Source organism: Halalkalibacter okhensis (genome assembly GCF_000787375.1).
Taxonomy (GTDB): domain Bacteria; phylum Bacillota; class Bacilli; order Bacillales; family Bacillaceae_D; genus Halalkalibacter; species Halalkalibacter okhensis.
In genome coordinates this window covers 1-115,343 of record NZ_JRJU01000009.1, presented here as the reverse complement: position 1 = coordinate 115,343, position 115,343 = coordinate 1, and the positions used below count along the sequence as shown (strand labels likewise).

The 115,343-nt window shown below is 37.9% G+C and carries 121 protein-coding genes, 5 pseudogenes and 2 riboswitches (1 of these 128 running past the window's edge); of the genes and pseudogenes, 93 read left to right on the top strand and 33 right to left on the bottom strand.

Annotation, left to right across the window (positions count from 1 at the left end):
• Positions 1 to 94, bottom strand: the start of a protein-coding gene (gene selD / locus LQ50_RS08905) for a selenide, water dikinase SelD (protein ID WP_084138687.1). It extends 959 nt beyond the left edge of the window; 94 of the gene's 1,053 nt are visible here — the first part of the coding sequence; the start codon lies at positions 92 to 94; its stop codon lies beyond the left edge, outside the window.
• A 177-nt stretch (positions 95 to 271) separates the two neighbouring features.
• Here selD and LQ50_RS08900 point away from each other — a divergent pair.
• The 3 genes and pseudogenes from LQ50_RS08900 to LQ50_RS08890 all read left to right on the top strand — a co-directional run.
• Positions 272 to 463: pseudogene (locus LQ50_RS08900) on the top strand (Rdx family protein); the annotation flags it as partial.
• A gap of 9 nt (positions 464 to 472) precedes the next feature.
• Positions 473 to 1,900: an L-seryl-tRNA(Sec) selenium transferase gene (gene selA / locus LQ50_RS08895; RefSeq protein ID WP_308417918.1), complete on the top strand. Its 1,428-nt coding sequence runs from the start codon at positions 473 to 475 to the stop codon at positions 1,898 to 1,900.
• A 53-nt stretch (positions 1,901 to 1,953) separates the two neighbouring features.
• Positions 1,954 to 2,412 carry an acyl-CoA thioesterase gene (locus tag LQ50_RS08890; protein ID WP_052144668.1) on the top strand — a complete coding sequence of 153 codons (459 nt, stop codon included), beginning with the start codon at positions 1,954 to 1,956 and terminating at the stop codon, positions 2,410 to 2,412.
• A 63-nt stretch (positions 2,413 to 2,475) separates the two neighbouring features.
• On the opposite strand, the gene LQ50_RS08885 is transcribed toward LQ50_RS08890, so the two are convergent.
• Complete coding sequence (locus tag LQ50_RS08885; protein ID WP_034628300.1) at positions 2,476 to 2,607, bottom strand: small acid-soluble spore protein P; 132 nt, start codon at positions 2,605 to 2,607, stop codon at positions 2,476 to 2,478.
• A gap of 108 nt (positions 2,608 to 2,715) precedes the next feature.
• On the opposite strand from LQ50_RS08885, the gene LQ50_RS25405 reads away from it, so the two are divergent.
• On the top strand, positions 2,716 to 2,862 hold the full coding sequence (locus tag LQ50_RS25405; protein ID WP_161784673.1) for a hypothetical protein: 147 nt from the start codon (positions 2,716 to 2,718) through the stop codon (positions 2,860 to 2,862).
• A gap of 100 nt (positions 2,863 to 2,962) precedes the next feature.
• On the opposite strand, the gene sspO is transcribed toward LQ50_RS25405, so the two are convergent.
• The gene (gene sspO / locus LQ50_RS26250) at positions 2,963 to 3,091 is read right to left on the bottom strand and encodes a small acid-soluble spore protein SspO (RefSeq protein WP_070808127.1); all 129 of its coding nucleotides are present in this window, start codon (positions 3,089 to 3,091) and stop codon (positions 2,963 to 2,965) included.
• A gap of 284 nt (positions 3,092 to 3,375) precedes the next feature.
• Here sspO and acnA point away from each other — a divergent pair, with 284 nt between their 5' ends.
• From acnA to LQ50_RS08860, 7 genes are all read left to right on the top strand, one after another.
• The gene (gene acnA, locus LQ50_RS08880; protein ID WP_034628297.1) at positions 3,376 to 6,090 is read left to right on the top strand and encodes an aconitate hydratase AcnA; all 2,715 of its coding nucleotides are present in this window, start codon (positions 3,376 to 3,378) and stop codon (positions 6,088 to 6,090) included.
• 148 nt (positions 6,091 to 6,238) lie between these two features.
• Positions 6,239 to 6,382, top strand: coding sequence for a protein YpzF (gene ypzF, locus LQ50_RS25740; protein ID WP_202595367.1), 144 nt, complete (start codon positions 6,239 to 6,241; stop codon positions 6,380 to 6,382).
• Positions 6,383 to 6,394: 12 nt separating this feature from the next.
• Positions 6,395 to 6,607 (top strand): DUF1657 domain-containing protein, encoded by a 213-nt coding sequence (locus tag LQ50_RS08875; RefSeq protein WP_034628296.1) that lies wholly within the window; start codon positions 6,395 to 6,397, stop codon positions 6,605 to 6,607.
• Positions 6,608 to 6,759: 152 nt separating this feature from the next.
• Positions 6,760 to 7,479, top strand: coding sequence for a DUF421 domain-containing protein (locus tag LQ50_RS08870; protein ID WP_034628295.1), 720 nt, complete (start codon positions 6,760 to 6,762; stop codon positions 7,477 to 7,479).
• Between the two features lie 58 nt (positions 7,480 to 7,537).
• On the top strand, positions 7,538 to 7,678 hold the full coding sequence (locus LQ50_RS24900; RefSeq protein ID WP_084138685.1) for an FbpB family small basic protein: 141 nt from the start codon (positions 7,538 to 7,540) through the stop codon (positions 7,676 to 7,678).
• A 47-nt stretch (positions 7,679 to 7,725) separates the two neighbouring features.
• Complete coding sequence (locus LQ50_RS08865) at positions 7,726 to 7,866, top strand: acid-soluble spore protein N (protein ID WP_034628293.1); 141 nt, start codon at positions 7,726 to 7,728, stop codon at positions 7,864 to 7,866.
• Positions 7,867 to 8,121: 255 nt separating this feature from the next.
• Positions 8,122 to 8,580, top strand: a complete 459-nt coding sequence (locus tag LQ50_RS08860) for a VanZ family protein (RefSeq protein WP_034628291.1) — start codon at positions 8,122 to 8,124, stop codon at positions 8,578 to 8,580.
• Between the two features lie 68 nt (positions 8,581 to 8,648).
• On the opposite strand, the gene LQ50_RS08855 is transcribed toward LQ50_RS08860, so the two are convergent.
• Complete coding sequence (locus tag LQ50_RS08855) at positions 8,649 to 9,272, bottom strand: TVP38/TMEM64 family protein (RefSeq protein ID WP_034628290.1); 624 nt, start codon at positions 9,270 to 9,272, stop codon at positions 8,649 to 8,651.
• A gap of 186 nt (positions 9,273 to 9,458) precedes the next feature.
• Here LQ50_RS08855 and LQ50_RS08850 point away from each other — a divergent pair, with 186 nt between their 5' ends.
• The 10 genes from LQ50_RS08850 to LQ50_RS08805 all read left to right on the top strand — a co-directional run bounded on the left by LQ50_RS08850 (position 9,459) and on the right by LQ50_RS08805 (position 18,846).
• On the top strand, positions 9,459 to 10,040 hold the full coding sequence (locus tag LQ50_RS08850) for a copper resistance CopC family protein (protein ID WP_034628288.1): 582 nt from the start codon (positions 9,459 to 9,461) through the stop codon (positions 10,038 to 10,040).
• A complete protein-coding gene (locus LQ50_RS08845) occupies positions 10,037 to 11,632 on the top strand; it encodes a CopD family protein (RefSeq protein ID WP_034628285.1) in 1,596 nt (531 codons plus the stop codon). The genes LQ50_RS08850 and LQ50_RS08845 overlap by 4 nt, the downstream gene beginning before the upstream one ends.
• A gap of 88 nt (positions 11,633 to 11,720) precedes the next feature.
• Complete coding sequence (locus tag LQ50_RS08840) at positions 11,721 to 12,650, top strand: DMT family transporter (RefSeq protein ID WP_034628282.1); 930 nt, start codon at positions 11,721 to 11,723, stop codon at positions 12,648 to 12,650.
• A 142-nt stretch (positions 12,651 to 12,792) separates the two neighbouring features.
• Positions 12,793 to 15,129: an AAA family ATPase gene (locus LQ50_RS08835; protein ID WP_034628281.1), complete on the top strand. Its 2,337-nt coding sequence runs from the start codon at positions 12,793 to 12,795 to the stop codon at positions 15,127 to 15,129.
• A gap of 24 nt (positions 15,130 to 15,153) precedes the next feature.
• The gene (locus LQ50_RS08830; RefSeq protein WP_034628369.1) at positions 15,154 to 15,573 is read left to right on the top strand and encodes an acyl-CoA thioesterase; all 420 of its coding nucleotides are present in this window, start codon (positions 15,154 to 15,156) and stop codon (positions 15,571 to 15,573) included.
• A gap of 116 nt (positions 15,574 to 15,689) precedes the next feature.
• Positions 15,690 to 15,926: a small acid-soluble spore protein Tlp gene (tlp, locus tag LQ50_RS08825; RefSeq protein ID WP_034628279.1), complete on the top strand. Its 237-nt coding sequence runs from the start codon at positions 15,690 to 15,692 to the stop codon at positions 15,924 to 15,926.
• Between the two features lie 286 nt (positions 15,927 to 16,212).
• A complete protein-coding gene (locus LQ50_RS08820) occupies positions 16,213 to 16,530 on the top strand; it encodes a hypothetical protein (protein WP_034628278.1) in 318 nt (105 codons plus the stop codon).
• Positions 16,531 to 16,577: 47 nt separating this feature from the next.
• Positions 16,578 to 17,405, top strand: coding sequence for an NAD(+) synthase (gene nadE / locus LQ50_RS08815; RefSeq protein ID WP_052144664.1), 828 nt, complete (start codon positions 16,578 to 16,580; stop codon positions 17,403 to 17,405).
• An 87-nt stretch (positions 17,406 to 17,492) separates the two neighbouring features.
• A complete protein-coding gene (locus LQ50_RS08810; protein WP_034628276.1) occupies positions 17,493 to 17,984 on the top strand; it encodes a DUF4352 domain-containing protein in 492 nt (163 codons plus the stop codon).
• A 4-nt stretch (positions 17,985 to 17,988) separates the two neighbouring features.
• A complete protein-coding gene (locus LQ50_RS08805) occupies positions 17,989 to 18,846 on the top strand; it encodes a PHP domain-containing protein (RefSeq protein ID WP_034628274.1) in 858 nt (285 codons plus the stop codon).
• A gap of 196 nt (positions 18,847 to 19,042) precedes the next feature.
• On the opposite strand, the gene LQ50_RS08800 is transcribed toward LQ50_RS08805, so the two are convergent.
• Positions 19,043 to 19,702, bottom strand: a complete 660-nt coding sequence (locus LQ50_RS08800; RefSeq protein WP_034628272.1) for a reverse transcriptase-like protein — start codon at positions 19,700 to 19,702, stop codon at positions 19,043 to 19,045.
• A gap of 177 nt (positions 19,703 to 19,879) precedes the next feature.
• Here LQ50_RS08800 and metA point away from each other — a divergent pair.
• The 4 genes and pseudogenes from metA to LQ50_RS08780 all read left to right on the top strand — a co-directional run bounded on the left by metA (position 19,880) and on the right by LQ50_RS08780 (position 23,895).
• Positions 19,880 to 20,791, top strand: a pseudogene (gene metA / locus LQ50_RS26505) (homoserine O-acetyltransferase MetA).
• A gap of 231 nt (positions 20,792 to 21,022) precedes the next feature.
• Positions 21,023 to 22,237 (top strand): EAL domain-containing protein, encoded by a 1,215-nt coding sequence (locus tag LQ50_RS08790; protein WP_034628270.1) that lies wholly within the window; start codon positions 21,023 to 21,025, stop codon positions 22,235 to 22,237.
• A 105-nt stretch (positions 22,238 to 22,342) separates the two neighbouring features.
• Positions 22,343 to 23,509: an MFS transporter gene (locus LQ50_RS08785; RefSeq protein WP_052144663.1), complete on the top strand. Its 1,167-nt coding sequence runs from the start codon at positions 22,343 to 22,345 to the stop codon at positions 23,507 to 23,509.
• Between the two features lie 182 nt (positions 23,510 to 23,691).
• A complete protein-coding gene (locus LQ50_RS08780) occupies positions 23,692 to 23,895 on the top strand; it encodes a hypothetical protein (RefSeq protein ID WP_034628268.1) in 204 nt (67 codons plus the stop codon).
• 1 nt (position 23,896) lies between these two features.
• Here LQ50_RS08780 and LQ50_RS08775 read toward each other — a convergent pair whose 3' ends face one another.
• Together LQ50_RS08775 and LQ50_RS08770 are read right to left on the bottom strand one after the other, a co-directional pair.
• Positions 23,897 to 24,286, bottom strand: a complete 390-nt coding sequence (locus LQ50_RS08775) for a YppG family protein (protein ID WP_034628266.1) — start codon at positions 24,284 to 24,286, stop codon at positions 23,897 to 23,899.
• A 15-nt stretch (positions 24,287 to 24,301) separates the two neighbouring features.
• Entirely contained in the window at positions 24,302 to 24,736 is a 435-nt protein-coding gene (locus LQ50_RS08770) for an Hsp20/alpha crystallin family protein (RefSeq protein WP_034628263.1), read from the bottom strand.
• Between the two features lie 95 nt (positions 24,737 to 24,831).
• On the opposite strand from LQ50_RS08770, the gene LQ50_RS08765 reads away from it, so the two are divergent.
• From LQ50_RS08765 to LQ50_RS08750, 4 genes are all read left to right on the top strand, one after another.
• Positions 24,832 to 25,767 (top strand): dipeptidase, encoded by a 936-nt coding sequence (locus LQ50_RS08765; RefSeq protein ID WP_034628261.1) that lies wholly within the window; start codon positions 24,832 to 24,834, stop codon positions 25,765 to 25,767.
• A gap of 60 nt (positions 25,768 to 25,827) precedes the next feature.
• Entirely contained in the window at positions 25,828 to 26,112 is a 285-nt protein-coding gene (locus tag LQ50_RS26605) for a HesB-like (seleno)protein (RefSeq protein WP_444542587.1), read from the top strand.
• A 278-nt stretch (positions 26,113 to 26,390) separates the two neighbouring features.
• Positions 26,391 to 27,131, top strand: a complete 741-nt coding sequence (locus LQ50_RS08755) for a SurA N-terminal domain-containing protein (RefSeq protein ID WP_034628259.1) — start codon at positions 26,391 to 26,393, stop codon at positions 27,129 to 27,131.
• Between the two features lie 188 nt (positions 27,132 to 27,319).
• Complete coding sequence (locus LQ50_RS08750; RefSeq protein ID WP_034628366.1) at positions 27,320 to 28,219, top strand: chemotaxis protein; 900 nt, start codon at positions 27,320 to 27,322, stop codon at positions 28,217 to 28,219.
• A 249-nt stretch (positions 28,220 to 28,468) separates the two neighbouring features.
• Here LQ50_RS08750 and LQ50_RS08745 read toward each other — a convergent pair whose 3' ends face one another.
• Positions 28,469 to 28,669: a hypothetical protein gene (locus tag LQ50_RS08745; protein ID WP_034628257.1), complete on the bottom strand. Its 201-nt coding sequence runs from the start codon at positions 28,667 to 28,669 to the stop codon at positions 28,469 to 28,471.
• A gap of 168 nt (positions 28,670 to 28,837) precedes the next feature.
• On the opposite strand from LQ50_RS08745, the gene LQ50_RS08740 reads away from it, so the two are divergent.
• Positions 28,838 to 29,137: a HesB/YadR/YfhF family protein gene (locus LQ50_RS08740; protein WP_034628256.1), complete on the top strand. Its 300-nt coding sequence runs from the start codon at positions 28,838 to 28,840 to the stop codon at positions 29,135 to 29,137.
• Between the two features lie 116 nt (positions 29,138 to 29,253).
• Here LQ50_RS08740 and LQ50_RS08735 read toward each other — a convergent pair whose 3' ends face one another.
• Positions 29,254 to 29,517, bottom strand: a complete 264-nt coding sequence (locus LQ50_RS08735; RefSeq protein ID WP_052144661.1) for a YuzF family protein — start codon at positions 29,515 to 29,517, stop codon at positions 29,254 to 29,256.
• 276 nt (positions 29,518 to 29,793) lie between these two features.
• On the opposite strand from LQ50_RS08735, the gene msrA reads away from it, so the two are divergent.
• Positions 29,794 to 30,324, top strand: coding sequence for a peptide-methionine (S)-S-oxide reductase MsrA (msrA, locus tag LQ50_RS08730; protein ID WP_034628254.1), 531 nt, complete (start codon positions 29,794 to 29,796; stop codon positions 30,322 to 30,324).
• A 219-nt stretch (positions 30,325 to 30,543) separates the two neighbouring features.
• Positions 30,544 to 31,707, top strand: a complete 1,164-nt coding sequence (locus LQ50_RS08725; RefSeq protein WP_034628252.1) for an alpha/beta hydrolase — start codon at positions 30,544 to 30,546, stop codon at positions 31,705 to 31,707.
• Between the two features lie 24 nt (positions 31,708 to 31,731).
• Here the strand turns inward: LQ50_RS08725 and LQ50_RS08720 are convergent, their stop codons facing one another.
• Positions 31,732 to 31,977 (bottom strand): hypothetical protein, encoded by a 246-nt coding sequence (locus LQ50_RS08720; RefSeq protein ID WP_034628250.1) that lies wholly within the window; start codon positions 31,975 to 31,977, stop codon positions 31,732 to 31,734.
• Positions 31,978 to 32,134: 157 nt separating this feature from the next.
• Entirely contained in the window at positions 32,135 to 33,367 is a 1,233-nt protein-coding gene (locus LQ50_RS08715) for an aminopeptidase (RefSeq protein WP_034628248.1), read from the bottom strand.
• A gap of 123 nt (positions 33,368 to 33,490) precedes the next feature.
• Positions 33,491 to 33,534: riboswitch (PreQ1 riboswitch) on the top strand.
• A gap of 215 nt (positions 33,535 to 33,749) precedes the next feature.
• On the opposite strand from LQ50_RS08715, the gene queC reads away from it, so the two are divergent.
• From queC to LQ50_RS08690, 5 genes are all read left to right on the top strand, one after another.
• Positions 33,750 to 34,418, top strand: coding sequence for a 7-cyano-7-deazaguanine synthase QueC (gene queC, locus LQ50_RS08710; protein ID WP_034628245.1), 669 nt, complete (start codon positions 33,750 to 33,752; stop codon positions 34,416 to 34,418).
• Positions 34,415 to 34,840 (top strand): 6-carboxytetrahydropterin synthase QueD, encoded by a 426-nt coding sequence (gene queD / locus LQ50_RS08705; RefSeq protein WP_034628243.1) that lies wholly within the window; start codon positions 34,415 to 34,417, stop codon positions 34,838 to 34,840. The genes queC and queD overlap by 4 nt, the downstream gene beginning before the upstream one ends.
• Entirely contained in the window at positions 34,837 to 35,544 is a 708-nt protein-coding gene (queE, locus tag LQ50_RS08700; RefSeq protein WP_034628241.1) for a 7-carboxy-7-deazaguanine synthase QueE, read from the top strand. Before queD ends, queE begins: the two co-directional genes overlap by 4 nt.
• 16 nt (positions 35,545 to 35,560) lie before the next feature.
• Positions 35,561 to 36,058 (top strand): preQ(1) synthase, encoded by a 498-nt coding sequence (queF, locus tag LQ50_RS08695; RefSeq protein WP_034628239.1) that lies wholly within the window; start codon positions 35,561 to 35,563, stop codon positions 36,056 to 36,058.
• 265 nt (positions 36,059 to 36,323) lie between these two features.
• A complete protein-coding gene (locus tag LQ50_RS08690; protein WP_034628238.1) occupies positions 36,324 to 36,698 on the top strand; it encodes a DUF4183 domain-containing protein in 375 nt (124 codons plus the stop codon).
• A 54-nt stretch (positions 36,699 to 36,752) separates the two neighbouring features.
• Here LQ50_RS08690 and LQ50_RS08685 read toward each other — a convergent pair whose 3' ends face one another.
• Together LQ50_RS08685 and LQ50_RS08680 are read right to left on the bottom strand one after the other, a co-directional pair.
• Positions 36,753 to 37,136 carry a DUF4183 domain-containing protein gene (locus tag LQ50_RS08685; protein ID WP_034628234.1) on the bottom strand — a complete coding sequence of 128 codons (384 nt, stop codon included), beginning with the start codon at positions 37,134 to 37,136 and terminating at the stop codon, positions 36,753 to 36,755.
• A gap of 322 nt (positions 37,137 to 37,458) precedes the next feature.
• On the bottom strand, positions 37,459 to 38,277 hold the full coding sequence (locus LQ50_RS08680) for a UTP--glucose-1-phosphate uridylyltransferase (RefSeq protein ID WP_034628233.1): 819 nt from the start codon (positions 38,275 to 38,277) through the stop codon (positions 37,459 to 37,461).
• Positions 38,278 to 38,513: 236 nt separating this feature from the next.
• On the opposite strand from LQ50_RS08680, the gene LQ50_RS08675 reads away from it, so the two are divergent.
• Together LQ50_RS08675 and LQ50_RS08670 are read left to right on the top strand one after the other, a co-directional pair.
• A complete protein-coding gene (locus LQ50_RS08675; protein ID WP_034628231.1) occupies positions 38,514 to 39,794 on the top strand; it encodes a UDP-glucose dehydrogenase family protein in 1,281 nt (426 codons plus the stop codon).
• Positions 39,791 to 40,742, top strand: a pseudogene (locus LQ50_RS08670) (NAD-dependent epimerase/dehydratase family protein). The gene LQ50_RS08675 and the pseudogene LQ50_RS08670 overlap by 4 nt, the downstream one beginning before the upstream one ends.
• Before the next feature lie 846 nt (positions 40,743 to 41,588).
• Here LQ50_RS08670 and LQ50_RS26600 read toward each other — a convergent pair.
• From LQ50_RS26600 to LQ50_RS08655, 3 genes and pseudogenes are all read right to left on the bottom strand, one after another.
• Positions 41,589 to 42,749, bottom strand: a pseudogene (locus tag LQ50_RS26600) (glycosyltransferase family 4 protein); the annotation flags it as partial.
• Positions 42,750 to 43,072: 323 nt separating this feature from the next.
• The gene (locus LQ50_RS24605; protein WP_070808125.1) at positions 43,073 to 44,989 is read right to left on the bottom strand and encodes a glycosyltransferase family 4 protein; all 1,917 of its coding nucleotides are present in this window, start codon (positions 44,987 to 44,989) and stop codon (positions 43,073 to 43,075) included.
• Positions 44,986 to 46,086 (bottom strand): CotS family spore coat protein, encoded by a 1,101-nt coding sequence (locus LQ50_RS08655; protein ID WP_034628229.1) that lies wholly within the window; start codon positions 46,084 to 46,086, stop codon positions 44,986 to 44,988. Before LQ50_RS08655 ends, LQ50_RS24605 begins: the two co-directional genes overlap by 4 nt.
• A gap of 295 nt (positions 46,087 to 46,381) precedes the next feature.
• On the opposite strand from LQ50_RS08655, the gene LQ50_RS08650 reads away from it, so the two are divergent.
• The 3 genes from LQ50_RS08650 to LQ50_RS08645 all read left to right on the top strand — a co-directional run bounded on the left by LQ50_RS08650 (position 46,382) and on the right by LQ50_RS08645 (position 47,957).
• Positions 46,382 to 47,377: an AimR family lysis-lysogeny pheromone receptor gene (locus LQ50_RS08650; RefSeq protein WP_034628225.1), complete on the top strand. Its 996-nt coding sequence runs from the start codon at positions 46,382 to 46,384 to the stop codon at positions 47,375 to 47,377.
• A gap of 13 nt (positions 47,378 to 47,390) precedes the next feature.
• Positions 47,391 to 47,555, top strand: a complete 165-nt coding sequence (locus LQ50_RS25400) for a hypothetical protein (RefSeq protein ID WP_161784672.1) — start codon at positions 47,391 to 47,393, stop codon at positions 47,553 to 47,555.
• A gap of 150 nt (positions 47,556 to 47,705) precedes the next feature.
• Positions 47,706 to 47,957, top strand: coding sequence for a hypothetical protein (locus LQ50_RS08645; protein ID WP_034628223.1), 252 nt, complete (start codon positions 47,706 to 47,708; stop codon positions 47,955 to 47,957).
• A 201-nt stretch (positions 47,958 to 48,158) separates the two neighbouring features.
• Here the strand turns inward: LQ50_RS08645 and LQ50_RS24285 are convergent, their stop codons facing one another.
• From LQ50_RS24285 to LQ50_RS08630, 3 genes are all read right to left on the bottom strand, one after another.
• Complete coding sequence (locus LQ50_RS24285; protein WP_052144660.1) at positions 48,159 to 49,448, bottom strand: ATP-binding protein; 1,290 nt, start codon at positions 49,446 to 49,448, stop codon at positions 48,159 to 48,161.
• A 98-nt stretch (positions 49,449 to 49,546) separates the two neighbouring features.
• On the bottom strand, positions 49,547 to 50,062 hold the full coding sequence (locus LQ50_RS08635; protein ID WP_034628222.1) for a manganese efflux pump: 516 nt from the start codon (positions 50,060 to 50,062) through the stop codon (positions 49,547 to 49,549).
• 93 nt (positions 50,063 to 50,155) lie between these two features.
• Complete coding sequence (locus tag LQ50_RS08630; RefSeq protein WP_373279180.1) at positions 50,156 to 50,392, bottom strand: hypothetical protein; 237 nt, start codon at positions 50,390 to 50,392, stop codon at positions 50,156 to 50,158.
• Positions 50,393 to 50,510: 118 nt separating this feature from the next.
• Between LQ50_RS08630 and LQ50_RS08625 the strand changes: the two genes are divergently transcribed.
• Together LQ50_RS08625 and LQ50_RS08620 are read left to right on the top strand one after the other, a co-directional pair.
• Positions 50,511 to 51,632 carry a cysteine desulfurase family protein gene (locus LQ50_RS08625; RefSeq protein WP_034628219.1) on the top strand — a complete coding sequence of 374 codons (1,122 nt, stop codon included), beginning with the start codon at positions 50,511 to 50,513 and terminating at the stop codon, positions 51,630 to 51,632.
• A gap of 73 nt (positions 51,633 to 51,705) precedes the next feature.
• Positions 51,706 to 52,350: a nitroreductase family protein gene (locus LQ50_RS08620; RefSeq protein WP_034628218.1), complete on the top strand. Its 645-nt coding sequence runs from the start codon at positions 51,706 to 51,708 to the stop codon at positions 52,348 to 52,350.
• Between the two features lie 206 nt (positions 52,351 to 52,556).
• On the opposite strand, the gene LQ50_RS08615 is transcribed toward LQ50_RS08620, so the two are convergent.
• Positions 52,557 to 53,006 (bottom strand): hypothetical protein, encoded by a 450-nt coding sequence (locus LQ50_RS08615; RefSeq protein ID WP_034628215.1) that lies wholly within the window; start codon positions 53,004 to 53,006, stop codon positions 52,557 to 52,559.
• A gap of 442 nt (positions 53,007 to 53,448) precedes the next feature.
• Here LQ50_RS08615 and LQ50_RS08610 point away from each other — a divergent pair, with 442 nt between their 5' ends.
• The 4 genes from LQ50_RS08610 to LQ50_RS08595 all read left to right on the top strand — a co-directional run bounded on the left by LQ50_RS08610 (position 53,449) and on the right by LQ50_RS08595 (position 58,575).
• Positions 53,449 to 56,286, top strand: coding sequence for a 2-oxoglutarate dehydrogenase E1 component (locus tag LQ50_RS08610; RefSeq protein WP_034628212.1), 2,838 nt, complete (start codon positions 53,449 to 53,451; stop codon positions 56,284 to 56,286).
• Between the two features lie 15 nt (positions 56,287 to 56,301).
• Positions 56,302 to 57,555: a 2-oxoglutarate dehydrogenase complex dihydrolipoyllysine-residue succinyltransferase gene (gene odhB, locus LQ50_RS08605; RefSeq protein WP_034628211.1), complete on the top strand. Its 1,254-nt coding sequence runs from the start codon at positions 56,302 to 56,304 to the stop codon at positions 57,553 to 57,555.
• Between the two features lie 149 nt (positions 57,556 to 57,704).
• Complete coding sequence (locus LQ50_RS08600) at positions 57,705 to 57,905, top strand: DUF6501 family protein (RefSeq protein ID WP_034628209.1); 201 nt, start codon at positions 57,705 to 57,707, stop codon at positions 57,903 to 57,905.
• 67 nt (positions 57,906 to 57,972) lie between these two features.
• On the top strand, positions 57,973 to 58,575 hold the full coding sequence (locus LQ50_RS08595) for a DedA family protein (protein ID WP_034628208.1): 603 nt from the start codon (positions 57,973 to 57,975) through the stop codon (positions 58,573 to 58,575).
• 4 nt (positions 58,576 to 58,579) lie between these two features.
• Here LQ50_RS08595 and LQ50_RS08590 read toward each other — a convergent pair whose 3' ends face one another.
• The 3 genes from LQ50_RS08590 to LQ50_RS08580 all read right to left on the bottom strand — a co-directional run bounded on the left by LQ50_RS08590 (position 58,580) and on the right by LQ50_RS08580 (position 61,600).
• Positions 58,580 to 59,491: a DMT family transporter gene (locus tag LQ50_RS08590; RefSeq protein WP_034628206.1), complete on the bottom strand. Its 912-nt coding sequence runs from the start codon at positions 59,489 to 59,491 to the stop codon at positions 58,580 to 58,582.
• 107 nt (positions 59,492 to 59,598) lie between these two features.
• Positions 59,599 to 61,191 carry an ABC-F family ATP-binding cassette domain-containing protein gene (locus LQ50_RS08585; RefSeq protein ID WP_034628205.1) on the bottom strand — a complete coding sequence of 531 codons (1,593 nt, stop codon included), beginning with the start codon at positions 61,189 to 61,191 and terminating at the stop codon, positions 59,599 to 59,601.
• Positions 61,192 to 61,336: 145 nt separating this feature from the next.
• A complete protein-coding gene (locus LQ50_RS08580) occupies positions 61,337 to 61,600 on the bottom strand; it encodes a hypothetical protein (RefSeq protein WP_034628203.1) in 264 nt (87 codons plus the stop codon).
• A gap of 80 nt (positions 61,601 to 61,680) precedes the next feature.
• On the opposite strand from LQ50_RS08580, the gene recQ reads away from it, so the two are divergent.
• The 3 genes from recQ to LQ50_RS08565 all read left to right on the top strand — a co-directional run bounded on the left by recQ (position 61,681) and on the right by LQ50_RS08565 (position 65,357).
• Complete coding sequence (gene recQ, locus LQ50_RS08575) at positions 61,681 to 63,795, top strand: DNA helicase RecQ (RefSeq protein ID WP_034628202.1); 2,115 nt, start codon at positions 61,681 to 61,683, stop codon at positions 63,793 to 63,795.
• Between the two features lie 101 nt (positions 63,796 to 63,896).
• Complete coding sequence (fakB, locus tag LQ50_RS08570) at positions 63,897 to 64,745, top strand: DegV family protein (protein WP_034628199.1); 849 nt, start codon at positions 63,897 to 63,899, stop codon at positions 64,743 to 64,745.
• Positions 64,746 to 65,024: 279 nt separating this feature from the next.
• A complete protein-coding gene (locus tag LQ50_RS08565) occupies positions 65,025 to 65,357 on the top strand; it encodes an SCP2 sterol-binding domain-containing protein (RefSeq protein WP_034628197.1) in 333 nt (110 codons plus the stop codon).
• A 47-nt stretch (positions 65,358 to 65,404) separates the two neighbouring features.
• Here the strand turns inward: LQ50_RS08565 and LQ50_RS08560 are convergent, their stop codons facing one another.
• Entirely contained in the window at positions 65,405 to 66,943 is a 1,539-nt protein-coding gene (locus LQ50_RS08560; RefSeq protein ID WP_034628194.1) for a hypothetical protein, read from the bottom strand.
• A 124-nt stretch (positions 66,944 to 67,067) separates the two neighbouring features.
• Here LQ50_RS08560 and LQ50_RS08555 point away from each other — a divergent pair, with 124 nt between their 5' ends.
• Both LQ50_RS08555 and LQ50_RS08550 read left to right on the top strand, forming a co-directional pair.
• The gene (locus LQ50_RS08555; protein ID WP_034628191.1) at positions 67,068 to 67,958 is read left to right on the top strand and encodes a DUF4349 domain-containing protein; all 891 of its coding nucleotides are present in this window, start codon (positions 67,068 to 67,070) and stop codon (positions 67,956 to 67,958) included.
• Between the two features lie 144 nt (positions 67,959 to 68,102).
• Positions 68,103 to 68,564, top strand: coding sequence for a divergent PAP2 family protein (locus LQ50_RS08550; protein WP_034628188.1), 462 nt, complete (start codon positions 68,103 to 68,105; stop codon positions 68,562 to 68,564).
• Between the two features lie 386 nt (positions 68,565 to 68,950).
• Here LQ50_RS08550 and LQ50_RS08545 read toward each other — a convergent pair whose 3' ends face one another.
• From LQ50_RS08545 to LQ50_RS08530, 3 genes are all read right to left on the bottom strand, one after another.
• Positions 68,951 to 69,472 (bottom strand): GNAT family protein, encoded by a 522-nt coding sequence (locus LQ50_RS08545; RefSeq protein ID WP_034628187.1) that lies wholly within the window; start codon positions 69,470 to 69,472, stop codon positions 68,951 to 68,953.
• A gap of 354 nt (positions 69,473 to 69,826) precedes the next feature.
• Positions 69,827 to 70,495 (bottom strand): bacillithiol biosynthesis deacetylase BshB2, encoded by a 669-nt coding sequence (gene bshB2, locus LQ50_RS08535; protein ID WP_034628182.1) that lies wholly within the window; start codon positions 70,493 to 70,495, stop codon positions 69,827 to 69,829.
• Positions 70,496 to 70,509: 14 nt separating this feature from the next.
• Entirely contained in the window at positions 70,510 to 70,857 is a 348-nt protein-coding gene (locus LQ50_RS08530) for a YojF family protein (protein ID WP_034628181.1), read from the bottom strand.
• A 146-nt stretch (positions 70,858 to 71,003) separates the two neighbouring features.
• Between LQ50_RS08530 and LQ50_RS08525 the strand changes: the two genes are divergently transcribed.
• From LQ50_RS08525 to LQ50_RS08495, 8 genes are all read left to right on the top strand, one after another.
• Positions 71,004 to 71,969, top strand: coding sequence for a 2-hydroxyacid dehydrogenase family protein (locus tag LQ50_RS08525; RefSeq protein ID WP_034628180.1), 966 nt, complete (start codon positions 71,004 to 71,006; stop codon positions 71,967 to 71,969).
• Between the two features lie 43 nt (positions 71,970 to 72,012).
• Entirely contained in the window at positions 72,013 to 72,807 is a 795-nt protein-coding gene (locus LQ50_RS08520) for a S1C family serine protease (protein WP_034628179.1), read from the top strand.
• Between the two features lie 160 nt (positions 72,808 to 72,967).
• Entirely contained in the window at positions 72,968 to 73,531 is a 564-nt protein-coding gene (locus LQ50_RS08515; RefSeq protein WP_034628177.1) for a hypothetical protein, read from the top strand.
• Positions 73,532 to 73,595: 64 nt separating this feature from the next.
• Entirely contained in the window at positions 73,596 to 73,901 is a 306-nt protein-coding gene (locus LQ50_RS08510; RefSeq protein WP_034628175.1) for a metal-sensing transcriptional repressor, read from the top strand.
• Positions 73,902 to 73,984: 83 nt separating this feature from the next.
• Positions 73,985 to 74,191: a copper chaperone CopZ gene (gene copZ, locus LQ50_RS08505; RefSeq protein ID WP_034628172.1), complete on the top strand. Its 207-nt coding sequence runs from the start codon at positions 73,985 to 73,987 to the stop codon at positions 74,189 to 74,191.
• A 101-nt stretch (positions 74,192 to 74,292) separates the two neighbouring features.
• Positions 74,293 to 76,725, top strand: a complete 2,433-nt coding sequence (locus LQ50_RS08500; RefSeq protein ID WP_034628169.1) for a heavy metal translocating P-type ATPase — start codon at positions 74,293 to 74,295, stop codon at positions 76,723 to 76,725.
• Positions 76,725 to 76,865 carry a hypothetical protein gene (locus tag LQ50_RS25395; protein WP_161784671.1) on the top strand — a complete coding sequence of 47 codons (141 nt, stop codon included), beginning with the start codon at positions 76,725 to 76,727 and terminating at the stop codon, positions 76,863 to 76,865. The genes LQ50_RS08500 and LQ50_RS25395 overlap by 1 nt, the downstream gene beginning before the upstream one ends.
• 23 nt (positions 76,866 to 76,888) lie before the next feature.
• Complete coding sequence (locus tag LQ50_RS08495; protein ID WP_034628167.1) at positions 76,889 to 77,095, top strand: YwbE family protein; 207 nt, start codon at positions 76,889 to 76,891, stop codon at positions 77,093 to 77,095.
• Positions 77,096 to 77,138: 43 nt separating this feature from the next.
• Here LQ50_RS08495 and LQ50_RS08490 read toward each other — a convergent pair whose 3' ends face one another.
• Positions 77,139 to 78,560, bottom strand: a complete 1,422-nt coding sequence (locus LQ50_RS08490; protein WP_034628165.1) for a hypothetical protein — start codon at positions 78,558 to 78,560, stop codon at positions 77,139 to 77,141.
• A 171-nt stretch (positions 78,561 to 78,731) separates the two neighbouring features.
• On the opposite strand from LQ50_RS08490, the gene LQ50_RS08485 reads away from it, so the two are divergent.
• The 13 genes and pseudogenes from LQ50_RS08485 to desB all read left to right on the top strand — a co-directional run bounded on the left by LQ50_RS08485 (position 78,732) and on the right by desB (position 93,199).
• Positions 78,732 to 79,160 (top strand): MarR family winged helix-turn-helix transcriptional regulator, encoded by a 429-nt coding sequence (locus tag LQ50_RS08485; protein ID WP_034628163.1) that lies wholly within the window; start codon positions 78,732 to 78,734, stop codon positions 79,158 to 79,160.
• 17 nt (positions 79,161 to 79,177) lie between these two features.
• Entirely contained in the window at positions 79,178 to 80,584 is a 1,407-nt protein-coding gene (locus LQ50_RS08480; protein ID WP_034628161.1) for an MATE family efflux transporter, read from the top strand.
• Positions 80,585 to 80,722: 138 nt separating this feature from the next.
• Positions 80,723 to 81,832, top strand: a pseudogene (locus tag LQ50_RS08475) (DEAD/DEAH box helicase); the annotation flags it as partial.
• 95 nt (positions 81,833 to 81,927) lie between these two features.
• A riboswitch (purine riboswitch) is annotated at positions 81,928 to 82,028 on the top strand.
• 99 nt (positions 82,029 to 82,127) lie between these two features.
• The gene (locus LQ50_RS08470) at positions 82,128 to 83,465 is read left to right on the top strand and encodes a 5'-deoxyadenosine deaminase (RefSeq protein WP_034628160.1); all 1,338 of its coding nucleotides are present in this window, start codon (positions 82,128 to 82,130) and stop codon (positions 83,463 to 83,465) included.
• Between the two features lie 30 nt (positions 83,466 to 83,495).
• Positions 83,496 to 83,891, top strand: coding sequence for a gamma-glutamylcyclotransferase family protein (locus LQ50_RS08465; protein ID WP_034628158.1), 396 nt, complete (start codon positions 83,496 to 83,498; stop codon positions 83,889 to 83,891).
• Between the two features lie 133 nt (positions 83,892 to 84,024).
• A complete protein-coding gene (locus LQ50_RS08460; protein ID WP_084138679.1) occupies positions 84,025 to 85,524 on the top strand; it encodes a spore germination protein in 1,500 nt (499 codons plus the stop codon).
• A gap of 7 nt (positions 85,525 to 85,531) precedes the next feature.
• On the top strand, positions 85,532 to 86,644 hold the full coding sequence (locus LQ50_RS08455) for a GerAB/ArcD/ProY family transporter (RefSeq protein ID WP_034628155.1): 1,113 nt from the start codon (positions 85,532 to 85,534) through the stop codon (positions 86,642 to 86,644).
• Positions 86,641 to 87,753 (top strand): Ger(x)C family spore germination protein, encoded by a 1,113-nt coding sequence (locus tag LQ50_RS08450; protein WP_034628152.1) that lies wholly within the window; start codon positions 86,641 to 86,643, stop codon positions 87,751 to 87,753. Before LQ50_RS08455 ends, LQ50_RS08450 begins: the two co-directional genes overlap by 4 nt.
• 123 nt (positions 87,754 to 87,876) lie before the next feature.
• A complete protein-coding gene (locus LQ50_RS08445) occupies positions 87,877 to 88,113 on the top strand; it encodes a hypothetical protein (protein WP_034628151.1) in 237 nt (78 codons plus the stop codon).
• A gap of 9 nt (positions 88,114 to 88,122) precedes the next feature.
• Positions 88,123 to 89,259, top strand: a complete 1,137-nt coding sequence (locus tag LQ50_RS08440) for a GerAB/ArcD/ProY family transporter (RefSeq protein WP_034628149.1) — start codon at positions 88,123 to 88,125, stop codon at positions 89,257 to 89,259.
• Positions 89,243 to 90,844: a spore germination protein gene (locus LQ50_RS08435; RefSeq protein WP_034628147.1), complete on the top strand. Its 1,602-nt coding sequence runs from the start codon at positions 89,243 to 89,245 to the stop codon at positions 90,842 to 90,844. Before LQ50_RS08440 ends, LQ50_RS08435 begins: the two co-directional genes overlap by 17 nt.
• Entirely contained in the window at positions 90,841 to 92,031 is a 1,191-nt protein-coding gene (locus LQ50_RS08430; RefSeq protein WP_034628146.1) for a Ger(x)C family spore germination protein, read from the top strand. Before LQ50_RS08435 ends, LQ50_RS08430 begins: the two co-directional genes overlap by 4 nt.
• A gap of 61 nt (positions 92,032 to 92,092) precedes the next feature.
• A complete protein-coding gene (gene desB, locus LQ50_RS08425; RefSeq protein WP_034628144.1) occupies positions 92,093 to 93,199 on the top strand; it encodes a Delta(10) desaturase DesB in 1,107 nt (368 codons plus the stop codon).
• A 106-nt stretch (positions 93,200 to 93,305) separates the two neighbouring features.
• Here the strand turns inward: desB and LQ50_RS08420 are convergent, their stop codons facing one another.
• Positions 93,306 to 94,025, bottom strand: coding sequence for a 3-ketoacyl-ACP reductase (locus LQ50_RS08420; protein ID WP_034628143.1), 720 nt, complete (start codon positions 94,023 to 94,025; stop codon positions 93,306 to 93,308).
• Positions 94,026 to 94,302: 277 nt separating this feature from the next.
• On the opposite strand from LQ50_RS08420, the gene LQ50_RS08415 reads away from it, so the two are divergent.
• The 10 genes from LQ50_RS08415 to LQ50_RS08370 all read left to right on the top strand — a co-directional run bounded on the left by LQ50_RS08415 (position 94,303) and on the right by LQ50_RS08370 (position 102,679).
• A complete protein-coding gene (locus tag LQ50_RS08415; protein ID WP_034628141.1) occupies positions 94,303 to 94,803 on the top strand; it encodes a hypothetical protein in 501 nt (166 codons plus the stop codon).
• Positions 94,804 to 94,940: 137 nt separating this feature from the next.
• Positions 94,941 to 96,017 (top strand): branched-chain amino acid aminotransferase, encoded by a 1,077-nt coding sequence (locus tag LQ50_RS08410; protein WP_034628140.1) that lies wholly within the window; start codon positions 94,941 to 94,943, stop codon positions 96,015 to 96,017.
• A gap of 121 nt (positions 96,018 to 96,138) precedes the next feature.
• Entirely contained in the window at positions 96,139 to 96,390 is a 252-nt protein-coding gene (locus tag LQ50_RS08405) for a hypothetical protein (protein WP_034628138.1), read from the top strand.
• Between the two features lie 117 nt (positions 96,391 to 96,507).
• Positions 96,508 to 96,942 carry a CBS domain-containing protein gene (locus tag LQ50_RS08400; RefSeq protein WP_034628135.1) on the top strand — a complete coding sequence of 145 codons (435 nt, stop codon included), beginning with the start codon at positions 96,508 to 96,510 and terminating at the stop codon, positions 96,940 to 96,942.
• A 19-nt stretch (positions 96,943 to 96,961) separates the two neighbouring features.
• Complete coding sequence (locus LQ50_RS08395) at positions 96,962 to 97,225, top strand: YciI family protein (protein ID WP_034628133.1); 264 nt, start codon at positions 96,962 to 96,964, stop codon at positions 97,223 to 97,225.
• A gap of 211 nt (positions 97,226 to 97,436) precedes the next feature.
• Positions 97,437 to 99,386: an ATP-dependent DNA helicase gene (locus LQ50_RS08390; RefSeq protein WP_034628130.1), complete on the top strand. Its 1,950-nt coding sequence runs from the start codon at positions 97,437 to 97,439 to the stop codon at positions 99,384 to 99,386.
• A 219-nt stretch (positions 99,387 to 99,605) separates the two neighbouring features.
• Positions 99,606 to 100,394 carry an HAD family hydrolase gene (locus LQ50_RS08385; protein WP_034628128.1) on the top strand — a complete coding sequence of 263 codons (789 nt, stop codon included), beginning with the start codon at positions 99,606 to 99,608 and terminating at the stop codon, positions 100,392 to 100,394.
• A 228-nt stretch (positions 100,395 to 100,622) separates the two neighbouring features.
• Entirely contained in the window at positions 100,623 to 101,054 is a 432-nt protein-coding gene (locus LQ50_RS08380) for a MarR family winged helix-turn-helix transcriptional regulator (RefSeq protein WP_034628126.1), read from the top strand.
• 26 nt (positions 101,055 to 101,080) lie between these two features.
• Complete coding sequence (locus tag LQ50_RS08375; protein WP_034628124.1) at positions 101,081 to 102,061, top strand: ring-cleaving dioxygenase; 981 nt, start codon at positions 101,081 to 101,083, stop codon at positions 102,059 to 102,061.
• Positions 102,062 to 102,067: 6 nt separating this feature from the next.
• The gene (locus LQ50_RS08370; protein ID WP_034628122.1) at positions 102,068 to 102,679 is read left to right on the top strand and encodes an alpha/beta hydrolase; all 612 of its coding nucleotides are present in this window, start codon (positions 102,068 to 102,070) and stop codon (positions 102,677 to 102,679) included.
• Between the two features lie 120 nt (positions 102,680 to 102,799).
• Here LQ50_RS08370 and LQ50_RS08365 read toward each other — a convergent pair whose 3' ends face one another.
• Positions 102,800 to 103,054 carry a DUF2524 family protein gene (locus LQ50_RS08365; protein ID WP_034628119.1) on the bottom strand — a complete coding sequence of 85 codons (255 nt, stop codon included), beginning with the start codon at positions 103,052 to 103,054 and terminating at the stop codon, positions 102,800 to 102,802.
• 152 nt (positions 103,055 to 103,206) lie between these two features.
• On the opposite strand from LQ50_RS08365, the gene helD reads away from it, so the two are divergent.
• From helD to LQ50_RS08340, 5 genes are all read left to right on the top strand, one after another.
• Positions 103,207 to 105,501 (top strand): RNA polymerase recycling motor HelD, encoded by a 2,295-nt coding sequence (gene helD / locus LQ50_RS08360; RefSeq protein ID WP_034628118.1) that lies wholly within the window; start codon positions 103,207 to 103,209, stop codon positions 105,499 to 105,501.
• A 61-nt stretch (positions 105,502 to 105,562) separates the two neighbouring features.
• Entirely contained in the window at positions 105,563 to 106,390 is an 828-nt protein-coding gene (gene pgoN, locus LQ50_RS08355) for a glyoxal/methylglyoxal reductase (RefSeq protein WP_272913710.1), read from the top strand.
• Positions 106,391 to 106,465: 75 nt separating this feature from the next.
• Positions 106,466 to 107,449, top strand: coding sequence for an aldo/keto reductase (locus tag LQ50_RS08350; protein WP_034628113.1), 984 nt, complete (start codon positions 106,466 to 106,468; stop codon positions 107,447 to 107,449).
• 108 nt (positions 107,450 to 107,557) lie between these two features.
• Entirely contained in the window at positions 107,558 to 108,190 is a 633-nt protein-coding gene (locus LQ50_RS08345) for a CAP domain-containing protein (RefSeq protein WP_034628111.1), read from the top strand.
• Between the two features lie 148 nt (positions 108,191 to 108,338).
• Positions 108,339 to 109,034: an MgtC/SapB family protein gene (locus LQ50_RS08340; protein WP_034628110.1), complete on the top strand. Its 696-nt coding sequence runs from the start codon at positions 108,339 to 108,341 to the stop codon at positions 109,032 to 109,034.
• Positions 109,035 to 109,113: 79 nt separating this feature from the next.
• Here LQ50_RS08340 and LQ50_RS08335 read toward each other — a convergent pair whose 3' ends face one another.
• Entirely contained in the window at positions 109,114 to 109,392 is a 279-nt protein-coding gene (locus LQ50_RS08335) for a hypothetical protein (protein WP_034628109.1), read from the bottom strand.
• A gap of 225 nt (positions 109,393 to 109,617) precedes the next feature.
• Here LQ50_RS08335 and LQ50_RS24895 point away from each other — a divergent pair, with 225 nt between their 5' ends.
• Entirely contained in the window at positions 109,618 to 109,749 is a 132-nt protein-coding gene (locus LQ50_RS24895) for a YjcZ family sporulation protein (protein ID WP_084138677.1), read from the top strand.
• Between the two features lie 63 nt (positions 109,750 to 109,812).
• Here the strand turns inward: LQ50_RS24895 and LQ50_RS08330 are convergent, their stop codons facing one another.
• Positions 109,813 to 110,070, bottom strand: a complete 258-nt coding sequence (locus LQ50_RS08330) for a hypothetical protein (protein WP_034628107.1) — start codon at positions 110,068 to 110,070, stop codon at positions 109,813 to 109,815.
• 162 nt (positions 110,071 to 110,232) lie between these two features.
• Between LQ50_RS08330 and LQ50_RS08325 the strand changes: the two genes are divergently transcribed.
• The gene (locus tag LQ50_RS08325; RefSeq protein WP_052144659.1) at positions 110,233 to 110,937 is read left to right on the top strand and encodes a class I SAM-dependent methyltransferase; all 705 of its coding nucleotides are present in this window, start codon (positions 110,233 to 110,235) and stop codon (positions 110,935 to 110,937) included.
• A gap of 49 nt (positions 110,938 to 110,986) precedes the next feature.
• Here LQ50_RS08325 and LQ50_RS08320 read toward each other — a convergent pair whose 3' ends face one another.
• The gene (locus LQ50_RS08320; RefSeq protein WP_034628106.1) at positions 110,987 to 112,411 is read right to left on the bottom strand and encodes an LVIVD repeat-containing protein; all 1,425 of its coding nucleotides are present in this window, start codon (positions 112,409 to 112,411) and stop codon (positions 110,987 to 110,989) included.
• An 800-nt stretch (positions 112,412 to 113,211) separates the two neighbouring features.
• Here LQ50_RS08320 and zwf point away from each other — a divergent pair.
• Together zwf and LQ50_RS08310 are read left to right on the top strand one after the other, a co-directional pair.
• Entirely contained in the window at positions 113,212 to 114,696 is a 1,485-nt protein-coding gene (gene zwf / locus LQ50_RS08315) for a glucose-6-phosphate dehydrogenase (protein ID WP_034628104.1), read from the top strand.
• Positions 114,697 to 114,779: 83 nt separating this feature from the next.
• Positions 114,780 to 115,343, top strand: a 564-nt coding sequence (locus tag LQ50_RS08310; protein WP_034628102.1) for a 5'-3' exonuclease, incomplete at its 3' end; no start/stop codon positions are given.

The window sequence follows — 115,343 nt, the reverse complement described above, 5'->3', positions numbered from 1 at the left end:
GCAAAACTTGCGCCAGGTCTTCAGGACCAATTTTACAGCCTCAACCAGCTTTTGTAGAAAATGAAGTTAAACGAATTTGTTCTTGATTGTCCACTTCTGGACACCTCCTATTCTTACTTTGGAACACGTATTAGTGTGTGTGTTATGAACATTTTTTTTGCATCATTCATCATATTATCCTACAATATAGTTGAATCCAAAGTAAAGGAGTTTGACTGGAATGGATTATATTGTAGCTATTGAATTTTGTATGATGTGAAACTACGCACCAAAAGCCGTGAGTTTCACGGATGAATTACTCGATCATTTTCGTGGGAAATTGAAAGAGGTTAAGTTAGTTACTAGTGGCGGTGGCGTATTTGAAGTAACTGTCAATGACCAACTGGTTTACTCAAAAAAGGAAACGGGGACATTCCCTGATCCAAAAGAAGTAATTGAAACAATAGAAAAGATGATGAAATGAGGGTGACGAATGAGTCACTCTTTTTTTGAAGAAGGGTGGTTCAAAATGCATCAATTGTTAAGACAAATACCTGCAATTCATGAATTACAACAAGATCAGAGATTCGTACAACTCCTTGAGACTAGTCATGTATCTAAGGCGAAGTTAACGGAATGGTTACAAGAGGCGGTAGCTCATGTTAGAAAAGAACTGCTAGCGGGGGAGTGTTCTGATGAAAATGATCCAAGTAGAATATCCAACACCATTTTCCAGCGTTTAATAGAACGCCTTAGTTACCACTCAACGTATAAATTAAGACGTGTGATTAATGGGACAGGAACGGTATTGCATACAAACTTAGGGCGAGCCCGCTTAAGTGACCGAGCGATCAAACAAGTAATGGAGACAGCGTATTCGTATTCGAACTTAGAGTATAATTTAAGCGAAGGGAAACGCGGTTCAAGGCATGAACTCATTGAAGAACTAGTAAAAGAAATGACCGGAGCCGAAGCGGCAATGGTCGTGAACAATAACGCTGCCGCTGTATATTTGGTGTTAAAGGCATTTGCTAATGGAAAAAACGTTATTGTCTCCCGTGGGGAATTAGTGGAAATTGGTGGTTCATTTCGCGTCTCATCAATTATGGAAGAAAGCGGAGCAGAGCTAATAGAGGTTGGGACTACGAATAAAACCCATTTTTATGATTATGAAAATGCCCTTACAGAAGATACGGCTATGATCATGAAAGTACATACAAGTAATTTTAAAATCATCGGATTTACGAAAGAGGTTTCCATTGCAGAACTTCAACCGTTAGCACAAAGGCATAATGTCTTGCTATATGAGGATCTAGGAAGTGGTGCCCTATACGACTTGAGAAAAGACGGAATAGGGGATGAGCCAACCGTTTCAGAGGCATTAAAGAAAGGTGCCGATCTGGTTACCTTTAGTGGAGATAAACTTCTAGGGGGCCCACAAGCGGGCATCATAGCAGGAAAAAAGAAGTGGATAGATAGACTGAAAAAACATCAGTTAGCACGTGTCTTGCGAGTGGATAAGATGACGCTAGCGGCCTTAGAGGCAACACTTAAAGAATACGCCAATGAAGAAACGGTTCGAGAAACCATCCCTACGTTAAAAGCTGTTCTATTGACGAAAGAGGAGATCCAGTCTCGGATTGAGACATTTCTACATGATTTATCTCCTTCTTGGCATAGAAAGATAAAGCATGATGTGTCTCAAGTAGGTGGAGGTACGATGCCTGAAGTAACTCTTGATACATCATTACTGTTGCTCTCTAATAGCAATTACACGGCGCAGTCGCTTCATAATCAATTAAGACAAAAAGAGCCAGCTGTTGTCACGCGAATCATCGATGATCAGATTGCTTTGGATTTTCGTACGATAGAAGAGCATGAATTCGCTGATTTACATAGATGTTTAAAAGAATTTGAATAGAAAAGGTGAGGGGAACCGTGGAAGGAAAACGCACATCAGAATCAAAAACGGTAATGACTGATTTAGTATTACCTCCAGATACGAATTATCACGGGACGATTTTTGGGGGAAATGTGATGGCTTATGTAGATAAAGTGGCAAGTATTGTTGCGATGAGGCATTCACGAGCGATGGTTGTAACGGCTTCTAGTGACAGCTTAGACTTTATCTCTCCTATTAAAACGGGAGAAGCGATATGCTTAGAAGGATTTATTACCTATACACGAAAGACGTCGATGGAAGTATATGTAAAAGTCGAGGCGGAAAATTTATTGACGGGGGAAAAGCGATTAACAGCGACGTCTTATTTAACATTTGTTGCTTTAGATAGTGAAGGAAAACCAACAAACGTACCTTCTGTCATTCCTGAGACAGAAGAGGAAAAGTGGCATTATGAAGGGGCGCTAGAGCGATTTGACCAAAGAAATAAAAGAAGACAAGCTCGAAAAGAGAGGTTAAGCCAAAGCGATTAGAAAGATGTTTTTTAGCCTTGATAGGAGTCAACCCCCTAATCAAGGCAACGGTGGTGTGTTAGCTTAGCCTTCACCATTCGTTTGACTAACTTGATTTCTTTTCTTTACCTTTTTCGATCCGCTTAGCGGTTCTGGTTGTCCAGAGGTTTTTGGCTGATTTCTACGTTGGTCTTTATACGTATTACGTTCGGTCATCGTGATTATCCCTCCTCTGGTGTAGTATAACTGGAAACGGCTAATGTATACGAATATTCCTTGTTGTTTTTCACACTCTATAATTGAGCTTATTCAAGGGGGAAATACATGCAACTTTCCGAAAAGCAACAAGTAATTGAAGCGGGGCGGAAGGCAGTAGAGAAAGCTCGAAAAGCAGTTGGAAATATAAATGCTCATGAAGCTGATTTTCTTGCGAAAAGAAAAGAGAATCGTTTAAACCGTAAGAGTGAGTAATACAACTTCATACTGTTGCATAATTGAGGGGAATTCGAATGGGAGGGCACAAATATAGATATAAAATTCGTGCCCTCTTCGATTGAATCCCTCTTTTTTTCTATTGGCGCTTTTTCTTTTTTTTGTTATGCTGGCGTTCCATTTCAGTTAATGGTTCATTCGCCGTTTCTTCTTGGTGTGCTGCATTATAGTCAAGAACACGCTTGTCTTTCTCATTTGGTTGTTGCACGGATAACACCTCCCGAATTGTAGGATTTGTGATTGTGTCTTAGTTTATGCAATGTGAGTAAGAAGAAGATTCGTCAAAGAGTTTCCCACATTTGGAAATTTAGTTTCAAAATAATTTCAAAAAATCATTTATTCTTCACAAAAGTTTTGATATTCTAAAGAGGGACTGTTTTGTCGAATCATTTAAGCGCTTTCTATTTTTGGAAAATAGACAGTCTAGTCGGTCTGATTTAGACAATTTTGACAGTTTGCGGTATGATAGTCTTGTAAAGGGAGGGTATACATATGTCAACGAAAAATGATGTATTCAAAGCAAAAACATCCTTTTCTTTGGATGGTAAGACAATTAATTATTACTCTTTAAAAGCACTAGAAGATGCTGGTCTAGGCAATGTATCGAAACTACCATATTCAGTAAAGGTTTTACTAGAATCAGTTCTTCGCCAATACGATGGTTATGTAATTAAAGAAGAGCATGTAGAAAACTTAGCGAAATGGGGAACAAGTGAATTAAAAGAGATCGATGTTCCTTTCAAACCATCTCGTGTTATTCTTCAAGACTTTACAGGGGTACCTGCTGTAGTAGACCTTGCTTCATTACGTAAAGCAATGGCTGACCTTGGTGGGGATCCACAGCAAATTAATCCTGAAATTCCTGTAGACCTAGTTATTGACCACTCAGTACAAGTGGATAAAGCTGGAACAATGGATTCATTAGATTTCAATATGAATTTAGAATTCCAACGTAATGAAGAGCGTTATCAGTTCCTCAGTTGGGCAAAGAAAGCATTTGATAACTATCGCGCAGTTCCACCAGCTACAGGTATCGTTCACCAAGTAAACCTGGAACACATTGCAAATGTTGTTCATGCTGTAGAGCAAGATGGAGAAACGATTGCTTTCCCTGATACGCTAGTTGGTACAGACTCACACACAACCATGATCAACGGTATTGGTGTACTTGGTTGGGGTGTAGGTGGTATCGAAGCCGAAGCTGGAATGCTTGGACAACCGTCTTATTTCCCTGTACCAGATGTAATTGGTGTTAAGTTAACTGGTTCTCTACCTAGTGGAACAACCGCTACCGATGTTGCATTAAAAGTAACGCAAGTATTGCGTGAAAAGAAAGTAGTTGGAAAATTTGTTGAGTTCTTCGGTCCTGGACTTGCAGAAATGCCACTTGCTGACCGTGCGACGATCTCAAACATGGCACCTGAATATGGTGCAACTTGTGGTTTCTTCCCAGTTGATGTTGAGGCACTTAATTACATGAGATTAACTGGTCGTTCTGAAGAACAAATTAAGCTTGTAGAAGCTTATTGCAGAGCAAATGGATTGTTCTATGTAGCTGGTGAAACACCTGATCCAACTTATACGGATACAGTTGAAGTGGATCTTAGCGAAATAGAAGCAAACCTATCTGGTCCTAAACGCCCACAAGATTTAGTTCGTCTTTCAGACATGCAAAAATCTTTCCGTGATGCTGTTGTTGCACCACAAGGAACTCAAGGTTTAGGTCAAACAGAAGCAGAATTTGACAAGAAAGTTCCAGTTAATTTTAAAGATGGCCGAAAAACGGTAATGGAAACAGGTTCAATCGCTATTGCTGCAATCACAAGCTGTACAAACACTTCGAATCCATACGTTTTAGTTGGAGCAGGTCTAGTTGCTAAGAAAGCTGTTGAGTTAGGTCTTGAAGTTCCTGAATTCGTTAAAACTTCTTTAGCACCTGGTTCAAAAGTTGTTACTGGTTATCTAACTGACTCAGGTCTTCTTCCGTACTTAGAAAAACTTGGTTACAACTTAGTTGGTTACGGCTGTACTACTTGTATTGGTAACTCTGGTCCATTAGAGGACGAGATTGAAGAAGCTATTTCTAACAGCGACTTAACTGTAACTTCAGTACTATCAGGTAACCGTAACTTTGAAGGGCGAATTCACCCATTAGTGAAAGCAAATTACCTTGCTTCTCCACCGCTTGTAGTTGCGTATTCTCTTGCGGGGACAGTGGATATTGATCTACAAAATGACCCAATTGGTCAAGATAAAAATGGTAAGGATGTATTCTTTGCAGATATTTGGCCTACTTCAGATGAAATTTCTAAAGTGGTTTCTGAAACAGTTACTCCTGAATTGTTCCGTCGTGAGTACGAGAATGTATTTAGTAGCAACCCTCGTTGGAATGAAATTGAAACAACTGATGATGCTCTTTATAAGTGGGATGCTGACTCAACATACATTGCAAATCCTACGTTCTTCGAAAATCTGTCTCCAGATCCAGAAGATATTAAGCCATTATCAGCTCTACGTGTCATCGGTAAATTTGGTGATACAGTAACAACAGACCATATTTCTCCGGCTGGTGCGATTGGTAAGGATACGCCTGCAGGTAAGTACTTAATTTCTAAAGGTGTTGAGCCTAAAGATTTCAACTCTTATGGTTCACGCCGTGGTAACCACGAAGTTATGATGAGAGGTACATTTGCAAACATCCGTATTCGTAACCAAATTGCTCCAGGTACAGAAGGTGGGTACACCACTTACTGGTCAACAGGTGAAGTGACATCTATCTATGATGCAGCTATGAAATATAAAGAAGAAGGTACTGGCTTAGCTATTTTAGCTGGTAAAGATTACGGTATGGGAAGTTCTCGTGACTGGGCAGCCAAAGGTACAAACCTACTTGGTATTAAAACAGTTATCGCTGAGAGCTATGAGCGTATCCACCGTAGTAACCTTGTTCTTATGGGTGTACTTCCACTTCAATTTAAAGATGGCGATAGCGCTGAATCTTTAGGTTTAACTGGAGAAGAGTCATTCGACGTTCAAATTACAAACGATGTAAAACCTCGTGAAATGGTTAAAGTCGTTGCAACTGATAAAGATGGCAAGCAAACTGAATTTGAAGTTCTTGTACGCTTTGATAGTGAAGTGGAGTTGGATTACTACCGTCACGGCGGGATCCTACAAATGGTTCTTCGTAACAAGCTTGCAAATTAATTAAAACGAAAAGCCCTTCTTTTACCTATAGGTAGAAGAAGGGCTTTTTTTCAATTTATTTAAAATTTCATGTACCGTACTATTTTGTATTTTGAACAAAAACTTGCACATCCTAAAACAGATAATTAAGGAAAAGGAGGCTGAAATAATGGGGCGTCAGAAAAAGGGCAATGCTAATGCGCAACGAAACAATAACGCTAAAAAGCATGGAAAACAAAATCACCCGGAAACGGGCTATGAGACTTACGCAGAGCAAGAAGCACAAAAAATGAACCGAAATCAACATTCCTAGGAGGAAGGGACGATGACAGTTCAAACGCAGATGCAACAAGCTATTGCCTCCGCGCAAAGCGTTCAAGCTAGTTTAGTTCAATTTTCGCTTGAAACCGAAAATCAAAAAGCAAAACAGTTATTTGAAGATTTGGCAGAACAGCAAAAAAACATCCTTACATTGCTTGAAGGAAGATACCAACAAGTTTTACAAGAAGAACCACAATTTAAGCAATCGAATCTCTAAGAAATAATGGTTGTCTCTAGAATCGTCTGGCTGTTGTCTAATCAATGTACTTTGCTTTTTAGTGTACATCGTAATTGGCATGGATGGGCATATCTTTTTAGAGGCAACCGTTCAAAGTGATACAAAAGAGAGGAAGAACGGAGGAGAAAAGATTGTTTGATTTTTGGCAAGGTGCTGAAGGATTACCGGTTTATGGACATATGATTCGAGCCATGATTGTGTACTTTTATATTTTTATTATCGTAAAGGTGTTAGGGCAGCGTTCGATGAGTTCAATTGATGCACTAGATTTTATTTTTGGTGTGGTCATCGGTGATATTTTGGGTGAACCATTAACGGATGGAGAGCTTCCTCTAGCAGGTCCAGTTGGTGCGGCTGCTATGATCGCCGGCTTACATTTATCATTATCTATTTTTGCTCTAAAAGCTCCACGGTTTCGGAGGGTTATTGAAGACGAACCCATTGTCTTAATGAAAAATGGGAAGATCCTTCACAAAGAATTAAGAAAAGCAAAGATAACGCTTGAAGCCTTTCTTATGGATTTGCGATTAAATAATGCCAGTGACTTAACCGAAGTCGATTATGCCATATTGGAAATGAATGGATCAATTAGTGTGATTAAGAAGTCAAATTTTGAGAGCGTGACTCCGAATGATATGCAAATGAATGTCGCCAATAAAGGGTATTCTTCGGTATTAATTGAAGATGGAAGAATTATTGATGCCAATGTTCAAAAATTTGGTACGTTAGATTGGTTAAGAGATCAAGTTCATAAACATGGATTTGCTAACCCTAAAGAGATCTTTTTAATGACAGTTGATGAGTCAGGACAGATTTATACAAGCCCAAAATCAAATAATACAGAATCTTAAATGTATAAAAACACTTCTTTTTAGCCACAATGGTAAAAAGGTAAAGGAGTGTTTTGTCATGAGAAGAGTCAGAAAATTATCATTTGAAGAATTAGTCCGAGAAAACAAGGAGAAATTATTAAAAGATAAAGAAGCGTTGGATCGTTTAGAAGAAAAGTGGGAGCGAAAAAGATCTTCTGTCAATCAAGTCGAGCTGTGAATAAGTTGGCTTTTTAGAGGTAACCTATTGATAGGGAGGGGTTACTTATGAAAAGCACAAAGTCAAATTTTGCTCAATTTCGACCTGACCATTTAGGGACACAACCTGTAAAATCGAAGGCGAATAACGGAAAAAAGATGGCTCAAAAAAGTAACGAGCAACCTAATTATGTTCCTCCTAAAGGATAATTCATAACTGCTATACCCTAGAGATATCTAATCTCTAGGGTATTTACAACTTTAGCCTTTTCAGTGGCTCTTTATTTGTGCAGCTTTGGTATAGGAGAGAGTTATTTGTCACTTTTGGGTTTAGAGGGCTCTATTTTTATGTGTGAATATTTCGTAAATAAATACTGAAGAAAGTTGTCGAGGAAAAATGCTTGTCAGATAGATCTATAAACGAAATAATGGAGTAGGAAAGATGTCACCAGGGGAGTGAAAAACATGAGACATCAAAAGCTAATCTTCACTTCGTTATTTCTCTGTTACCTAATTCTCTTATTCTATGTAACGTTATTTGCATGGAATTATGGTGCCTCTTTAGGACCAACAGGACCAGGAGGTAGAAACTATAACGTAATTCCTTTTCGCAGTATATATCGAATTGCTGTTTTTAGCCCTCAATTGGCAGATCCCATCCGGATTTTACTTGGTAATATCGTTTTGTTTATTCCATTGGGCTTTCTTCTACCAGCTATTTGGATAAAAGCACAACGTTTGGCAACCATTATTCTGGTTGGATTTTCAGTTTCTTTATTGATTGAAGTAAGTCAGTTTCTATTTACTCAAAGGGTTGCTAATGTGGATGATGTTATTTTAAATACGTTAGGTGCAAGCATCGGGTTATTTATTTTCTCGATCATTAGATGGACGAAAAGTAGAATTGTATATCTTCATACATAACAGGTGGCCAGTTGGGACTTCACTTAGATAGAAGCTCAAACTGGCCACCTGTTTTCATTTATTAGTCTTTAGCTTTTAGGGGTATAGCGATTAAATAAACGAAAGAAAACGTAAACGATTAATAAAAAGGATCCATAATAGAAAGTGATATACAGGAGATCACTTGGGTTTGTGACAAGAGTATTTCCCACTGTTGCAAATAAAATCATAGATGGAACTTTCCCTAACGATGATGCAATGCTATAACGAATAAATGAGACTCTACTTAAGGCAGAATAAATATTGACGACGATCGATGGGATAACAGGGATGAGCCTAGTTAAGAAAATCGTCATAAATGCATTACGTTCAAAAAGGATGGTAATTTTAGACAATCGATCATACCGATAAAGCCATTTCTTTCCCCAGTCTTGGTACCCGTATCGAACAAATGCAAACATAAGAATGGAAGCAAGTGAAGATCCAATCCAAGTTACTAAGCTTCCAGCAACTGGGCCATAAGCAGCACCAAGAACGCCTCCAATAATTGGATATGGAATGATCGGAAACAGAGCAAAAAATGTAGCAAGGATTGATGTCACAAGCATATATTCAGTTCCGCCTTGACGTATCCATTGGAGAAGCGACTCCCCATATAAATACATCAATACAGCAACAAGTACATACCCAATAAAGACAAGACTTTTTCTCATTAAAACCTTCCTTTCTCCACCGTTTATTTTCTCATAATGTTGCCGCGATTGTTTTAATTTCTTTTGTCACTTTCATGAACCTTTTGACTGATTGCTGGAGCATGGTTGTCATCTCTTTTCGAAACGGCGCTTATCTGCTAAAATAGGTAAAACAAACAGGAATACTAGGAAAAGGGAGAAAGAAAAATGAAAAAAGTGAAATCGATATTCATTATGTGTATAGTACTACTTTTGTTTCCTTTACATGTAGCAGCCCATTCTTATGTTACGGAATCAACACCAGGTGATGGGGATGTCATAGAAGAGGCTGTTGATCAGATTGTTCTTCACTTCAATGCAGGAATTGAACGGGTTAGTACAGCTACGGTTTATTACGAAGATGGTGAAGAGGTTGAAATAGAAAATATTGACGTTGAAAGTCCTGATTTAACCATCTTTCTAGTAGAGCCACTGTTGCCTGGTGAGTACGTAGTGGAATGGAATGCTTTAGGGGAAGATACACATCAGACAGAGGGGAGTATCTCTTTTGAAATTTTAGAATATGAAGTAGAAGAAGCAGTTGAAGAAACGACAGAGCCTGAAATAGATGAATCGACCATTGTTGAGGAGGAAACAACTACGGGCGAAGCAGATGAACCGAATGTGACTGAAACGGACGAGAGCGTTGTGGAGCCCTCAATGGAACGTTTCCTTTTGCCCATCGTTATGACGGGTGCGATCGGAGTGCTTGTGATTCTCCTATTATTAATCAAGAGGTTTCGTAAATGATTGATTCGATTGCTAATGTGTTGCTTTATATTTGCTTTGCTCTTTTAATGGGCTTCTTATTCCTTTACGCCCTTCCAAACCGATATCGACCAAACCTTATAGAACCTAAGAAATTGTTGAAGGGCTTACTTGTCCTCATCCCGGTTCTGCTGCTTGTTCCAGTTATCCGAGTTGTCCTAACTCTATATACCCAATTTTCCGTGCCTTTTTTTGAGGCAATTGGCACGGTTGTTTTATATTCGTCGGGTCAAGCCTTTGTCCTTTCAGCTATTATTGCCACCGTGCTTTTTGTTAATCTTGCCAATTTGAAGGGGTCATGGTTATCGGTTCTGTTGGTCTTATTTCTTATTGTTTTAGCTAGTTGGTCTAGTCATGGTGCAGCAGTAGCAGGGATGTTTGGGTTTATTGGAAACACACTCCATCTGGTTGCTGTTTCAATATGGATAGGTACCCTTGCAGTAGTGGGGTGGTTTGCTTCTGATTGGAAAGAGATACGATCGTTTACTCGATGGTTTTCGATCGTAGCGTTAGTAGCTGTAGCTACCATCGTTGTCTCAGGGTTCATGCTCATGGCAGCTATCGTTCCGGAGTACATTCAATCTTGGTTACTAACTTATGGTCAGTTATTATTAATCAAACATTTATTGTTTTTGCCACTCTTGGTCTTTGGCTTACATCACTTTTTCCTAGGGTTACGTAATGAAGTGGGTAACGAAAAGGTATCGAAGTCCTTTCGAATTGAATCAATAATTGCGTTGTTGGTGTTTGGGGTTTCAGCATTTATGACGGAACAAACTCCCCCACATGAAGTGGTACAGACCCTTCAAACTGAATCCGTTGCACCACTGATGCAACTTTTTCTTACGGAGACAGTCAGTTTTGGTGTGATCTCCTTGTCTTTCTCAATCATAGAAATCAGCTTGTTTGTTCTGGGGTTATTTATTTTTGCTTATGCAGCATGGATTTTAATGAAGTCTATGCATTTAAGAAAAGCAGTAACTGCTTTTGCGGTAAGTTTAGTTTTTCTTTATTTAACGTTGATGTTTAGTGTGGAAATGGGAGGATACGAACAGGACGAAACGGTGTATCCAACGATCAAAGAAGCGATTTCACAGCCGTATCAGTCAGACGCAAAGATCGACGTATTAATAACCGAACAATATGAAGAAGAAATTTACGTTGTATATACAGTTGACCAACATGATTTAGTCGCGGAAAAAGTCATTCCTATGGATGGCGGATACAAACGATTACCGGCCGCTATGCTAACGATTGGTGGGACAGCTATTGTTGATGAAAAGCAAAAGATCCGAACGTTTCGTGTTCAAAGTGGAAATTGGCATGATGATCGATATGCCAACACATATGTAACGTTTGGTATGATTCAAGATCCACTAGACGTGGCGAGAGTACAAATTCATTATGAAGGTGGATCCTACATTGCCGAGCTAGAACAACAAACTTTTATTAATGTTGTATCTAGTAATGAGAATTGGGCAGATCAACATCCCATCGATTTTCTAGCAGAAAATGGGGAAGTGATCGAAACGTATTCACGAAATGTCATGGAAGAAGGAGTTTACTGCCATTAAGGTTGTAAACTCTTTTTCTTTTAAAAAATTACTATTTCGTTTATCGAAATAAAGGCGTACAATGGAAAATAAAAAAGGGGAAGAGCAAATGGAGAGAAAAAAACAGTGGATGATTTATGGGATGTTAACTCTTGCGACAAGTACATGGGGAAGTGCTTTTATTGCAGGGAAGATTGCTATTGAAAGTTTTGAGCCTGCCACCATTTCTTTTTTGCGTTTCTTTGGAGCGGCCTTGCTGCTATTCCCAATCATGTGGCTAGTTGAAAAAGATATTCCAAAGCCAACGAAAAAAGACTGGGGTATGTTTGCGTTGTTGGGACTTACAGGAATCGCTATATATAATATTTGTTTCTTTTTAGCAAGCAAGCACGCTCCAGTGATAAAAAGCTCGTTATTTATTGCGGCAAATCCCATGCTCATTATGCTTTTGTCAGGGGTTGTGTTAAAAGAGACAATCACAAAAAGAAACGTCATGGGTCTTTTGCTTGCCTTTTTGGGAGTGGTGACAATTATTACAGAAGGAAATATGATGACTTTGATTCGTTTTCAGTTTGAACTAATTGATTTTGTCTTGTTAGGAGCCGTAATAACATGGGCATTATATAGCGTGCTCGGTCGAATGGTTCTTAGAAAGTACAGTTCAATTGTCTCAACGACGTATGCGGTCGGCTTTGGAACGTTGTTTTTGCTTCCTTTTTCTTTATTTGAAAAACCATGGGAGCATGTTGCAACAAGCACATGGCCAGCTTGGTTAGCCATTGCACATATGAGTGTATTTGTCACGGTTTTAGGCTTCATTCTCTATTACTATGGAATTCAAAAAATTGGAGCAGCTAAAGCTTCGATCTTTATTAATGTTATGCCAGTTTCTGCTGTTGTGATGGCTACTCTTTTCTTAGGAGAAAAACTAACGGTTTCGACAATGGTAGGTGCTTTCTTTGTTCTATCGGGTGTCTATGTCGGAACATCAGTGAGACGTAGAAAAGAAGAACACACCTCACATGCAAAGACTGGATAATGATGATAAAATGAAGAACATAGATTTTTGAGGACAGCAAGTGGCAGTAAGCCTTTTGCAATAGCCTTTTAATTGAAATACTGAAGTAGGATTCGCTATTATCTATTGTTTAGTATTTCGTTTTTTAGAAAGTGGTGTGAAAATGTTACAAGATCGTTGGACGAACGAACAAATAGAAATTTGGCTTGAGAGAATGGAACAAGGAAAAGAGGCATTCCATGAAGGGAAAGCTTGGGAAATTCTTGAACAATTTGATCTTGCAGATGGTGAAGAGGACGAAAGAACGAAACAGTATCGTTCGAAATTGCTTTCACTGCTTGCTCATACTAGGTATAAAAGAGGAAAGAAAGTGGATCACTTAGTAGAACGTTGGGTGAACGAGGCATTAACGCTCGATCAAACGAATGCTTTAGCCCACCAGTTAAAAGTGGAGTCATTTTTTGCTTTTTTACAACAAGTGCCGATACCAAGTAAATTCCCACCCATTCGGGAAACCGATCATGGAGCTGCAAAGAAAAAAACAGCTCATGAATACCATCAAATCGCTAATACCTTTTTTCGCTATGTGGATCAGTACAAGGAACAATGGCAGGCGGTTCAAACATCTCTTCCTTATCTTGAAGATAGCGAACGGTTTAGTGATGTGGATCGTATCGTTCACTTTTTTGATGATTTACAAAAACCATTTAAAGCGATTCAGTCTGCTACATCTGAATATGCAGATTCGGTAACGAGCGTTTATTATTCAGCTACTCAATTTAAACAAATCATTAAAGCGACAAAAGAGATTGAACAACTAATGGAAGAGTGGATGGAACATTTTCCTTCAGAACAAGAAGGTTACGAACAAGAGACAGCCTTAGACGAATTACACCGATTAATCGGGCTAAATGACGTGAAGGTTAGAGTGCAGCAGCTCTACCAATTTTTACATTATCAAAAAGAACGCTTGCGTCAAGGGTTTCAGTCGAAAGATGGGATCAACTTACATATGATTCTGACAGGAAATCCAGGGACAGGAAAGACGCATCTAGCAAGACTAATGGCTAAAATTTATTATGAGCTTGGATTATTAGAACGTGATGAAGTGTATGAAGTGGACCGTACTCAGCTTGTTGGAGCCTATGTAGGCCAATCAGAAGAAAATACAAATAGAGCAATTGAACGTGCTTCTGGTGGGGTTCTATTTATTGATGAAGCTTATAACTTAAAAAGAGAAGGAGCAGCAGGGAATGATTACGGTCAAACCGTTATTGATACGCTCGTCTCAGCTATGACAAGTGGGAAATATGCAGGAACGTTTGCCGTTATCTTGGCTGGATACCCGGAGGAAATGCGGACATTCTTACGTTCCAATCCAGGATTGAGAAGCCGATTCCCTGAACAAAATCAAATAAAAATTGAGAATTATACGATAAATGAGTTGCTTCAAATTGCGGAGAAAATGGCGACAGACAATGATTATATTTTAACACGTGGGGCTAAGCAGGAATGCCGAAGACGAATTGAAAAAGCTCAAGTTGATCAGTCATTCGGTAACGCTAGAGCTGTGAAAAATATAATTTTAGATGCGATTTTTCAAAAGGGTTCTAACATGTCATTAGAACATCCTCAAACAGAAGACTTTGTCCTTTTGCAGGCGGATGATTTTAAAGAAGACAAAAATCAACCTAGGGAAAAATCAGCGAAAAATGAGTTAAATCAACTTATCGGACTAAAGCAAGTAAAAAAAGAAATGGCACAGCTCACTTCCTTTGTCCAAATTCAGCAGAAGCGAAGAGAGAACGGACTTCAAGCATTACCGCTTCAGATCCACTCTGTTTTTACCGGAAACCCAGGAACTGGGAAGACAACCGTAGCAAAACTATACGCAAAGTCGTTAAAAGAAATTGGTTTGTTAAAACGAGGGCATCTTGTCATTGGTTCTCGTGCTGATTTAGTAGCTGGCTATGTTGGACAAACCGCACAAAAGACGAAAGAAATCATAAAAGATGCTCTAGGTGGCGTGTTATTTATTGATGAAGCTTATTCACTTTTAGCAGATAATCAAGGCGATTTTGGTAAAGAAGTGATTAATACCCTTGTGCAAGAAATGACCGAGCATGAAGAGAATCTTGTTGTCGTATTAGCTGGCTATGGAAATGAAATGCAGCAGCTTCTAGATAGCAACCCAGGGCTTCGGTCACGTTTTAAGAAGCACATTTATTTTGCGGACTACTCAAAATCGGAGTTAATCCAAATGATTGAAAAGCGGGCCGACGAAACGGGATATTGTTTGACCAATGGAGCAAAGGAATTACTAAATGAACTGCTAGCTGATGACGGGCATCCAGGAAATGGTCGCTTTGCCATGGATTTATTTGATCGACTTGTGCAGATACAATCATTGAGGCTTATTGACTTTGATCAGGTGAATGTAGATCAGTTACCTGTCATTGAGCAAGAAGACGTAGAAATTCTTCGAAAAGAAGGCGTATGATTGAGAAATGAGGGAGGGGTAGTTTTGTTTATTTCTACAAGAGAAATTCAAGTTTTATACGCGGATACCGACATGATGGGGGTTATCTATCATGCGAATTATTTAAAGTACTTTGAGCTTGGGCGTGGTGGGTTAGTAGAAGATGTTGGTTATAGCTATGTTGGCATGGAGGAGGCAGGTTTTTTTGCACCTGTATACGATGTAACGGCAACGTATAAAAAGCCGGTCCGTTATGGGGATCGAGCGTTCGTAAAAACATGGGTCGAAGGAAACGATGGGTTGAAAACTGTTTACGGATATTCAATTGTTAACGAAAATGATGAGATTTGTGTTGAAGGTACAACCACCCACATTATCGTAAAAAAAGAAACATTTAAGCCGACTGCTTTTAAAAAAGCTTTCCCGGAATGGTTTCAAAAGTATGAGGAGATTAAGAAAAAATAATGCCATAAGAATATGGGCAAAAAGATCAATAAATGAATCTTTTGCGACCTGTGAATAAGCCTTGAGTCATTATCCATACTAAGCTTGCAAGTATTTCATTCAAAGGGGTAATGAACATGGCGAAACCAGATAACCGTAATGATAACGTAGAAAAACTTCAGCAAATGAAAGAAAACACAGAGCACAATATTGAGGCAGCTGAGGAATCTGTTGCTCATACAGATATGACAGAGGCTCAAAAACAATCTGTGAAAGAAAAAAATGAACGCCGTAAGGAAAGCATCCAAGGGTTCGAAGCTGAAATGGCCGATGAGATGCAAGCAAGGCAAACTGGATACCAAGACGAGTTATAAAAAATACAAGATAGGAAATCGCTTAGGAATACTTCTAAGCGATTTTCTTCATTTAAGTACCGGATAGGAAATGGCTTTAGAAATAGAAGGATCGATTTTCAGGCTCCTTTACATCAGTATGTCATTGTTTCTAACAAGGTTTTTTTTAACCGATGTAATGGTTTCAAATCTCTTGCGTTGGCAAGCTTTGTTTGGCATAGGTTCAGAGTGATCAAGAGGTTGTTTTGTGTAAAGAGAAGAGATGGTGTGCTATAATCAAGCCAAACAATTCTAAAAGGTGATATTGATGGCTTTTGGACTAAAAAGACGAACGTTAATCGAGTGGAAGCAGTTAGCGGAAAAAGGCGAAATTGCCTTTTTAACGCATTTTTGGTTAGACGAGCGTTTTCCTGGTTGTACCACTGTAACCAAAGTAGCCTGCACCAATATTTCTAAGCTTGAAGGCTGGGGAGCTCAGTATGGGTTAAAGCCAGAGTGGATTCATCGTAGGGACAAATATCCTCACTATGATTTACTCGGGGATAGGCAGATAGAAATTTTAAAAAACGAAGGGTTGGAAAACCACTTATTCAATTTAGGTCAGGGGCATCGCTTTCAACAATAGCGATTTCATGGTTATAATAAGATATGACGTTGATAGGAGGATAAAATATGGCAACGCAAGAAACAATTATTCGTGATCTACAAACAAATTCATCCATTGATCCCAAAGAGCAAATTCGTACGAGAGTAGACTTTCTGAAAAACTATCTATTACATACGGGAGCAAATGGATATGTCCTTGGAATCTCTGGAGGGCAAGACTCGACATTGGCTGGCAAGCTAACGCAAACAGCCATAAATGAACTTAATGATGAGCAACAAGACAAAACATATACGTTTTATGCTGTAAGACTTCCATATGGAGAACAACAAGATGAGCAAGATGCTCAGGATGCCCTTAGCTTTATTGAACCAACAAAGGCGATTACGGTTAATATAAAAGGTGCTGTTGACGCATCTGTAGAAGCATTTAAGAAAGCTACGGGCGGAGAAGTACTTTCCGACTTTAACAAAGGAAATACGAAAGCTAGAGAACGTATGAAAGCACAATATGACCTAGCTGCTCATTATGGTTGTCTAGTGATCGGAACGGACCATGCAGCTGAGGCCATTACAGGATTCTTTACAAAGCATGGCGATGGGGCATGTGATATTGCGCCATTATTTGGGTTAACGAAAAGGCAAGGAAAAGCATTGCTAATGGAATTAAATGCCCCTGAACATTTATATAAAAAAGCACCAACAGCGGATTTAGAAGATGATAAACCTGGCTTACCTGATGAGGTTGCATTAGGTATGACCTACGAGAATTTAGATGATTATTTGGAGAACAAAGAAGTAGAAACTGATATTGCAAAGAAGATCGAATCTCGTTATGTGAAAACGGAGCATAAACGTCAGTTGCCGGTAACAATTTTTGATACTTGGTGGAAATAATAAGTCATAATTAATCATTGTATATCATACCTTAATTCGAGTGTCTTTGATGATGTTTTTTTGATAATCGAATAAGGAGAGAAAATGATGAAAAGGAAAGTCGTATTATTGATGGGCCTATGCGTGTGCCTAGTATCGCTTGTAGGAGTATATAACTTTTTAGACTTAGGAACGGAAACGTCTACTGCTCAAACCATTGTTCCAGAATCAATTGATGAGGATACTACCCGTGAAGTTAATGGTGTAAATATAACGTTAAATGGAGCTCGTATAGAAGAGTCGACGCAGGTAGATAGTCATTTCGTAATAATAGATCTAGAGTTCGCTAATCATCGGGAGACGGTTTATGAATTTTCCACGTTCAAACTAACATTAGTTGATGAAGACAACTTTGCTCATGGGGTAACCACTCAAGTTGAGACAAAGGGAATCTTAGGTGGGCAGTTACATCCGGGAAGAACCAATCGAGGAGAGGTAGCGTTTTTAGTTCCAAAGGCCAAAGAGTATGAGCTCGTATATACGGATCATTTGCGAACAGGACAAGTTACGTGGCAAGTACATGTTAATGAGGATGAGTAAATAGATGAATGGACAGAAAAATAGTGACCTTCATATGCATTCAACCGCATCAGATGGCGGGTATACGCCAGGTGAGTTGATGAAAAAGTGCAAAATGGTCGATCTAGAGATTGTCTCTTTGACAGATCATGATAGCGTAGAAGGCATTGAAGAAGCAATTAGAGTAGGGAATGATCTTGGATTGCGCGTGATTCCAGGCATTGAATTCTCAACTAAGTATAAAGGGAAAAGTGTTCATATTTTAGGCTATCAATTCGATTGGAAAGATCAACATTTACAAACAATACTCGCCAATCAGAAGCAGTTGCGAAGGGAGCGACTAGACACGATCATTCAACGTCTAGAAGCGGTTGGGTTACCTATTCAGGCACAAGATGTGTTAAAGCATGTAGATGGAGGTAGCATCGGCAGACCACATGTTGCCAAAGCATTAATTGAGGCTGGTTATGTAGCTGATGTTGCTGAGGCTTTCGAACGCTATTTGGCAGAGGGCAAGCCGTGTTATGTTGAAAAATCGCAAGAAATGACCGTGGAGGAAGCGATTGGCTGGATTCACCGAACCGGAGGAATTGCCATTGTCGCACACCCTGATTATTATGGAGTTGATGGTGATTTAATCAACTGGGTAAGAGATTGGGGACTAGACGGGATTGAAGTTTACCATCGAGATCATAATGAAGAGGCTGTCAAGCGTTACGAGACTCTTTGTGATGAAATTGAAGAACAAATAGGAACTACGTTATTCAAAACGGGCGGATCTGATTTTCATCATGAAGATTATGGAAGGGTTCCGGAACCTTTAGGTGTAACAAGATTGAGTAATCATTTTGCTGAAATACTATTGCAAAGAAATAATAAATGAATAACAGTAAGGGGCTATCCCAAAAGTCTGCAACAGAGGTGGCAATGGCTCCGTTCGCTACGCGCCTTGGGAGGAGAAAACCACTCCTCTCAAGGCTTTTAAAAGAATGTAGCGACTCCACTGATTGCTTCGGGGGTGTCTCAAAAGGTCTGATTTTGACCTTTTGAGACACCCCCTTTTTTGAAGAAATAGACGATCAGACTTTTTCGATCACGCTCTCAATTTTCGTTCCTTCAAGCGCTTGAGTAGCTAGTTGGTCTGCTTCCTTGTTTAAGCTTCGATCAATTAACTCGTAGTTTAACGTTAAGCCAAGTTTGGATGATCGTTCATCAATTCGATCTAACCATTTATTATAATGTTCTTCATAGCAAGGCCATTCACCGGATGCTTGGTTTACAACGATCATGGAATCGGAATGAATGTTTACTGTTTGGTGATGAACACCCATCTCTTCTAACTGTCTTAGTAAACGATATAAAGCTGCATATTCAGCCTCATTGTTATCTTCTAAAAGTTCGAAGGTATCGTTACATCGTACTCGCCATTTTTTGTTATTTTGTTGATAATAAATAGCAAGGCCAATCCCTGCATAACGAGAGCTTACATCAAACCCACCATCTATATATGCGTGAACATCATGTGGTTCTGTTTCAAATTGTTTCAGGAACTTTGTTAAATCTTTTTTCGTCCAAGTCGTATCATGATCATCTAAATATTCAATGCTCTTTAAGCGTCCTGTTTTTTCTAAGTCATCACTTACTATTAACGCAGACGCTACACTCATCCAATCCGACTTCATAAAGAAGGACTGCTTTGTTTTTGCAGGTGTATAGTACCATTCTAAACGAATTTTCATAAGATTCACCTCATTTATATGTTGTAAGTTAATTGCAGAATTTCTATTTTCATGATAAGTTAAATTATCGAAATGTTACGTTTTTTTATATGTTCTTAATTTTATCACGAACGAATACGATAATGACAATGTTTACATACAAGTAGTATACGCATTCAAAAAAGGAGTTCATGCATTATGCCTATTAAAATCCCTGATCATCTACCTGCAAAAGAAATATTAAATACAGAGAATATCTTTGTAATGGATGAGAGTCGTGCGTACTCTCAGGATATTCGACCATTAAAAATTGTGATTCTTAATTTAATGCCTATTAAAGAAACAACTGAAACGCAATTGTTACGCTTACTTGGGAACAGTCCTTTGCAAGTAGAAGTATCGTTCTTATACCCAACGACACATGTTTCAAAAAACACATCACACGAGCACCTCTATGAATTCTATAAAACATTTGATGAAATAAAGACGAAAAAATTTGACGGAATGATTATTACAGGAGCACCTGTTGAAATGTTAGAGTTTGAGGTCGTTGATTATTGGGAAGAGCTGCAAGAAATTATGAATTGGAGTGTTAACAATGTTACATCTACTCTCCATATCTGTTGGGGGCCCAGGCAGGTTTATACCATCACTATGGAGTCAATAAGTATCCACTAGAAGCAAAAAAATTCGGGGTGTTTTACCATACCATTGAGAAACAAAATGTTAAGTTACTTCGGGGATTTGATGATGAGTATTTAGCACCTCATTCAAGGCACACAGATGTAAGAAAGGAAGACATTGAGCAAGTAAATGATCTTGAGATATTAAGCTTGTCTGATGAAGCAGGCGTGTATATTGTTGCATCAAAAAAATGGCAAGCAAATTTTTGTAATGGGTCATTCTGAATATGATGTTTGTACATTACAAGAAGAGTATGAAAGGGATAAGGAGAAAGGGTTAGCTATTGATCTGCCTTACAATTACTTCCCGAATAACAATGATCAAAAGCTTCCTCGATTACGCTGGAGAGCTCACTCTAATTTACTTTTCACCAATTGGCTAAACTATTATGTTTACCAAGAAACACCTTATGATTTAGGGAAATAGATGATATGAGCAAGGCTGTTTCAAAAGGCCAAAGAACGGTCTTTTTGAAATAGCCTCTTTACATGTCGCTAAAAGGGCTGATCCAGGTATCATTTTTTATAGGTTGTCTATTCGCACTAATACAATGAAGCTATGATATAATAAATTTGCTAATAGGAACGGTGAATAGTTTCAGCAAACGAAAGGCTGTTGTCAAAAGGAACATGTCTTTTATGGTGGAGGTGTGTAGAATTGGATCCTTTAGATATCATGATGAATAAAGATTGTGTCATCCCGTTTTTTCAACCGATCTTTAGTGCAGATAAACAACTCGTCGTTGGATATGAAGTTTTGGCAAGGCTTCAAACAGATGAAGGAGACAAAAGTTTAGGTTGGTTTTTTCAAGATAAGAATATTCCAGATGAATATCGATTAGAATTAGATGATCACATCCAAAGGCTGGCGCTTGATCAATTTATTACAATGGAGCAAAAAGCATACTTGTTCCTTAATTATGATACGTCCTTACTTCTAAAAGACAATGGTGAAACATTTCTAAAATGTATGGAAGAGTATCAGCAAAAAGGCTTGAAAATTGAGCAAATTGTGTTGGAGCTAAAAGAGGATGATGTGGCTGAATATTTCTATGATAACAAGCACTTTTTTTATTATATTCAGAGCTTTGGCTTTAGGTTAGCCCTTGATGATGTTGGTCATAATGGCAGCAACTTGGATTTAATTGCTATGTTAAAACCGAATATTATTAAAGTTGATGTTGGATTTATGGAAGATGAAGAATTCCCGCATTTGTATTCTGAGGTTCATCAATCTCTGTCTATGTTGTCTAGAAAAATTGGGGCTACGTTGCTTTTTGAAGGCATTTCCAATTTTAATCAGCTCAATTATTCATGGCGTAATGGAGGTCGATATTATCAAGGTTACTATTTAAGATCGCCGAATGCTACATTTGTTGAGCCAGATTGCTGCAGAGAGAAAATGCAAAAGGAATTCCAACATTTTATTGTTTATGAACGAAAGAAGATGCAGTCACAGTTCACTTTAACAAATGAGCTTACGATGCAATTGAAGCAGACAATGAAATCGATTAATCAAGAAGACTACGATGAATTAATCATGAAAGTGGCAAGTGATTGTGATCGTTATGCATTTCGTATTTACGTATGCAATGCAGAAGGATTTCAACAATCGTCCAATGCAGAAAAAAACGAAGAAAACAAATGGGTTTTGATTGAAGAAGGCCGTTTCAAAAACTGGAGCTGGCGTCCTTACTTTCTTGAAAATATCATCCGGATGAATATTGAAAAAAGAGGGTTTTTATCTGATTTATATACGGATATTGAGCGTGACGAAAGGATTCGTACATATTCTTATCCGATTTCAGATAATTTATTTTTATTTCTTGATATTCCGTATACGTATTTATTTGAGCAAGAAGGCTTGCTTTGATCGTTAGTCTGATTTAGTTGAATGCAACTAAATCAGGCTTTATTATTGCTGATGATCCCCATCGTCCATTCAGAACATATGAGGGTTGTCGTATAGGAGGCGTGTATGAACCACCGTTCGATCTACCGGTTGATGGCTTATCTCTTTTTTGCCCATTCAACGATTACCATTATTAATGGTTATTTTCCTGTTTTTTTTAAATCGCAAGGGCTTACAGGTTCTCAAGTTGGTTTGTTGATGGCCATTGGCCCTTGTGCAACGATTATTGCACAACCAATGTGGGGCTATTTAAGTGATAAATACAAGAGCATTAAGAAGATGATCGTCATTGCTTTAATTGGATTAAGTGCAACTGCGGTTACATTTATGCTCGTTAACTCGTATGCAGGTTATTTAGTGATGATGTTTATCCTATTTTTCTTTGTATCTCCAACAACAGCATTAGGAGATTCGCTAGCTCAAAAAACATCTGTTCAGAAAAAGGTTAGCTTTGGACGAATTCGGTTGTGGGGATCGTTAGGGTTTGCCATCACTTCGCTTGTCGTTGGCTATGTGTTAACATGGATAGGTGTCGAAAAAATCATGCTGCCTATGCTAGTTATGGCCTTAGTTGCCTTAGCGGTCGCTTTCTCAATCAAGGATGTTCCAGGAAACAATAAACCAGTAACCGTATTAGATGCTGTGAAATTAACAACAAATCCATCCCTTTTTTTATTCTTGCTTTTGGCGTTTTTCATTTCTGTATCGCACCGAGCGAACGATATTTATCTCGGGCTTTATGTAGTCGAACTTGGCGGACCAGAAGCGATGATTGGGTGGGCGTGGTTTGTAGGTGTTACAGCAGAAGCTCTAATTTTTGCTACGACCGCTTATTGGTATAGAAAGTGGTCGCCATTAACGTTTGTTATTCTTGCAGGTGTGCTATACGGTGCACGGTGGATATTAATGGCATTCGTTGAAAATCCATGGTTGATTTTGCCAATTCAACTGTCCCATGGATTAACATTTGCCGTATTTTATATCGCGGCTTTCCAAATCATTAATAAGTTAATCCCTGAACATTTATTAGCTACAGGTCATGTCCTCTTTATTACCGTTATCTTTGGACTTGCGGGCATTGTTGGTTCACTGTTTGGGGGATATATTATTGAGGCCACTTCGATCTCGACACTTTATTTAATTATTGCGGGAAGTGCTTTTATTGGCTCGATTGGATTGGTCATTTTTCAAAAAAAATCAAGTTCCCATCATACAAAAGAGGTATCTTATTAAGAGGTAATGATAAAATTCTTTTATCGTACCTATGATAAGACACCTCCTAATTAAGAAAAAGGAAAGGATGAGTTAGCATGAAAATAATTCTAACTGAACGAGCTCTTGATTTCTTTCAACACACAGATCTTCACGAAAAGGCGATTCGTGTTCGAGCATATGACACATTTGAATGAAGTACGATGGTTGCGTACGACCTTACTCTGGATGAGTCGAGGCTAAATGATTCACATAAGCGAATTGAAGGGCTCCCTTTTGTATATGATGACAAAACAATAGAGGAGATTGGAGCATTCGTTAAAATAGATTATGTCCCCTCACAAGGGCTGAAAATGATTAATGCCAATCAAACGCTCGCTTATGCACTGCAATTAAAAGAGTTGTAGCTTATTTCTTTATAAAGAGACTTCCTATTGATTTTACAATTGGTGATGCTTGGTGAACAGTTTTGACAACTTGGTCAACGGTACTTACCGTTTTGCCCATATCAAAACTTCCGCTTTCATTGGTAAATGCGGATTTGAAGAAAGATGGTTTATTAGATTTAAAGCCAGGTTGTTTGCTCATATTCATACCAGGTGCAAATGGCGGTCTAGGTCGGGGCTGACCTTGTTGCATTGGTTGCATATACCCATGCATTTGTTGTGGTTGCTGATGATGAAATGGTTGCTGCTGTCCAAACGGAGAGTAAGGATTGTGCTGGTACAGCGATGCTTGTTGAAATGGTTGTGGTCTTTGCCTTATTGGACGCTGTTGATTTTGACTAGGCTGAAACATTCCTAATCAACCTCCTTATTCAATTGGTATTTGTTTTCGTTTATTAGGAATTAAGATTTGTAATAGCCCATTTTTATAAGTGGCTTTTACCTCTTGTTCTTGAATGAAAAAAGGTACGGGAATGACGCGCTGTCTCATTTGTGTATGATTTACTCGCTCTGTTATTCCGCTTTTATCATCTATATATTCAGATCGTTCGTCCTGTGTTACCTGGATTCTAACAGCTTGACGATAGATATCTAGATTTATTTGTTTTTTACTAACACCTGGTAGTTCAGCTTCGATGATAAAAGAATCTTTCGTTTCGTAAACGCTTGTTGGTATTGGAGGTAAAAATAACGGATTATCATTAATTTGTTGCATCGTATTTTGGAAGAAGCCATCAATTGTTTTTAATAGATCTTGGTAATTTTGAGGGAGTTTTTTGGACCAAGGTTGTTGATTTGACATGTATGTCACCCCTTCATAATTAAATTATTAGTATATATATATGAGAGAAAAACGGTAAGGGTGCAGGCATGAATAACGAAAAAGGAGGGGATTTTATGAATAAAGGAATTATTGATACTCATTGTGACGCTTTGTTAAAATTGTGGGAACAGCCAGACCGTAATTATTTGACCGATGCAAATATTGATGCAAATTTCAAAAGGCTACAAGCGGGCAATGTTCAAGTTCAACTATATGCCATTTTTGTTGAACCGTTTATTAAACAAGATCAGAAGTTTCAGGTTGTGATGGAGCAAATTGAAATTTTTTATGAAAAGGTTTTGAAATCAAATTCTAAGATGCGTCATATAAAAAAATGGTCCGATCTCCATTTACTAAAGGAAGATGAAATTGGAGCAGTACTGACGCTAGAAGGTGTAGATCCGATTGGTGATGATTTAACGAAGCTGTCGATTTTATATCAACTAGGTGTGATTTCAGTTGGATTAACATGGAATCAAGCTAACCTTTGTGCTGATGGCGTTGGAGAAACTCGTGGTGCAGGCCTAACTCTATTAGGAAAGAATCTCGTACAAATGAATAATGTAAACCAAGTGCTGACAGATGTCTCTCATTTAAGCATCAATGGTTTTTGGGATGTCATGGATTTGGCTAAATATCCGATTGCTTCCCATTCTAATGCTCGTTCTATTTGCGACCACCCAAGAAATTTGTATAACGATCAAATTCAGGCGTTGGTTCAAAAACAAGGATACATTGGGCTTGTCTTTTGTCCCGATTTTGTAACAAGCAATGAGCAAGCAACTATAAACGATCTTATCAAGCATGTAGATCATATGTGTAGCCTAGGGGCAGAAAATCATATTGGGTTTGGCTCTGATTTTGATGGCATTAGTAGCAAAGTGCTCGGATTAGAGCATAGTGGCGTGTATGGAAACTTACTAGAAGAATTAGAGAAACATTATTCTACTTCTCAGATTCAAAAATTTGTAAGAGGGAATTTTGAGCAATTGGTAAATCGAATTGTATGATTTTATCACGTTATTTTAGTATACTTAATTGTATGTATGAGAAATGGGGTGAAAACGAACGTGAAGATTACTGATAAAGCGAAAGACTTTCTTGTAGAAACAATGAGTGAACATGGTTTAAATACCGTACGCGTTGTATTTGCTGGTATGGGTTGAGGTGGTCCTAAATTAGGGCTGGCTCTGGATGAACCAGCAGAATCCGATCATCAAGAAGTGATCAACGGTATTAATGTAGCAATAGAAAAAGACATTGTACAACAAGTAGCAGACTTGACTCTTGATTATCAAGAATCAGAAAATGAAGCTGGTCTTGTGATGCTTGGCGGCGGTCAAGACTGTTGTTAAGGAAAAGAAGAGGTGCCGTGTGGGCCCTCTTCTTTTAGCGAAAAGCTCTCAAAAATAAGAATTGAGTTTTTTTACATAGTTTTTCAAATAACTTGGTTTTGAATTATGTGGACTACGCCATAATAAGTGTTAATGCGATTAGTCATTTCACAAGTTTTCATAATTGCGTACATGTGTTTAGGTGACAATAGGTAATTAGAAGGAATCACACTGAAATTGAATTATTTTTATGTTACAATAACCAAAGGTTTTCGAGATAAGGAAGGAGTTTGATTGACTTGAAGAAATTTGTAATGGGATTTGGTATTTGTGCACTAGCATTTGGACTAGCTGCTTGTGGTGGAGATGAGGAAGCAACACCAGAGGAGGAGCCAGTCGCTTCGGAAGAGCCAGTTGATGGTGAGCAACAAGAAATGGATTCTCTAATAGATACATCAGATATTCCTGATGTCATTGCAGTTGTAAACGGAGAAGAAGTGGATAGAGAGATTTATGTCTCTTCGCTAGAGCAGGAAGCAATGCAGCTTGCTATGCAAGGTATTGATGTTGAAAGTGAAGAAGGCGCAGCCTACTTAGATCAAGTAAAAGATCAAGTTCTAGATCGAATCATTAATTCTATTCTTGTGACACATGCTGCAAACGAAGAAGGAATTGAAGCAACAGAAGAAGAAATTGATAGTGGTGTTACAGACTTAATGGGGCAGTTTGGACTTGAATCAGAGGAGCAACTTCAAGAGTTATTAGAAGCTCAAGGTGTAGACATGGATGAGCTTCGCAACGATGTTGCAGAAAGCGTGAAGAGCAATAAGTTCGTAGAGCAAAAAGTTGCAGATATTGAAGTGTCAGAAGAGGACATTCAAGCCTTCTATGATGATGCCATTGCGGCAATGCCAGAAGCAGAAGGTGAAGCAGAACTTCCGAGCTTAGACGAAGTACGAGGAGAAATTGAATATCAACTGCAAATGGATATTCTTCTTTCCGATTTAAGAGAAGATAGTGATGTAACAGTTAACGTTTAATGATATAAAACAATAAAGACTCAAGCGATAAGTCGATTTTTATACGGCAATCGCTTGAGTTTTTTTTGTTTTTCCCCTTTATCTTCTAAATTTTTCTTGCGATAAGGGCAGTTAATCTTATAAACTATAGGTAATTCGTCTTAGTTCTCGAACGAGAAGTGGGTATATGGGGGAAATGGAAAATGAGTATGAATCAGCAAGGTATATTATTAGAGAGTGGTACTAATGAGTTAGAGATTGTTATGTTTCAGGTAGGAAATAGTACATTTGGTATAAATGTATTAAAGGTTAGAGAAATCATTAATCCACTACCAATCACGGATACACCAAACAATCATGAGCACGTCGAAGGTGTAATCCGGTTGAGACAAGAAGTCATTCCGGTTGTTGACTTAGCAAAGGTGCTAAATATCCCAAAATCAGAACAACCAGAACAAGATAAATTTATTATATCAGAGTTAAATAAAATGAAAGTGGCTTTTCATGTTCATAGCGTTTCTAGAATTCACCGTATTTCTTGGGAGCAAATAGAAAAACCAAGCGACCTATCGCAAGGGAATTTGGGCCATACGATTGGGATTGTGAAAATGGACGATATGATGGCATTGCTGCTAGATTATGAGAAGATTGTAGTAGATATAAATCCGGATAGTGGATTAAGTGTGGAGAAGGTAAGGGCATTAGGTAATCGCAAACGGTCAACTAAGCGTATGATCATTGCTGAAGATTCAACGATATTACGCAAATTATTACAAGATACATTAACAGAGGCAGGGTATGAGAACCTTCAGTTTTTTGAAAATGGAAAAAGTGCATGGGAATACCTATCCTCCCTTACAAAAGAAGAAATCCAAAGTAAAGTTGACTTAGTCATTACTGACATTGAAATGCCTTTAATGGATGGACATCATTTAACATTAAAGATTAAAGAAAGCGAACACCTTTCTCACATTCCTGTCGTAATTTTCTCTTCACTTATTACGACAGATCTATATCATAAAGGTGAAAAAGTTGGAGCTGACGATCAAATTAGTAAACCGGAAATTGTTCAATTAGTAGAAAGGCTAGATGAGTTAGTTGAAAGGTAAATAATAGAGAGTCACTGAAGTGGTTTGATTTTTGTGGTTATGAAAATAACGAGCTTGGAAAAGAGAGAATGGAGTTTAATTCTTATACGAATTAGGCTCTTTTTTTGTTCGGGTATTTTTTGCATGATGAGTGCCCTAATGCGATAAGCGGGAAGGAGTTAGGGTATTGACTAGTGGGGGGGAATATTTTTGATATAGCCCAAATGTCCATTCATTTTGAATATTTATTAGACCATGAAAAATCTCTTTTCATGGTCTCTGAGAGTTCAGCGAGCTTACTCTTTCAACTGAAATGACAAATGGGTAGAATTCACTTACTCCTTTATATAATGAAATGGAATTTTTATTTTTTTGTAATGATTTCTCTAATTGTTTCTTTTGCTCGTCTGTAAGCAGACCGATCTTATTGAACAAATGAGCATAATACAATGTGCGTTTCGTTATACTCATTTTTCATTCCTCCTTTTTAATATCGTATGCACACTTGTTAAAAAGTTGACAATGAGAAACTTTTTTTATGCAGGTAAATAGTTAAAAACGTCTTTCATAGACAAGTCATGAAAGATATTGATATGATGTGTAAGAAGAAGTTAGGTGTGTAAATAGGGAGTGACGTAGATGAATATACAAATTACAAAACCAGCATTGCAGTGGTTTAAAGAGGAACTTAATTTAAAAGGTGAAGGTGAATTTGTTCGTTTCTTTGCAAGGTATGGAGGATGTGGATCGATTCAAAGTGGTTTTTCGTTAGGGATTAACCAAGAAACACCTTCTGTCATCGGTGCAAAAGAAGAGATTGATGGAATCACTTTCTATGTTGAGGAAGAAGATTTATGGTATTTTAAAGGTCATAATTTGAAAGTGAAGTTTAGTCGGAAGAGTGAAGAAATCGACTTTGTATATGAGGTTCAAGAGTAAGAGCATCTTTAGAAGGAGCATGTCCATGAAATTAGAAGGTGTCCAAAAGGTCAATGTAACCTTGAGGGCACCTCTTTTGCTAACTGGATCCAATTTTGTAAATCAGCACATGTTCATTAATCTTCTTCTCTGTAAATAGAAGGCTTTACCCATACAATTTGTTGAATGCGCACAAAAAACGGACAATTCTTTACATCTATAACAACGTGATCTGCTTTCACATCAGCAACAACTCCGCGGACAAGTCCTTCCGTTGTTTGAACTACGACATTAGTACGTAATAGAGATTGAAATGTTTGAATCATATAAGGATCTACACCGGCAACCATTTGTGGACGATTATGTTCAGTAGAATTAGGGGTGGCGTTTTGATAATGCATGAAAAATGTCCTCCTTTAACTTTTAAATCCACTGTTATCCTATGCAGATGCCCGCACATTGTCTAGGCTCTAGCCTAACAGCTAAATGGTAAATTGGAATTGTTGCATGCAATGAAATTAGGATGGGAAAAGTACAAGGAAGGATGCTGAAAAAAAGGATATCCGTTTCATATTACGTTACCAGCATAATATTGAACTTTTCGACTATTTGAAAGCCAAAGAAATTAGAAATTCAATGACTAAATGATCAATAATTATAGGAAGAAGGGGAATAGTATGAGTGAATTAAACTATGAGAAAGCAACATTTGCAGGGGGATGCTTTTGGTGTATGGTTCAGCCATTTGATGAATTACCTGGCATTATAAAAGTAGAGTCTGGATTTATGGGTGGACATGTTGAAGATCCTACATATGAGCAAGTAAAATCTGGGGATAGTGGACATTATGAAGTGGTGCAAATTACATACGATCCGAAAGTGTTTGCTTACGATAAGTTGCTTTCGCTTTATTGGCCACAAATAGACCCTACTGATCCAGATGGACAATTCCATGATCGAGGACCTCAGTATAGAACGGCTATTTTTTATCATAATCGGGAACAAAAAGAAAAAGCAATGAAATCAAAAGAAGAGTTGGTAAATAGCAAACGTTTTGCGAAACCTATTGTAACAGGAATTATAGAAGCTTCGACCTTTTATGCTGCAGATGAGAAGCATCAATATTTTTATAAAAAAAGTCCAAATGAATATAAAGAAGATAGGAGAATATCAGGCCGGAATGAATTTATTGAATCGCACTGGGAGTAATGCTTCCACGAGGGGTTATCCTATAAGGTGAAACGTATGCCTTATAGGATAACCCCTTCTATGAATGAAAACAAAGGCAAGGTAATCACATTCTAAAAAAACTTGCGTAAAATATGTAAAAATGTATAAAAAATTGTGATAATGTCTTATCGAAGAAATCTTTTTCTGATATAATAAAAGTATAGAAATAGTCTGACTTTTTTATTGAGGGGTGACGCTATGAAAGTAGGATTTGAAAAACTAGGCATATGGATGATGATTGCGTCACTAGGATTTGTCGTTAGTTCCCTTTTGGTTATCCTTTCTGTACATTATTGGTCACATACAGAAGCGGGAAAAGTACCTCCGAAAACAGCGGTATTGCTTCATGCTGTTCACCATAATCTTGTTACACCAGATATGAGAGCGCCCAAATTTTTATCTAGTAGCCAAGCGCCTAGATTTACAAATAAAATGATCGAAATTCCAGTCTCTGACGGAACCACCATTGAAGGGAAGATGTATCGTCCCATTGAAGAAGGTCCTCACCCGATTATCTTGTATTACCACGGTGGTGCCTTTATGGAAGGGTACGGTAGCATTCATACCCATGATAATATTGTTCGTGCACTTGCATCGAGAACGAATAGCATTGTCATTGCAGTAGGATACCGTGTTGCGCCTAAGCATCCATTCCCAGCCGCAATTGAGGATAGTTATGATGCTCTTGTTTGGGCACATGAACATGCAGAAGAGCTTGGTGGAGACTCTACTAAGATCGCTGTTGCTGGAGATAGTGCTGGAGGAAACATTGCAACGGTTGTTTCTCTTATGGCAAGAGACCGGAATGGTCCGGACATTAAAGCACAGGCTCTTCTCTATCCGTTAACGACCTTCCAAGACATTGAGTTCGACTCAAGAAAGACTTATGACAGTGGGTATTACTTGCTCTCGCGTAGTGTTATGTTACGAGCTCGTGACACGTATACACCAGATGAATCATTATGGATTCATGCATATACCTCTCCGCTAGATGCAGAGAACCTTTATCAATTACCTCCTGCAATCGTCATTACGGCAGAATTTGATCCTCTTCGTGATGAAGGCGAAGCTTATGCAAAACGTCTTGCCGAACATGGTGTTCCCGTACAAACGATTCGTTACAATGGTGTGATGCATGGATTTGTCTCTTTTTATGAAGTGATGTATCGAGGAAATCATGGCCTTAATGAAACAGCGAGATATTTAAGTAGAGCCTTTGATGAGAAGCCAACATATAGGCCATACGAACTTTACGTCTATGAAGGCACAACTACGAGGTCCATGAAAGTAAGAGATCAGGCTGAAGCCTACGCGATAGGAAGTTTTTTATTAGGAAAGCAAGCATTATCAATATTCGACTAAAGCAATAGGAGCCATTAGTGGCTCCTATTGCTGTTGTTGTGCTCTTTTGACAAACATTCTTTCTTCTTCGATCAAACCGCATGTTGCGCATTGAACGCGCAATTCTGGGCCTCGATAGGTCATGTGTAAAGGACCTGCATCGTTATTTTCATACTGTTCAATTAAATCACCACTCCTGGCATCAATTTTTACAGGTGTGGCCACTTGCTGAATTAAATTAAAGCGCGAACGGTTCGTTTTACAATTAGGACATAAATATGGATTGGCCATAGAAAAATCCTCCTTTTAACGTCTTTACGGTTAGTCTTACCAATAAACGAATAAAAAGGGGAGGTAAGTTTAGGAAATAGTTTAAGGGGTGTCCTAAAAGTTAAAAATCAACCTTTAAGACACCCCCTAATTGGTTCAAGTAGAGGTCAACCTGGAATTAAAACGCCCAATTCCCGTCACGGAAGATCGGCTCACGTTTGCCATCTTCGTACACACCATCGATGTTCATATCCGCTGATCCAATCATGAAATCTACATGTGTTAGGCTTGTATTTAAGCCGTTTTTCTCAAGCTCTTCCTTATTCATCTCTTTTCCACCTTCGATACAAAAAGCGTAGGCAGATCCGATCGCTAGGTGGTTTGATGCATTTTCATCAAATAGCGTATTGTAAAAAAGGATATTCGTATCAGAAATAGGTGATTTATGAGGGACGAGAGCAACTTCTCCAATGAAACGAGCCCCTTCATCCGTATCAAGTAATCGCTTCAACGTTTCATATCCTTCTTCGGCTTTATAATCAATGACTTTTCCGTCTTTAAATGTCAGTGAGAAGTTATTAATCAGTGTACCGCCGTAATTTAATGGCTTTGTACTTGAGACGGTTCCGTTTACACCGGTTTTCTTCGCTGAAGTAAAGACCTCTTCTGTTGGCATATTTGCAACAAATTGTACGCCGTCCTTATTAATGCTTCCACCACTTACCCATAAATGAGTTTCAGGTAATTCAATGACTAAGTCTGTTCCTTCAGACGTATAGTGAAGAGCGTGGTAATGTTTTTCATTTAACGCGTTCATTTTCTCATCAAGTAATGAAAGATGCTCTTGCCATGCTGAAACAGGGTCAGCTTGGTTAATTCGAGTGGCGGCAAAGATGGCGTCCCAAAGCTTTTCAACTGCTTTTTCTTCTGAGTCTTCTGGGAATACTTTTTTTGCCCATCCAGCCGAAGGAACAGCAACGATCGACCAGCTAATTTTGTCGGACATAATGTAAGAACGGAAGCCTTCCATTGCTTTTCCACTTGATTTGTTGGCATTTGATACACGTTCAGGATCTGCATCTTTTAGTAAGTCGGGATTTGATCCAGTAATGCTTAAGAAAGCTGCTCCATTTTCAGCCATTTCTTCATAGCCTTTTGCTACCCATTCTGGAAATTCATGAAATGCTTCATCTGGTGCTAGCTCATACTTCGTTTTTGTTAGCTCTTCATCGCTCCATTCAACATGGACATTTTTTGCACCGGCTTCGTATGCTTTTTTAGCAACTGCACGAACATAATCTGCTGCATTTAAAGGAGTTCTAACTACGAGTGTTTGTCCTGGTTGAATGTTCACACCGACTTTCACCGCAAGCTCTGCATATTTCTCTAGATTCTCTTGAAAGGTTGACATAGAATCATTCCTCTTTTCTATTATGTATAAATTTTCCTACAACAGTTATTTTACCAACTTTATATGAAAGTGAAAAGAATAGCGACCTAGAATACTTTTGTGCTATTATATATAGTGGTAATAAGACAAGAGGTTCGCAAACTCCCTCTATAAAAAACTAAGGTGTTAACTGTACAACAATTGGTACAGTTTTCTTGTCGTTAAGTAGACAATATTTCGTTCGTTTTTAGAACTACTCATAACGTACCCTAACAAATAGACAATATGAGTGAAAAAGAACAAATATACCCGTTTGGAGTGATCGAATGCTCTTTCTTCAAAAGGAGTTTCTGTTGACGACGTCGTTCGACTGTAAACTTTTAGAATAAAGGAGAAATGAGACATGAGAAATGAAAAAGCGGTCGTTGTTTTTAGTGGTGGTCAAGATAGTACCACATGCCTGTTATGGGCTCTTGATCAATTCCAAGAAGTAGCTACAGTTACTTTTGACTACGGACAGCGCCACCATGATGAAATTGAATGTGCACGTGAGATAGCCGAGGAATTAGGTGTATCTTTTCATGTGCTTGATATGACGTTAATTAACCAACTATCAGCCAATGCTCTAACAAGAAAGGATATAGAGGTAAAAGAAGGGGAGAACGGTGAGCTTCCTTCCACGTTTGTCCCTGGTCGTAACCACTTATTCTTGTCATTTGCTGCAGTATATGCCCAAGCTATTGGGGCTCGTCATATTATTACTGGTGTTTGTGAGACGGATTTTAGCGGCTACCCCGATTGTCGAGATAGTTTTGTAAAATCATTAAATGTCACGCTAAATCTAGCTATGGATGAGCAGTTTGTCATTCATACTCCGCTTATGTGGTTAAATAAGGCCGAGACGTGGAAGCTAGCTGATCAGTTAGATGCCCTTGCTTTCATTAGAGAAAAAACGTTAACGTGTTATCATGGTATACGTGGTGATGGTTGCGGGGAATGTCCATCGTGCAATTTACGTAAAAAGGGCTTAGAAGACTACCTGAAAGAAAAACAAGGAGGTAGTGACGTATGATGCAGCAGTTCTACCCACAAGTGCCACACTCGTACCGCTATGAATTAAATAAAGATATGCATGTAGCTGCGGCACACTTTATCCCAAATGACGCAGCTGGCCAATGTAAAAACATGCACGGCCATACGTACTTTATTAATATTACGATTGGTGGAGATACGTTAGATGATTTGGGATTTTTGATTAACTTTAAACAAATAAAAGATATTGTTCATAAACGCTTCGATCATTCGGTCCTAAATGATCACCCAGAATTTAAAGAGGTGTTCCCAACAACAGAACGAGTAGCAGAGCAAATTTGGAAAGCCATTCAGGCTAAGTTGCAAACTCAAGATAACAAACCGAATTGCCTGCAAGTTGTCGTTCGCGAAACACCAACAAGCTATGTCGTGTACCGTCCGAAACCGGAGGAGTTAGCATGAAGATCCCGGTAATGGAAGTGTTTGGTCCAACGATACAAGGTGAAGGGATGGTCATTGGACAAAAAACGATGTTTGTCAGAACAGGAGGGTGTGATTACTCCTGTTCTTGGTGTGATTCCCGCTTTACGTGGGATGGATCGGCTCGGAGTGAATTGCTTGAAGCAGAGGCGATTGTGGAGCAATTAAAGCAAATCGGTGGAGATTTGTTCTCGCATGTAACAATCTCAGGTGGAAACCCTGCGCTGCACAAAGGCATTGCTAATCTTGTCACCCTCTGCCATGAGCAAGGTTGGAAAGTGGCAGTTGAAACACAAGGATCTATTTGGCAAAATTGGATGAGAGAAATAGATGATGTCACGATCTCGCCAAAACCACCAAGTTCATTAATGGAAACAGACTATGAAAAGCTAGATTTTTATATAAAACAATTAGAAGAAAGAAACGTTAGTTTGAAAGTCGTTGTCTTTGATGATGAAGACTTTCGTTTTGCAGAACTCATTCATTCGCGCTATCCCCATATACCGTTTTATTTACAAATCGGTAATGAAGACGTAGCTACAACCGACGATCATGCTTTACTCTCAACCTTATTAAAACGCTATGAGTGGTTGATTGAAAAAGCGACAAAATCTCATGTTATGAATGATGCAAAGGTATTGCCGCAGCTCCATACCCTTATTTGGGGGAATAAGCGAGGCGTCTAAAAAAGGAGAGAAAACAATGAGTGGAAGAAAAAAGGAAGAGCTAGAAGGAGTAACGTTACTAGGGAACCAAGGTACAGCCTATGACTTTTCTTATAATCCTTCTGTATTAGAAGTGTTTGAAAATAAGCATCAAAATCGCGATTATTTTGTGAAATTTAATTGTCCTGAGTTCACATCATTATGTCCAATGACAAATCAACCTGACTTTGCAACGATTTATATTAGTTATATTCCGGATGTGAAGATGGTGGAGAGTAAGGCATTGAAACTGTATTTATTTAGTTTCCGTAATCATGGCGACTTCCACGAGGACTGCATGAACATCATCATGAATGACCTAATCGAATTAATGGACCCTCGATATATTGAAGTCTGGGGTAAATTTACTCCGCGTGGTGGGATTAGCATTGATCCATATACAAACTACGGAAAGCCTGGTACAAAGTATGAAAAGATGGCAGAGTACCGTATGATGAACCATGACTTGTATCCGGAGAATATCGATAACAGATAAATAGTTTAATTAAATATTGGAAATGTACTTATTGTATCCTCTTATTGATATATTGCAGGATCTCTAAATTATCTCTAACCCTTATCTCAAACAAGATAGGGGTTTTTATGATGGTTAATTGTAGGTTTATAATCGATGTGATTTTATTTAGGATAAGAATTTATAAAATAATAACAAACCCAAAACAGTAGCACTAGACTAAGTAAATTATTTATAACCGATTAGCGAGAGATAACATAAAATAAAAAAAGTTAAGGTGGTCAAAATGAAGCAAAATAATAGAAAGCATTTTATTAAAACGAATAGAGTTTATGATTGGGTAGCTTCAACTGATGAAATGAGGATAAGAGTTCCGATTAAACAAACTAAGAAAGTCTCTAAAGTTGATACTTATCAGTACAATGCTTTATCGGATGGAATTAGTGCAGTTTATACAAATGATGATGAACTTAAGGACTACGGAGAACGAGGTATTTTAGATCCTAAAACCGTTTCATATACAAACCTATTTATAAATGGGGTATTACAACCTCCAAGTACTTATGAGGTTGTAAAAGGCTATTTACGTTTAAAAACTGAAGACATTCCTATTAAAAATACTCCAATTAACCTTCAGTTTGTAACTATTTATCAATCATAAAGGGATGTCTCAAAAGGTGTGATTTTGCCTTTTGAGACACCCCCTTATTAAAAATTAAGTTGCGACATCTGTTGTAGAAGTTGGCGAGAAGTTTATTATTTCTAATACAATCGAAGTACCTTCTAGGATGGGGTCCCCTTCGGCAGGAACATCAATCTCAAGCGAACCCTCAGTTGTTTCACCAGGTGTGTAAGTTGATATTCCCTCCATTTGTAGTACTCCATTAATGTAAACATTAAAGTAACTATTATCACTATTTAATACTGGAAGATTAGTAGCTTCGGTTCCCGTGTCATCAAAGAAATCTGCTGTATCAATTGACAGTGTAGCCCCGGCAGCGGTTTCTGCTGTTGTTACATAAAAGAACTTTTCTTGTTCTGGGTCTATAGAGGTTGTGGTCGACGCTGTTACAAGCAATTTCATAAGTTGTAGTGCCATGAAAAAGCCTCCTTTTAAATTAATAGTCTTGCTAATTATTATCATATGATGTAACTAGAAGAGTTGCTGTAGACAAGTTCATTAAATTTTATTTTTATAATAATTCAGTTAGTGTAAGTTAATTGCAAGACGATTAGAGTGTTTCCGCACTAAGATAATTAGTGAAAAGTTTTAAAATTGAAATTACAGGGTAAACGCAACGTAAAAGCAATTGACAAACTATGATTAATGCCAAAATGGATTAAATAAACTTGTTTTAAAAAGCTAGGCGAAGAAGTGGTATCTTAGCCTAGCTTTCGTTTATAAGGGAATACTTAGAAAATCATTTCTGTTTATTCTTCATCTTCTGCAAATGCATTAATAAATTAAAATAATCATCACCCGAACCAATATCGCAGCGTTCTCCTTTTATTTTGTAGCCATAACTTTTATTTGTTTGGAGCATTTCTTTTAGGGCATCTGTAAGCTGGATTTCGCCCCCTTTTCCGGGCTTGGTGTTTGATAAATAAGTAAAAATACTAGGGTCTAAAATGTAGCGTCCGATCACTGCTAAGTTTGACGGCGGAGCAGTTTGGGGCTTTTCAACAAGGTCATTGATTTCATGCAGCTGATTTTTGAGTGGTGTCCCACCAATAACCCCGTAGTTTTTTAATAAATCTTCGTGGACTTCTTTTACTCCAATTACAGTTGACTGAACTTCAAGGTAGGCGTTTATTAATTGCCCAATGACTGGCTTCTCTTCCATAAATAAATCATCCGGTAGAAGAACAGCGAAAGGTTCATCGTTAATAAAAGGTTTCCCTAAACGAATGGCATCACCAAGCCCCCTTGCAACAGGTTGACGAACAAATTGAATATGGACATCGGGAACAGCAATTGATTTTAGTAAGTGACTCTTATTGTTTCTTTCTAAAAATGTTTCAAGTTCCAGAGATCTGTCAAAATAATCGATGATCATATTTTTGTTTCTTGAAACAATGATTAAGATTTCCTCGATGCCTGAAGAAATTGCTTCGTCAACGATATAATGAATAGCGGGTTTGCCATCAATAGGGAACATTTCTTTAGGAACCACTTTTGTAATTGGGAGGCTTCTTGTACCATATCCTGCTGCTGGAATGATAGCCTTTTTTACTTTCATTTATTTCCCCCCTTTATTTCGTACAATCTCATAGTATTCGGTCAAGCAAGGAAGAGAAAGTTGTCTTACGGAATTATCCCTTTTTGTTACGGAGGTTAATTATGATCTATATCCAATTTAAGGATGCGACAAAAAGTAGACGATCGTTTATTTTCTGTTTCCTAATCACTACTACAGTTCGATTTCAATAAGATATATAAGATCGAATTAATTTCTGTTAAAGAGGAGTAGACGTTATGGATGTATGTGTGATCGGGGCAGGATATGTAGGTTTGACAACCTCTACTGTATTAGCTAATTATGGACATCAAGTCTATTGTGTAGATAAGCAAAAAGATAGAGTAGAAATGTTAAGAAATGGAAAGGTTCCAATCTATGAACCTGGATTAGAAGAGATGCTCGTGAAAAATTCAAAGAAAGGTCAATTAATATTTACGACAGATTTAAAGACAGCTGTTAGTAAGAGTGATGTGATATTTATAGCTGTTGGAACACCACAAGATATGGATGGAAGAACTGACCTGCGTTTTTTTGAAGGTGTGATAAATGAACTAGCGCCATTGATTAAAACGTATAAAATCGTTATTACGAAAAGTACGGTACCACTTGGGACGAACGAGGAGTTGGAGCAGAAATTATTGGAGCAAGGTGTATTAAAAGAAAACGTTGATGTTGTTTCCAATCCCGAATTTCTTCGTGAAGGTACGGCTATACATGATATGCTCTACCCAGATAAAATTGTTATCGGAATGAAAGAACAAAGGACGATACAAGTTTTACAAAAATTGTACCACTTTATCGATGCCCCGTATATAATTACAAGCTTAAGTGGTGCTGAAATGATTAAATATGCCTCAAATGCGTTTCTAGCTGTGAAAATATCCTTTATTAACGAGCTTGCGAAAATTGCAGATGCTTATGAGGTAGATATAACAGATGTGGCTTTAGGGATCGGAATGGACCCAAGGATAGGCCATCATTTCTTGCAAGCAGGCTTAGGCTATGGTGGCTCATGTTTGCCAAAAGATTTATCTTCTTTAGAACACCAATCGATTAAGAAAAATATTGCCCCTCACCTCTTACAAGCTGCCCAAACCGTAAACGATAGTATCATAGACCATTACTTGAACAAACTCAAAACTGAAGTTCCGGATTATCAAAAGAAAAAAATCACTGTATGGGGCGCTACATTTAAACCGAATACAGATGATTTGAGACATTCTCAAGCACTTAAATTAATTAATCGCCTTGTAGATGAGGGATCCAATGTTCATCTATATGATCCAATTGTATCGTTAAAGATTGACAATACCAGCACCTATCAAGATATGTTCGATTCGGTTAAAGATACAGACATCTTAATTGTTGCAACGGAGTGGAAGCAATTTATCGATGCAGACTGGAAGAAAGTTAGCGCTCAAATGCGTGGGAAGATCGTATTAGATTGTCGCAATTGTTTACAACCATATACTCTGAGAAAAAATGGATTATTGTATTTGGGGGTAGCTAGACCATGAAAATACTAGTAACTGGTGCTGCAGGCTTTATCGGGTCCAACTTAGTCGAACGATTACTCGAGGATCAAAAAGTAAAGGTGATTGGTATTGATTCATTTATCGGTCCTACTCCAGAAACCATTACTAGACAAAATCTCAAACCATTATTAGATCACCCTCGATTTACTTTTTATGAAGAAGATCTAGTCACGATCAATTGGGGAACGTATCTTGCAGGGGTCGATTATGTATATCATTTAGCGGGGATGCCTGGAGTTCGATCGAGTTGGGGAGTAGAGTTTAATAGATATGTTACAAATAATATCGATGTGACACAGAGATTGCTTGAAGCTTGCAAACATATTCCTTTAAAGAAATTTATTTATTCATCCACTTCTTCTGTCTACGGCGAAAAAACAGGTAAGGTGTCCGAAGACGCGTCCTTAAGAACCGATGTCTCCCTATGGAATCACTAAATTAACAGGTGAATATTTATGTCATGTGTACCGTGAAAGTTTTGGCGTTCCAACGGTCATACTAAGATATTTCACAGTCTATGGGCCAAGACAAAGAAGTGACATGGCTTTTCATAAATTTATAAAAAGTATTTTGTCTGGAAATCCGATTACGATTTATGGTGATGGAAAACAAACACGCGATTTTACCTTTATCAGAGATTGCGTTATTGCAACGGCATCGGTAATACATGCAAATGGAGTCGTTGGGGAAACGATCAATATCGGTGGGAAAGAGCGGGCATCTGTATTGGATGTGATAACGGAACTAGAAACATTATTAAATAAAAAGGCAACCATTCATTTCATGGAAGCAGCAATTGGGGAACCGAAACATACGTGGGCAGACATAAAGAAAGCGGAGCAGCTTTTAGAATATAGACCGAAAGTAAATTTGAAGGCGGGCTTATTAGAAGAGATAAAGTACGTTAAACAAATATATCCAACTAGTTAAAAGAAAAAAGTCAGCGATCGTAAGCTGACTTTTTTGGTTCTATATATTTCTTCTCCGTCTGTTCGATCGAGTTTTAGATTCTAATCTTTGGAATAGTTTAGCAGTGGTAATATCATTAACCGTTTCAATAAATTCCTTTTTCTTCTCAGAGTGAGAATGGTTCGAATAGAGAAGGCTGTAGATTTCGTTGAAGACGGAATTCACTGCCTTTTTTTCTTGTTTCGATTCGTCGACGTCATCTTGTTTTATTTTTTGCTGGACATTTGATAAGAGAATTTCTATTAAATCATCTTGTTTCGGAAGCTCAGACAGGAATAGCTTTCGAAGTCTTTGCTTTTTCGATATAGGTTTTTCTTCGGGTTCAGTAGTGATTGACTCAGAAAGGTTACTTGGCATGTTACTGGTTGTAAGTTGTTCATTTAAGTCGTCAATGACATCATCAATGGGAACCTTCTGATTACGAGATAGATTTGGTATTTCTGATAGAACTTCATCATCAGAAGCCATTTGTTCATTTAAGTCGTTAATGACACCTTCAATGGGGGTCTTCTGTTTGTGAGAGAAAGAAGGGATATGGGAGACATTCTCTTCAACAGAATCAGTTTGATCAATTAAGTCGTTGCTACTGTCCTCTTCATTTGAGGAAATTTGTTCATTTAAGTCGTCAATGACATCATCAATTGGATTACTCACTTCAAGAGAGGAAGACATAATTGAAGCATCATCGGTATCAGAAGCAACTTGATTATTCAAGTCTTCAATCACATCAATACCTTCGTTTATCTGTGCTGGATCAACCGTGTCCGTTTCTGAACTTGACTCGTTCTGATCACTATCTTTAACTGGTATTCCTTGTTCTATTCGATATTTAACCTCATCCCATACACGTTCAATCTCACTAATGACTCGACTCCAAGTGTAATGTTGTTCGGCTAGTTTTCGACCATTTGCGCCTAGCTTTTCGCAAAGAGAAGGATTAGATAATAGGGTAGTGAGGTGTTCTACAAATGGTTCAGGCTGTTCAGGATGTTCGATGACAAATCCGTTTTCATTCGGAGTAATTACCTCCGCATTCCCACCCCTATTCGTCGTAATAATTGGTAAACCAGAAGCCATGGCTTCATAATGCACTCGTGCAAGAGGTTCTTGCCATTGGGACGTACATACAAAAATATCTGAAGCAGCAAACCATTCTTGAATTTTTGTAGGGTGGACAAATCCAGTATTAATGACAGGCACAGGTAAGCGCGCTGCTAGGGCACGGACATAGCCGATATAGTCTGATACCTCATTGACACTAAACCATTTACTCCCAACGATGACTAAAGCGATATCAGGATGTTTTTTAGCTAATTCAGGGATTGCACGTATGAGAACATCGACCCCTTTATTCGGTGATAATCTACCGGCGAATAGAATGACCTTTTTATTTTCTAGATCATGATCTTTTCGAATCATCTGGCGCATATTTTTTGCTTGATTTGACTTTGGTGGTGCAAAGCGAGAGATATCAACCCCTGAATAAATGGTTTTTAATTTGGCATTTGCCTTTGGGAACCGGTCTGATATGGTCTTTCCGATGTAATCACTTACTGTAATAATTTTATCAAGCTCATCAACGACCGAGTCTGCTTCCTCTTGGTCTATTTTTTCAGGCTTGAACATATCATTATGCATACTCAGTATGATTCTGGCGTCTGGAGCGGATTCTCTTACTGGAAGGACAAGTCGTGGCCGATTAAAAATATGAATCACATCAAATGTGTTCGTTTCAAGAAATTCTTTTACTCCTTCTCGGTAAATTTCAATGAGACCACCAGGTTTTCTAACATAACGAATCTTATTGACTGTCTCATCATCAGGAAGAGAGGAATCCGTTGTCCCTAGAATAGTTAGATCGTGTTTTTCTTTTAGGTGAGAAGAGACGCCATCAATATAGGTTTGAATCGCACCGCCCCTAACGGCTGGAACTGGAAGCTTTTCCGTACAGATTAATAGTATCTTCATTTCCTACATGCTCCTTTCCATCGTTTCAGCTCTTCTAGAACAAGACTTTTTAAAGACCTGGCTTATTATTTTCAATTAGTAATAGATATCATTCTTAGGATTTTTAACGAGAAAATCATGTAATGGATGTCGTTTATAGTGGATCGTTTCATCCTATGCTTCAATCTTTTCATTTATCCATGCTAGATCTTACAGTCTTAGCTCTAAGTAACTGATTTGTAACACTGTATACGTCAATAGTAAGGTATTCATCTATAAGAAGTGCGTATAGATAAATACCTAAAATTGGGATGAACAATGGAGAGACTAAACGAGATCTTTCATTATGAAGTTGATTTTCTTTTACTAGTCATTAATTTATTTAACAATTTACTAGTTATGACCTCGTTAAGATGATTCATAAACACGTTTGGATCTGCTAAAGAATTCGCTTTTGGATTAGTGTTAAGAAGGGCATTAATGTGACTGATAACGTCATTGTTTGCTAGTTCCATCTGTTGTTGAGGTGCAGATTCTTTTGATAACTGTAATGGAGTCGTATTTAGTTGCGGTATCCGCTTCGACTTCGTAATTGGTCGTTTTATTCGATCCGTTTTTCTTTTTTTGGATTCGAGTAATCGAGATAGTAGGTGCACCGTCTTATCATCAAAATGGCGTCCTTTAGATAAATTATTTAGTATAGAAAAAATGGTGTCAGTTGGTTGGTTTTCTTTGTTGTCAGTAATATCCATTTCTTCTTCTGCGGTCGCAACATCAGATTGGTCATCGGTTGACTCGGTATCAGAAGAGGGTTCTAGAGCATGGCTTTCTTCTAAATTATTCACAATACTTGAGACGGTGTCATCTATAGGAGTCTCATGTTGAGTAACAATAGTGGAAGCCTTTTCGTTAGCTATTTCGTTTTCAACTTCAACTTCATCTTCGTTAACCTGGTCCTTTGAAGGAGAACCTAAAGTTGCCGTACTTTCACTGTCCACTTCTTCATTAAATTCAGCGGACTCTAAAAGGTCTACAGAAGTTTGGCCTTCTGGAACATTGATTTCGTTACTCTCAATGGATTCTTCAGCTTTTACTGGGATATTATTTTCAATCTTAAAATGAATTTCATCCCAAACATCGGAAATATCCGCAATCACTCGATCCCAAGTGAACTTTTCTTCAACTAATTTTCTACCGTTCATTCCAAGTTCTTTTGAAAGTTTTGGGTTTGAAAGGAGTGGTATGATGAGGTCTGCAAAGGCCTGAGGATTCTCAGGTTGTTCAACGATAAAACCATTTTCATTTGGATTAATGACTTCTGGATTTCCACCACGTCTTGTTGTGATGACAGGAAGACCTGAAGCCATTGCTTCATAATGAACTCTCGCTAGAGGTTCTTCCCATTGAGAAGGGCAGACAAATACATCGGCAGCGGCAAACCATTTCTGAATTTCGCTAGGGTCAACAAATCCAGTATTCACTACGGGAATGGACAGCTTCGAAGCAAGTGCACGTACATAGGCTACGTAATCGCTCACTTCATTGACACTAAACCACTTGCTCCCAACGATAACAAGAGCAGCATCAGGATGCTTTTTTGCAATCTCTGGCATCGCTTGAACAAGGATATCTGCACCCTTATTTTTCGAAAGCCTTCCGGCAAACAAGATCACTTTCTTCCCATCAAGATTGTGTTCGTTTCTAATGGCTTGTCGCATGTCGCGAGCTTCCTTTGAATGGGGAGCAGCAAATCGATTAATATCAACCCCAGAGTAAATGGTCTTTAGTTTTGGGGCAGCTTGAGGAAATAACTCAGTAAGTGCTGTGCCAATATAATTACTGATCGTAATAATTTTATCGAGCTGTTCGATAGCAGCTTCAGCTTCCTCAGGTTCAATTTTTTCTCTTTTAAACATATCATTGTGCATACTTAAGACAATGCGAGCAGTTGGTGCACATTCACGTACGGCAAGGACTAACCTTGGGCGGTTAAATATGTGAATGACATCATAGTCTTGTTCACTTTGTAAAAATTGAATGACACCATCACGATAATCCTCAAGTATTCCTCCTGGTGTCCTTACATAACGAACGTTGTTAACTATCTCGTCCGTTGGCAATGAAGGGTCAGCTGAACCAAGGATTGTAAGGTCGTGTTTTTTACTTAAATAGGAGGATACACCATCAATATACGTTTGAATCGCTCCACCTTTTACAGCAGGAACAGGAAGTTTCTCTGTACAGATCATTAAGATCTTCATGTTGAAGTAACTCCTTTCCACTCCCGTAATTCGGCAATCGCTGGCCATTTTGATTTGTCAGTTTCAGCAATCGTATTGCAAAGCGTTTCCACTTCTGTGTCTAGAAAGATGGTAGGCTCATAGACCATTTCCTTGACATTTTTGTAAAATTCATTAGGAAGCGACATATCGATAAGAAGGATTTCAAATAAAGCGTCTTCAATCGGATTGGCTTCATGGTAAGCTTCAATCATTCCTTTCATCCAATTGACATCCCAATAGCCCATGTCATCCATTTGACCAGTAATAAGCTTTCGAAGGTCTCTTATTGGAAGATCATACGCAACACCGTCTAAGTCGATAATCCACATCCCATTTGGCCCCATTTGTCCGTTCGACCAACCATAGTCCTGATGAACTAGGCCCCAAGCTGTATTTCCGCGTGCAGCTAGCTCATAGTAAGAAGATTGTTGCAATTGCTCGTAAGCTTTTTGTGCTTGCTCTTCAAACATATCAACATGAGTAAGAATGGCCTTACTCGCTGCCATTTCTGGATAAACGGTGGCGATATTACGAAACCAATCCATTTTTTTTACTACTTTTTCATATGATTTTGGCCAACGGTGGACGCGAGAAGGGTTTTCAGATCCTTTAGGAGGAACATACCCTTTGGATAAGTGGTGAAATTCTCCTAAAGCATTACAAAGTAATTTGGCTCCTTCTAGGTCATTGGCAACGGGGTATAGTGGTTCTACCCATTCAGCTACAAACCATAGTTTTCCGCCCATTTCGACATAATTTTCACCTGTTTTTGTTTTGTATAATGGGGGAACCTTTGCGCCTTTTTCTTTGACTAAATATTCTTGTGCTCCAAGACTAAAACGACTTCTTCCTGGACGTCTGTGGAGTATTTTTAAACTAAATGGGCCTTTATCTGTATCCATTTTCCAGATTAGTCCGCCTTTATCGGATTTTGTTGTGATTACTTCAAGATTGCTTACTTTTAGATCGTAATGAGTTAAAACTACCTCAGACATATCCCATATATATTGTGGTACAAAGAAATCATCCTCAAGCGTACCATCTAAATCCCAAGGAACGATAAGCTGCTCTGACATAAAAATCCCTCCATTTTACATAATGTCATTAGTACCTTATTCATAAATAGGGGGAGGCGTATAGATAAGCACCTATACATGTAGAAAAAGCATGATTATTGTGGAAATAACTGGGGAAACATTAGATGAATAAAATACTAGACTAATCAATGAAATAGGGATAAAATGTTAGTTAAATAATAAATAAGTTCTGAATTTTTAAAGAAGAAAAATATTTTGTCAGACCTTAATTGACTTAAGTAGGTAAGGTAGCATATATTTGGATTAATAAAAACGAAAAAAGGTATGATAGCTAATGGTGATGAAACAGATAACTGCAGAAACTTTTAGCGAACTTGAGAATCTAGAAGAGTTTGTACACAGCGTCGATCCTAATTCTTATTTAGCTAGAGTATCCCTCGAATACTTGGTCATTAATAGCAAATCCGATTTAGTAGAAACATTAATTAACAGATTACTTGATTGTCCTAATGAAGAGAGTAGGGAATGGGCTGAAGTTTATAAGATTGATCATCTTGTGTATAAACAAGAGATGAATCTAATTGAAGCTATCCAGCAGTTAACGTATAAAACCGTAACCGCTCCAGAGCTCTCAACCTTAATTAAAGTCTTTCAGTTATACAATTATTCAAGTCAAAAAGAATTTGAAATGATTGCCTCATTAAGTGAATTAGTCAATGCAGAGATTTGTAGGCTAGAGGAAGGTTTTATGAAGACGTCTTTGCTGTGTCGGTATAAAATTACGATGCAGAGTGTTTATTTGCATTTGAATGAAGTGGAGAAGTCAAGGGAATGTGGATTTGAGTTAGTAAATATTTCTTTGACATCAACTATGAAAGCTATTGCTCTTACTGGGTTAGGAAATTCATTTATACTTTCTAATAAAGAAATGGCGATTGATTACATTAATAAATCAATTATTCTTTCTAAAGAAATTGGGCACAAGATGTTGATTCGAGAGGCACAGAAAAGTCTTAATTTTACTTATTGTTTTTGGGGAGAACCAGAAAAAGTTTATTTTAATTCAGGATCCTCTTCTATAACTTTAGATGATAAACTTGAACATGTTTTTTATCTTATAAAATGTAAGCAAAATGAAGAAGCGTTAAGATTATTAGACGATCTTGAATTGAAGATAGATAATGATTATCGAAAAGCTTTTGATAAGTACTACAGGGGATTGATTACAAACGATGTTGCTTTATTCCAAGAAGCAGTATTTTATTTCGAAAACGCAGGAGATAATTATTATAGACAACTCCCTTTAAATGAGTTATTAAAGCATACTTAAAGGAGGTGATAGCATGAGAAAATTAGTTATTGGTATGATTATATTATCAATTTTACTAGTCGGTGGTTCATTAAGTAGCCTTTCAATTCCAAGTGATAATATTAGGGTTAATAGTGAACCAGTAGAATTAGCCATTCCAAGTGATAATATTAGAGTTAATTCTATCACTTCTATATAATTACATAAATATTTTTACTCTTCCCATCTATTTTACTAGATGGGTTTTTTTATGCTATTTGCAAGCAAGTATTTATTATTTCACACCTTGATTCCTCCTACCTAAACTATTATGATTATAGTAAACCTAGTATGGAAGAAGGTAAGGTCGATGAATATCCCTAAGTATCCGATGGATTTTAATGACAGCATTAGAAGCAAAAAAACAAGTGAGGAAGACCTTAATCATAAAATCAATACAGAAGTTGAAAAGATGATCCATTTTATGAATGAGAATCATACAAACAATCATTCCGTAGCATTTGAAGATGTATTGATCATCATTGATCGAATTTATGAAGATGATGACAGTTATTTTGAAATTTCTGTAGCCAAACAACATAGTCGGGGCATTGTCAGATAAATAGGATTAGTATAAAGCATTTAGAGTACTTTTAGCTACATAAAAAAGAAGAAGTAAAAAAATCAAGTGAACGTCACCTTCACTTGATTTTTTATTGTGGAAATAGGGAATCGCGTTGCTTATTTCCGAGGCAAGCGCAAGAAATGATAAAAGATGACAAAATATTCTGTGTTTCGCTGTTTGTTTAGCTCTATTAAGTGTTTATGCGTGTAATGGTAATTCAATCGTAAAGGTTGTTCCTACACCTTCTTGACTTTCAATAGATAGTAAACCTTGATGAGATTCGATAATTTTTTGACAAACTAATAAGCCAATTCCCGTCCCTTTTGGTTTGGTTGTGTAAAAGGGTTCTCCTATTTTCTCTAAGTTTTCTTTGGAGATCCCCGGCCCTTCATCGGTAACAGATAAAATGGCTCGTGAGTTTGTTTTTCGAGCTGTAATCGTGATGGTTCCTTCATCCATTACTTCAATTGCATTTTTAATTAAATTGATTAATACTTGCTTTATTTTGGTGTCCTCACAATTAATTTGAAGATCGTCTGTTTTGAATTCAGTTCTAATGGAAATGTTTTTTAGAATAGCCTGGGTTTCTAATAACATTTTCACATCATTTATTAGCGTTAGAACCTCATACCAGTGGCGCGATTCTGAATGTGGCTTGGCTAAAATAAGCATTTCATTTGACACATGTTCGATTTTATCTAATTCTTCTTCGATGATCTTATAATAGATTTCTTTGTTGTTAGATTCTTTAATAAGTTGAAAGAAGCCCTTGATCGACGTTAACGGGTTTCGGATTTCATGAGCGATCCCTGCTGCAAATTGACCAGTCAACGATAGCTTTTCAGAGCGTATCACTAATTTTTCTGTTTCCTTCTCTCGTTTGACTTGTTCAGAGATGGAAGGAAAGGCAACAGACTTTTGGTTTCGGTTATATAGATTAGATGGCACTAAGGAGGTATCCGTCATAAAATATTCATGGCAGTATAATAAATCTTCAAGCATATAAGCAGATAAAGTTTGACTATTATAGGCACAAACCATGATTGTTGCAATCTTGTTATCTAAAAATTCGTTACAAGCACACTCATACATATTTAATAGATCTAGTTTGTCTTCGTTAATTTTGCCATTTATATTTCCCCATATTCTAGCCGGCTTTGTCTCACGCAAGTAAGGTTTTATATATTTACGATAATTTTCAAAGAGGTCCTCGACACCATCTTGAAAGTTATAATAGAGATCTGAATCCAAAAAAAGAATCTGTTTGAAACGTTCATTTGAATCATTATCTAATGTCAACTTAGAAATTATTTTATCCAGATGAACTTTAGAATCAATAAATACAACAAGTTGATCTTTGTTTTGACCTTCTTGAATAAAGCTGACCGCATTATTTACGTAGGCATCTAATTGACGATAGCTGTAAAGCACATGAGATCCAGAAGATAGACGCAAGCTTGAGGTAAATTCAAAATCTTTTGAGGACATACGAAATATATTCCTTTCCACTAGAGCCTTTTTTACTAATAGTAATAGGTAGAAAGAAAATTGTAAAACTTTTCTTATGAAAGAATGGACTTGCTTTGTTAAAAAAGAAGTTTGCTCAAGCCTAATAATAAGAATAGGATACTTGGAATATAGGTCATGTATCGGATAATAAATCGATTCTTAATTTCGTGACCATAGATGATCCCAACTATAAATGCGGCAAAGATAATGATCCCTGTCATGGGTGCAAACCAAAACGATCGATCCGATAATCCAGCTTGAATCCCATACCCTAAGCTGTCGACATTCATTAATAAAGCAATCATCACAAAGTATGATCGTCGATACAGGGGCAAATCGTAAAGGAAATTAAAGATAGCTATACCAATTAATAGCAAGCCAGCTATCGTTTGAATAATGGAAGTTGGAATGAGTTCACCGATAAACCGACCTATTCCCATCGAAAAAAACACGACAAAAGCGGAAAAAAGGGCAATCATTGCTACGACGATTAAAGGGATTCGTATTTTTTTTAATCCAAATAAAAAACCGATAGCAAAGGCGTCCATGCTAATAAGCATGGAAAGCAAAAGTAGCAAAATAAAAGCAAGCATATACTCACCCCATAGAAAATCGTTCTAGGAAATATATGCGTGCTTGTCTATTTTAGAAGCGTATAGGTAAAAATGAAACGTTTGACCTGGTGGTTAGTCGTTTCCGTTTTTTAATTCCTCGGCAACAGCATGTAGAAGTTGTTGATATTCTGATGGGTTCTGAAATTGGACGGGTTCCCAGTTTTTCTTTACCCAGGCAAGAAGTTCATTTCCACTATGAAAAGTTCGGTCTGTCGTATCAAACGTTTGTAATTTATAAATGTGATCTTCAGGTTCAACCGTAACATAACATGATACATCGCTTCTATTTGAATTTAATCTCATTTCCACAACAATCAACTCCTAATTTATGGTTTTTTTAGGGTGTTTAAAAAAGCGAAAAGTTATGCATGTTCTGTGTTGAACTGGTACACTAGTGTGTATGAAAAAATAGCGGAGGATACTACAAATGAAACAAATTTACTTAGACTACAATGCTAGTACACCCCTTATTCCAGAAGTGATTGAAGCAATGACCCCATTTTTAAGCGAACACTATGGAAATCCTTCGACTACTCATTTTGCAGCGGTCGAAGCAAAAAAAGTAGTTGAAAAGGCAAGGGAGCAAGTAGCCAATCTAATTGGAGCTCAAAAAGAAGAAATCATCTTTACTAGTGGAGGAAGCGAATCGAATAATCATGTGATCAAAAATGTTTTTGAAAGGCATCAAGATAAAGGGAAACATATTGTAACGACAACCATTGAACACCCAGCAGTACATGAGCCATTACGTTATCTTAAGAATCAAGGGGCAGAGGTAACGTATGTTGGGGTAGATCAGTTTGGACAAGTTTCTGTAGAAGAGATTAAGAAAGCGATTCGACCAGATACGATTCTTATTACTGTTATGCATGCTAATAATGAAGTTGGTACGTTACAACCCATCAAACAGATCGGGGAAGTTGCCCGTGAAAAAGGGATATTGTTTCACACGGATGCTGCGCAATCACTTGGCAAAGTGCCAGTCGATGTTGAGCAACTAAATGTTGACTTTTTATCAGTAGCCGGTCATAAATTGTATGCCCCAAAAGGAGTAGGTGCACTTTATATACGAAAGGGTGTAACGCTTGGTCCTTTTATTCATGGAGCGGGGCATGAAAAAGGCTTGAGAGCAGGAACAGAAAATGTCATTCTACTAGCTGGTCTTGGAGCGGCATGTGAAAGCGCAAGTCGCTATGTTGCACAAGGGGAAAATTTACTTGAGCTTAAAGAGCATTTCCTCACATTACTGAAGCAATCGTATCCTAATCAAATTCGTGTGAATGGTCATCCGACAGAATCTTTGCCTAATACGGTAAATGTAAGCTTTGCAAATAAGATCGGACAAGAGGTTTTAAATGCAGTTCCAGAAATAGCTGCTTCCACAGGTTCAGCCTGCCACTCAGGAGAGGTAACGCTATCGCCAGTGTTACAAGCGATGGGGATAGAACCAGAGGAAGGGAAGGGAACGATTCGTTTTAGTTTAGGAAGAACAACGACAAAGCAGGAGGTAGAAGAGGCGATACAATTGCTTCAGCAACGATTAGGGTAAGCATATTATTTTACAGAACGAGCCTATCTCTACTACGATAAGAGGGCATTAGCAAATAAAGGAGAGTTACATCATGTCAATAAATGTTAGCGAACAAGAGAAAAAAGCTTTGTATCATCTAATGGAAGAACGTCATTCCGTCAAGCAATACCAGCCCGATTATAAGATCTCAAGAGCAGAATTAGAAGAGATGCTTCAAGCTGCAACTACCGCTCCATCAGCATGGAACTTGCAGCATTGGCGCTTCTTAGTTATAGAAGATCAAAAGAAAAAGGAAGAGCTTCTACCGATTGCTTATTATCAGCAGCAAATTGTCGATGCATCTTTTGTCATTGCCGTTTTAGGTGATGTAGAAGCAAATAAAGAAGCTGAGGGGATTTATCAAGAGGCTGTTGAAGAAGGGTTCATGTCTGAAGAGATTAAAGACACACTCGTTGGCCAGATCAATGGAGCTTATGAAAGGGGCGGTAGTTTCGCTCGAGATGCTGCCTTTTTAAATGCTTCTTTAGCGGCTATGCAATTTATGCTTGCTGCCAAAGCAATGGACTATGATACGTGCCCAATTGGTGGTTTCAAGAGAGAGGAATTTATCGATCAATTTCACGTACCAGATCGATTTACCCCTATTATGTTAATGACAGTGGGGAAAGCTGCAAAAGAAGCCTATCCTTCATCAAGAAAAGCACTAGAGAATGTCGTTACGTACAATTCTTTCTAGCTCATTAGGGTGGCAAGCAGGAAAACGGGCTATGTCCCCACTTTTTAATCAGCAATAAGAAGATTTGTATTAGAAAGTGATTGGGATGTGATTCCCCGTTATATCAATTTACCGAGGCGGAAAAGAATCAAATCTCGGAATGGTTTAAATCCTACCAAACGAATCAAACGAACTAAAAAGAGATTGAGCAGAGGAACTCCTTTAGCTCAATCTCTTTTTTTATCTTGTAATGTTTTGAAGTAGTCCATTACCGCGGAGGGATCAGATAGCAAGTTTATCCCTAAATCCATAAGTGCTTGCTCATGCGTACGTTGAAAAAGCATTTCTTCGTGTTTGATCATTTGGGTCCAAGAGTGAAGGGACTCTCTTTCATCTTCGTTTAAACGAGCTTCGATCGAAAGACAAATAAACGATCGACAAACAGAGTTTTTGAATGAAGGGTGCAGTGAACATCCTTTTTCATTCTTGAAAAATTGGCAAATAGAATAAGAATGACGCAGGTCATCTGCTTCTAATTTGGAAAGAGACTCTTTCCAAAAGACACGTTCATAATCAGAGTGAACTTGGGCTTGAACGGTTATATGATATGGCGAAAGTAGAGCTTTTGGATGGTGCAAAATATGTTTTAGAAAAAAAGCTTCATCTTTGTTTATCATTTTAGCGATCTCCAGCAAGTAAAAGGTTGGACTATAAGAACAACATCCTACTTTGGGGATGTTCGTTGTAGGTGGTTGAAAAAATTCATCCTCACATTGTAAGCATGCAGAAGAAAGGATTTGTTTATTGATTTTGTCGAACTGAATCATTTGTTTCATTCCTTTTTATGAAGACTAAATAAAAAAGTGAAAAAATTTCCTTTTTTCACGAAATAACTAGATTTTCTGAATAAAAAGTTTTACACTTTTTATGTAGAGAAGATGCAATTCCTACTCTCTACATTGTAACGTTCATTGTCAAGCTAGGGGAACGAAATAAATCTATGAATAAGAAGATATAATCTTTAACAAATGTGACAATTATGTTAAAATGGTAATGAAAGCGTTACAATTATAAAAATCATAGATTTAACTTGAAGTTAAACTAGGAGGTAATCATCTTATGTCAAGCAAGGGGCACAAAGCGGAAGAGCCATGGCAAGGGTTTCATGGTCCAAATCTTGGCGTAGCAATTGAGCTTTACGAAGAATATTCTAAAAATCCAGAAGCTGTAGAAGAAGATTTGCGAGAATTATTTGAGGTTTGGGGTCCACCACCTTCAGAAAATGAAAGTAAACCAAGTGCTACCCCAGATGTTTCTGCTGCCTCACCTAATATGGTTAGGAATTTTGTTAATGCAGTTAAGTTAGCAGACATGATCAGAAGAAAAGGGCATTTAGTATCAGATATTAACCCGATATTCAAAAAATCGGAATACCCTCAAATTCTAGAGCTAAGTCATTATAATTTAACTGAAGATTTTTTAAAGCAAGTCCCTGTAGATATGATCTGTGAACATGCTCCAGCACATGTGAAAAATGGGTTGGATGCCATTAATTACTTAAAAGATGTCTATACAAAAACAACTGCATTTGAATTTAACCACGTTCATGATATGGAAGAGAGAGAATGGTTAATTAAAATGGTTGAGTCTGGTATGTATGTACCTAATTTAACTAAGCAGCAACGTCTTAATCTTTTGAATAGATTAACGCATGTAGAGGGCTTTGAGAAATTTGTACATCGTACTTTTGTTGGTGCAAAGCGTTTCTCAATCGAAGGATTAGATATGTTAGTGCCAATGCTTGATGAAGCTGTACGTGAAGTTGTTCATGAAGGTACGCAAAATGTTCTTATTGGAATGGCTCACCGCGGACGCTTGAATGTATTAGCTCATACGTTAAGCAAACCGTATAAAATGATCTTCTCTGAATTCTTGTATTCACCAAGTAAAGATTTGGATCCAGCTGGAGTTTCAGCAGGAATAAATGGCTGGACGGGTGATGTAAAGTATCACTTAGGTGCTGACCGTCAAATTAGAGAAGAGAATACAGCTGAGGCAACTGTATCATTAGCAAATAACCCAAGTCACCTTGAATTTGTTAGTCCGATCGTTGAAGGATATGCAAGAGCAGCTCAAGAAGTAAGAACGTCTAAAGGGTTCCCAGAACAATCTGTCACGAAAGCATATTCAGTCTTAATACATGGAGATGCAGCATTTCCGGGACAAGGAATTGTTACAGAAACATTGAACCTTAGCCGATTGAGTGGTTATCAGACTGGCGGGTCTCTTCATATAATTGCTAATAACAACATTGGATTTACAACTGAGACATATGATTCTCGCTCTACTACATATGCCAGTGATCCAGCGAAAGGGTTCGAAATTCCAATTGTTCATGTCAATGCGGATGATCCAGAAGCTTGTCTAGCAGCCATTCATTTAGCTGTTCAATACCGCAAGCGATTCAAAAAGGATTTCCTTATTGATTTAATCGGATATCGCCGTTTTGGCCACAATGAAATGGATGAACCAGCTGTGACACAGCCAGCAACATATACTCTTATTCGAAAGCATCCTACTGTTCGGGCAATATATGCAGACCAGCTTTCGGAAAAGTCAGTTATTGATAAGTCGTATGGAGATCAGTTAGATAAAGAAACTCAAGATTACCTACAATCTCAATATGATGATGTGATTGCTAATAAATCAAATCAGCCAAAAGAGATGTCTCCACCGGATTATGTCGTTAATGGCTTGCCAAGAGTAAAAACAAGTGTTCCGTTTGATACTCTTAAGGAAATAAATGATGATTTATTAGCATGGCCTGAGACTTTCAATGCAAATGTAAAACTTGAGAAGATTTTAAAGCGTCGTTTGCAATCATTTGAAGAAAGTGCAAAGGTTGATTGGGCGTTAGCAGAGACGTTGGCATTTGCAACAATTTTACATGATGGAACGCCTATTAGGTTAACTGGGCAAGATTCAGAACGAGGAACATTTGCTCACCGTCATTTAGTCTTACATGATCGTGAGACAAATGAAGTTCATACACCATTACAGACGTTTGAAAAAGCGAATGCATCATTTGCTGTGTATAATAGCCCTCTTTCAGAGCAAGCAGTTGTCGGCTTTGAATACGGATATAATGTGCAAGCTCCAGAAACACTTGTCTTATGGGAAGCTCAATTTGGAGATTTCGCCAACGGTGCACAAGTAATGTTTGACCAATGGATTTCAGCAGGGCGTGCGAAGTGGGGGCAAAAATCAGGTCTTGTTGTGTTATTACCGCATGGATATGAAGGTCAAGGACCAGAACATTCAAGTGGTCGTGTAGAACGATTCCTAGTTCTAGCAGCTGAAAACAACTGGACGATTGCCAACTGTACATCAGCAGCACAGTATTTTCATATTTTGAGAAGGCAGGCAAAAATTCTCGAGAAGGATTCCGTTCGTCCGCTCATAATTATGACGCCGAAAAGCTTGTTACGAAATCAAGTGGTTGCTTCTGCTCATGCTGAATTTACAGAGGGAGAATTTAAACCTGTATTTGAGCAAGAAGGCCTTGGCCAACAGCCAGAACAAGTAGAGCGACTTATTTTATGTAGTGGGAAGGTAGCCATTGATTTAGCTGATCGCGTTGAGAAAAATAACGATCAAAATTGGGATTGGCTCCATATCGCTCGAGTAGAAGAGTTGTATCCATTCCCTAAAAAGCCTATTAGAGAATTATTATCTCGTTTCAAAAATGTAAAAGAAATCGTTTGGGTGCAAGAAGAACCGAAAAATATGGGAGCTTGGCCATATATCGAATCTCGTATTCGTGAAATCACACCTGAAGGGACCTCTGTTAGTTACATCGGCAGAACACATCGTTCAAGTCCAGCAGAAGGTGACCCAGTTGCCCATAAAAAAGAGCAAGAACGTATTGTAACAGAGTCTTTGACACGTAAACAATAAGAGGAGGCCTTTTCCGTGATTGAGATTAAAGTACCAGAACTTGCAGAGTCGATTACAGAAGGAACCATTGCTCAATGGTTAAAAGAAGTTGGAGAGCATATTAACCAAGGTGAATATATTGCTGAACTTGAAACTGATAAAGTTAATATTGAAATTGTAGCGGAGCACTCGGGTGTAATTAAAGAATTTAAAAGAGAACCAGGCGATACGGTTGAAGTTGGTGAAGTCATTGCAGTGATTGACGAAAGCGGAAGTGCTGCAGGTGAAACAAAGGCAGAAGCCGTTCAAGAAGAACCGAAAAAAGAAACCGTACCAGCCAAAGAAGAAGCGAGTGCACCGTCTTCAACTGACCGCCCGCTAGCATCTCCTGCCGCTAGAAAGTTAGCTCGTGAGAAAGGAATCGATTTAAGTGCCGTTTCAACTGGTGACCCATTAGGTCGTGTCAGAAAGCAAGATGTACAATCTCATGGAACACAGGCACAGACAGCTCAGTCAGCACCTGCGCCATCAGCTCCAGCTGCACCTAAAAAGAGTTCTGCAGCACCTGTTGCATCAGATGACCCAGCTAAGCCTGTGGAAAGAGTGAAAATGACTCGTCGCCGTCAGACGATCGCAAAACGTTTAGTGGAATCGCAGCAAACAGCGGCCATGTTAACTACTTTTAATGAGGTTGATATGACAGCCGTAATGGATGTACGTAATCGTCGTAAAGATGCCTTTGTCGATAAGAATGGTGTGAAGCTTGGCTTTATGTCTTTCTTTACAAAAGCAGTAGTAGGTGCGCTGAAAGAATTCCCATTACTAAATGCTGAAATTCAAGGCGATGAGCTGTTAATTAAAAAATATTATGATATTGGTTGTGCCGTATCAACAGATGAAGGTTTAGTTGTTCCAGTCCTACGTGATGCAGATCGCTTAAGCTTTGCAGGAATTGAAAAGGGAATCGGTGAATTAGGTAAAAAAGCGCGTGATAATAAATTGTCGATTGCTGATTTACAAGGTGGTACATTTACGATCACAAATGGTGGGGTATTTGGATCGCTTATGTCTACACCAATCTTAAATGCGCCTCAAGTTGGGATTTTAGGAATGCATAAAATTCAATGGCGTCCTGTAGCTCTTGATAAGGAGCGCTTTGAAAACCGCCCAATGATGTATATTGCTCTTTCTTACGATCACCGTATCGTAGATGGAAAAGAAGCAGTAGGCTTCCTTGTGAAAGTGAAGGAACTCTTAGAAGATCCAGAATCCCTTTTACTCGAGGGCTAAATAGAAGGAAAGTGGCTGACTTCGGTCGGCCTTTTTCCTTTGAGTAAATGTTAAAGTTACGTAACAGATACCATTTAAGTTGGCAATTTCAATGAATGTCAGTATAATGGAAACATACATATAGATTAATGGAAAGAGGGTTGAGTGAATTGATTCATCAAACATGGACGAATAAAGAGACGATCCGCACGATTGAGTGCGTTCATACAGATGCGAAAAAATATATGGTAAACCGCGCCTTAACAAAAGGAAAGTCTTATGAATTAAAAAATGAAACAGATGAGTTTTATTTTGTCATTGATAATACAGGAAAAATTGGCGGTTATTATAAAGATTACTTCAAAGGATAAGGCAGCAAACAGCTGCCTTTCTTTTACTTCATGGGACAACATGTGTAAAAGGGGGTGAATAAATTAAATGGAAATGTTGATTTTTATTGATTTTATTAGACAATATGGATACATTGCTTTGTTCTTTATTGTAGCAGTTGGATTGTTCTTCTTTCCGGTTCCAAATGAGGTGTTGTTGATGAGTGGCGGTTTGTTAGCAACAACCAAATTATTAGATCCTTTTCCTACGTTTCTTATCATTTTCAGCAGTATTATTTTACATGGGACCATTTTATATGTCATAGGAAATGCGGTCAATCAACATGCAAATTTCGAAAAGAAAAGCCAATCAATCTGGCAATCTCGTGCTGAAAAAGGGAGAGAGTTACTAGATCAATATGGCCTTAAAGCGGCTAGCTTTAGTTATTTCTTTCCATTTATTCGTCACGCCGTCCCATTTAGTATTGGTATGTCAGGCATTTCGTATCGATTTTTTGCGATGGTTGGTTTTAGTTCTGCTTTTGTCTGGTTGTCTATCTATTTTTTCATAGGTTATTATTACGGTTCTTCGATCAAAGATTGGAACAGTTTTATCCAAAACTTAATTTATACATTATTTGCCCTTTTAGCAATTGTTATTGTGGTGCAAGTACTAAAACGACGAAAACAGCGACAGCGCAGATTGCTTTAATAGGTTAAGCTTGTGCGACAGCTGTTTTCTTTTTGTCCTTTTTCTGACTGGTTTCGGCTGCTAGAATAATCGATGAAAGTACAAGGAAAACACCCATCCATTGCCAAAATGTTAAGATATCTTGAAAGAATAGAAAGCCAATCCCTATCGCTACTACGGGTTCAATTGTAGAGAGAATGGAGGCACGACTAGACTCGATGTATTGCAATCCTTTCGTATATAATAAATAAGCTACAATGGTTGGAACAAGTGCTAGACCAAGGCTAAAAATAAGAACATCCCAATGGAATAACAGATGTACTTTTTGATAAAGTTGGCTTGAGGAAGCCATAAATACACTTGCACAAATAAATGAGTAAGTGGTAATGGTTAGTGAGCCATAATGCCGACTACTAACTTTCGCAAATATACTATATAAGGCATAGAAGAAACCAGAACCGACACCAATTAATAGAGTGGAAGCTGTTATAACGGTATCAATGGATGGTAACAGACCAACAACAAATGCACATCCGGTTAATGTTATAAATATGGCTAACCCTTTACGAATGGTTAAGGACTCTTTGAAAAAAATTCTTGAAAGGATTGTTACAAATAATGGGCCGGTATATAATAAAACAACAGCCAACGAAATATTGGCTTGGTCCATAACCGTAAACAAACACCAATTAAAGAAGACAATACTTATAATCCCTGATCCGATAAACAGGGGAAGGTGCTTTAGTTGGATTTTCAGAAGCTCTCTTTTAAACAGGGAAACATACAAAAGTAAAAGTACTGCTGAAAAAATAGCACGGATAGCCACAACGTCCCAAGCAGTAAAGCCGAAATCATAAAGAAACTGAACAAATAACCCGATTAATCCCCAACAAGCAGCTCCTAAAATCGCTATGATGTACGCTAATTTCGTATCCATACTTGACTCCCTCACTTAGATAATCTTATCTGTCTGAATATTCAATTAGGAACTGGTTGTTTTAAGGGCACTGAAAAAAACATCTAGTTCAGTGCCCTATTAGTAACTTATTTCTTTGTAGTTTCTAAATATTCATTAAAAGTCATTTGCTTATCGATCACACCATCAGCTGTTAATTCAATCACGCGGTTTGCGATTGTTTCATTGAATTGATGGTCATGAGAAGTGAAAATCATCGCACCTTTGTAATTAATCAGCCCATTGTTCACTGCTGTAATGGATTCTAAGTCTAAGTGGTTCGTCGGCTCATCAAGAAGAAGCACGTTTGCACCACTTAGCATCATTTTTGATAACATACAGCGGACCTTTTCTCCTCCTGATAAGACGTTAGCTTTCTTCTTGACTTCTTCTCCAGAGAAGAGCATACGTCCTAGGAACCCACGTAGGAATGTATCACTGTCATCTTCAGGTGAATATTGACGTAACCAATCAACTAAGTTTAAGTCACTTCCTTCAAAAAACTTTGAGTTGTCTTTCGGGAAGTACGCTTGAGATGTAGTGATGCCCCATTTATACGTGCCACTATCCGGTTCCATTTCACCCGTTAAAATCTTGAAAAGAGCAGTTTTGGCGATTTCGTTATCACCAACAAGGGTGATTTTATCTTCTTTGTCCATCGTGAAACTAACGTTGTTCAGGACTTTTTCGCCATCAATAGTTTTAGTAATTCCTTCTACACGCAATACATCATTTCCGATTTCACGCCCAAGGGAAAAATGAACATATGGGTATTTACGTGATGATGGTCTAATGTCATCGAGTTCAATTTTATCAAGCAACTTTTTTCTTGATGTTGCTTGTTTAGATTTTGATGCATTGGCGCTAAAGCGAGCAATGAAGCTTTGAAGCTCTTTAATTTTTTCTTCTTTTTTCTTATTTTGATCTTGTGCCATTTTTTGAGCAAGTTGACTTGATTCATACCAAAAGTCGTAGTTCCCCACATAAATTTGAATCTTACCAAAATCTAAGTCTGCAATATGTGTACAAACTTTGTTAAGGAAGTGACGATCATGTGAAACAACGATAACGGTATTCTCAAAGTTAATAAGAAACTCTTCTAACCATTCAATTGCTTTAATGTCTAAATGGTTGGTCGGCTCATCTAAAAGAAGGACATCCGGCTCGCCGAATAATGCTTGAGCAAGAAGAACCTTTACTTTATCAGAACCTGATAAGTCAGCCATTTTCTTGGAATGAAGTTCTTCTGAAATGCCAAGACCTTTAAGAAGAATAGCAGCTTCTGATTCTGCTTCCCACCCATTCATTTCAGCAAATTCTCCTTCAAGTTCTGCGGCTTTAATGCCATCTTCATCAGAGAACTCTTCCTTCATATAAATCGCATCTTTTTCTTGCATGACTTGATACAGGCGAGCGTGTCCCATAATCACGGTTGTTAACACTTCAACTTCTTCATACTCGAAGTGATTTTGCTTTAACACAGCAAGTCTTTGTCCAGGCTTCATATGAACATCACCTTGTTGTGGTTCAATTTCACCTGAAAGAATTTTAATAAAAGTTGATTTCCCAGCACCATTTGCTCCAATTAACCCGTAGCAGTTTCCTGGTGTGAATTTAATATTTACTTCATCAAACAATTTGCGGTCGCCGTATTGTAATCCAACATTTGTAACGGTAATCATAAATATGTATGCCTCCAATGTCCATAATCGAATGAATTATACCATTCATTGTGGACAAGGGGCTAGTATTCTAACGATTTTTTTAAAATAAACCGACTTTTGTCTTTACTCGACCGATGTTTTGGATCATGGTACGATGGATGTGTTAGATATACCAGAAGAAATATACGGCTAATCCAACGATTGTTGCAAGCATCGTAATTGTAAGTAGCTTCGTAGAACGCATCGTGTAGTTCACAATGATTGCTCCTAAAAGCACAGCAAAATAAAGAGAAAAATCTAAAGGAAACAAACGAATGGCTGTTACGAATCGTTCACCTGTAAATAGCATGATGAAAATAGGTGCAAACATGATTAACGTAACAACGATTAAACAGAATGTATTTTTTTGTTTTAATGTCATGTTCATGATATCACCTCATGAGTGTTATTATTTATAAAGTGTCCAACGATCACTTTCTCATTCAAAATAGAAAAGAGGAACTGTTGATGGAGAAAAATAAATTGCAATTAGCGCAGGAAAAGTTGAAATCGATCTATGGATATGATCAATTTAGAGATGGACAAAGGGGCATAATCGAAAAAGTACTAGATGGCATTGATACAATTGGGATCATGCCAACTGGAGGAGGAAAATCACTTTGTTATCAAATCCCTGCGTTAGTCTTACCAGGAGTTACACTCGTGATCTCCCCGCTCATTTCCTTAATGAAAGATCAGGTTGATGCCTTAAATGAACTGAACATCCCTGCAACGTATTTGAATAGTACATTAAGTGCAAATGAAGAGAGTACGCGGCAATCACGTATTATAGAGGGCGAATACAAGCTCGTCTATGTCGCTCCAGAGAGGTTGAATCATCCATCTTTTCAACATCTACTAAATCAAATCACCCTTTCCTTAGTAGCCATAGATGAGGCGCACTGTATGTCTCAGTGGGGGCATGATTTTAGGCCAAGTTATTTATCCATTTCTTCATGGCTTGAAGAGATATCTCAAAGGGTTACCGTCTTGGCTTTAACAGCAACGGCTACAAAACAAGTTTGTTTTGACTTACAACAATTTTTACATATCGATGAACAAAATGTCATTACAACTGGCTTTGAAAGAACGAATTTGACGTTTCAAGTCAAAAAAGGAGTAAACAAACAAAAGTTTATGACTACTTTCTTAGCATCAAGAAAGAATGAATCAGGGATCATTTATGCTTCAACACGAAAAGAAGTAGAGCAAATCTATGACGAACTAAAATCGAGTGGATTTGATGTAGCTTGCTATCATGGAGGTATGTCTGAAAGTCAGCGCTCAGCTAACCAAGAAGCTTTCATACATGATGAAGCGAAAATAATTGTTGCGACGAATGCTTTTGGAATGGGGATCGATAAGTCAAACGTTCGGTATATTTTGCATTACAACTTACCTAGAACGGTTGAAGCTTACTATCAAGAAGCAGGAAGGGCCGGACGTGACGGAGAAGCAAGTGATTGTGTTCTTCTTTTTAGTCCACAAGATGTGAGAACACAATCCTTTTTAATTGAACAGTCTGACCGATCAGATGACAGACAAGAATTAGAATACAAAAAATTGCAGCAAATGACTGGGTTTTGTCATACGGAGCGTTGTTTGCAACAATATATTTTGCACTATTTTGGTGAAGATACTAATAAGACGTGTGGAAAGTGTTCAAACTGTGTGCAAACAGGTGAGAAGGTTGATCGAACGAAAGAAGCACAAATGGTTTTTTCAACCGTCAAACGTGTGAGAGAACGGTTCGGGAAAACAATGATCGCTCAAATTTTAGTCGGTTCATCGAATCAAAAAGTGAAACAATTACAGTTAAACAATCTATCAACATATGGCTTAATGAAGGACTGGACTCAAAAAGATGTAGCTGAATTTATTGACATTTTAATGGCTGAAGAATACTTACGTGCAACTGGAACGTCATATCCTACAATTCAATTAACAGAGAAAACGTTGGCCGTGTTAAAAGGGGAGGAACAGCTTTTTGTTACTGAAACGTTAGCGCCGAAAGAGCCAGAAGAGCAAGATGATGTTTTTGAAGCATTACGGCAACTACGAAAGCAGCTCTCAACCGAAAACAATATCCCTCCATATATGGTCTTTTCTGATCGGACGTTAAAAGAAATGAGTCGATATATTCCTACAACGTTGGATGAGTTAGCTGAAATTTCAGGTGTTGGAGAACAAAAAAAGGAGAAGTACGGGGAAGCCTTTTTGGACGTATTGTCACAATTTAAAAATAGTCAGCCTACAGGGATGAGTGAAAGAACGCAGAAAAAAAGCAGTCGACCATCAAAAAAAGGACAATATTTAGAAACGGCTGAACGGTTTAAAAATGGAGAAATGATCGAGCAGTTAGTCGAAGACCTTTCCTTAACGGAGCAGACAATTATTAAACATTTGATTCGCGCTGAACAAGAAGGGATAGAGTTACGTTTAGCTCAATATGTGAAAGAGGAACATCGTACCCTTATTCACCAAGTAGCAGAAGAGGTAGGAACTGAATTTCTTAAACCAATAAAAGAAAAACTTCCTGAACATATTACCTATCAGGAGATTCGCTTCACCTTAGGAAAGTAATTACGCGTAGGAACAACGATTTATGATATGATGAATCAGAGTAGGTCTATAGGTAATATTTCATAGAAATTGTGATGAAGCTATAAAGGGGAATGTAGAAAATGACAATTAAGATCGTAACTGATTCAACGTCTGATTTAACGGAAGATTTTGTTCAAACATTTGGAATTGAAGTGGTACCATTATCTATTTCGGTGAATGGACAAACCTATTTAGACGGAATCGATATTACAAAGAAAGAGTTTGTAACACTATTGACTTCTTCTGAAGAGCTCCCGAAAAGTTCTCAACCTTCTGTAGGTTATTTTGAAGAAACGTATCGTCGATTATTAAATGAACCTGAGACAACGCACATAATTTCCATTCATCTTACAGAAGGAATGAGTGGTACATTTAACTCTGCTAGAACGGCCGCTGAGATGGTGGGAGAGAGTGTAACGGTGATTAATTCACAGTTCATCTCACATGCATTAGGCTTTCAAGTGATGGAAGCAGCTAAGATGGCAAATGAGGGACATAGTGTAGAAGAAATTGTTACAAGGTTAAAAGAAGTTCGAGAACATACCTCTCTATATTTAATGGTTGATACATTAGAATATTTAGCAAAAGGTGGGCGAATTGGACGCGGGAAGGCCTTGCTTGGATCAATTCTAAAGATTAAACCTATTGCCTCGCTTGCTGATGGTGTGTATACACCAGTGACCAAAGTACGTACGCACCAACAAATGATTGAGTATTTTAAGAAACAATTCATAGAAGAAACGTCATCTTTTAAAGTAAAAGCGATCGGAATTGCTCATATCGAAGCAGAGTCGCTTGCAAATAAGTTGAAAGATACGCTGCAAAAAGTGAAAAATATTCCAGTAACGATTACGGAAACTTCACCAATTATTAGTACACATACGGGCCCTGGAGCCATTGCTTTGATGTACTATAAAGAACAAGGGTAAACTTGGAAACATAAAGGAGTGACCACATAGAGCTATGAGTCACTCTTTTTTTTCTGGCTTGTTTTTGCCATTTGTATGTAGGCAAAAATTAAACAGCTTGTTCCGAGAAATGTACAAACATATTGCAAAATCCTCATTGTATCCAAAATGACCGCCTCCATTCTTTATGTATTTACTTTTTCTAGAAAGTTTCGATCTTATTCGTCAAAATAAAAAGGAATCGCTTACATAATCAGAGAATAAAGATAAATGAAAAAGCGCGAAAGGAGGCGTTAAATAATGAGTGTAATGGGAGAGCTACGAGAGTTGATTGAAAAAGTTAATTCCTACCCTGAACATATAAGTGATGAAAAAGATCGGGTGTTTCAATTTGCCTTAACGGATGCGGGAACCATTCAAGTTGAATTGCGGGATGGGAAAGCATATTTACACGAAAGACAAGTAGAGAAGCCAGATGTTTCATTGCAATTATCTGAAAAGGACTTGTCGAAATTGTTAGCGGATGAACTGAACACAACATTTGCTTTTATGACGGGGAAAGTAAAAGTAGACGGAAAGATAGGATTAGCATTAAAGTTACAAGAGATTGTCCGGACTTACCAAACAGTCTAAATCAAGTAGGAGACGAACAGCTTATAAATGTCGTCTCCTACTTGATTTTATGCAAAAAATAATGCGTAAAATATACCGAAACTACCTATAGTTGCAAGGATATAGACAGGTTTTATTGGCATTTCTCCATCCTTTTCCATTGCTTTTCCAAACATATAGAAAACAAGGGGATGGACCAGAAATGGCATGGAAAAAATAAAAGGAATGAGCAAAGCGGCTTCTGTACCAAACATTTCACCTTGAATGGCAGCAAATAAACCAAAATGGGATATCGCTGATGTTTGTGCCATTGCAGTATAGTCAAAGGACATGGCACTAAAGCTTAAGAGCGCTAAACCACCAAAGACGGCACAAATTTGCCAACCAAACGAAAATTGCATCAACGCTTTTACTTCTTTACGATCGTCCCCTTTTGCTTTGCGTAAATTAAGTAAGGCTAAGATCGTAAGCGCCACCCCGATTGCTACGATAATCGACGAAGGCACAATCCAAAGAGATCCCCGTTCGGCACTAATAGCTAGAATTGAAAAAACAAAAACGTGACCAAAAAAGGGAATATTAATCATAATCGGTGCACGCTTGGCTGCCACTTTTCCGAAGTCTCCTGCAGTGCAAGCTCCTGTTAATCCAGAATGAGAAAGAGAGCCAGCCATACCAGGCGCTAAATTTCGCGCATTTGCTGTTTTGGCAATCAACATAAGTAAGGCAATCCCTCCAAACATCCAAAAAAGCTGACCGAAAAACCCATAGGCTAATACAGAATTCATTCCTTGTATGTCAAAGGCGTCTCCAATACGAGAGCCACCAATCATAAAATTCGCAGCAAGCACGACTGGAATTCCGGCAAATAGCAAAGAACGCACAGTTGGACCAAATGTCCATTGGTGAAAGATCGCACCAAGAGCTGCTGAAATCATCATTGCGAAAAAGATTTGTGGCAACGCAATAATGGATACAAAGATTTGTGCAATGTAATAAGAGAAAAGTAATACGGCAATGATGAAAGCAATTTCGAGCAATCCTTTTCGAATGTATAAATGTTTATTTCTTATCGTTGCTTTATTATCAATTAAAATGATCGCAATAATAAGGCCAATATAGGCAATAAGTGGGTTATAAACAGCAATTCCCTCGGCTGCTTGTCCATGCACAATCATTCTCGTGAAACCTTCTATGCCGAGCAACAAAAAGAATGCACGCAAAATGTAAAAAAATTGAGTACGTGTTGTACCAAGTATAGTTTCCTCATCTGATGGAACAACAATATCATCAACTTTAAGTTCCTTTTTGCTTAAAATTTTTCGTAACTCTTGGCCTCCAACAAAGAATGACACAGTAAGAGCAATAATCGTTGTACGAGCCATTAAATCAACAAATGGAAATTCGACTAAACCTGGTGTTGCGATCTCAACAGAAACTAACAGAAAACCAAGTAACAAGCCGAAGATAACAATTATAAGTACAGGAGAAAACCGTGTACCTGCTACAACGGTCCTCGATATGAGAACCATAGGAACAAGGAAAAAGAGCAAAATCCAAAATTGATTTAACACTTGTAAATGTGTAATTTGTTCAATGATTTCCATGGTAGTACCTCCTTAAGTTAACTTTGTATCCCATGTGAAGAGAAGGTCAAGCAAAAGTAAATTCGCAAGTAGAAACTATCTTGTTACTCCTTTCGTCTCATGTGTAAAGACGGAGGTGTGTAGGATGGGTACAATAAAGAATTACATTGGAATGGTTTTTTTAGTATTCGTTATTAGTGCTTGTAGTACTCAAAATGAGGCGTATGATTTTGCAGTTTCCGATGTAGAAATGACAGAAGAAGCAGAAGTAGTGACTTCCACTGAACAAAACGATATGGATAGTGGGTTGCTGAATCAAATCAGTACACAAGTTGAAGATCGTATGGTCATCTATCAAGGATATGTGACATTAGAAGTGAAGGATTTCTATGTAGCTCGAGATGATATTAAAGAAAAAGTAAATCAATTAGGTGGCTATGTTGTTGAATCTCACCAGCATGAAGGGGAAGAGGGCAACTTGTTTGGAACGATTGTACTTCGAGTGCCAAAACAGGATTTTCAACCGTTTCTTGAAGAGATCGGAAGTACAGATGTAAAAATAGTTGAGCAAAGTACCCATGGAAGTGATGTAACCGAAGAGTATGTAGATGTAGAATCACGTCTTAACGCTAAGCTAGTCGTAGAAGAACGATTGTTAGGATTTATGGAACAGGCAGATAATACGGAGAATTTATTAAAGATTTCTAATGATTTAGCAAAAGTACAAGAGGAAATCGAGCAAATGACAGGAAGAAAGCAATTTTTAGAAAATCAAGTCGAGCTGTCTACTATAACGATTACGATCAATGAGGTTTCAATTGGAACTTCAAGCATTCAAGGAGACGACTTGAATACATGGGATCGTTCAAAAAAATTATTCATTGATACCATCAATGTAGCTTTAAAAGCATTCTCAAGCATTATTGTTTTTATCATTGGATTAAGTCCAGTGTTTGTCCCAATTGTGATCCTTATTATTATCATGCTGACTCATTACAAAAGGAAAAAGAAAAAGCATGATCAGACCATAGATTAAAAAGCGAAGGGCACATCAAATTTATACTGGTGATGTGCTTTTAAGCAATGTGCCGAGCTATTGCTATACCTTTCTCATTGGCTTCTTTGCAACTGAGTGTATACTTTTCGATTCATTTCAAACGATATACATGAGGTGAAAGAGATGAATCGACCAATGGTTACGGCTCTAACAACAATTGGCATCGCCCAATCGTTAAAAATCCCCATCCAAAAAGCAAAAACGGGAAACTGGGATACAGGTTTGTTATTTGAAACAGGAGGGATGCCGAGTTCCCATTCAGCAGGTGTGACAGCCTTAGCTACATTCGTTGCACTCGAACGGGGCATTTCTTCGGTTGATTTTGCATTATCGACTGTATTTGGCTTAATTGTTATGTACGATGCTCAAGGAATTCGAAGACAAACAGGTGAATTAACGATAAAAGTAAATGATATGAGTGATGAAGTAAACCGGTTAACAGGATTGCATGACCCAAATCATAGCAAAAGTGATCAAAATGTAAAATTACGTGAGCGTCTTGGCCATATGCCAGAAGAGGTGCTAGGAGGGGCGCTGTTAGGAATTGTAACAGGTACATTAGGATATATGTTAACTGGAAAATGAGTTCATATGAAACCGCCAATGGAAAGGTTAATTTGGAGGCACTAGAAAAGCCATTTTTTAGTGCCATTTTTCGTGTTTAATTAAGGTAACATTAGATTATGAAGGAGCCAGCAAATGTAAAAAACGGCTATGATCCCTATGAATCCGATGATGCTGTATTTATCAAATAGTGGAACATTATCTTTTTGTTTATGATCATTCATTGTTTTCACCCAGTTTATTAACAATTATCCTGTTATTATTTTTTACTTCAATGTTAGATGTATTCAGATTATGATTAAGTAGAAATAGAAGCGAATCTTGTGATAAGTAATCTAAATGGAAAGCTTTATTGAATGGTTGATTTATGTATTAGTATAAACAAATACAAAACAAAAAACCCCATCTTACCAATGGGGCTGGCAAACAATTGATCCACTTTGATTCTCGTGGTCAACGTCAATATCAAAATCATGTTTCTCATAAAAATGGATGAGTCTGTCAAGATGGTCCCAATCACGTTCGGCGAGGTCGCCTTTAATGTATTGGACGTTTTGATCTTGTGCATGTTCCTTTAAATAATCCATGCAGATCGAGCCGTAGCCACGGTTTTCTTCGCCCTTAATGTCACCGATGTGAATCGTGGACTGATCCTCATATTTGGCTTGAATCGAGAAATCCCAACTTCCACGAAAGGCAGATTCACAGTCATTTAGCATGATCTTACATGCATGCCCATCATCTACAATAGACACAATCACCCATTTTTCTTCTTTTGTTTGTTCTATTCCTAGGATTTGTCGCTTTTTTGCGATTTCCTTAACGTTGGCTTGCATACGAAACATTTGAAACTCTAAATTTTCTAAGTCCTGCTCTAGCTCTTCAGGGTTTCTTTTCTCCTCCTCGGCCCCTAACTTAGTTAAAAGCACCGAATCACCTCTTCTATTTATCTACTTCTATTTCACAAGTTATATATTATAACGGGATTGAAGAAAACGTGCAAGTCTACATGAAAACCAGAGTGGAGTGCTGGAACCCGAAAAGGGGAAAAATCAAGAAATTAGGGAACCAGAGTGGAGAGCTAGAACCCGAAAAAGGGAAAAATCAAGAAAGTGGGGAATCAGAGTGGAGCGCTGGAACCTGAAAAAGGGAAAAATCAAGAAAGTGGGGAATCAGAGTGGACAGCTGGAACCTGAAAATGGGAAACGGAACCAGAGAGGTGTCCCATCAAGAGGTGGCCGATAATTTATGAGGTACCTCTTGATGGACCCATTCATATTGAACTACTCAAATGAATATGTCCAAAACCGCTCTGTTTGTAACCATTCAAGTGCTACTTTATCTCCGCTTGCCCATTTGGGTTCAAGTTCTTGGAGCATCCAAGCAGTTTGGGAGAGGTGGGCTCGCATCGCTGCTTTTTTTTGCTCAGCAAATGGGGTGATATCATTCACGATATCAGCAGGGCCGATTTCTTGTTCATGTCCATTGGAGAAAGCGACACAATGAACCGTGGGGCGGTTGCTCTCATCTAACCGGCTAACCGCCTCAATTACAGCGCGAGCAGTGGCTTCATGATCAGGATGAACAGAGTAGCCCGGGTAAAAGGTGATGATTAAGGATGGATCCAACTCTGCAATTAGGTTACTCATCATGACGGTCATTTCTTCGTCGTCTTCAAACTCAAGTGTTTTGTCGCGAAAGCCTAACATCCGTAAGTCGTCAATTCCCATTGCTTCTGCTGCCTTAATTAATTCTTGTTTGCGGATGTTGGGCAATGATTCTCGTGTTGCAAATGGTGGATTTCCTAGATTTCTTCCCATTTCACCAAGTGTTAGACATGCGTATGTTATCGGTGTTCCGTTTGCAACATGCATCGCTATAGTACCAGATACTCCAAATGTTTCATCATCTGGATGGGGGAAAATGACAAGGATCTGTCGTTCTTTTTTCATGAATTTATGCCTCCCTATTCAAAAGGTGTTTTGCTCAGTTCTAATGCAACGGCTAATTTTCCGTCGTTTCCATGTCCAGCAAGGAGGAGACGACCGAATTCATCTAGTTCATAATGCGTTAAACCTTCGGCGTATACCCATCCAATTTCAAGCTTTAAGCCGACACGAAAAGGACCATCGCCAATAATTTTGCCGCTTTCATAAGTGATTTTAGCATTTCTTATGTAGGCACTTGCTGAAAAAAAAGAAGCGTCATTATGAGAAGCATAGGCACCATTTGTTGTTTCTAAGTGTAAATACACTTCTTGATGGGCGTATGAATTGATTAAGTCTTGTACTTTCTGTAAAGTGATTAGCTCCATGTGTTCCTCCTACTGAATTTCTTTTATACACAGTATAATGCAATTTGAGTGTAACGACCAATAACTCGCTCTAGTAGATTGAAGTGTTATCTCTTATTTATTTTTGGTAATATAAAAGAGATGATGTTAGAGAGGACGTGTGAAAGTTGAAAGAGGTTGCTGTTTTAGGAAAGATTCCTGATATCGCATATGAAAAGTTAAGCAAATATTTTCAAGTAACCATGAATGATACGGTTACACCTATGACCAAAAGTGAAATTTTACAAATGGTAAAAGGAAAAGATGCGATTTTATCAATCTTATCTGATACCATTGATCAGGAAATTATCGAAGCTGCACCTGATTTGAAAATTATTGCGAACTATGGCGCAGGCTTTAATAACATTGACATAGAAGCCGCCACAAAGAAAAACATTCATGTCACCAATACGCCTATCGTTTCGACTTATGCTACGGCTGAATTAACGATGGGGCTTCTTATTTCATTATCAAGGCGGCTAGTGGAAGGAGATAAGCTAACGCGTGCTGGTCAGTTTGAAGGCTGGGCACCATTGTTCCATCTTGGAACAGAGCTTCGTGGGAAAACTTTAGGTATCTTTGGGATGGGGAACATTGGGAAGAAAGTTGCCCAGATGGCTAAAGCATTTGATATGAACATTGTTTATCATAATAGAACACGCCTTTCTGATGAAGATGAACAATTATTAGACTGTACATATCTGAATAAAGATGATCTATTACAAGAAGCCGACATGATCAGTTTACATATGAGTTACCAACCTTCATTAAAACACTTCATTGGAGAAAAAGAATTGTCGATCATGAAGCCTCGAGCATTATTAGTTAATGTAGCTAGAGGGCCGATCGTTCATGAGGATGCGTTAGTGAGTGCTTTAGAAAATAGAATAATTGCTGGTGCAGGACTAGATGTATTTGAATTTGAACCTGAGGTAACTGAAGGATTAAAATCATTAGATAATGTCATTTTAACCCCGCATATTGGCAATGCAACGGTGGAGGCGAGACGAGATATGGCAGAAATCGCTGCCGACAATATCATTTCAGTCCTACAAGGTGGAAAACCGAGGTCTCCTGTTAATTCAGTTATTTGATAAAAAAGAATGGCAATGTTTTTAAATGTGAGTAGGTGATCTAATGAAAGATGATTACAAGTCTGAAGAAGAGGAATACGTCCCGAAGCCTGAGGATTTTCTGTTCGATGAAGAGGAAACAGAAGAGGAAATGAAAAAGAAACAGTCAAAAAAAATTCTGGTCCGCTGGATAGGGCTTGGAATTGCTCTTCTGCTAATCTTTCAAGTAGCTAACATATGGTTAAACTTATTTTCATTGGATTCTCGTGAATTAGCTCGAACATCAGATGAATTAAGCCAACAAGAGCACATTGCTGAATACATGGAGGCTGTAGTAACCATTCAAGGAACTGGAGGACGAGGAACGGGGTTTGCGATTTCAGCCGATGGATTTATTTTAACAAATTATCATGTGATTCAGAATCGGGAGCCTCTTGCTGTTGTATTTCCAAGTGGAGACATTTTTCATGCGCAAGTCGTCGAGTCTGATGAAGACCTTGATGTGGCTTTGTTAAAGATTGATGGCAGCGATGTTCCCTATTTGCCACTTCGGATTGAAGATGCCATAGAGAAGGAAAAAATCTATGTTATAGGCAGTCCGCTCTCACAAACACAAATTGTAAATGAGGGAGAAATTTTAAATGATGAAGCCCCATATCAGGTGCTAAAGATTTCAAATGCGATTTTTCCAGGGCATAGTGGCAGTCCTGTGTTATCACAAGAAGGAGAAGTTGTAGGGGTCGTCTATGCAAGGTCTGTTCCTTCAATCGGGAGTCAAGTAGAGGGACATGGACTCGCCATTCCAATTGAACAAATTGTTTCTGAAATTGCTGAAGTAGAAGCACTTACTTATCAATAGCCGGTTCCATCTTTTTTTGATGGGCCTGCTTTTTTTCTAGACAATCCTCACCACTTGTACTATTCCTTCCTTCATCGAAATAGGATGATAAATAAGAGGAGGGAGGCACTTAAAAAGGAAGCTGTCCCTTTTAGTGCCTTCTAGATAAGGGGGGGTATGTATGTCTTTTGGCTTGTTGGTATTTTTCATTGCTTCGACGGTCCTTTTTCTTTGTTATTATCTAGTTATTGTTCAAAATCGTCATGACTCTCAAATGAGTCTTATGATGACAGCGATGGCTGGAGGGATGACCGCTGGGGTTTTATTTGGAACCATTATGGGCTTTTTGCTAAGGGGAGACTTTGTTCAATCTACCATTCTAGGAATTGTGATTGGTATGACAATCGGTGCATTTATAGGATTACCTCATCAGTTGATTACCACACTCGAAGGAATGTTAGCTGGATTAATGGGGGGAATGATGGGAGCGATGGTTGGGGAAATGTCTCCAATTGGGCAAGAAGACACATTATTAAAATTTTTATTTATGATCAGTTTGATCGTTCTTGTTATTACCATTCGACTCTTTCACGCGGAGTCAAAATCAGTTATTGTGACCTTTTTAAGAAATCCTCTTATTGTGTTTCTTCTTGTAATGTTTGTTTTTTTTGCTTTGGAACAAGTAGATACATTTTTTCCTGAACAAATTGATTCAAGTGAACATAACCATTCCGTGTTTGGCTAGACATTGACATGGCGTTGTTTTTATAAGATAGTAGAATTACAAATAATAGGGAGGAGATTCGCCGATGTCAAAAAAAATAGAGTTAAAACAAATAGATCATCGACATTCTCGTGAAAAAGAACAGTTGGTGAATCGACTTAAACGCATTGAAGGCCAAGTTAGAGGGATTCAAAATATGGTTGAAAATGAACGTTACTGTGTGGATATTCTCATACAAATTTCTGCTATTAATGCAGCGATGAAGAAAGTCAGTTTGCAGCTAATGGAAAATCATACAAAACACTGTGTTGCTGATGCCATTAAAAGCGGAAGCGGCGATGAGTCGATTGCAGAGCTTATGGATGTCATCGAACGGTTAACAAAGACCTAAAAAAACAATTTTTAGCCTCTTGATTACCCTGGGTGGGTATGGTACGATACATGTATCATATGTAAGCAAAGGTGATGAACAATATGGAAAAAGCAACTATACAAGTAAAAGGAATGTCTTGCAATCATTGTGTTTCAGCTGTTGAGGGAAGTGTTGCGAAGCTTGATGGGGTTCGCTCTGTTGAAGTGAATTTAGCAGAAGGTACCGTTGTTGTTGATTTTGAGGCAAATAGTGTTTCTCTTCATTCAATTAAGGAAGAGATTGAAGATCAAGGGTATGATGTAGTCTAATTTCTAAAGTAACGTGTCAATTTGACACGTTTTCTTTTATAAAAATATATACCCTCAGGGGGTAATGTATATGATTTGCTTGAGTGGAAGGGGGAAGAACAATGGAAAAGGAAGAAGTGACTTTCTCAATCAGAGGAATGACCTGCGCGGCTTGCTCATCCAGAGTTGAAAAAGGGATCAAGCGGATGGATGGGATTTATGATGTGCATGTAAATTTGGCAACGGAACGAGCAAGTGTTACGTTTGATCGCGCCAAAACAAGTCTTCAACAAGTAACGGAAAAAATTGAAAAACTAGGTTATGAGGTTCAAGTGTTAAAAACAGACTTTCATGTAATAGGGATGACTTGTGCAGCTTGTTCAAATCGGATAGAGAAAAAGCTAAATCGGTTAGAGGGCGTAGAGAAAGTGACAGTCAATCTTGCACTTGAGACAGCAACTGTTGAATATGTAGATGGAGTCGTTACAACCACTGACATAAAAGAAGCCGTTGAAAAGCTCGGTTTTGGATTAAAAGAGAAAAATGATGAAAGTTCACAAGTGGATGCGAAGCAAAAAGAAATGGACGCTCAACTTGGTAAATTTTTATTTGCTGCGATTTTAACATTGCCATTATTTTGGTCGATGGTAACCCATTTTGAATTTACTTCGTTTATTTGGATGCCTGAGATGTTTATGAATCCGTGGGTACAATTAGCTCTTGCCACACCTGTACAATTTATCGTCGGAGCACAATTTTATACAGGGGCCTATAAAGCATTAAGAAACAAAAGTGCCAACATGGATGTTCTTGTTGCCCTTGGAACATCAGCTGCTTATTTTTATAGCATCTATTTAGGGATAGAGGCAATGGAGAGTGGAAATGCCATGCCTGATTTATATTTTGAAACGTCAGCTGTAATCATTACCCTTATTGTTCTTGGAAAGCTTTTTGAAGCACGGGCAAAGGGGAAAACTAGTCAAGCGATTCAAAAGTTATTAGGTCTACAAGTGAAAACTGCTACGGTAGTTCGGCATGGAGAAGCAGTTAGCATTCCACTTGAAGATGTGCAAGTGGGGGATCACCTACTGGTAAAGCCAGGGGAGAAAATTCCAGTTGATGGTAAGATATTAAAAGGACATTCAGCAGTAGATGAGTCAATGATTACAGGTGAAAGCATCCCCGTAGATAAACATACAGGAGATGAAGTCATTGGATCAACTATGAACAAAAACGGTTCGTTAACGATGGAAGCAACTAAGGTAGGGAAAGATACGGCATTATCTCAAATTATTAAAATTGTTGAAAATGCCCAAGGATCAAAAGCAAACATTCAACGAATGACGGATAAAGTTTCAGGAATTTTTGTTCCAGTGGTTGTTGTTATAGCTGTTGTTTCATTTTTAGTTTGGTATTTTCTTATAACCCCAGGTAATTTAGGTGCGGCTTTAATTCCAACGATTTCTATTCTTGTTATCGCATGCCCTTGTGCCCTTGGACTTGCCACCCCGACCTCCATTATGGCAGGGTCTGGCCGTGCCGCAGAATTGGGATTGCTTTTTAAAGGTGGAGAGCATCTTGAAAATACGCAATCAATTGAAACGGTTGTTCTTGATAAGACAGGAACAGTCACAAAAGGGGAACCGATGTTAACGGATTTTCTAACGGAAGGTTCGATACAAAAGAATGACTTACTTCAAATGGTTGCTTCAGCCGAAGGGAAATCAGAGCATCCATTGGCACAAGCGATTGTGACCTATGCTAAAGATCAGAAGCTTAATTTACTAGAGACAAGTCAATTTGAAGCAATTCCTGGACATGGAATCTTTGCTAATGTAAATGGTCATGCATTAATCGTGGGGACTAGAAAGTTGTTTGAAGACCAAAATATTGCCTATGAAAAAGCAAATGAACCGATGCTCGCGCTTGAAAAAGCAGGAAAAACAGCAATGCTTATAGCCGTCAATGGGCAGTATGCTGGACTAGTGGCCGTTGCTGATACGGTAAAAGATACTTCAAAACAAGCAATCAGAAGGCTTCACAAGTTAGGTCTTGAAGTTATTATGCTAACAGGAGATAATCGGTTAACAGCAGAAGCCATTGCAAAACAAGTGGGTATTGAAAATGTCGTAGCCCAAGTTCTACCTCAAGAGAAAAGTGCGGTCATTGAAAGGTTGCAAAAAGAAGGCAAAAAAGTTGCGATGGTAGGAGATGGATTAAATGACGCCCCCGCCCTTGCCGTTGCTGATATTGGAATGGCAATAGGGACGGGAACGGATGTGGCCATAGAAGCAGCTGATATTACCCTAATGCGAGGAGATTTGAATAGTGTAGCTGATGCGATTATGATGAGTCGAAAGACGATGACAAACATTAAGCAAAACTTATTTTTTGCCTTTGTTTATAATTCGCTTGGGATTCCGATTGCAGCCGTAGGGCTGTTAGCGCCATGGGTCGCAGGTGCAGCGATGGCTTTTAGTTCTGTGTCAGTCGTATTAAATGCACTTCGCTTGCAAAAAACAAAACTTGTTCAAAATGAAATGGAGAGATCATGATGTCAAAAACCGTTCGAACCTGGGTGATCTCTGCTATGGCGATTTTGCTTGCTATTGTTGGGATATACAATATAATGGGAGCAGATGCGGAGGCTGATCATCCTCATTATCAAGATGAAAGTCATAATGACAACGATTAATAAAGGAAGATAAGGTGGGTACTATGGCAAAATCAGGACAAGAGCGAAAGAACATCCAACCAGGTATGGAAGTGGATATTGTTCTTAAGCAGGATCAACGAACGGGGAAGACAACGAGAGGAATTGTCAAAGACCTCTTAACGAAGTCACCCAATCACCCACATGGGATTAAGGTTAGACTACAGGATGGTCAAGTGGGAAGAGTGAAAGTTATCATTGAAAGCAGCTGAACCAATTGGTTCAGCTGTTTTTTCGTTGTGGGTGCGCGAATGTTTAAAACAACAACAGTGCAGCAATCGTTGAAACAATCAGTCCTAACATAACTGGTATAAATGCCTTGCGCACAAGGTCCATGACAGGAACTTTTGCAAAACCGGCTACAGCAACTAGGGAGGACCATGCGATAAGAGTACCTCCTCCGACCCAAATGGAACCCATTTGTCCGATAGCAGCCAGAGTAGCCACATCGATTCCAATGCTTTCACCTAATGCTCCTGAAAGGGAGCCTACTAATGGGAGTCCGGAGAACCCTGATCCGTCTAAACCGGTAATCATCCCAATGAATAGAATTCCAAAAGCAGCCAAAATCGAACTTTCAGGAATGACTTGCTGACCAGCTTGAACGAGATCAAATAAGAAAGAAGGAGCTTGTTCTGCATCCACCCCGAAGATTTTGGCAGAAAATTCTCCACTACCGATAAAGAAGAACCCAGCAATCGGAATGACGGGTCCCATTGCTTTAAAGGCAAAGACAAACCCTTTCACTAAAAAATCACTAACATTGGCGAGCGATTTTCTGAAATTATAAAAACTTGAGGCTGCTACTAATAAAACAACGGCAGTCCCTCCGATTAAAGATGCTCCCGCACCACCTTCCATGTCTGGAATCGAATCTGTAAACATGGAAAGCACCATGTAGATCACAATGATTAAAAAGGAAATAGGAACCAACAATGCGAAAAATACACGGTGTTTTTTTGAATGGATAGGCGTAAGTGGCTCCTCCTCCATTTTGGCATGGCTTGCTTTTTCCCATGTGATTAAGTGCTCTCGGGAAGGCGCTTTGATTGATTTTCGAATGGAGAAATAAGCATACGTTAATGCAACAGCACCCGTAATTAGTGATAAAACTAACGCTCTGTCTGCAACAGGTCCAACATCAATTCCTGCTGATGTGGCATTTAACATCGGCGCAATTTTAATCATATAATCAGCAGATAACGCCATCCCTTGACCGGCTAAAGAAATGGCTATGGCAGCGCCGATTGGCGGCAACCCAGCCCGAATCGCTACCGGAATGAGTAAAGCACCAATTAATGGAACAGCTGGTGTTGGCCAGAAAAACAAAGAAATCGCATATGTGACAAAGACAATCACCCAAAAGGAAATATGACCATTTTTCATCACGCGTTGAAAAGGGGTAATCATTTGCTCATCTGCACCGATTGCTCTTAATGAATGAAGCAAGGCGGTCATAATCGCAATAATAAGAAAAATGTTAAAGAGCTCAGCAGCAGCTGTTAAGCTCGCTTGGAAAATCGATTGAAGCCCAATTGAAAATGAACCTGTATAGACCCAGCCTACAAAAAAAGTCATTAACACAGCTGGCACGACGACATTTTGTCTAAAGAGCATGGTGATGATAATAATAAATGTGCCAATCAAGTAAATCCAATGTGGGGCAGTAAGTTCCATTGTTTTGCTCCTTTCTGCATAAAGCCAAAACATAGAATAGTATATGAAAGAGACTAGGCAGGGGTGTATTTAACAAAATTATAAAACTATTTAGATGTTCGAAATAAATGGTTGAATGTGAGGGGAGATCGTTGTATGATCTTATTACAATAGTTAGGGGGCTAAGTAATTGTGGAAAGAAATTTAGAGGAAAGAATTGGCTATCAAATTGGCGTAGTAGCCCACCTTATGCAAAATCAATTTAATCAAAAGATTGCAGAGTACGGGGTGACAAATGCCCAGTTCAAGGTGCTTTATCTATTAGCAGAGCATCATGAACTTTTACAATCTGCCTTACAAAATCGACTATATATTAAGGCATCTACAATGAATGGAATCATTGATTCGATGTTGAAAAATGATTTGATCAATAAGAAAGAAAGTGAACAAGATAGACGTTCGAAAATCATTAGTTTAACGGAAAAAGGGAAAGTACTTGAAGAAAAACTATGGAATGAAATGGGCCAAATGGATGCCAGGCTTATGAATCATTTTTCTGATGAGGAAAAACAGTTGTTTTTCTCTTTTTTACGTAGAGTGGCAAATTTTTATCAAAAGTAGAAAGTTGGTCTGTGTGAATGAAACAAAAAATGCAAAGTGAACGGCTCGGTACCGAACCGATTCCTAAGCTGTTAAAAAACTTATCCATCCCAGCTATGATTGGGATGTTTGTTATGGCGCTATACAATGTTGTTGATACGATTTTTATTTCTTATGGGGTGGGAATTGACGCGGTTGCGGGAGTTACCATTGCATTTCCACTGATGATGATTATGATGGCCGTCTCTGCGGCTATGGGGATTGGGGGAGCTTCTGTTATCTCTAGAAGATTAGGAGAGCGGAGAGAAGAAGAGGCGAACCTTGTATTTGGAAATATTATTTCAGTTATTCTCATCATTAGTCTTTTAGGGATGATCGGTGCTTTCACGATACTTGAACCTATCTTACGACTATTTGGTGCTACTCCTGATATATTAGGCTATTCAATTGATTACATGTTTCCGATTTTGTTAGGGACGTTTTTCTTTTCTTTTGCATTTGCAACAAATAACATTGTCAGGTCAGAAGGAAATGCCAGGTTTGCAATGATGACGATGATCATTCCAGCTGTCGTTAATATTATCTTAGATCCTATTTTTATTTTTGGGTTTAACATGGGTGTACAAGGGGCTGCGGTTGCAACAGTCATCTCTCAAGCTTCTGTGACAATTGTTATTCTACGATATTTCTTAACAGGAAAAAGCTCCTTGCAGCTTCGAATGGTCGATCTGAAAATTAAATATTCCATTGTAAAAGAGGTCGTTGCAGTCGGCTTGCCAGCATTCGCTCAAACGGCAGCTGGAAGTGTGATGATGATTGCAATCAATACGATGCTGATCCGTTTTGGAGGCGATCTCTATGTTGGAATATTTGGGATTATTCAGCGAATTATCATGTTTACAGTTATGCCAATGCTTGGTGTTATGCAAGGGATGCAGCCGATTGTTGGCTACAACTACGGAGCGAAAAATTTTGACCGTTTACGAGAAACAGTTATCCTTAGTTTGAAGGTAACATTCATTATTTCGCTTTTCATTTTTATCTTAATTATGGCTGTACCAAATTGGTTGATGATGATTTTCACATCTGATCCCGTCGTTATTGACGCAGGATCAGAGTATTTACGAATTATGTTTGCTGCCTTTTTCTTAATTACGATTCAGGTGATTAGTAGTGGGTTGTATCAAGCTTTAGGAAAACCAAAGCAAGCGTTAATTTTATCTTTGTCACGCCAATTGATCTTTTTAATCCCACTCGTGCTTATATTGCCACATTTCATTGGTGTGTATGGAGTCTTTTTGGCTTTCCCTATTTCAGATTTCTTCGCTTGTTTACTTGGTGCATTCTTAATGTATCGTGATCGCAATATTTTCTTTGGTAAAGGAAAAGGGAAAGAGAAAGAGACGGCAGAGAAGGAACCTGTACCTGTGTCATCAGGGACGTAATAATCTTTGTATGAAAAGTAAGCTTCTAAGTTAAGATGATAAGAGAGTAACTCTAACGTTGAGCTACTCTCTTTTTGCACTATGGTACAATGATAAACGCACATGTTCAATCTGTTATGTGAGAAAGCAGGGAAAGAAATGAACGATTTTAAAAAATTAGGTGTTAGTCACCAATTATCTTCAAGGTTGAAATCATACGGTATAATAAGTCCTACCCCCATCCAAGAAAAAGCAATCCCCATTGTTTTTTCGGGCAAGGATCTTATCGCTCAAGCACAGACGGGAACGGGGAAAACATTAGCCTTTCTTCTTCCTATTATTGAAAGAATGAATCCAACAAAATCAACTGTTCAAGCATTGATTGTTGCTCCAACGAGAGAGCTAGCTTTACAGATTACGACTGAAGCAAAAAAAATGGTAGAGCATGTATCTATAGATGTACTTGCCGTATATGGAGGTCAAGATGTTGAGCGGCAGCTCCATAAATTAAAAGGATCTATTCAATTGGTCATTGCAACGCCTGGGAGGCTACTTGATCATATTAGAAGGAAGACGATTGATCTAAGCGACGTTTCAACCCTTGTATTAGATGAAGCAGACCAAATGTTACATATGGGTTTTTTACAGGATGTAAAAGCAGTAATTCACGAAACGCCTAGCGATAGACAAACGTTGTTATTTTCTGCAACGATGCCTGAAGACATTCGGAAGCTAGCGAATGAATATATGAAGCATCCTGAGGATATTTATATTAAACAACAACATGTCATCATTGATTCAATTAAACAGATTGTAGTTGAAACAACCGATCGAACGAAGCAAGATACGCTGCGAATGGTCATGAAAAATGAACAACCGTTTCTAGCAATCATTTTTTGCCGTACAAAGCGACGAGCGAGCAAGTTAACGGAAGCGCTATTAGCAAAAAGATACCTCGTAGACGAACTACATGGCGACCTGACTCAAGCCAAAAGAGAAAAGGTCATGAAAGCCTTTCGAGAATGCCAAATTCAATACTTAGTGGCAACCGATGTCGCTGCGCGTGGGTTAGATGTGGAAGGGGTGACCCACGTTTTCAATTACGACATTCCACATGATGTTGAAAGTTATATACACCGCATAGGAAGAACGGGCCGTGCAAAAGAAGTGGGGGTCGCTTTTACCTTTGTTGCGCCCAAAGATCGTCGACATTTAGAGGCAATTGAATCGGGAATTGGAATGAAGCTAGAACGACAAAAAATAGAGAGGTACTAGAACGATAAAATTTAAAAACTCATGAGAGATTATCTAACTTGTTCATAGAAATAACTTTTGCTTTTACGTATAGTAGCATTGTAGTCAACTAAAATAGCTACTTCTAATTTCGTATAACCTTGAGTAATATGGACCGAGGGTATCTACTTGGAACCGTAAATTCCTAGCTACGAAAAATGTGTGTGATTGCCGATTGAAAAGGTGAAAAATATACCAATTCAGTGGTCACTAATGCATATTTTTTGTAGCTTTTTTTGTTTGATTAAATTGATTAGGTCGAGGTGGGCTCATGAGTAAACTATTAATCAAGCAAGCTGAAATTGTAACGATGAATGAAAATAATGAAATCTTTGTTGGCGATCTTTTAATTGAAGATGACCGAATTAAAGAAATAGGTGCCAATCTGTCCTCTGCTGCTGTAGAGAAAGTGATTGATGCTACGAACAAAACAGTGATCCCAGGTTTTGTACAAACGCATATCCATTTGTGCCAAACGGTATTTCGTGGCAGAGCAGATGACTTAGAGTTATTAGATTGGTTGAAAAAACGAATTTGGCCATTAGAGGCTGCACATGATGAAGAATCACTCTATTACTCAGCTTTACTAGGAATTGGTGAATTGATTCAAAGTGGGACGACAGCCATTGTTGATATGGAGACAGTGCATCATACGGATTCAGCTTTTCAAGCCATTGCTTCAAGTGGAATACGAGCGTTATCGGGGAAAGTCATGATGGATAAAGGCGAGGAAGTGCCGAAATTATTACGTGAAAATACGAATCAGTCGATCCAAGAAAGTGTTGATTTGTTAGAGAAATGGCATAACTATGATGGTGGCCGGATCAAATATGCCTTTTCCCCTAGGTTCGTTGTGTCGTGTACCGAAGAGCTATTAAAAGAGGTGGCCCATCTTTCAGGAACGTATGGTGTCCATGTCCATACTCATGCTTCAGAAAACCGCGGTGAAATCGAAATTGTCGAACGTGAAACAGGTCTAAGAAATATCGAGTATTTAGACCGTATTGGATTAGCGAATGATCGACTTATTTTGGCCCATTGTGTATGGTTAAATGAAAATGAAAAAAGGATTATAAAAGAAAAAGGAATTCATGTTAGTCATTGTCCAGGGTCTAATTTGAAACTAGCTTCAGGAGTTGCTGAGATTCCTAGTTTAATAGACGAGCAGATTTCGATCAGTCTCGGGGCAGATGGGGCCCCATGTAATAATAATTTGGATATGTTTAATGAAATGCGTTTGGCTGCCCTTATTCAAAAGCCTCTTCATGGGCCAACGACGATGGATGCCAAGACCGTTCTTAAAATGGCAACGATTGGTGGGGCAAAAGCGATTGGTTTAGAAAATGAAATTGGAAGTATTGAAGTGGGGAAAAAAGCAGATATAGTGATGTTAGATTTACACGATTTCCATACGTATCCATCCTTTGATGTCGATCCTATTTCTCGCATTGTTTACTCAGCTACAAGAGCTGATGTTGTGACATCGATTATTAACGGGAAAATTGTGATGGAGAATCGCATCATGAAAACGCTTGATAAGTCAACGGTCTTAGCGGAAGCAGACCGATTGATCAAGCGAATGACAAAAAGAATGGCAACGATTGTGTAGAAGTATGATATAAAAAAAGGGAGTGATCGGGTGAGTACACAAACTTATCTAGTCTTTGTATATGGGACATTAAGGAAAGGGGGATCAAATAATCATTACTTAAAAAAAGCTAAATTAATTTCTTTAACGGCTTGGTTATATGGTGAATTACATGATACAGGGTATGGCTATCCGGTCTTAAAAGAACATTCTCATAGGACAGTGACAGGTGAATTATATGAGGTGACAAGTGATGAATTAGTCAAGCTCGATCAACTTGAAGATTATGTAGCTGATCGTTCGTCAAATGAGTATGAACGAGTAAAAAAAACAGTATACACAGATGAAGGTGAACAAGAAGTGTTTGTTTACATGGCAGGAGAAAAATTAGTTAACTGTTCTAAGATCATTGAAGAAAATGATTGGATGTTATATATGAAACGTTGAAATCTAAGGGCGATCAAAAGTGAAAAAAACTTTTGACGCTCTTTTTCATTTTTTAATCGTTTATAATCACACATATTTCAAGTTGGAACTGGGAACGTTTTACTTATGGACCAATTATATGGAGGGGTGTTTAATGAGTAGGAGAAGAAAGGGTTTCAAATTTAAACAGTTATTTCCTCCTCAACCACATGATAAAAATCTTGCTAATCCGGACATTAAAGAACCTATTACAAAAGAGGCCATTCAAACGAGTTTAGCTGATGTAGACGATTTTGTCATGAAGGATATCAAGATTGGTGATAAAACAGTAACCATTATTTATTTGAATACCATTGTTGAAACCTCCATTATTGATGAATTGGTGTTTAATCCGCTTAATCAGTCATCGTCTACATCCGCTGATGAAATTTTTAAAAATTACTCAACTTTGAAAGAAGATGAATTGCCAAAGCTGATTCATGATGTTTGCAGTGGGTATACCGTCTTACTATTCGAAGATGAAATTATTGAGATCGATACGTACAGTGCTCCAGACCGTTCGATTACAACTCCAGAAAATGAAACAACTGTCATGGGTCCGCAAGATGCATTTGTCGAGAGTGTGGCTACAAATATCTCTCTTATCAAAAAAAGAATTCGGTCACCACAATTAAAATCTAAATCGTTCTTATTAGGAACCGAAACGAAAAACGATGTGGTGATGTTATATATGGACAATATAGCGAATGATGAAAATGTAAATCGGGTGCAAAGAAGACTTGAAAACGTTGAATATCATGGCTTCATTGGCATGCCAGTACTAAAACAAATGTTAGAAGACAAACCTTTCTCGCCTTTTCCGCAATTTGGCATAACGGTTAGAAGTGACAATACAGTTGATTCTTTACTCAATGGAAAAATAATAGTCATGATGAATGGCAGTCCAGAAGCGGCGATATTGCCAGCATCATTTTGGGAAATGTTTATTTCACCTGAAGATTATTACAATCGCTGGACCACGGCAAGTCTTCTGCGAACGTTGAGGTTAGCTGGTTTTTTTATCTCTATTTTCTTAACATCTACTTATGTATCCGTCTTAACCTTTCACCCAGAAATGCTGCCACCACAGCTATTGACATTATTAGCAGAGTCAAGAGCTCAAGTTCCTTTTCCTCCCGTGTTAGAAGCTCTCATTATTGAACTTGTCATTGAAGTTCTGCGTGAGGCGGGAGCTCGAATGCCGACGAAAATTGGTCAAACCATTGGTATTGTTGGAGGGATTGTCATTGGTACGGCCGCTGTTGAAGCAGGCCTTGCAAGTAATATTCTCATCGTATTAGTTGCTGTAACTGCGTTGTTATCCTTTATTGCTCCAAGTTACTTAATGAGTAATGCGATTCGATTTATTCGCTATATTTACATTATTTTTGCTGGGGCGTTAGGAATGTTTGGACAAATGATAGTGCTGGCATGGATGATAAATCATTTATCCAATATGACTTCATTAGGTTCACCGTATATAACACCAGTGATTCCGAGGAAATGGTCAGACTTGCTAAATTCAGTGATCCGAGTTCCGGGTAACTTTATGGTTCAAAGATGGGGAATATCTAGAGCCAAAAAAGACCTAATAAGACCGTTAGACGAGGAGTAATCACAGTATGGATACAGGTAATCTTAAGAAATTAAATGGATTTCACGTTGTGTTCTTAATTCAAAATACGATGATTGGGATTGGGTTGTTTTCCTTGCCGAACAGTTTAAGTATGGTCGGTTACAATCAGTGGCTTGTTCCGATCATATTAGGAGCATTAACGAATCTGAATCTAGTCCCAATTATCATGCTTTGTAAAAGGTACCCAGATGATTCTCTATTTAAAATAATAGAGAAATTGCTTGGAAAAATCATTGGAAAAGCAATAAATATGTTGATTTTATTGTACGGAATTATTGGAGCAGCAACGGTTGGGCAAGAATATGTACGCCTCGTTCAATCGATCGTTCTGCCTACTTTTACAATCTTATCATTTACAATTTGTCTTTTTTTTGTCGTCATTTGTATTGTTCTTGGAGGGATAAAATCGGTTGCTCGTTTTTGTATGTTTTCCTTTTTTATGACAGGGTGGATGATTGCTTTTCTTCAGTGGCCAGTACAAGCGGGAAATTTACTACATGTTGTTCCAACATTTGAAGTAAGTGGAAGTGCCTGGCTAGATGCATTATATAATGGTTCCATTGCGATGTTTGGATACGGCTTAATTATGTTTTATTTCCCTTATATTAAAAATCAAGATAAAGCTTTTCTTCATGCTTCAATAGGCGTATGGATTGCCGTTTTTTATTATTTTCTCGTATCAATTACCGCTGTGACATACTTTTCACCATGGCAAATTGATAACTTGATATACCCGGTATTAAATCTATTTCAAGCCATTCAAATGCCGTTTGTTGAACGGATTGAGAACTTTGGTACAACTCTTTGGGTCTTTCTTGTTCTTTCCACGTCGGCCACATATTTATGGGTGGCGAAAAAAGGAATGGATGCTTTATTTAACCAACATAAAAATCGGACGTGGCATGTGTATGTTGTCGCTTTAATAGCTACATTCAGTATAATTGGCCCGATTCCAATACACATTCAAGAAATCATTTTACATGATTGGAGTACGTATTTCGCCTATACGTTGAACTTGTCACCAATCTTTTTGCTTCTCATTCATAAAATAAAAAATAGGTTAGGGAAGGATTCAAAAGAGAAGGGAGTGGCTTCGTGAAAAAAGCGACACTATTATTTATGACGATAATATTCGTATTTATTGGATGTGCTGATCCTAATTTAGAGCATCCAGTCATAGAGGATTTAGGGATGGTTGGCGTAATGGGCTTTGATTATATTGATCAAGACAATATAAAGCTTTCTCTTACGTTGCCGCAACCATCAAAAGATGCGGAAGAACAAGTTCAACAATTTACAACAACGGTTCAGTTGCCTCATCAAGCAATGATGGATATATCAACTTTAACAGAAAAAACCCTTACAGCTGCCCAACTGCGTGTCGTGTTATTTAGCGAGGAGTTTGCAAGAAAAAGAGGAGCAATGAAAGTATTAGAAAACCTTTATCGGGATCCTCAAGTGGGTTCTAATATCTTTATCGCTGTTGTAAAAGGAAATGTAGAGGATATTTTGTCAGCAACATATAAGGATAAGCCGGAAATTAACAATTATATTAATGAATTACTCACTCCAAGAACGATGACAGCATTTAGTCCTTTTTCGACCATTCATAATTTTATTAATCGAAATACTGATGAAGTGTCTGATCCATCTGTTCCTTACCTTGAGCGCGTCAATGGCGATTCGCTAAAAATCACGAAGGTTGCGATTTTCAAGAATGACCAAATGGTAGATACATTAGAACCTGAAGAGGCTAAGTTAGTTGAAGCGATGAAAGGAAAAAAGGATCTTCCTCCTTTGTCGATTACCATTCCCTCAGCTGATGGAACGGGGGAAGAACAATTCATAATGAAATTTACTACGTCCGATGTCAATGTAAAAGTAAATGGAAATTTAGAAAAACCGAAAATATTTGTACATCTATATGCCCGAGGTAGTGTTGTTGATTACGATGGAACGAGGCATTTGTCTAGTCGAAAGAATCGGTTTGAGGTCGAAGAAGACGCGAGTAAACATCTTGAGCAAAAAGTACTACGAGCACTAGCCTTTTTTCAAGAAAACGAAGTGGATCCCATTGGATTTGGCGATTATTTCAGATTGTATAATGCACGAGGGTGGTCTAAAGAAAAGTGGATAGAAGCTTTCAGTCGAGCAGAAATAACCACGCATGTAGAAGTAAGAATCGTGTCAACGGGGACTCTTAAGTAAGCTAGCACGTAGCACAGTGCTAGTTTTCTTTTTGATTTGTACGATATTGGAAAGTTTACATAAACTTTGCTGAAATGGTAACGATAAAGAAGGAGTAAGGTGAAAGCTTGAGGTGAGTTAAGAGTGGTTACCTTCATTTTTTTTGTGATTTTGATTTCAATGCTATTAATAATGTCGTTGTTTGATACGGTGATTTACGGTAGAGCGTTTTTAGAAAGTATCATTCATATTTATCCTTTTGAATTAGGAACTAGGCGAACCATAGTTACATCGGGAGCTATCGTAGGGCTAGTGATTGCCATATATATTGACTACAAAGAAAAGAAAGATACAAAGGGGCAACAATCTGCAAACAAGTGAGTGAGAGCTATGAAGGCAAATGGCAACGAAAAAATATCATTGTGGCAGTTATTTATTTTAATAATGGTCTTTGCAATTGGCACAGCCGTTGTAGTAGGTGCAGGGGAAGAGGCAAAGCAAGACTATTGGATTGCTGAACTCATTGCCACAGCAATGGGAGTCATCATTGTTTGGAGTTACTATCAACTGATTTCCTTTGCAGATCAAAAAAATTTATATGAGATGCTCTTTTTTGCTTTTGGCAAAATACTTGGTTCGTTTATGTGCATTCTTTACACGATCTATTTTTTTTATATAGCTTCACGAAACATTCGCGATTTTGGAGAGTTAATGAAAATTACGATTTTACCGATTACACCAATGGAAGTGATCGTAATTGCGATGATGATCCCTGTTTTGTATACGGTCTATTTAGGGCTCGAAGTCCTTGCACGTGTGACTGAGGTAATTTCTCCATATATTTTCGGCATTTTGATTATTGTAGGCCTTTTCCTTTTCTTTAGTGGGGAACTGCATTTTACCCATTTACTGCCTATATTGGCGGAAGGTTTTGGGCCGATTTTTGAAGCCATCTTCCCGACATTGCTCACGTTTCCTTATGGTGAAGTGATTGTTTTTACCGTTATTATGACAGCCACAACCAAATTTTCTCATGTAGGAAGAGTCGGGGCAGCGGCTGTAGCGGTAAGTGGACTATTGATCACATACGCCAATATTATTCAGGTTGCCGCCCTCGGAGTTGATTTGAAAACGAGAACGCTCTTTCCATTAATGACTGCAGCGAGAGAAATTTTGTTATTGGATTTCATCGAGCGTGTAGACATATTGGTTGTGTTTATTTTGATGTGTGGCGTCTTTATTAAAGTAAGTGTGTTTTTCTATGCGGGGTTAAAGGGGTTAGAGTACGTATTTTCGATTCCATTTAAGAAATATATCATTCCTATTGGAATGTTGGTACCCTTTTTTGCTGTTTTAAACTCTGTTAACATTGTTGAACACTTTGAGGAAGGTCTGGTCCTTGTTCCTTATGTTATGCATATTCCCTTGCAATTTGGAATTCCGATTCTGTTGTTCTTTATAATATGGATGAAAAAAAGGAAGAAAAAATCTGTTTCAGGAGGGTCTCAACATGAAGAAAGTATTTAAACAAATCATCTCTTCAATGAAACTCGACCAAAAAAACGATATAACCACTCCTGAAGACATAGTAGATGATCAAAACGGAGTCATAAGCATTTCGCCATCCTTAAAAAAAAATGAAGAAGAATGTAATCAAACATTCGAGAAAAATTATGATTTTTATATGGAAAAAGTTTATGTCGGTAAACGGGAAGGGCTTATCCTTTATTTGACAAGTATGGTTGATCTGATAACTGTAGCTGAAACAATTCGGCCTGCCCTCGCTAACGCATACCGGGAACAAAAACATGTATCTACAGATTCAGAGCTTGAAAACTTTCAAAAAGAATTTTTTTCAAGTAACGATTCAATATTAATTAACTACAATCATGAGGTTTTCTGGTATGTTCTTTCGGGGTATACTGTTATTTTAATTGATGGGCTTAAGAAGGGGATTGCCCTTAGTACGGTAACAACAGAAAGTAGAGCGGTTGAACAATCAAAAACACAAACGATTGTTCGGGGACCGCAAGATAGCTTCACAGAAGTGAAAGCCACAAATGTGAGTCTTATTAGACGGAGAATAAAAAATCCTCATCTAAAGGTAGAGCAATTCACCGTCGGTAAAGATACACAAACATCAGTCTGTGTGGCTTATTTGGACAATGTGGCAAGTGAAGACATTGTAAGCCAAGTGAGACAAAGAGTCAAAGATATTAAAGGCAGTGCGATTTTCGATTCTGGCAATATAGAAGAATTTATTGCAGATCGTGTGATAACACCCTTTCCGATGCTATATCATACCGACCGTCCTGATACGGTATCAGCTAATATTGTCGAGGGGAAAGTCGCTATTATTGTAGATGGAACTCCGTATGTTCTTTTGGCGCCGGTTGTTTTTACTGACTTTTTTCAAGTGAGTGAAGATTACTATCAAGGATTTATGATGGCTTCGATGCTTAGATTACTCAGGTATTTAGCGTTCTTAATTGCTCTACTCCTGCCCTCTTTTTATATTGGTTTGACAACCTATCATCCGCAATTAATTCCAACTGATCTTATTATTAGTATTCAGGCACAAAGAGAAGGAGTTCCTTTTCCAGCGGTAGTCGAATTGCTTTTGATGGAGATTACTTTTGAAATTTTGCGTGAGGCAGGGGTAAGAATGCCGCGAGTGGTTGGGCAGACCGTCTCCATTGTTGGGGCCCTCGTTATCGGCCAAGCTGCCGTTGAAGCAGGGGTTGTATCCCATTTTCTAGTTATCATTGTCGCTTTAACAGCAATGGCAGGATTTGTTTCCCCTATTTATTCATTTGCTAATTCAACTCGTTTGCTGCGATTTGCATTAATCTTTATGACGGCCGCTCTCGGATTATTTGGGACCATCATAGGATTTTTACTCATTATTGCTCATCTTGCAAGTTTAAAGTCATTTGGCGTGCCATACTTAGCACCAATGGGGCCATTTATTCTTGAAGATCAAAAAGATGTATTTATCAGGCTACCTATTCAACTTATGAAGCGAAGACCAAACTATTTACATCCGAAAGCGGAAGTAAAAGAACCAAATGCTAACACGTTACCTTCTAAAAAGAAGGAGGAGAGTACATGAGAGGAAAAGCAATATTCGTTGGCCTATCCTTGCTTGTCGTACTAACAGGTTGCTGGGATCGGAAAGAATTAGATCGAGTTTCACTAGTTACTGGGCTAGCACTTGAAATAAGTGAAGATGATGCATTTAGTTTAACAATTGAAGCGATTAATGCGAGTGAGTTAAATGACCAAATGTCAGAGGGGATGACCCCAACAATTACATATGAGCTTCAAGGGCTCACAATGGCAGAATTGTTAAAGAAAATGAATATGGGGATCACTAGAGAATTGAACTTCTCACACACAAGAACATTAATTGTAGATGAGAAGGTAGCAAAAGAAGGACTGTCGAAGTTTTTACATTTTTTGGAAAAGGGTGGGCAGTTTCGAAATGACTTTCAAATCATTGTGGCCAGAGGAGTCAAAGCAACAGATATTATTACGACGACCTATCCAATTGAGAAAGTACCATCCATGAAGATGTACGAGCAATTTACGACAATAGAAGAAAATTGGGGAGGGTACCCTCAATCAGCTTTGACTGATTTTGTCTTTGCTTTGACTTCACCAGGAAGACACCCAGTTGCTGCTGCAGTAACGATCAGGGGAGATCCTAGTAAAGGCCATAATGTCGATGATAACAGAGAGCTTGACTTAAATGCTCTGATTGAATATGACGGTATGGCAATGTTTCATAAAGATCGCTTAGTCGGATTTCTATCTGTGGAAGAAACACGAAATTATATGTGGACTCAAGATTTAGATCAAACAACAGCTACTGCTCCATGTGGGGAGCTCGGATATTTTGCCTTACAAGTGTACAATTCCCATACAAAAGTAACGGCTAATTATGAAAAAGGTGTCCCTAATTTTACGGTTCGTATTATTATTGAAGGAGATATTCATGATAATCAATGTGCTGACGGACTCGATGAAATAAGTACGTATGAAAAATATCAAAAATTAATGAAAGAGCAACTTGAAGAAAAGGTGAAATCAACGATTACGTTAGTACAAGAAAAATATGGGGTTGATGTATTTGGATTTGGAGAGCACTTAAGCAAGCAACAATATAAGAAATTTAAAGAACTTAAAGACAACTGGGATGAGGAATTTAAAAGGGCGAAAATTAATGTGGACGCAACGGTTTATATTAGAAGAGATGGAATGAGAACAAAGAGCTTTATTGAACAAGTCGACGAATAGCTTTAAAATGAAAGGGATTAAATAAAACTGTAAAAAGTGTACTTGGAAGGGTGTTTTTTATTTGCAAGATTTACGTTCGTTTGGTTGGTATGCAGCAAAATTAAAGCCTCATTTGCCGAAAAAAGCGTTCAAACCGGTACCTGCACGGTTATGGGGAGGATTAGCTTATTTAGTCGTTACGGTAATGGGATTACTTACAATTGGGCTGGTTGATGTATCTCCACTTATTTATTTACCGATTTCACTCGTAATTGGTACGAGCTTTGCTGCTTTAGGGTTTCTTGGTCATGAAATATTGCACGGAACAGTTGTAAGAAAACCATGGCTACGAGATTTCTTAGGAGCTGTTGCCTTTTGGCCGTTAAGTACTGGGCCAAAGTTGTGGCGGAAATGGCATAACTTAACACATCATGTACACACTCAGCATGAAGAACATGATCCAGACTCTTGGCCGACATTAGAGAGAATTATGAGAAGTCGGTTGTTACGGTGGGTGTACAAGCTACCTTTACCTGTTCGTGCATTCTTTAGCTTCTGCTCATTGTCATTTCAGTTTACTGTTCATTCTGTAAATATGTTTGTAGTCTATTTAAAGGAATTTAACCCTAGGAAGAGACCGGCTGTATTTTTGGAAGCGATCTTACCATGGATGACATGGATTGGATTACTCGTTTGGGTTGGACCGGTGAAATGGATCTTTATGTTTTTGCTTCCATTGTTAGTAGCCAATCTTATTGTTATGGCTTACATATCGACCAATCATCGTCTAAACCCAACGACCGATGTAAACGATCCATTAGTGAATAGCTTAACAGTTACGGTTCCGAAATGGGTGGATGTTTTGCATTTTAACTTCTCGTATCATACGGAGCATCATTTATTTCCAGGTATGAGTTCTAAATATTATCCGGAAGTAAAGAAGTTAATCAAGGAGCATTGGCCAGAGCGGTACCATGAAATGCGATTTGATAAGGCTCTAATTGCGTTATGGAAAACCCCAAGACCTTATCAAGATCGCGTTCTCGTTGATCCCAGTAGCGGAAATGTGTTCGGAGCATTAGGAGAAGGGTTGGATACAGGAAAATTGAAAAATATAGCACGAAAGGAGAAAAATTTCAAGTTTGTTTCGAGTATAACCAAGTCAAAAAATCAAAAAGTTGATAAATAAGGTGAATAAAGGAGAAGGGCCATGCGTCTTTCTTCTTTTTTGTCAGGTTTAAAGAAGAAAGAAAGGATCATTAAAGGAGATACCTTTAATGATCCTTTAAGTCGTCTTATGGATTCGTTGACCAAAGGCCAGCAGATTTAATGAAAATTCGTGGGTGAAGCTTTAACTGAGCTACCATATATTCAGCTAGGTCTTCTGGTTGCATCACCTTTTCTGGGTTTCCATCAGTTAAATTTTCTTTAAACGCTAGTTCAGTCGCAACAGTACTTGGCGTGAGCGCCGTAACACGAATATTGTGTTTACGAACTTCTAGTGCGAGTGATTCTGTCAGACCGAGCAATCCAAATTTTGAAGCACTATAAGCACTTGTGACAGGTGCACCTTTTTGTCCAGCTGTTGAGGAAATATTAATAATATCGCCACCATTTTTTTCAATTAATTGTGGAAGGACGGTGCGGGTCACATAATAGGCGCCCATTAAGTTAATATCGATCATGCTTTTCCATTCTTCTGGAGAAAGCTCTAAAAATCCTCCAAACTTACCCGTACCGGCATTATTAATTAATATATCAGAAGGTCCAAGCTTACTTGTTACATGATGAACAGCTTGTTCAACTTGCTCCAATGATGCTACATCGACTGTAGCATAAGCAGCCTTTACACCCATTGCTTCAATTTCATTTGCAACCTCAACTAGGTCAGACTCCGTTCGTGCAAGCAATCCAACTTGGACACCTTCTTTTGCTAAAGCAATAGCTGTTGCTCGACCAATCCCTTTTCCTGCTCCAGTAACAATAGCGACTTTTCCTTGTAGTGACTGTGCCATGACAATATCTCCTTTTCATATGTAGAATAGGATTGTATTTTACAGCTTGAGCATACTAGAGTCAAAAAAATTGCCTGCTTAACAATTTACGACAGCTTTTTTAAAGAGAACGCATTATACTACTCAATAAGGCAAGAACGAAGTCATTTCTACAAAAAGAAGATTAATGCACAATTTTAACTTGATTTTTGGTAATATAGTAAAGGGAGATAATCTGTCAATGGCATTCTCAATTTACTAGACATCTTAAGATAATAATAGGTAAGGGGTTTTGAATTTGTTAAATAGGACATATGACATCAAGAATGGAGAGTTAAAGCAGGCTATCGAAAAGAGTGGATTAGAATTGCGTGAGTTTGCGACGATGAGTCTTGAAAAAATGAATGTGAAATCTAAAAAGAAGCGTATTCGTCAAAAAGCATTAAAAAGAGCGTTCACTCATAAAGAAGTTGCGAAAGAAATTTTATTGATGGTTCAAGGAGATAACAAAGCTAGTAAGCAAGAAGATCAAAAAGTTGTACAAGCTGTAGAAGGAAACGACTCTGCGGCATCTGTTCGTGGTCTTCCGGTAACATTTCTTTTGAAACTAGGAAAAAAATATTTGAAAGATGAAGAGGTTGTTAGATTTTACTATAATGCCGATAAGGAAGAGTTCTATAAGAACAAGAACTTGTTAGAGCAAGTGATTGAAACGAATTCGAAAAACCTCGATTCTACACAGTTAGCACAATTTCAAAATGATGTGATGGAAGAGCTTGAAAAAAGAGCTAAGAAATAAATAAGGCAGGAGCGAGAGTGGACAAGCATTTCACTCTCGCTTTTTTTCTATAAAATGGTAAGCTAAACTTGTATTCATTAGTCGAACTATTTACAATAATTAATAGATATTGATTTTACAAAAGGAGTGGGTTAAACGTGGAGAATGTAACGGTTAATTTCATCGAAAATAAAGATAAAAAAACGAAGCCTGATGCTGATAAAATAGCGTTTGGCAAGCATTATTCTGACCATATGTTTGTAATGGATTTTCAGGCTGATAAGGGCTGGTATGATCCTCGTATCGTACCTTATGAACCGATAACATTAGACCCGGCGGCAATGATCTTTCATTATGGCCAAACCGTTTTTGAGGGACTAAAAGCATACCGCACCCCAAGTGATCGCATTCTATTGTTTCGCCCTGAGAAAAATTTTAGACGGCTAAATTTATCAAGTGATCGACTCAGTATTCCGGCTATTGATGAAGACTTAGCTTTAAGTTATTTAAAGCAGCTTCTTGAAGTGGAGAAAGAGTGGGTTCCAAAAGCAGAAGGAAATTCATTATACATACGTCCTTTTATCATTGCGACTGAACCAAATTTAAGTCTTGCCCCTTCCAAGACATATCAATTTATGATCATCCTTTCTCCAGTGGGATCTTATTATAAAGAAGGGATCCAGCCTGTCCGGATTCACGTTGAAGACGAATATACAAGAGCCGTTCGAGGTGGAACGGGAACAGCAAAAACAGCTGGAAACTATGCAGCGGCCTACAAGGCTCAAGAACGAGCAACGAAAGAAGGATATTCACAAGTTCTTTGGTTAGATGGGGTTGAAAAGAAATATATTGAAGAAGTTGGAAGCATGAATGTGTTTTTCAAAGTAAATGGTGAAATTATTACACCAGAACTAAATGGAAGCATTCTTGAAGGGATTACGCGAATGTCCATCATTGAGGTATTAAAGGATTGGGGAGTTCCTGTTACAGAGAGAAAGCTCTCGCTTGAAGAATTATATGAAGCTCATGAACAAGGTCAACTAGAAGAGGCGTTTGGAACAGGAACAGCAGCTGTTATTTCGCCAGTTGGGGAATTATATTGGGGTGAAAAAAAGATAAAAATTAATAACGGAGAAATAGGAGATCTTTCAAAACGCCTCTACGATACATTAACGGGTATACAAACAGGGAAGATTGAGGATACATACCATTGGACAATAGAATTGAACTCATAACATCTGCTTCCTTTAAATTTGAAAATAAAAGAAGAGCCAAATAAAAGTTGCCAGTACATGCATCTTTTTCTTGCAAGTCCACATCCTAATTGTGCAGTTTGAAACAGAAAGGATGACCACATTGGACTCTAACTTAGGCTATTTACGTGAATCATTATCTAATCATCTTGATAACCATCAAATTTGTCAAAGGATTTATCATAAGTTAGAAACGAAACAATACAAAGATGAAGATGAATTTGTAAGGGACCTTGAAGATAACGAAGCGACGATTTTAAACTTAGTTTTGCAATATGAACTGGATTATGCAAGAAATGAACAAGATGAAAAGCGAGTCGAACAATTAAATGGAGTTTATGAATTATTAATATAAAGCAGCGCCCTTGCGTTGCTTTTCTTTTGTCAGTTTTCCATAGAATCTAGCTTTTGGTAAATTGATTTAAAATCGAGTATAATAGAATAGACAATGTTGTGAAAGGGAAGAACGTCTATGAATATCTCATTTTTTTTAGTGCCAAAAGCAGAAGTAGCCTATTTAGATTTAGATTCAACAATGAGACAAGCGTTAGAGAAAATGGAATTTCACAAGTACTCTGCTGTCCCTATTGTAGATCGTCACGGTAAGTATGTTGGAACTTTAACAGAAGGTGACCTCTTATGGCAAATAAAGAATACACAATCATTTACGTTAGAGCTTGCTGAACAAATTCAATTAAAAGATATTACGAGAAAAATGAAAAACAAACCGGTTCGAATTGAATCGAAAATGAAAGATTTATTGTCATTAGCTATATCTCAGAATTTTATCCCGGTTGTTGACGACCATGGAATCTTTATCGGTATTATTAGAAGAAGAGAAATCATTGAATATTACGCCAACTCGGTTGAACAAGGAAGCACTGATATCGATAATATAACAAATTAGAATGAAGAGGAGGATGTTCGTGTCTTATTTTGCTGCTATTTTATTAATGGAAAAACCTGAATTAAATGCTACATATCGTGCCGAACATTTAGATTTTCTTGAAAAGCTTGAAAGGGAGGGAAAAATCTTTGCGAAGGGTCCTTTTACAGATGGTGCAGGGGGACTTGTTATTTATAAGGCCGATACATTAGAAGAGGCGAGACAACTAGCGGAGAAAGATCCTTATGTTGTAAAAGGCGTCAGGAGCTTACAATTACACGAATGGGGCATGGTTCAAGTGTGATGTACAAGCAAAAGGCAACCAATCATTTGGTTGTCTTTTGTTTTTAAAACAAGCTTGGAAAGGCCACTGAAAAAGGCGAAAATCTAAGCCACTGAAAAAGGAGAAGAACATTACCTTTTTAGTGACCTTACTTTAAGATAGACTTTGACAAAATGCGATTTTTCTAAGATAATGATCTATTGACTTTTTATGATGATACGGAGGATTTTTTTTGAAAACGAATAATCGATTACCATTTGCTTACGATAGAAGCCAGCCCTTTTTTGAAAAATTAAATGAGTGGATTGGGGATGTATTTTACGATATTTTGCCCGATGCTGGCCTGGAGCTTAGAGATGAACAAATTTACATGGCATTTCAAATTGAAAAAGCATTTATTGACAAGAAAATCATGTTTGCGGAAGCAGGTGTAGGAACAGGGAAAACGATCGTCTATCTCCTCTATGCACTTTGTTATGCTAGATATATTGGAAAGCCTGCAATTATTGCCTGCGCTGATGAGTCACTTATTGAGCAGTTGATTAAAAAAGGTGGGGACATAGAAAAACTGTCTAACATCTTAGGTTTAACTATTGATGCCAGATTAGCAAAATCAAAAGATCAATATCTTTGCTTACAAAAGCTCGATGAGGAACGCTCAAAAGACGACTATGATGAAATGTATGATAACATTCACGTCGAACTGCCAGCTTTCGTCCATTCCAATCAAACGTTACAATCCTTTCACCATTATGGTGATCGCAAGGAATATCCGTATTTAAATGATGAAGAGTGGAATAAAATTGGCTGGGATTCATTTCAGGATTGCTTCGTATGTGATAAACGCCATCGCTGTGGGCAGACACTTTCACGCGACCATTATCGTAAGTCTACCGATTTGCTTATTTGTTCTCATGACTTTTATATGGAGCATGTTTGGACATATGATTCAAGAATTCGTGAAGGGCAGCTTCCACTTTTACCAGAAGCGAGCACGGTGATATTTGATGAGGGCCATTTACTAGAAGTTGCTGCTCAAAAAGCACTCACATACAAGATGCGTCATGACGTCATTGAGGAGCTATTAACTCGTTTATTGGAAAACGATGTCAGAGAAGAATTTGCTGTACTTGTCGATGAGCTTATTTCACAAAGCTTTCATTTCTCATATGTGTTACGTGACCATTCCAAAAAAGTAGAAGGGTCTGACCGAAAAGAAATTAGTTTTTCAAAAGAGTTACTGGGGGAAGCTAAACGATTGGTCGAATTAATAGCAAGGTTAGAGGATGAAATGGTCTTTGAAAGTGAAATGTATACGATTGATCCATATCAACTTAAAATTGTTGAAGAACACCTTGATATGATTCATCACGCGCTGAAGATTTTTGTCAGTGTTGAAAATGTGATCTCTTGGGTTGAAGATGGAGAATCAGGAGTTACTCTAGTTATCATGCCAAGAGTAGTTGAAGAAGTATTAAAAGAAAAGGTTTTTTCAAAAAAACTACCATTTTTATTTACATCAGCTACATTGTCTACGAGTGATTCATTTGAGTACTTGGCAAATAGCATAGGGATTAAAGATTATTTATCATTTTCTGTTGATTCTCCATTTGAATATAGTGAACAAATGGAACTGTTTGCGCCTGTTATTCAATCAGTAAAAGATAAAGTTCATTATGCGAAAACGTTGCTTGAAGAAACAAACGGAAGAGCGCTACTTCTTTTTAGAAGTGAAGAGGAACTTCATCAATTTAAACAATTGGCGACTGAAGATCACGATTTTGCCAAGTGGGATCTGTTGTTTGAAGGAGATCAGGAAATTAGTCAACTGATATCAAACTTTCAACAAGAAACAAATTCAGTTCTCTGTGCCCTCAGTTTGTGGGAGGGTCTCGATATACCAGGTGAATCATTATCTAATGTTATGATTTGGTCCCTGCCATTCCCGCCAAATGACCCTGTCTTTGCGGCAAAAAGAAATGCAGCGAGCGATTCTCTTAATGAAGTAGATATTCCATATATGTTACTTCGTTTGCGTCAAGGGGTAGGCCGGTTAATTCGAACACATGAGGATAAAGGGATTGCAACTATTTTTGATGAACAATTATACAAGGATAACCACTTGTTATCAGTTGTAAAAGAAGTTTTACCTGAAGGTGTAGAACTGAAGAAGCAACGATAAAAGTAGCCACTGAAAAAAGGATGCAACTTTTTTCAGTGGTTTTTCGCAAATAGCGAAACAGCTGCTTGATTTAAGTCTGCTTTGAACCGAGCCATCTGTAGCTTCCTTGAATCTTCTAAAAAGACTTTTTAATGTCTCTGATTACGGATTCTATTTACTTATGAGAACGAGTTCGGTAATCTAGTAAATGAATCTATTGTGGTGGGAGAGGATTGGGTAATGATTAAAGCCATATTTTTTGATCTTGATGATACATTGCTTTGGGACCAACGCAGTGTGAAAAAGGCATTTGAATCCACTTGTAAAGTCGCAGCTGACAAATACAACCTTGATGTGGATGCATTGGAAGAAGCGGTTCGTAAGGAAGCAAGTGAGTTGTATGCTAGTTATGAAACGTATGATTTTACAAAAATGATCGGGATTAACCCATTTGAAGGATTATGGGGGAACTTTCTAGATGATGATGATAACTTCAGAAAGATGAAAGAAATTGTTCCATCTTATCGTAAAGATGCATGGACAAGAGGCTTAAAAGCACTTGGAGTGGATGATCCAGACTTTGGTTACGAGTTAGCGGAGAGATTTCCTGCTGAAAGACGCAAGCATCCATTCGTTTATGATGAGTCATTCCGAGTATTAGATGAATTAAAAGGGAAATACAAATTATTACTTTTAACAAATGGATCTCCAGATTTACAGAATACAAAGTTGGAGATTACACCAGAGCTTGTTCCATATTTTGATCACATTATTATCTCTGGTGCGTTTGGTAGAGGGAAACCAGACCCAACGATTTTTGAACACGCATTAGAGAAGATGGAACTGACGAAAGATGAAGCAATCATGGTAGGGGATAATTTAATGACAGATATTTTAGGTGCTTCTCGTGTTGGAATGCAATCTGTTTGGATAAATCGCCACAAGAAAGAAAGAAATGAAGTCAGACCAGATTTTGAAATTACACATTTAGAAGAGTTGTATGACATTCTTGATACGATGAGCAAGTAAGTAGAAAGAGGGCAAATTGGTTGTCCTCTTTTTTTGTCGGAAAAATATCAATTATGACCGGGAAGGTTAACTATAAATAACAAAATATAGCAGGTTAAAACCCAAAAATAGAAGAAAAATAATAATCGTAGACAAAATAAACACTTTAAAAAAGTTAGTAGTAAACTCTTTACAAGTTATCAGTTTAGTTATAAACTGATAACGGCATTAGTAAAGGAGTGAGATCACTTGCCCAAGGAAGACAAAGGAAAAACAGATGTTAGACTTGGCCTATTACTATGGTTCCGTTTAGCTCGCTTTTATAATCAAAGTAATCGCTTATCGAACCAACATGTGAAAAAATGGGGGCTGACCATAGCACAATTTGATCTACTCGCACAAGTTGGCGCCCGACAGCCGATATCACAGCAAGAGTTAGCTGATAAATTATTAGTCAGTAAAGGAAACATTACTCAAATGCTTACGAAAATGGAGAAACTTGAGCTCATTATGCGTAAACAAGAATGGCGAACAAAATTATTAACACTAACTGAAAAAGGTCAACAACTTTATGAAGAAGTGGTCCCTATCCAAGAATCATTTCAAGCAGCACAATTTCAAAAGCTAGATCGAATGGAACAGAAACAATTGCTGGCTATTTTAAAAAAATTAGAATCGTAAACACACATATAAAAGGAGAGAAAAAAATGAACGTAAAACCATTATTAGGTCAACATCACGTTTCAGCTATTACGGCTAATGCGAAAGAAAATTATCGCTTTTATACAAAAGTTCTAGGTCTTCGATTAGTGAAAAAATCAATTAATCAAGATGATACGTCTGTCTATCACTTATTTTATGCCGATGAACGTGGGAATCCTGGTACGGATTTAACATTTTTTGAAATTCCTCATGCCGGAACGACGTACTATGGCAATAACAGCATTTCGTTAACGTCCCTGCGTGTAGCAAGTGACGAAGCCATTCATTATTGGAAAAAACGTTTGGAAGAATTTGAAGTAAAGCATGATGACATCATCACAAGGTATGGGCGTAAAGTTCTTAGCTTTCAAGATTTTGAAGGGCAACGCCTTGAACTCGTGTCAGACGAAACAAATCAAGGTGTAGCAGGTGGGAAACCTTGGGATCAAAGCCCTGTACCCGTTGAATATGGAATTATCGGTCTAGGACCAGTGCAATTGACTGTACCTAAGTCTGATATTACGGCCAAAATCCTAACGGAGGTTTTGGGATATCGTGAGAAAGACTCCTATCCATCTCTAATAGAGGGCCAACCAAATGTTCGTGTCTTTGAAACAGGTGAAGGGGGGACGGGAGCGGAAGTCTATCTTGAGGAGCGTTCGGATCTATCAAGAGAGCGCCCTGGACGAGGAAGCGTCCATCATGTTGCTTTCCGAGTAGAGACGGAAGAAGAGCTCAAAAAATGGGTCGATTATTTAAAGCAGCTTCGTTTGCCGAATTCAGGATTTGTTGAAAGATATTACTTCCGTTCACTATATTTCCGCGAACCAAACGGGATATTATTTGAGCTTGCTACTGATGGGCCAGGTTTTGAAGGAGATGAATCATTTGAGAATCTAGGAGAAAACCTTTCGTTGCCACCATATTTTGAAAACCAACGTACTGAAATTGAAGCGAAATTAAAACCGTTAAATACAAAGGAGTAAATTAAAATGAAACATATCTATACTAATGGAACAAATCAGGAATTACCAACGTTATTATTATTACATGGAACAGGTGGGAATGAGCAAGATCTATTGCCTTTAGCTAATATGATCGCTCCGGATGCAAACATTTTAAGTGTAAGAGGAAATGTTTTAGAAAATGGGATGCCGCGTTTCTTTCGTAGATTGGCAGAGGGTGTATTTGACGAAGAAGATTTGCTGTTTCGTACAAAAGAATTAACGGAATTTGTCAACGAAAGTGCAAAAACGTATGAATTTGATCGTAACTATGTCGTTGCCATCGGTTATTCAAATGGAGCTAATATCGCAGCTAGCATGATGTATCATCATGAACAAGCTTTACATGGAGCGATTCTATTTCACGCAATGGTTCCTAGGCGTGGGGTGGACATTCCTAATCTGTCAGAAACGGCTGTATTCATCGGTGCAGGAAAGCGCGATCCGCTTATTCCATTAGAGGAAACAAAGGAATTAGCCCGAGACTTAGAGAAAGCCGATGCAAAGGTAACGGAATATTGGGTAGATGGAGGACATCAACTTGTTAGAGAAGAAGTAGAAAAAGCAAAAGAATGGTTTGATCTTAATTACCGCACGTAATGTAATGACTACGAATAAGATAAGGCTACTGGTAAAGCTGATTTAGGCTGACAGTAGCCTTATGCTTTGTTATAGAAAGAGTGGCTCATCCCAGCGAATGTTTGTTGATCTCAATAGTTGTTATATCCCTTTTATCATAATTTCACGTACCTCATTTAATCGTTTTTGGGCATCTTCTAAGCGAGGATCCTGATTATACTCGCTTACAAGCTCATTGACTTCTCCTTGTAAATCAGCAAGCTCTTTCTGAATAAAAGCATATTCAGTCGGATCGTTTTCACGAATCATTTTCACTTCCATCAGTTCCGTTAACGCGCGATCGATTAAATTTTGTACCCGATATAAGCATTCTTCAATATAATCATCAGATGCCATAATAATTTCCCCTTTTGCTCTAATTTTAGTAACTTTAATTTGTGTCAATGTCGGTCTTTTATACAGAAAGAAAAGAGGATACATGCATATCCTTATTGAAATATGTATATACCAGCTAATAAGCAATAATATGTGGTTTGAGGAGTGGGTCGATGAGTCGTCATACAGAATGGCAAGAGGAACAACAGAGGGTAGATTTAGTCGTTCAAGAAGTGAAAAAAAGAGAAGATGAACTACAAGGAAAATTGGGTGAAGTTAAAGCAGATGTTCTTGATATCCGTAAGAAATTCTGGGATGACGTAACGGTTAATTTTGATACAGCTGATGATGCAGCTGAAACACATGCTAGCATTAAGCAACAGGCCGAACTTATGTCTGAGAGAGAACGAAGTCATCAGCATGATATAAAACAATTGAAGAGTTTACATAAGTTAAAGGAGTCTCCTTATTTTGGGCGTATTGATTTTTTAGAAGAAGGCGAAACAGAAGCAGAATCTGTTTACATAGGGACATCGTCTTTCGTGGATAAAAATGGTGTAGATTTTTATGTGTATGACTGGCGTGCGCCAATTTCTAGTTTGTATTATGATTATGGCCCTGGCCCTGGAACGTATGAGACTCCGATTGGACCGATCTCTGGAGATATTGAAATCAAAAAACAGTATATCATTCGCAAAGGTCAAATCGAGCATATGTTTAATACAGGTATTACGATTGGAGATGAAATGCTCCAGGAAGTATTAGGAAGACAGTCAGATTCCCAGATGAAGAATATTGTTGCGACTATCCAGAAGGAGCAAAATCAGATTATTCGTAATGACCGAGGGAAGCTTTTAATTGTTCAAGGTGTTGCTGGTAGTGGAAAAACATCAGCAGCTCTCCAACGTGTGGCTTATTTATTATATCGCTTTAGAAAAACACTTGAAGCCGATCAAGTCGTATTATTTTCTCCTAATCCTTTATTCAACAGCTATACTTCAACCGTTTTACCGGAATTAGGGGAAGAAAATATGCAACAAACGACGTTTCAGTCCTATTTAGAGTATCGGCTAGGTGATTCATGGACACTTGAAGATCCTTTTAATCAAATGGAATATGTTTTATCTGCGAATGCTGACCAAGAATATGAGGGGAAAATTGAGAGTATTAAAGTGAAATCGTCATTAGAATATATGCAATTGATGGATCGATTTATTCAATCACTTGAAAAAGAAGGACTCATGTTTTGTGATCTTAAGTTAAATGGAGAAACATTGATTTCAAGTGAGCAAATTAAATCTTATTTTTATCAGGTAGATCAAACACTATCTATCCCAAATCGTTTTCAAATGACTGTTGATTTTCTTTTGAAAGAAGTTAGGGGAATTGAACTTCAAGAACGGGACAAGGAATGGGTCGAGCAAGAAATTGAACTTCTAGATAATGAAGTTTTATTAAAGGTTCATCATAAAGTTGAAAAGGAAAAAAAGAAAGACTCGGATTCGTTTTATGAATACGAACGAGAACAAGAAATATTACGAGCGCTTGTCGTCAAAAGAAGATTTAAAAAGATAAAAGAGAATATAAAGGAACTTCGATTTATCGATGTTCCGGCAATCTATTTACAGTTACTTAAAAAGACTTTGCCAGTTGAGTTGTGCCATCAATCAATAACTAAAATGAAGCAATCGATATTTCCTTATGAAGATGCCACTCCATTTTTGTATTTAAAAGGAAAGCTTGAAGGCTTTCAAGTAAATACAAGAATACGCCATGTATTTATCGACGAAGCTCAGGATTATTCACCCTTTCAATTTGCCTTTATAAAAAATATGTTCCCTAGGGCAAAGTTGACGGTATTAGGTGATAAAAATCAATCGATCTACGCCCACTCAAAAATAAGTAGCTTTTCTGCATTAGAATCTCTATATGATAAAGAGGAGATTGAGAAATATGAGTTAACACAAAGCTATAGATCAACAAAACAAATTATAGACTTTGCCAAGAGGATCATCCATGCACAAATCGATCCTTTTAACAGGGAAGGTGAGAAACCAACTTGTTGGAAAGCGGATTCGTATGAACACATGAATGAATTATTAATTGGAAGAGTAAGGAAATTGAAAGAAAAGTATCCAACAGTGGCCATTATTTGTAAGACTGCTGCGGAAAGTGAACGTTTGTACAAAGAAATGAAAGAAAACCTTGATGTACGATTAATCAAAAAAAATTCAACAGGGTATGAATCAGCCGTGTTAATTATTCCTTCTTATTTAGCTAAGGGGGTAGAGTTTGATGCTGTTGTTGTTTACAATGCTTCAAACTCTTCATATAACAAGGAAACGGAGCGAAAGTTATTGTACACGGTTTGTACGAGAGCGATGCATTCATTAGAACTAATTTATGTTAAAGAGAAGAGCGGCCTAATGTCCGATGTGTCAATAGAAACCTATCATCACCGGAAATAGAGCAAATCGTTTTCATTTTAAAGGTAAATGGTGGATAATATCTATATAGGAGGGGATATTGATGGTTACATTACAGTCTACTGTAACGTTACATAATGGTGTAGAAATGCCATGGTTTGGTTTAGGCGTATTCAAAGTAGAGGATGGTCAAGAGGTTGTTGATTCGGTTTTAGCCGCAATCAAAGCAGGCTATCGTAGTATTGATACCGCTGCTATTTACGGAAATGAAGAGGGAGTTGGCAAGGCCATTAAGGAATCAGGAGTGGAGCGTAGCGATCTCTTTATTACATCTAAAGTGTGGAACGCCGATCAAGGGTATGAGTCTACTTTAAAAGCATTCGATACAAGTTTAAATAAGCTTGGTCTTGATTACTTGGATCTTTATTTGATTCATTGGCCAAAAGCAGGAACATACAAGGACACATGGAAAGCTTTAGAAATGCTTTATAAAGAAGGTCGTGTAAAAGCAATTGGCGTTAGTAATTTTCACATTCATCATCTCAAAGACTTATTACAGGATGCTGAAATTAAGCCAATGGTGAACCAAGTTGAGTACCACCCACATCTAGCTCAATTAGAGTTGAGAGCGTTTTGTAAAGAGCAAGAGATTCAATTAGAAGCATGGTCACCACTGAAGCAAGGGGAGCTTTTAACAGACGATACAATCACCTCTATTGCTGCTAAATATGAGAAGTCACCTGCACAAGTCATCTTACGTTGGGATTTGCAAAATGAAGTTATTACAATTCCTAAATCGGTGAAAGAAGAGCGCATTATCGATAATGCAAATATATTCGATTTTTCCCTGTCAGAAGAAGACATGCAAGCAATCAATCAATTAAATAAAGATGAGCGTGTAGGTCCAGATCCTGATAATTTTGATTTTTAATGCTAGAAATAATATGGAGTAAAAGGGCGACATTACGTTTCTTTTACTCCATTTCAAATGAGGAGAGTGAAGAGTTTGAACTATCGTCAATTAGGTAACACACAATTAAAAGTAAGTGAATTAAGTTTTGGTACATGGGCAATTGGTGGTTCTTGGGGGAAATCGAATGACCAAGAAGCGTTAAGAGGTTTGGCATATGCAATGGACGCTGGAGTGAACTTTTTTGATACAGCTGACGTATATGGAGACGGTCACGCAGAAGAATTGCTTGGCAGGGCGACAAAAGGCAAAGAAGATCAAATCTATATTGCTACGAAGTTTTGTAGAGCAGGAGACATTCATGATTTGGAAACATATTCTGAAAAAAGCGTTCGAGCTTATTGTGAAGCAAGTTTAAAGCGTTTACAGAGGGAGCAAATTGATTTATTTCAAATTCATTGCCCCCCTTTTGAGATTATAAAGCATGGTGAAGTGTTTGGTGTGCTAGATCAACTTCAACAAGAAGGAAAAATCAGACATTATGGTGTAAGCGTGGAGACCATTGAAGAGGGACTTTACTGTTTGGAGAAGACTAATATCAAAGCATTACAAGTTATTTTTAATATGTTAAGGCAAAAGCCATTAGAGGAGCTATTTCCAAAAGCCAAAGAAAAAGGAGTGGGAATATTAGCTCGTGTTCCATTAGCAAGTGGTCTTTTAACTGGAAAGTTTACGGAGGATGCTACATTTGCTGAAGATGATCATCGCCATTTTAATCGAGATGGCCAAGCCTTTAATGTTGGAGAAACATTTGGTGGACTTGAATTTCATAAAGGGGTCGAGTTAAGCAATAATTTAAGATGGGTCGAAGAAGGCCGTGGAAATATGACAAGAGCGGCGTTACGTTATATTCTAGATCAAGAAACGATTACTTGTGCTATTCCAGGATTTAAGACAGTAAAACAAGTAGAAGACAGCTTGCAAGCTATAAATGTTCCTTCTTTTACTCACGAAGAATTAGCAAAGATAAAAGAGTTTTATCAAGAGGAGGTTCATTCCCATATTCGAGGAGTGTATTAAGCTTAAATAAAATCGTTTAAAATTTCCTTACATAGACGATTATTTATGTATCGTTTCACTAAACCTAGAGACAATAAAGTTGTAAATTATAATTCTCGGAGGTTAGAAATGAAACGATTACATGTATTAATGGTAGCTGTCGTTTTGATGTCGATGTTTTCTGTTCAACCTTCTGCCAATGCAGAAGTAAAAATGTTTAATGAGCCACCTTTCTCTCATTATAAGGTGTCACGGGGAGATACATTTTGGTTTATCGCCAAGCGGTATGGACTTGATTATCAAGAACTTATGAGATTGAACCCTGATGTGGTTCCGACAAATATGCACGTAGGGGAAGTGATCCGTTTAAAACCGGAAGCCTCTCATCATAGTGCCTTTGAAGATCAAGTCGTCGCATTAGTAAACCAAGAAAGAAGACAGCGTGGCTTAAATCCATTGCAGCACCGAGCGGATGTTAAAAATGTCGCCCATAAAAAAGCACAAGACTTAATTAACTCTAATTATTTCTCCCATCAAAGTCCAAACTACGGTTCCCCATTTGATATGTTGCGTACGTTTGGAATTAGTTACCAAGCAGCTGGTGAGAATATAGCAAAAGGGCAAACAACACCTGAACAAGTGATGAGAGATTGGATGAATTCCCCTGGACATCGTGAAAATATTCTAAAGCCTGAGTACGATACGATTGGTGTTGGGTTTTATCATGGTGCGTGGGTTCAAATGTTTATAAAAGCTAGATAGTTTTCTTCATAATGAAAAGGTGTCTTAGGAGAGTTTGTCACTCTTTTAAGTCACCTTTTTGTTTGGTTTTGTCTAAAAAGAGGAAAAGAGGATATTACAAACGCTATAGCGAAATATTAGGTAAGAAAGGTAGAAATGGAGGAATACGATGTTTGTCAACATTGAACCTAATAGTTTTCTTTTTAACTTAGCTATTGCCATCATTTTATGTACAGTTATTGGTTTAGAAAGAGAATTAAAGAGAAAGCCTTTAGGGTTAAAAACATGCCTAGTCATTGGAATTATGAGCTGTTTGCTTACCTTTGTATCCATCGCTGGTGCTGAAAATTACGCGGCAGCCCATAGCAAGCCGATGGATCCGTTACGACTTGCTGCACAAATTGTTTCAGGGATTGGTTTTTTAGGCGCTGGAGTTATTCTAAGGCGAAATAACGACATGATATCAGGATTAACAACCGCAGCGATGATTTGGGGAGCTGGGGGCATTGGTATTGCATGTGGTGCAGGCTTTTGGCTTGAAGCTATTGTTGCAACGGCTCTTTTACTCATAAGTGTTGAGTTATTGCCATTTATCGTTAAATTCATTGGACCAAGGGCACTAAGGGAAAAAGAAATTAAAGTGAAAATAACGGTAAACTCTGAGGACAAACTTACAGTTGTGTTAAAAGAATTAAAAAAACAACAGATGAAAGCAAGGAAAGTAAGAGTAAAGGATTTGCGTGATACCGATTTTCAGCAAATGGAATTATTATTATTAGTCGATGAGAAGATCTATACAACGGACATCTACTATGCATTAAAAAAAATGCAGTATGTTATTGGGGTTGAACTTGAATCTAGATAAAACATTGCATAAATTCAACTGAGAAAGCAGTATTTTCTCAGTTGGAATACCGTTGATTTTCCAATTAGTTCACATGGTTTTATACAAAAAAAATTCTGAAGATACTGATGACAACAGCGATCACACTAATTCCGGTTCCTGCAGACCATTTAATTAGTTGTAATTGCTGCTGCTGTATTTTATTTTCTAGCTCTTGTGCCAAAGCAGATTCCTTCTCACTTAACATCGCATCAACTATTTCGGAGATGTCTGATTGTTTTTGCTGTTGTTCCTGAGCTATTTGTAAAGTCTCTAGCTTCGCTTCTACTTCTTTTATTTTCATTTCTAATTCCTTTTGTTTTTGTTCCATTTCATCCATATTAAATAACCTCCTCATCATACCACTTAATAACAAATCTTTTTGAGAAGCTCTCTCATAGGCTATTGAATAGGGACCTAGGAGATTGCTTTATTTTTGTCATGCTTTATTACAAATAAAAAAACGAATAAATTTCATAAATTAGTCATTAGCCCAAACAAAAAGTAGCGATTTACATAGGAATAGAAAGTACCTTAGCTTGCGACATAAAAAGGAGAGATAGAGATGGCAGACGGATTTTCTCTAATCGTTGTATTGTTTATTTTATTAGTGATTGTGGGAGCTAGTTGGATGTACCCAGGTACAACAACTGCACCGATGTATGGATATGGTTATGGATATGACTGTGGGTGCTAAAATTTTAAAAGGTTGAAGAATATGGATGAGGATGGCTCATATTGGCCATCCTCATGCTGTCTATTAAATCCACCATAAAGCGGCCCCTAGAGCAAACCCTCCAATAGCAGCTAGTGCAATTGGGAATCCCCATCCCCAAGGACGATATCCATAACCCCATCCATAACCATATCCGAATCCACCGAACTGGGAACCAGTTGGTTGTAGGTACACATGGGTATTTGTAACGTGTGTAATTTTCCCTGAAAATTTCTTGCCATCTTTACAAGTGATCGTAACATCTCTTCCTATATACCGGCAGCAAAGATCATAATAACCCATTTGATTCTCTCCTTTCTTAAAAATAACTTGTTCACTCTATTCTATTTGTGAAGGAGTAAGTTGATTATTCATTGGCCTAGCGCTCAATAAATTCCGCACAAATCCTAAAGACACAAGTAAGAACGGAATTCATACAATACAACAAAGAGGAGGAGATATGAGGTGAGTCAGTATAGCTATGTAGATTTTTTAAGTGAATTAGAAATAGGAAGTGCCCATCCAGGTGGATTTAATCGTACAAAATCCATCTTCTTGAATGAGCCAATTAGGAAAGAAATGAAAGTATTGGATGTTGGATGTGGGACTGGTGATACGGCTTTATTTTTACAAGGCTCATTTCATTGCAACGTAGATGTCATTGAAAATCATCCAAAGATGCTCAAAAAAGTGAAAAAAAGATTCGCTAGCAAAAGAGCAACCATCAATGTGTTTGAAGGCTCAGTTGAGCAGATGCCTTTTTTAAACAACACATATGATTATATTATTTGTGAATCTATCATTGCATTTGTGGATGCCAAGAAGGCTTTAAATGAATGCCATAGAGTCCTAAAGAATAATGGAATCTTATTGTTAAACGAAATGTCTTTTGTGGAACCGATAAAGAAAACAGAGCTTATTCGGTGTAAAGAATTTTATCAATTACAAGAATGTAACACGGCGGATCAGTGGAAAGAAAAGCTTGAGGAAACAGGTTTTTCGAAAATTAATACTTTAAAAGTTTCTTCCTCTATAGAAAGTCAACTCATTGATATCACACTTACTCCAAATATGGATTCAAATTTGTTGGATTTGTTAGATGAACATCAACTTTTGCAAAAAGAATTGGATGGGAAAGTAGGGAATATTATTTTAAAATGTGAAAAATAAAGGCTGACTCAACTGGTCGATTGCGACCATAGAGCCAGCCTTTTATTTATTAGCGCCCTTTACCGTTGTTCCCTTGGTGTCCTCTTGTTAACACTTTTAATCCTTGCCCCATATCCGATGCTAATATATAGTTACGGTCTACAAAAACACCCCAAACATTAGCTTCATCAGGTGTATAGCGACCGATTTCTGTAGGGTTACTTGGATTTGTAATATCCACCATAATTACTCCTCCAGAATAATAGGATAGATACAACGTATTGCCTTGTACTTTTGGATCGTGAACAGTTTTAGCAAAAGTGGTTCTACCTTGTGAAGTTTCAGGGATATCAAAAGTTAACTCCGTTGTAAATTCACTAAGGAGGACAGGGTTTGTTTTATCCTTGATATCTAGGATACGCGTATATCCATATGCGTCTTCATAGCCATCCCCAACTGGGTTGGATACTTCACGTGTTTCTATTAGTATATTCCCACCTCGTGCTAAAGCAGCTGAGTGAGCTGCTCCCTTTTGATCATCCCGATACTCTGTTCTTCCAAGGTATTTAGGGTTTTCTGGATCTTTGATGTCGAAAATGACTGTCCCTAAATCCCACATGGACACATATGCATATTGACCGTTGTTATCGGTGATAACACTATGATTAAAGACAGGTCTAGTATGTCCATCAGGAGCATTCCAGTGGTATCCATTAAAGTCATTATCTATTTCTTCGAGTTCTCTTGGATCCCATCCCCATAATTTTTCTGGGCTCGAGGGATCCGAGACATCGATAATCTGAAAGTCTTCATTCTCTCCGTGTGTATAATAATCAGCGTATGGACTTGATGCAAGAACAATTGCACGATTTCCTTGTGTTGTTAAATATAGTTCATGTGTACCGGTGATTCGTCTATCTAACTCATAGAAACCTAATTTTTTGGGAGCTGTTGGATCGCTCACATCATATAAAAGAACGCCGCCAACACTATTTGGTCTGTTCGAATGGTTTCTGGAGGTTTGCTGAATACTGACTGCTGCAAGATCACCTTTAAAGTGTGGTGTATTGACAGATTTAACAATGACTTTTTCCTGCCAAGTATGTGGAATATCATTAGCAAAAATAGCAACTTCAACAGGGTTTGAAGGATCTTTTAAATCAAATACTCGAACACCGCCATTTGCTCCATTTGCTGTATGAGTGCCTAAATAAGCATAACCTTTATGTGCATAAACATCAGCAGTGTTATTTTGAACACCATCTAATTCATTAATTTGTACAGCTGCTGCCTCATGAAAATTTGATACATTTTTTGTCCCATTTAACAGACTACTACTTAAAGTCTTTAAATCATCGTTTGAGAAAACAAGGCGTTCTTCTCCTTTGTTTACATCTGAACCGAGAGCATCATGGGCAAGAGTTGTAGATACGGTCGTTCCAAATGCCATTGTTCCAATAAGTGCTGTAGTTATTAGTAGTTTTTTCTTCTTCAAATAGATCCCTCCAAATATTGTTATCTACCTTACACAAATTGGATTATAAACAGATAATGGAGTTTTGACTACTTGGTACGTATAGTGATATACCTTTTTCTCTTTTGCAAACTATTTGAAATTACCTATATAAGATAAATGGTTTGAGAATATCAATCTATTTAGGGACACTAAAGAACTAATGTTATATAAAATAGAATAGTCTAATAGTCATGTTTATTCTTTCTTGTATAGATCACTTTACCTTCTAGACTTGGCAACTACGTATTTTAAAAGGAAATATGACTTTGAGAAGTAGGTGCAAAAAAACTTCATACTAAGGGTATAGTTTTTCGATCATCATAGATACATTTTTCTGTTTTTGTCGAAAGATCGAAAGGGATGTCGGCATAATCGTTCTGTAGCCCGATGGATTTAATATTTTAAAATATTAAAATAATGTTTGAATTCATTCATCTGCTTATTGTAGGTCTATTTAGATGGGTCTTTATACACAATGTATTTTTGAGTTAGTAGGGCATTTTTTTCAGCTACCTAACAAAAATGAACTGGACTATAATTGGCTTTTCGTATAATATTATAAAAAATCCGAAAAAATAAAATTCTTTTCCTTGCTTCTGCCTTCAATTACAGTAACAAAAGTAATCATCCATAGATTTATTTAAAGAAATCCGTGCGGTTATTTTATCTTTCGATGGCAAAAATAGAAGATAATAAGTTTCGAAAGTTGACTAAATGAGTAAGTTTGCGTTACTTTCTTAATAGGAGAAGAGAGAACTACGTAAAGAGAGGCTGGACGAATGAAAAACATAGAGAACCCTAAAACAGCTGTTGTTATTTTTGGTGTAACAGGAGACTTAGCAAAAAGAAAGTTATTTCCGTCCATTTATAAATTATATAAAGCGGGAAAACTGTCAGAAAACTTCGCCGTAATAGGCGTTGCAAGAAGAGATTGGTCAGATGAAACGTTACGTGAAAATGTAACGAATTCAATTCCTACCGGGGAAGATGCTGAATTGGTGAAGCGTTTTTGTAACCATTTCTATTACCTTCCTTTTGATGTGACCAACAAAGAATCCTATCATGAATTAGATGCGAAATTAAAACAGATGGATGAAAAATATGAAATCCCTGGAAATCGTATTTTTTATATGGCAATGTCACCAGAGTATTTTGGAACGATTGCTTCAAATTTAAAATCAGAAAAAGTGACGGAAACAAGTGGTTGGACAAGACTGATTATTGAGAAGCCTTTTGGGCGTGACCTTCCTTCAGCCGAAAAATTAAACAATGAGATACGTCAAGCTTTCTCAGAAGATGAAATCTACCGTATTGATCACTATTTAGGTAAAGATATGGTACAAAATATTGAGGTCATTCGATTCGCTAATGCAATTTTTGAACCTTTATGGAACAATCAATACATATCAAACATTCAAATCACTTCAAGTGAGACATTAGGTGTCGAAGATCGTGGTGGATATTACGAGACTTCTGGAGCCTTGCGCGATATGGTGCAAAATCATATGCTGCAGATGGTATCATTGCTTGCGATGGACCCGCCTATCCGCTTAACAACAGATGAAATAAGAAGTGAGAAGATTAAAGTTCTTCGTGCACTTAGACATTTCTCTGTTGAAGAAACACCGAACTATTTCGTTAGAGCTCAATACGATACAGGTGTTATTGATGGAGAGGAAGTTAAAGGGTACCGTGAAGAAAAGAATGTAGATCCGAATTCTATTACAGAGACTTTTGTCGCTGGAAAAATTCTCATTGATAATCATCGATGGGCAGGTGTTCCGTTTTATATCCGCACGGGAAAACGAATGACTCAAAAATCAACTAAAATTGTCATTCAATTTAAAGATAGACCAATGAATCTATATTATAATGAAGATTCACAAAGATACTCTAATTTGCTAGAAATCTCCATTCAACCGGATGAGGGCATCACGCTTCAGCTAAATGGAAAAAAAGTTGGGACTTCAGGTGAAACTACACCTGTTCAATTAGATTATTGTCACGATTGTGTTGATACATCGAATACACCTGAAGCATATGAACGATTAATTTATGATTGTATGTTAGGTGATGCAACAAACTTTGCCCATTGGGATGAAGTGGACTTATCTTGGACATTTATTGATACCATTTCAAAAGCGTGGGAAAGTAGAGATATTGAGGTAGCTGCATATGAAGCTGGTTCGATGGGACCGAAACAGGCCGATAAATTACTTGCAGAAGATGGATTCCATTGGTGGCCAATTACGACTAGAGGTTAACGAATAAAAAGTTTATAATGAAGTAAAAGACATGTGTCATGCATTCACATGTCTTTTATGTTGTTTAATAAGGAGATTAGGGAATGGATAATAAAAAGATTTTACTCGTAGATGGTATGGCGTTATTATTTCGATCTTTCTATGCAACGGCAATGAGCGGGTATTTTATGGTCAATAGTAAGGGAGTACCAACTAATGCCATCCATGGATTCATCAAGCATTTATTTACCGCTGTAAATGCTCACAAACCAACGCATGTTATTTGTTGTTGGGATATGGGGAGTAAGACGTATCGAACGGAATTATATCCGGAATATAAGGCAAACAGAGGGGAACCACCAGCAGAATTAATACCTCAATTTGATTTAGTGAAAGAAGTGGTCCAAGAGCTTGACATCCCAAATATCGGTTTAGCAGGCTTTGAAGCGGATGACTGCATTGGGACATTGGCAAAAGAAATGGGGCAACATTCAGAGGTTGCGATCTTAACAGGTGATCAAGACATTTTACAATTATTAGATACAAATATCTCGGTTATTCTTTTAAAAAAAGGATACGGAAATTACGATGTATTTAATGAAGAAAGGTTTTATACAGAAAAAGGCATTCGTGCTGCTCAAATGATTGATTTAAAAGCATTAATGGGA

Coding starts and splice junctions, on each gene's coding strand:
- selA (WP_308417918.1), top strand. CDS start 473: ATGAGTCACTCTTTTTTTGAAGAAGGGTGGTTCAAAATGCATCAATTG.
- LQ50_RS08890 (WP_052144668.1), top strand. CDS start 1,954: ATGACTGATTTAGTATTACCTCCAGATACGAATTATCACGGGACGATT.
- LQ50_RS08885 (WP_034628300.1), bottom strand. CDS start 2,607: ATGACCGAACGTAATACGTATAAAGACCAACGTAGAAATCAGCCAAAA.
- LQ50_RS25405 (WP_161784673.1), top strand. CDS start 2,716: ATGCAACTTTCCGAAAAGCAACAAGTAATTGAAGCGGGGCGGAAGGCA.
- acnA (WP_034628297.1), top strand. CDS start 3,376: ATGTCAACGAAAAATGATGTATTCAAAGCAAAAACATCCTTTTCTTTG.
- ypzF (WP_202595367.1), top strand. CDS start 6,239: ATGGGGCGTCAGAAAAAGGGCAATGCTAATGCGCAACGAAACAATAAC.
- LQ50_RS08875 (WP_034628296.1), top strand. CDS start 6,395: ATGACAGTTCAAACGCAGATGCAACAAGCTATTGCCTCCGCGCAAAGC.
- LQ50_RS24900 (WP_084138685.1), top strand. CDS start 7,538: ATGAGAAGAGTCAGAAAATTATCATTTGAAGAATTAGTCCGAGAAAAC.
- LQ50_RS08865 (WP_034628293.1), top strand. CDS start 7,726: ATGAAAAGCACAAAGTCAAATTTTGCTCAATTTCGACCTGACCATTTA.
- LQ50_RS08860 (WP_034628291.1), top strand. CDS start 8,122: ATGAGACATCAAAAGCTAATCTTCACTTCGTTATTTCTCTGTTACCTA.
- LQ50_RS08855 (WP_034628290.1), bottom strand. CDS start 9,272: ATGAGAAAAAGTCTTGTCTTTATTGGGTATGTACTTGTTGCTGTATTG.
- LQ50_RS08850 (WP_034628288.1), top strand. CDS start 9,459: ATGAAAAAAGTGAAATCGATATTCATTATGTGTATAGTACTACTTTTG.
- LQ50_RS08845 (WP_034628285.1), top strand. CDS start 10,037: ATGATTGATTCGATTGCTAATGTGTTGCTTTATATTTGCTTTGCTCTT.
- LQ50_RS08840 (WP_034628282.1), top strand. CDS start 11,721: ATGGAGAGAAAAAAACAGTGGATGATTTATGGGATGTTAACTCTTGCG.
- LQ50_RS08835 (WP_034628281.1), top strand. CDS start 12,793: ATGTTACAAGATCGTTGGACGAACGAACAAATAGAAATTTGGCTTGAG.
- tlp (WP_034628279.1), top strand. CDS start 15,690: ATGGCGAAACCAGATAACCGTAATGATAACGTAGAAAAACTTCAGCAA.
- LQ50_RS08820 (WP_034628278.1), top strand. CDS start 16,213: ATGGCTTTTGGACTAAAAAGACGAACGTTAATCGAGTGGAAGCAGTTA.
- nadE (WP_052144664.1), top strand. CDS start 16,578: ATGGCAACGCAAGAAACAATTATTCGTGATCTACAAACAAATTCATCC.
- LQ50_RS08810 (WP_034628276.1), top strand. CDS start 17,493: ATGAAAAGGAAAGTCGTATTATTGATGGGCCTATGCGTGTGCCTAGTA.
- LQ50_RS08805 (WP_034628274.1), top strand. CDS start 17,989: ATGAATGGACAGAAAAATAGTGACCTTCATATGCATTCAACCGCATCA.
- LQ50_RS08800 (WP_034628272.1), bottom strand. CDS start 19,702: ATGAAAATTCGTTTAGAATGGTACTATACACCTGCAAAAACAAAGCAG.
- LQ50_RS08785 (WP_052144663.1), top strand. CDS start 22,343: ATGAACCACCGTTCGATCTACCGGTTGATGGCTTATCTCTTTTTTGCC.
- LQ50_RS08780 (WP_034628268.1), top strand. CDS start 23,692: ATGGTTGCGTACGACCTTACTCTGGATGAGTCGAGGCTAAATGATTCA.
- LQ50_RS08775 (WP_034628266.1), bottom strand. CDS start 24,286: ATGTTTCAGCCTAGTCAAAATCAACAGCGTCCAATAAGGCAAAGACCA.
- LQ50_RS08770 (WP_034628263.1), bottom strand. CDS start 24,736: ATGTCAAATCAACAACCTTGGTCCAAAAAACTCCCTCAAAATTACCAA.
- LQ50_RS08765 (WP_034628261.1), top strand. CDS start 24,832: ATGAATAAAGGAATTATTGATACTCATTGTGACGCTTTGTTAAAATTG.
- LQ50_RS08750 (WP_034628366.1), top strand. CDS start 27,320: ATGAATCAGCAAGGTATATTATTAGAGAGTGGTACTAATGAGTTAGAG.
- LQ50_RS08745 (WP_034628257.1), bottom strand. CDS start 28,669: ATGAGTATAACGAAACGCACATTGTATTATGCTCATTTGTTCAATAAG.
- LQ50_RS08740 (WP_034628256.1), top strand. CDS start 28,838: ATGAATATACAAATTACAAAACCAGCATTGCAGTGGTTTAAAGAGGAA.
- LQ50_RS08735 (WP_052144661.1), bottom strand. CDS start 29,517: ATGCATTATCAAAACGCCACCCCTAATTCTACTGAACATAATCGTCCA.
- msrA (WP_034628254.1), top strand. CDS start 29,794: ATGAGTGAATTAAACTATGAGAAAGCAACATTTGCAGGGGGATGCTTT.
- LQ50_RS08725 (WP_034628252.1), top strand. CDS start 30,544: ATGAAAGTAGGATTTGAAAAACTAGGCATATGGATGATGATTGCGTCA.
- LQ50_RS08720 (WP_034628250.1), bottom strand. CDS start 31,977: ATGGCCAATCCATATTTATGTCCTAATTGTAAAACGAACCGTTCGCGC.
- LQ50_RS08715 (WP_034628248.1), bottom strand. CDS start 33,367: ATGTCAACCTTTCAAGAGAATCTAGAGAAATATGCAGAGCTTGCGGTG.
- queC (WP_034628245.1), top strand. CDS start 33,750: ATGAGAAATGAAAAAGCGGTCGTTGTTTTTAGTGGTGGTCAAGATAGT.
- queD (WP_034628243.1), top strand. CDS start 34,415: ATGATGCAGCAGTTCTACCCACAAGTGCCACACTCGTACCGCTATGAA.
- queE (WP_034628241.1), top strand. CDS start 34,837: ATGAAGATCCCGGTAATGGAAGTGTTTGGTCCAACGATACAAGGTGAA.
- queF (WP_034628239.1), top strand. CDS start 35,561: ATGAGTGGAAGAAAAAAGGAAGAGCTAGAAGGAGTAACGTTACTAGGG.
- LQ50_RS08690 (WP_034628238.1), top strand. CDS start 36,324: ATGAAGCAAAATAATAGAAAGCATTTTATTAAAACGAATAGAGTTTAT.
- LQ50_RS08685 (WP_034628234.1), bottom strand. CDS start 37,136: ATGGCACTACAACTTATGAAATTGCTTGTAACAGCGTCGACCACAACC.
- LQ50_RS08680 (WP_034628233.1), bottom strand. CDS start 38,277: ATGAAAGTAAAAAAGGCTATCATTCCAGCAGCAGGATATGGTACAAGA.
- LQ50_RS08675 (WP_034628231.1), top strand. CDS start 38,514: ATGGATGTATGTGTGATCGGGGCAGGATATGTAGGTTTGACAACCTCT.
- LQ50_RS24605 (WP_070808125.1), bottom strand. CDS start 44,989: ATGAAGATCTTAATGATCTGTACAGAGAAACTTCCTGTTCCTGCTGTA.
- LQ50_RS08655 (WP_034628229.1), bottom strand. CDS start 46,086: ATGTCAGAGCAGCTTATCGTTCCTTGGGATTTAGATGGTACGCTTGAG.
- LQ50_RS08650 (WP_034628225.1), top strand. CDS start 46,382: ATGGTGATGAAACAGATAACTGCAGAAACTTTTAGCGAACTTGAGAAT.
- LQ50_RS25400 (WP_161784672.1), top strand. CDS start 47,391: ATGAGAAAATTAGTTATTGGTATGATTATATTATCAATTTTACTAGTC.
- LQ50_RS08645 (WP_034628223.1), top strand. CDS start 47,706: ATGAATATCCCTAAGTATCCGATGGATTTTAATGACAGCATTAGAAGC.
- LQ50_RS24285 (WP_052144660.1), bottom strand. CDS start 49,448: ATGTCCTCAAAAGATTTTGAATTTACCTCAAGCTTGCGTCTATCTTCT.
- LQ50_RS08635 (WP_034628222.1), bottom strand. CDS start 50,062: ATGCTTGCTTTTATTTTGCTACTTTTGCTTTCCATGCTTATTAGCATG.
- LQ50_RS08625 (WP_034628219.1), top strand. CDS start 50,511: ATGAAACAAATTTACTTAGACTACAATGCTAGTACACCCCTTATTCCA.
- LQ50_RS08620 (WP_034628218.1), top strand. CDS start 51,706: ATGTCAATAAATGTTAGCGAACAAGAGAAAAAAGCTTTGTATCATCTA.
- LQ50_RS08615 (WP_034628215.1), bottom strand. CDS start 53,006: ATGATAAACAAAGATGAAGCTTTTTTTCTAAAACATATTTTGCACCAT.
- LQ50_RS08610 (WP_034628212.1), top strand. CDS start 53,449: ATGTCAAGCAAGGGGCACAAAGCGGAAGAGCCATGGCAAGGGTTTCAT.
- LQ50_RS08595 (WP_034628208.1), top strand. CDS start 57,973: ATGGAAATGTTGATTTTTATTGATTTTATTAGACAATATGGATACATT.
- LQ50_RS08590 (WP_034628206.1), bottom strand. CDS start 59,491: ATGGATACGAAATTAGCGTACATCATAGCGATTTTAGGAGCTGCTTGT.
- LQ50_RS08585 (WP_034628205.1), bottom strand. CDS start 61,191: ATGATTACCGTTACAAATGTTGGATTACAATACGGCGACCGCAAATTG.
- LQ50_RS08580 (WP_034628203.1), bottom strand. CDS start 61,600: ATGAACATGACATTAAAACAAAAAAATACATTCTGTTTAATCGTTGTT.
- recQ (WP_034628202.1), top strand. CDS start 61,681: ATGGAGAAAAATAAATTGCAATTAGCGCAGGAAAAGTTGAAATCGATC.
- fakB (WP_034628199.1), top strand. CDS start 63,897: ATGACAATTAAGATCGTAACTGATTCAACGTCTGATTTAACGGAAGAT.
- LQ50_RS08565 (WP_034628197.1), top strand. CDS start 65,025: ATGAGTGTAATGGGAGAGCTACGAGAGTTGATTGAAAAAGTTAATTCC.
- LQ50_RS08560 (WP_034628194.1), bottom strand. CDS start 66,943: ATGGAAATCATTGAACAAATTACACATTTACAAGTGTTAAATCAATTT.
- LQ50_RS08555 (WP_034628191.1), top strand. CDS start 67,068: ATGGGTACAATAAAGAATTACATTGGAATGGTTTTTTTAGTATTCGTT.
- LQ50_RS08550 (WP_034628188.1), top strand. CDS start 68,103: ATGAATCGACCAATGGTTACGGCTCTAACAACAATTGGCATCGCCCAA.
- bshB2 (WP_034628182.1), bottom strand. CDS start 70,495: ATGAAAAAAGAACGACAGATCCTTGTCATTTTCCCCCATCCAGATGAT.
- LQ50_RS08530 (WP_034628181.1), bottom strand. CDS start 70,857: ATGGAGCTAATCACTTTACAGAAAGTACAAGACTTAATCAATTCATAC.
- LQ50_RS08520 (WP_034628179.1), top strand. CDS start 72,013: ATGAAAGATGATTACAAGTCTGAAGAAGAGGAATACGTCCCGAAGCCT.
- LQ50_RS08515 (WP_034628177.1), top strand. CDS start 72,968: ATGTCTTTTGGCTTGTTGGTATTTTTCATTGCTTCGACGGTCCTTTTT.
- LQ50_RS08510 (WP_034628175.1), top strand. CDS start 73,596: ATGTCAAAAAAAATAGAGTTAAAACAAATAGATCATCGACATTCTCGT.
- copZ (WP_034628172.1), top strand. CDS start 73,985: ATGGAAAAAGCAACTATACAAGTAAAAGGAATGTCTTGCAATCATTGT.
- LQ50_RS08500 (WP_034628169.1), top strand. CDS start 74,293: ATGGAAAAGGAAGAAGTGACTTTCTCAATCAGAGGAATGACCTGCGCG.
- LQ50_RS25395 (WP_161784671.1), top strand. CDS start 76,725: ATGTCAAAAACCGTTCGAACCTGGGTGATCTCTGCTATGGCGATTTTG.
- LQ50_RS08495 (WP_034628167.1), top strand. CDS start 76,889: ATGGCAAAATCAGGACAAGAGCGAAAGAACATCCAACCAGGTATGGAA.
- LQ50_RS08490 (WP_034628165.1), bottom strand. CDS start 78,560: ATGGAACTTACTGCCCCACATTGGATTTACTTGATTGGCACATTTATT.
- LQ50_RS08480 (WP_034628161.1), top strand. CDS start 79,178: ATGAAACAAAAAATGCAAAGTGAACGGCTCGGTACCGAACCGATTCCT.
- LQ50_RS08470 (WP_034628160.1), top strand. CDS start 82,128: ATGAGTAAACTATTAATCAAGCAAGCTGAAATTGTAACGATGAATGAA.
- LQ50_RS08460 (WP_084138679.1), top strand. CDS start 84,025: ATGAGTAGGAGAAGAAAGGGTTTCAAATTTAAACAGTTATTTCCTCCT.
- LQ50_RS08455 (WP_034628155.1), top strand. CDS start 85,532: ATGGATACAGGTAATCTTAAGAAATTAAATGGATTTCACGTTGTGTTC.
- LQ50_RS08440 (WP_034628149.1), top strand. CDS start 88,123: ATGAAGGCAAATGGCAACGAAAAAATATCATTGTGGCAGTTATTTATT.
- LQ50_RS08435 (WP_034628147.1), top strand. CDS start 89,243: ATGAAGAAAGTATTTAAACAAATCATCTCTTCAATGAAACTCGACCAA.
- LQ50_RS08430 (WP_034628146.1), top strand. CDS start 90,841: ATGAGAGGAAAAGCAATATTCGTTGGCCTATCCTTGCTTGTCGTACTA.
- LQ50_RS08420 (WP_034628143.1), bottom strand. CDS start 94,025: ATGGCACAGTCACTACAAGGAAAAGTCGCTATTGTTACTGGAGCAGGA.
- LQ50_RS08400 (WP_034628135.1), top strand. CDS start 96,508: ATGAATATCTCATTTTTTTTAGTGCCAAAAGCAGAAGTAGCCTATTTA.
- LQ50_RS08385 (WP_034628128.1), top strand. CDS start 99,606: ATGATTAAAGCCATATTTTTTGATCTTGATGATACATTGCTTTGGGAC.
- LQ50_RS08375 (WP_034628124.1), top strand. CDS start 101,081: ATGAACGTAAAACCATTATTAGGTCAACATCACGTTTCAGCTATTACG.
- LQ50_RS08370 (WP_034628122.1), top strand. CDS start 102,068: ATGAAACATATCTATACTAATGGAACAAATCAGGAATTACCAACGTTA.
- LQ50_RS08365 (WP_034628119.1), bottom strand. CDS start 103,054: ATGGCATCTGATGATTATATTGAAGAATGCTTATATCGGGTACAAAAT.
- helD (WP_034628118.1), top strand. CDS start 103,207: ATGAGTCGTCATACAGAATGGCAAGAGGAACAACAGAGGGTAGATTTA.
- pgoN (WP_272913710.1), top strand. CDS start 105,563: ATGGTTACATTACAGTCTACTGTAACGTTACATAATGGTGTAGAAATG.
- LQ50_RS08345 (WP_034628111.1), top strand. CDS start 107,558: ATGAAACGATTACATGTATTAATGGTAGCTGTCGTTTTGATGTCGATG.
- LQ50_RS08340 (WP_034628110.1), top strand. CDS start 108,339: ATGTTTGTCAACATTGAACCTAATAGTTTTCTTTTTAACTTAGCTATT.
- LQ50_RS08335 (WP_034628109.1), bottom strand. CDS start 109,392: ATGGATGAAATGGAACAAAAACAAAAGGAATTAGAAATGAAAATAAAA.
- LQ50_RS24895 (WP_084138677.1), top strand. CDS start 109,618: ATGGCAGACGGATTTTCTCTAATCGTTGTATTGTTTATTTTATTAGTG.
- LQ50_RS08330 (WP_034628107.1), bottom strand. CDS start 110,070: ATGGGTTATTATGATCTTTGCTGCCGGTATATAGGAAGAGATGTTACG.
- zwf (WP_034628104.1), top strand. CDS start 113,212: ATGAAAAACATAGAGAACCCTAAAACAGCTGTTGTTATTTTTGGTGTA.